This window comes from Streptomyces amritsarensis, from assembly GCF_001953875.1.
In the GTDB taxonomy this organism is placed as follows: Bacteria; Actinomycetota; Actinomycetes; order Streptomycetales; family Streptomycetaceae; genus Streptomyces; species Streptomyces amritsarensis.
In genome coordinates this window covers 1-95647 of sequence record NZ_MQUR01000018.1, presented here as the reverse complement: position 1 = coordinate 95647, position 95647 = coordinate 1, and the positions used below count along the sequence as shown (strand labels likewise).

The window sequence follows — 95647 nt, the reverse complement described above, 5'->3', positions numbered from 1 at the left end:
GCGCAGGGGGCGGTGCGCAGGCCGGGGCAGGGGGCGGTGCGGGGGGGGGCGGGGTGGGGTTAACCCCCGGGGGGAGAGGCCTACCCGCCGCATGGCCCGGGGGTGGGGGCGGACGGGAGGGTTGGGGTGTGGCCGAGGAGCTGAAGGGCGGGTCGGAGATGGACGACGGCAGGGGCGGGCGTGGCGGTGTCGGGGCGGTGCTGCGGGCCCCGGTGGCGGGGCGGACCTGGCGGGAGTTCGCGTATCTGCTGGTGGGGCTGCCGCTGAGCACCCTGTACTTCTCGCTCGCCGTCACCGGGGTGAGCCTGGGCGCCGGCCTGCTCGTCACCTTCCTCGGCGTCCCGGTCCTGGCGGGCACCCTCGCCATGGGCCGCGGGATCGGGCGGCTGGAGCGGGGCCGGGTGCGGGCGCTGCTCGGGGCGGCCGTCACCGGGCCCGCGCCGATCCGGGCGAAGAAGAGCGGGCTCCTCGCCGCCATGGGCGCGGTGCTCAAGAGCGGGAGCGCCTGGCGTCACCTGCTGTACTGCCTGATCCACTTCCCGTGGGCGGTGTTCGCTTCCTGCACGGCGCTGACGTTCTGGGCGGCGGGCTGGACCTATCTGCTGTACCCGGTGTGGTTCTGGGTCTTCCCGGTCTACACCGACCAGCCCGGGCTGCAGCTCTTCCAGAACGGCGACCACTCCTTCTTCCTCGACTCCCCCGCGGAGATCGCCCTCACCTGCCTCGTCGGGCTGGTCCTCACCCTCGCCACCCCGTGGCTGATCCGGGCCCTGAGCACCGTCGACCGGGTCATGGTGGGCGGGCTGCTCGGGGCGTCGCGGCTGGACAGCCGGGTCACCGAGCTGGAGTCGGACCGGGGTGTCGTCGTGGACACGGCGGCCGCCGACCTGAGGCGCATCGAACGGGATCTGCACGACGGCGCGCAGGCCCGGCTCGTGGCGCTGGCGATGGACCTCGGGACGGCGAAGGAGAAGCTCGGGGAGGACCCGCGGGCCGCCGCCCGCATGGTGGACGAGGCGCACGGCGAGGTGAAGATCGCCCTCCAGGAGCTGCGGGACCTGGCCCGCGGGATCCACCCGGCGGTGCTGACGGACCGCGGGCTGGACGCGGCGCTGTCCGCGGTGGCGTCGCGGTGCGCCGTGCCGGTGCGGGTGGCCGTGGACCTCCCGGCGCGGCCGGCCGCGGCCATCGAGGGGATCGCGTACTTCACGGTCTCGGAGCTGCTGCAGAACATCAGCAGGCACGCGGCGGCCCGGTCCGCCTCGGTGGATGTGTGGAAGTCCGGGGGGCGGCTGCTGCTCCAGGTCGCCGACGACGGTCGGGGCGGCGCCGGCGTGCGGACCGGGACGGGGCCGGCGGGGCCGGCGGGGCTGGCGGGGCTCGCCGAGCGGCTGGGCGCCGTGGACGGGGTGCTGGTCGTCGACTCCCCCGAGGGCGAGGGCACGACGGTCACCGCCGAGCTGCCGTGGCGGCCCTGACGCCTGCGAAGCCGTGGGACTCCCGCCCGGGTGGGCGGGGGTCCCGTTCGCGCGTCCGGCGGGCCGTCGCTTCCCGGGGCGCCCGCCCCGATCGATCCGGACTTCGGTCTTGCGTCCGCTCGCCGTGCGAAAACTCCCCCCGTACGCCCACGTGTTGTCCCGGCTCTGCCTTCACCGGGACTTAAGGCTGGGATGCTTGGCTGAGTCGGGCAGTACGGGAACGAGTGGATGCGGGGGCTGCTGAGTCGTGGAAGACAGGGTGCGGGTGGTCATCGCCGAGGATTCAGTGCTGCTGCGCGAGGGCCTGACCCGGTTGCTGACCGACCGGGGGCATGACGTCGTGGCGGGCGTCGGGGACGCGGAGGCCCTGATCAAGACGGTGGCGGACCTCGCGGCGGAGGATGCGCTGCCGGACGTGGTGGTCGCGGACGTGCGGATGCCGCCGACGCACACCGACGAGGGCGTGCGGGCCGCCGTACGGTTGCGGCGCGACCACCCCGGGATAGGCGTGCTCGTGCTGTCGCAGTACGTGGAGGAGCAGTACGCCACCGAGCTCCTGGCCGGTTCCAGTACCGGAGTGGGGTATCTGTTGAAGGACCGGGTGGCCGATGTGCGCGAGTTCCTGGACGCGGTGGTCCGGGTGGCCCGGGGCGGCACGGCCCTGGACCCCGAGGTCGTCGCGCAGCTGCTCGGGCGCAGCCGGAAGCAGGACGTGCTGGCGGGTCTGACGCCCCGCGAGCGCGAGGTGCTCGGCCTGATGGCCGAGGGCCGCACCAATTCCGCCGTGGCCAAGCAGCTGGTCGTGAGCGACGGAGCGGTGGAGAAGCACGTCAGCAACATCTTCATGAAACTGGGCCTGTCGCCGAGTGACGGGGATCACCGGCGCGTACTGGCCGTTCTCACCTATCTGAAATCTTGATCGACTGACACTCTGTCAGATACGGCATACCGGCAGGGCCGTCTCAAAGTGCGGTCCTACGGTCCAGAATGTGGTCGCTCCTGGGGACCTGATCCCTACCGTCGTAGGGTGGGTCATGGGGGTGCTCACGCCTCGAAGGAGGTCCAGTTCAGTGACCAGCCAGGTCAGCAGCCCAGCCGAGCAGGCCGACGGGTCCGGGGGTGCGGTTGTCGGTGGACAGCGCACCGCGGGTAGTCCGGACGGCAAGGAAGTGCGGCGCCTCGATCGGGTGATCATCCGGTTCGCGGGTGACTCCGGTGACGGTATGCAGCTCACCGGTGACCGCTTCACCTCGGAGACCGCGTCGTTCGGGAACGACCTGTCGACGCTGCCGAACTTCCCGGCCGAGATCCGCGCCCCCGCCGGCACCCTGCCGGGCGTCTCCTCCTTCCAGCTCCACTTCGCCGACCACGACATCCTCACGCCGGGCGACGCCCCGAACGTGCTGGTGGCCATGAATCCCGCGGCGCTGAAGGCGAACATCGCCGACGTGCCGCGCGGCGCGGAGATCATCGTCAACACGGACGAGTTCACCAAGCGCCCCATGGCCAAGGTCGGGTACGAGACCTCGCCGCTGGAAGACGGCTCGCTGGCCGCCTACAACCTGCACCCGGTGCCGCTGACCACGCTGACGGTGGAGGCGCTGAAGGACTTCGGGCTCTCCCGCAAGGAGGCCGAGCGCAGCAAGAACATGTTCGCGCTGGGCCTGCTGTCGTGGATGTACCACCGGCCCACCGAGGCCACGGAGAGCTTCCTGCGGCAGAAGTTCGCGAAGAAGCCCGAGATCGCCGAGGCCAACATCGTGGCCTTCCGGGCCGGTTGGAACTTCGGCGAGACGACCGAGGACTTCGCCGTCTCCTACGAGGTCGCGCCCGCGACCCAGGCCTTCCCCACCGGCACCTACCGCAACATCTCCGGGAACCTGGCCCTCTCCTACGGCCTCATCGCCGCGAGCCAGCAGGCCGATCTGCCCCTCTACCTGGGCTCCTACCCGATCACCCCGGCCTCGGACATCCTGCACGAGCTGTCGAAGCACAAGAACTTCGGCGTGCGGACCTTCCAGGCCGAGGACGAGATCGCCGGCATCGGGGCGGCGCTCGGCGCGGCCTTCGGCGGGGCGCTCGGCGTCACCACCACCTCCGGGCCCGGTGTGGCGCTCAAGTCGGAGACGATCGGCCTGGCGGTGTCGCTGGAACTGCCGCTGCTCATCGTGGACATCCAGCGCGGCGGCCCCTCCACCGGCCTGCCGACCAAGACCGAGCAGGCGGACCTCCTCCAGGCCATGTTCGGCCGCAACGGCGAGGCGCCCGTGCCGATCGTGGCGCCGCGGACCCCGGCGGACTGCTTCGACGCCGCCCTCGACGCGGCCCGTATCGCGCTGACCTACCGGACGCCGGTGTTCCTGCTCTCCGACGGCTACCTCGCCAACGGTTCGGAGCCGTGGCGGATCCCGGAGGTCGCGGACCTGCCGGACCTGAAGGTCAAGTTCGCCACGGCCGCGAACCACACGCTCGCCGACGGCACCGAGGTCTTCTGGCCGTACAAGCGGGATCCGGAGACCCTGGCCCGCCCCTGGGCGGTCCCCGGCACGCCCGGCCTCGAACACCGCATCGGCGGCATCGAGAAGCAGGACGGCACGGGCAACATCTCCTACGACCCGGCCAACCACGACCTCATGGTCCGCACCCGCCAGGCCAAGATCGACGGCATCGAGGTGCCCGACCTCGACGTGGACGACCCGGACGGCGCCACCACCCTGGTCCTCGGCTGGGGCTCCACCTACGGCCCCATCACCGCCGCGGTCCGCCGGGTCCGGGCCGCGGGGCTCCCCGTCGCCCAGGCCCACCTTCGCCACCTCAACCCCTTCCCCGGGAATCTCGGCGAGGTCCTTCAGCGTTACGACAAGGTAGTGGTGCCGGAGATGAACCTCGGGCAGCTCGCCACCCTGATCCGCGCGAAATACCTGGTCGACGCCCGGTCCTACCACCAGGTGAACGGAATGCCCTTCAAGGCCGAGCAGCTCGCCAAGGTTCTCAAGGAGGCCATCGATGACTGAGGTGACCGAGGCGGCCGACGGGGCGCGGACCCTGCTCTCGCTGGTTCCCAAGGCCGAGAGCAAGCAGTCGATGAAGGACTTCAAGTCGGACCAGGAGGTCCGCTGGTGCCCGGGTTGCGGCGACTACGCCGTGCTCGCCGCCGTCCAGGGCTTCATGCCCGAGCTGGGGCTGGCGAAGGAGAACATCGTCTTCGTCTCCGGCATCGGGTGCTCCTCCCGCTTCCCGTACTACATGAACACCTACGGGATGCACTCGATCCACGGCCGGGCCCCCGCCATCGCGACGGGCCTCGCCACCTCCCGGCGCGACCTGTCGGTGTGGGTCGTCACGGGTGACGGCGACGCGCTGTCCATCGGCGGCAACCACCTGATCCACGCCCTGCGCCGCAACGTCAACCTGAAGATCCTGCTCTTCAACAACCGGATCTACGGGCTGACCAAGGGCCAGTACTCCCCCACCTCCGAGATCGGCAAGATCACCAAGTCGACGCCGATGGGCTCGCTCGACGCGCCCTTCAACCCGGTGTCGCTGGCGATCGGCGCCGAGGCGTCCTTCGTCGCCCGCACCGTCGACTCCGACCGCAAGCACCTCACCGAGGTGCTGCGCCAGGCGGCCGACCACCAGGGCACGGCGCTCGTCGAGATCTATCAGAACTGCAACATCTTCAACGACGGCGCCTTCGAGGTCCTCAAGGACAAGGACCAGGCCCGCGAGGCGGTGATCAGGCTGGAACACGGCCGGCCGATCCGTTTCGGCGCGGACGACGAGAAGGGCGTGGTGCGCAACCAGGCCACCGGGGACCTGGAGGTCGTCGACGTGACCCCCGCCAACGAGGGGCAGGTCCTGGTCCACGACGCCCGGACCGCCAGCCCCACCACGGCGTTCGCCCTCTCCCGGCTCGCCGACCCGGACACCCTGCACCGGACGCCGATCGGCGTCTTCCGCAGCGTCGAACGGCCGGTCTACGACACCCTCATGGCCGACCAGCTCGACGCGGCCATCGACCGCAGCGGCAAGGGCGACCTGGGTGCGCTGCTGAACGGGAGCGACACCTGGACGGTCGTCGGCTGACCCGACGACACGGCCGGCACCGAAGCCCGGGCCCCCGCGGGGGCCCGGGCTTCGGTGCGTGCGGCTCCGGCCCGCCCGCCCTGACCGCCCTCCCGACCCGCCTCTGTGCACTCTCCCCAGCGCAGCACTTTCAAAAAGTTAGCGCTTACCGTAGGCTGGCGTTGTCGTCCTACGAGGAGAGCAGTCATGAGCATCGTCGTCACCGCAGCCACCGGAGCCCTCGGCCGTCTCGTCGTCGAGGAACTGCTGGCCCGGGTTCCCGCCGACCGCGTCGCCGTCGTCGTCCGCAACGAGGAGAAGGCCGCCGACCTGGCCGCACGCGGGATCGAGGTCCGCGTCGCCGACTACGACGACCCGGCCGCCCTGGCCGGCGCCTTCCGGCCCGGCGACCGCGTGCTGCTGATCTCCGGCAACGAGATCGGGCGGCGCGTCGCGCAGCACACCGCCGTGATCGGCGCCGCGAAGGCGGCGGGCGTGGCGCAGCTGGCGTACACGGGCGTACTCGGCGGACCGGAGGCGGACTTCGACCTGGCCGCCGAGCACACCGCCACCGAGCAGGCCGTCCTCGCCTCCGGACTGCCGTACACCTTCCTGCGCAACGGCTGGTACCACGAGAACTACACCCGCGAGCTGCCGACCGTTCTCGGCCACGGGGCCGTCGTGGCCAGTGCCGGCGAGGGCCGGATCGCCTCGGCGGCGCGCGCCGACTACGCGGCCGCCGCGGCCGTGGTGCTCACCGGCGAGGGGCATCTGAACCGGGTCTACGAGCTCTCCGGCGACACGGCGTGGAGCCTCGCGGAGTACGCGGCCGAGGTGTCGGCGCAGAGCGGCAAGGAGATCGCGTACACGCAGGTCACGGCCGACGAGCACCTGCGGATCCTGACGGGCGCCGGGATGCCCGAGGAGTTCGCGGCGATCGTCGTGGACGTGGACGCGGCGATCGCGCGCGGCCGGCTGGCGGGCACCGGCGGCGACCTGGCCCGACTGATCGGGCGGCCCACGGCCCCGGTCTCCGGGGCGATCGCGGCGGCGCTCGCCTGAGGGCGGCGGGGTGTGCGGGCGGTCTTCGGGCAGGTGCGCCGCCGCGGACCGAAAGATGTCATGAGTATCTCCCCATTACGGGCATGACATCTGGGCTGCGCGGCGATACGGTCGTGAAAGTTGGCTGGAAGTCGCACAGGAGGCCCCGTGAAGGCACAGAACGAGCAGCGCGCGGGTTTGCTCTACGGATTCGGCGCCTACGGGATGTGGGGGCTGGTCCCCCTCTTCTGGCCGCTCCTGATGCCGGCCGGGGCCGTCGAGATCCTCGCCCACCGCATGACGTGGTCCCTGGCCGTGGTCGGCCTGGCGCTGCTCGCGGTGCGCCGCTGGGGCTGGATACGCGAGCTGCTGCGCCAACCGCGCAAACTGGGCCTGACCGCACTGGCCGCGTCGGTGATCAGCGTGAACTGGGGCCTGTACATCTGGTCCGTCAACAACGGCCACGTCGTCGAGTCGAGCCTCGGCTACTTCATCAACCCGCTGGTCAGCATCGCGATGGGCGTGCTGATCCTCGGTGAGCGGCTGCGCCGCGCGCAGTGGGTGGCCGTCGGCCTCAGCTTCGTCGCGGTGCTCGTGCTCGCCGTCGGCTACGGACGGCCGCCATGGATCTCGCTGGTCCTGGCCTGCACCTTCGCGACGTACGGCCTGATCAAGAAGAAGCTCAACATGGGCGGGCTGGAGTCGCTGGCCGCCGAGACGGCCATGCTGTTCCTGCCGGCCCTCGGCTACCTGCTGTGGCTGGGCGCGCAGGGCCGGTCCAGCTTCACCTCGGAGGGCGTCGGCCACGCGCTGCTGCTGGCCGCGACCGGCCTGGTCACGGCGATCCCGCTGGTGTTCTTCGGGGCGGCCGCCATCCGGGTCCCGCTGTCGACCCTCGGGCTGCTCCAGTACATGGCCCCGGTGTTCCAGTTCGGGCTGGGCGTCCTGTACTTCCACGAGGCGATGCCTCCCGAGCGCTGGGCCGGCTTCTCCCTGGTGTGGGCCGCGCTGGCCCTCCTGACCTGGGACGCGCTGCGTACGGCGCGCCGCTCCCGCGCCCGCGTGGAGGCGGCCCCCGTGGTCGCCCCGGCGCCGGCCCGCGAACCCGCGTAACGACCGCCCGCAGGGCCCGCACCAGCAAACGCTCAGGCCTCACGATCCCCGATACGGACCCTCCGTACCGGGGATCGTCCGTTTTCCGAACTGCCCTGACCGGATTGAGGTCTTGACGGACAGTCATACTCTCGCTGACCATCAGGCTCGCACTGACGCACTAACGCTCACACGCTCTATCTCGCTCGTTCCGTCATATCCCCAGCGGAATCCCGGAGCCCCCACATGAGCCTGTCCGTCTCCCGGCGCCTCGCCGCCGTGACCGCTTTCGCGGTCGCCGGCCTGTTCGCCTCCGCCGCCCCCGCCGCACTCGCCGCCCCCACGGCGGTCGCCGCGGCGCCTACCCCGCCCGACATACCGCTGGCCAACGTCAAGGCCCACCTGTCGCAGTTCTCCACGATCGCCGCGAACAACGGCGGCAACCGCGCCCACGGCCGGGCCGGCTACAAGGCCTCGATCGACTACGTGAAGGCCAAGCTCGACGCGGCGGGCTTCACCACGACGCTGCAGACCTTCACCTCCAGCGGCGCCACCGGCTACAACCTGATCGCCGACTGGCCGGGCGGCGACCCCAACTCCGTCCTGATGGCCGGCGCGCACCTCGACTCCGTCAGCTCGGGCGCGGGCATCAACGACAACGGCTCCGGCAGCGCGGCCGTACTGGAGACCGCCCTGGCCGTCTCCCGGGCCGGGCTGCAGCCCACCAAGCACCTGCGCTTCGGCTGGTGGGGCGCGGAGGAGCTGGGGCTGATCGGGTCGAAGTACTACGTCAACAACCTGCCGACGGCCGAGCGGGCCAAGTTCGCCGGGTACCTGAACTTCGACATGATCGGCTCGCCGAACCCGGGCTACTTCGTCTACGACGACGACCCGACGATCGAGCAGACCTTCAAGAACTACTTCTCGGGCATCGGCGTCCCGACCGAGATCGAGACCGAGGGCGACGGCCGCTCCGACCACGCCTCCTTCAAGAACGTGGGCATCCCGGTCGGCGGCCTGTTCACCGGGGCCAGCAACACGAAGACCTCGGCGCAGGCGCAGAAGTGGGGCGGCACCGCCGGCCAGGCCTTCGACCGCTGCTACCACTCCTCCTGCGACAACACCGCGAACATCAGCGACACCGCCCTGGACCGCAACTCGGACGCCGCCGCGTACGCGGTCTGGACGCTGGGCGCCTCCACCCCGGTCCCGCCCGGCCCGTCCTTCGAGAACACGGCGGACGTGAACATCCCGGACTCCCCCGCCGCGGCGGTCAGCTCGCCGATCACGGTCTCGGGCGTCGCGGGCAACGCGCCGGCCACCACCAAGGTGGACGTGAACATCGTCCACACCTACCGCGGTGACCTGGTGGTCGACCTGGTCGCCCCGGACGGCACGGTCTACAACCTGCACAACCGCTCCGGCGGCAGCGCCGACAACATCGTGGGCTCGTACACCGTCAACGCCTCCAGCGAGGTCGCGAACGGGGTCTGGAACCTCCGGGTCAGGGACACGGCCGCGCAGGACATCGGCTACATCAACAGCTGGAAGATCACCTTCTAGGCGAGGGCGGTCCCGCTCCCCGCTCAGGGCCCCGGCACGATTCCTCCCGGATCGTGCCGGGGTTCAGCCGTCCTCGGCGCGACCCTGGGAGGAGGCCTCCAGCGGCTCCTTCATCCGGGCCCGCAGTTCCTCGGCCACGGCTGCGACGTCCGCGAGGCCCAGCTTCGCCGCCTCGACGAGATCGCCGAGCTCCTCCGGCGAGGGCAACTTCGCGGCTCCGGCCACGCGCAGGTACGAGCGGGTCGCCGCGGCCGCGTAGAACTCGTTCATCGGCGATTCCAGCGCCGGGCAGACCGCGAGGGTGTGCAGAAACGCAGCGGCCCGCCACGCGGTGTCCGGGGCGGGCTGTTCGGGCACCAGGACGAGGTCGTTCTGGTGCCGGGCGACCGCGGCGGCCACCCCGGAGGGATCCCACACGGCGGGATCTGACGGGAGATGGTGGGCCAGAGCGGTCCAGGCCCACTCCATGGTGATCTTCAATTGCCGAACCGCTCCTGGAAGTAGCCCCAGTGATCGGCGAACTCCTCTATGCCGGAGAGGAAGTTCTTCCGGTCCTCGTCGAGTTCACGTTCGGTGACCTCGGTGATCAGCGCGGTGACCGTCGTCCCCAGCGCCGCCGCGCGCGCCTTGAGGCGCTCGTGGAACTCTTCGTCCAGGCGGATGGTGACGTGTCTCGACATGTCCAACACCGTACAGCGGCCGCGCTGTACGGGCAGCAGTAACGCCGCAAGGGTGGGCAGGGACACAGTCCCCGCCCACCCTCGCCCTCCCGTTGCCCGGAGGGGCTACTTGTCGGCGTCGGCCGCCTTCACCAGCGCGTCCTTGGTGACCGCGCCGGCGTAGACCTTGCCCTCGTCGGTGACCAGGACGTTGAACAGGCGGGTCGACATGACCCGGCCCTCACCGAACGACCCGCCCACCTTGTCCCCGAGGGAGTCGAGGAACTGCTTGGCCTCCTTCGGGGCGTTCTTGTCGTTCTCCAGGTCCTTGAGGCTCTTGCCGGCCCCGGAGTCGATCCGCGCGATCGTGGTCCAGCCCTCGCCGAGCACCTTCACGTCGCCCTTGCCGCCGGGGCCGCCGGCCAGCCCGTCCAGGCCCGGGAAGGACTCCAGCGCCTTGAACGCGCCGTCCTTGTCGCCCTTGCCGTGGCCGTCCACGCCCTCGGTCACCTTGGCGCCCTTGGGCGGGGTGAAGGCGAAGGTGTCGGCGGACGGCTTGGCGAAGTCCACCTTGGTGAAACCGGCGTCCACGATCGGCTTGCCGCCCTGGGACGAGAGCAGCTGCACGCGCAGCGGCACGCCGTTCTTGGCGTCGACCGCGATCTGCACCGATCCGACGGTCGAGCCGGCCTGCTTGGGCTTGAGCACCAGCTGGTAGGCGTCGCGCCCGGCGACCTGCGCGCTCTCGCCGACGCTGACGTCGGTGGTGGGGCCGGCGGCCGCGAGGACCTCCTCGGCGAGCTTCTGGGGGGAGGCGTTCAGCCGGTCGCCGGTCTTGTGCTCCTTGCCCTTGCCGGCGCCCTGCTCCGACGGGGCCGCCTTCTCGTGGAAGACCTCGTTGGACTTGGAGTCGTAGCCCCACACGTCGTCGCCGTTGTGGATGAGGCTGTACTCGTCCTTGCCGTCCAGGAAGGTGAGCTTCTGGCGGTCCTCGCCGTCGGCCGCGACCCGCAGGGTGTGCGTGCCGCTCGCCAGCTGCGCGACCTTGTCCTCCGGGTTCGCCGAGCCGCCCGTGACGCCGCCGCCGCCGAGCAGGCCGGACGCGATCTTCGGCAGGCCCAGGTCGGTGCTGATCCTCGCCGTGCCCGACAGCTGCTCCACGTCCGAGGCGGCGATCTTCTCGATCAGCTGCTGCGCCGTCACCTTGGGCAGGTCGGGCCCGCCGGCGTTGGCGAAGGCCGGGACCATCGCCACGGTCGCCGCGGCGACGCCCGCCACCGCGACCGGTACGGCGTACCGGGCGACCTTGCGAGAAGTCTTCGTGTTCGCTGCCATGTCAGTGCCCTGCCCTCTGTGTCGACGGCGGCGATCCGCATGTCGCCGCGCTCACCCGATCCGGTGGGGTTGATGACTCCATCTGACCAAATCGGCGACGTCGGGGCGTCAGTCCCCGGAAGCAACTGGACGTACGACCGTGGGATGACATGCGGCGGGCCCTGCTCCACCGACCCGTAGGGGTCGGCGGGCGCAGGGCCCGTCGGTGCCTGCGGGCGCGGCCGCCCGCCGTGAGGCGTCAGCCGGCGCGGTGCACCACCGCGTCGCACAGCTCCTCCAGGGCCGCCTTCGCGAAGCACTCGGGCAGCGGCGCGAGCGTGGCCCGCGCTTCCTGCGCGTACCGGACGGTGTCGCGGCGGGCCTGCTCCAGGGCGGGGTGCGCCCGCAGCCGGGTGAGCACCTCGGCGTGGCGGGCGTCGTCCGCCAGGTCGCCGTCCAGCAGCTCGACGAGCTCCAGGTCCTCCGGACGGCCGTCCCGCGCGGCCATCTCGCGCAGCCGCAGCACCGGCAGCGTCGGGATGCCCTCGCGCAGGTCGGTGCCGGGGGTCTTGCCGGACTCGTGGGCGTCGGAGGCGATGTCGAGGACGTCGTCGGCCAGCTGGAAGGCGGTGCCGAGGCGCTCGCCGTACTGGGTCAGGATGTCGACGACCGACTCGTCGGCGCCGGACATCAGCGCGCCGAAGCGGCCGGACACCGCGATCAGCGAGCCGGTCTTGCCCGCGATGACGTCGAGGTAGTGGGCGACGGGGTCGCGGCCGTCGCGCGGACCGGCCGTCTCCAGGATCTGGCCCGTCACGAGCCGCTCGAAGGCCTCCGCCTGGATGCGGACGGCCTCCGGCCCGAGGTCGGCCAGGATGTGCGACGCACGGGCGAACAGGAAGTCACCCGTGAGGACGGCCACCGAGTTGCCCCAGCGGGCGTTGGCGCTCTCCACACCGCGGCGCACGTCGGCCTCGTCCATCACGTCGTCGTGGTAGAGCGTCGCCAGGTGGGTGAGCTCCACGACCACGGCGGACGGGACGATTCCGGGCGCGTAGGGGTCGCCGAAACGGGACGCGAGCATGACGAGCAGCGGCCGGAACCGCTTGCCTCCGGCCCGGACCAGGTGCTGTGCGGCCTCGGTGATGAAGGGGACTTCGCTCTTGGTGGCTTCCAGCAGACCCGCCTCGACGGCGGCCAGTCCGGCCTGGACATCGGTCTCAAGAGCCTGGTCCCGCACGCTCAGTCCGAACGGCCCGACGACGGTCACGAGGGGTACTCCTGTCTGCTGACGATCACGTTGACGATCACCTGGATTGTCGATGTGTCGCTGCCATCACTCAAGCCAGCGTATCGGGTCTGTTTTCGATCACCGAGAGGGCCTTCCCGGCCACCCTCCCCACACTGCCCGATGAGCACCGGTATGTTCGGGAGGAGGCGATACAACCGGAGAGTACGTTTTGCCCAGAACTACGACCGCGACGGACGAGCCCGCCGATCTGACCGCGATCGCCCCGGCGCCGTGGCCCCGGCGCACGGTGCACCCCGTCCACGGCGGCTGCGGCCGAGGCGATTGGTGGCAGAACCGATGATCATCCGCACCGAGTTCCCGTACGGAACCACCCACGAGGATGTCCGGATCCCACTCCCCGACGGAGTGGAGCTGTACGCCCGGATCTGGCGCCCGGTGACCGACGAGCCCGTCCCGGCGCTGCTGGAGTACCTCCCGTACCGGCTCACCGACTGGACCGCGCCGCGCGACCGGCAGCGCCATCCCTGGTACGCGGGGCACGGCTACGCCTCCGTACGGGTGGACGTGCGCGGGCACGGGTGCAGCGGCGGCCTGCCCGGCGACGAGTACGACGCGCGCGAGCTCGCCGACGGGGTCGCGGTGGTGGAGTGGCTGGCGGCGCAGGAGTGGTGCACGGGGGCGGTGGGGATGTTCGGGATCGCGTGGGGCGGGTGCAACTCCCTCCAGGTCGCCGCCCTCGCCCCCGAACCGCTGAAGGCCGTCGTCACCGTCTGCTCGACGGACGACCGCTACGACAACGGCGGGCACTACATGGGCGGCTCGGTGCTCGCCGTCGACATGCACGCGTGGGCGGCGACCATGCTGGCCTTCGCCGGCCGGCCGCCGGACCCGCACCACGTCGGCGACGGCTGGCGGGCGCAGTGGCTGGACCGGCTGGAGGCGGTGGAGCCGCTGGTCCACACCTGGCTCTCGCACCAGACCCGCGACGCCTACTGGCGCCAAGGCAGCGTCTGCGAGGACTACGGGGCGATCGGCGCGGCCGTGCTCGCCGTCGGCGGCTGGCACGACCCGTACCGGGACACCGTGCTGCGGCTGGTCGAGCACCTGCCGAAGGCGCGCGTACGGGGCCTGATCGGGCCCTGGTCGCACCAGTACCCGGACCGCGGGCTTGCGCCGGGCCCGGCGATCGGCTTCCTCCAGGAGACGCTGCGCTGGTGGGACCACTGGCTGAAGGGCGCCGACAACGGGGTGATGGACGAGCCGCTGTTGCGCGCCTGGATCAGCGACACCCATCCGCCGGCGACCGTGTACGAGGAACTCCCCGGGCGCTGGGTCGGGGAGGTGTCCTGGCCCTCGGCGCACGTGATCCCCGTCCCGTACGTGTTCCGGGGCGGGCCCGTGGCCGTCGCCTCCCCGCAGCACACGGGGCTGGACGCGGGCCGCTTCTCCCCCTTCGGCAACGACGCCGACCTGCCCCCGGACCAACGGGAGGAGGACGCGAAATCGGCCTGCTTCGAATTCCCGGTGGGCGGCGGCGAGCCGGTGGAGATCCTGGGCCGGCCGTCGGTGACCCTGCGGCTGCGGCTCGACGTGCCGTACGGGCAGGTCGTGGCGCGGCTGTGCGACGTGGCCCCGGACGGCTCCTCGACGCTGGTCACGCGGGGCGCGCTGAACCTCTCCGCCCGCCAGGGACGCGACCGGGCCGTCCCGTGGCCGGTGGGCTCGTACGAGGACGTCACCTTCGAGCTGAACGGCATCGGCCACGCCTTCCCGCCGGGGCACCGGATCCGCCTCGCGGTGTCCTCCGCGTACTGGCCGTGGATCTGGCCGCGGGCCGGGTCCGAGGCCGGCTGGACGCTGGACCCGGCGGGCAGCTCGGTGACCCTGCCGGTCCGGGCCGCGTCCCCGGAGCGGGAGGGCGGGATCGTCTTCGAGCCCGCCGAGCAGTCGGAGCCGCTCGGCGTCTCCTTCCCGGCCACCCTGGACGAGCCGCGCCCGGAGCGGCTGGTCGTACGGGACGTCGCGCGCGGGACCTGGCGGCTGGAGGTGGACCCGCGGCACGGGGGCACCCGGATCCACCCCGACGGCCTGGAGTACGGCGAGGACGCCACGGAGGTGTACGAGATCCAGGACGGGGACCCGCTGTCGGCCCGGGCGTGCTCGCAGTGGCGGATCCGGCTCCACCGGCCGGAGCTGGGCTGGGACGCGCGGGTGGAGACCCGGTCGGAGATCGCCTGCGACGAGGGCGGCTTCGTGACGACGAACGAAGTGGTCTGCCGGGAGGGGGAGGAGGTCGTCTTCCACCGCACGTGGGAGCGCCGACTCCCCCGGTCAGCGGGCTGACCGCCCCCACCACCCCGCCGGGACCCCCGGGCCCCACCGCCCCGGCAGGGCTCCCGGCCCTCGACCGCCCCGGCGGGCCGGCGGACCGGGGGCCGGAGCTCGGAGGGTCAGGCGAACAGTCGTTCCAGGACCACCGCGATGCCGTCGGCCTCGTTGGACAGGGTCAGCTCGTCGGCCACCGCGACCAGCTCGGGGTGGGAGTTGGCCATGGCCACCCCCCACGCCGCCCACGCGAACATCGGGATGTCGTTCGGCATGTCGCCGAAGGCGATCGTGCGGGCGGCGTGGACGCCCAGGACGTCGGCCGCCCGCGCGAGACCGCTGGCCTTGTCGATGCCCGGCGGCTGGAGTTCCACCGTGTGCTCGCCCGCCATGGTGACGTTCACCAGGTCCCCGACCACCGACCGCGCCACCCGCGTCAGCTCGTCGTCGTCCAGTTCCGGGTGCTGGAGCAGCACCTTGTTGATCGGAGCCGACCACAGGTCGGAGCGCCGGGCCACCCGGACCGTCGGCAGGTGCGGGTGCCACATCCGGTAGCCCGGCCCCATCAGCATCTCCGCGTCCAGGCCCTCCTGGTTGACCGCCGCGTAGACCTCGCCGATCTCCGCCTCGATCTTGCCGAGGGCCACCTCCGCCAGCTCCCGGTCCATGGACACGGAGTGCAGGAGCCGGCCGCGCGCCGCGTCGTACACCTGCGCGCCCTGCGCGCACACCGCGAGCCCCGTGTAACCCAGTCCGTCGAGGACGTGTCGGACCTGGGGGACGGGGCGGCCGGTGACGATGATGTGCCGGGCGCCGGCCGCGCGGGCGGCCGCGAGCGCCCCGGAGGAACGGGCTGAAATGCCGTCCCCGGCACGCAGCAGGGTCCCGTCCAGGTCAGTGGCGATCAAGGCATAGGGGAGGGCCGGAAGTGGCGCGGAAGTCACGGCGCCAAGGATACGGACCCCAGCGGACAAGTCCTACAAATAGAGCGCGAATCCGGCCTCCCACGCGCCCCCCTCTCCACGTAACGTGTCAACCAGCCCCCGGGACACCCCCGGACCGCGTCGAAAGCGAGGCAGTACCCCATGCCCCAGCAGAGCCCCCTCGATGTCCCCGAGGGCGACCCGTTCGGGCCGCACAACCTCCCCTACGGCGTCTTCTCGACCGCCGGAGAGGAACGCCGCCGGATCGGTGTGCGCATCGGCGGGCACGTGCTGGACGCGGGGGCGGCCGCGGTCGCGCTCGGCTCCCCGTACGCCGACCTGCTCGGCCGGTCCTCCCTCAACCCGCTGCTGGCCGCCGGGCGTACGGCCTGGCGCGACGTACGGCGGGCGCTGACCGCCTGGGTCACCGACCCCGGCCACCGCCCCACCGTGGAGCCGCACCTGCTGCCGCTGGACGAGGTCACGCTGCACCTGCCGTACGAGGTCGCCGACTACGTCGACTTCTACGCGAGCGAGCACCACGCCACCAACGTGGGCCGGATGTTCCGCCCGGACGGCGACGCGCTGACGCCCAACTGGAAGCACCTGCCCATCGGTTACCACGGCCGCTCCGGCACGATCGTGGTCTCCGGGACCGACGTCGTACGGCCCTCCGGGCAGCGCAAGGCGCCCGCCGACCCGGCGCCCGTCTTCGGCCCGTCCGTCAAGCTCGACATCGAGGCCGAGGTCGGCTTCGTCGTCGGTACCCCCTCCGAGCTGGGCCGCCCGGTGCCGCTGGGCGCGTTCGAGGACCACGTCTTCGGGCTGTTCCTGCTCAACGACTGGTCGGCGCGGGACATCCAGGCCTGGGAGTACGTGCCGCTCGGCCCCTTCCTCGGCAAGTCCTTCGCGACCTCCGTCTCGGCCTGGGTCACCCCGCTGGAGGCCCTGGACGCCGCCCGCGTCACCCCGCCCGCCCGGGACTTCCCCCTCCTGCCCTACCTGGACGACGCCGCCGTCGACCGCCCCGGCGGCTTCGACCTGCACATCACCGTCTCCATCAACGGCCAGGAGGTGGCGCAGCCGCCGTTCGCGACGATGTACTGGACCGCCGCCCAGCAGCTCGCACACATGACCGTCAACGGCGCCTCCCTGCGCACCGGCGACGTCTTCGGCTCGGGCACGGTCAGCGGCCCCGAGGTCGGCCAGCGCGGTTCCCTGCTGGAGCTGACCTGGAACGGCCGCGACGCCATCGAACTCGCCGACGGCAAGCGCACCTTCCTGGAGGACGGGGACACCGTCGTCCTCACCGCCTGGGCCCCCGGCCCGGACGGGACACGCGTCGGCCTCGGCGAGGTCACCGGCTGCATCGTGGGCACCGCGTAGTCCACCCCTCGGTCGGCGGGGCGGCGGATCTTCCCGCCTCCCCGCCGAAACCGCAGGCACGGCACCGTCACCCACGGGGCCCGCGCGGTGGGGCCCGGTGACGGCACCCGCCCCGTCGAAGCCGTCGACGCCGACGCGCACGAGCCGCGAGCGGACCGGCCCTGGCGGCCCGGCCGGCGCACTCCGACCCCGCTGGTACCGGCGGCCTCCACGGGCGCGCTGCGGGAGCTCCTGGAGGCCCTGCCGGGCGGCCCCTGCCGGGCGGCCCCGGCCGGGCGGCCGGGCTGCGGGCGGCACGCGGTGGCCGGACACGGCACCCGTGCCTGACCGGCGGGCCCCCGGGCCCCCGTTCGGAGGCGCGCCGCGTGCGGCGCGCGCGGCGGGCCGGGATGGTGGACGGACGACCGGAAGCGGAAACCCGTACCCCGTACCCCCACCGCGAGGAGCCGCCGCCATGACCGTACGCAGCCTGAGGACCCTCGTCACCTGCGCGGCCGCCGTGTCGCTCGGCCTGACCGCCGTGGCACCGGCCCACGGGGTCGAGGGTCCCGCCCCCGACCCGCACGACGCGCAGGCCATGCGGGACATGGCGACGGCGATGGCGGCGACCGCCAAGTACGCGGACGAGCGGCAGGCCCTCAAGGACGGGTACGTCCCCAAGGGCGAGGAGTGCATGACGAACCCGTTCGGGGCGGGCGCCATGAACTACCACTACGTCAAGCAGGCCAACTGGGGTTCGAAGGACCCCGCGAGGCCGACCGCGCTCCTCTACAGCCGGGAGAAGGACAAGAACGGCCGTCGCCGGCTGGAGACGGTGGAGTGGATGTCCACCGACCGGGACCAGGACCTCAAGACCTCCGACGACCGGCCGAGCATGTTCGGGCTGCCCTTCGACGGGCCGATGCCGGGCCACTGGGCGGGCATGCCCAAGCACTACGACCTGCACATGTGGGCGTACAAGAAGAACCCGGCCGGCCGCTTCCACAACTGGAACCCGGCACTGACCTGCCCGAGGAAGGCCCCCACCCCGGGCAAGCCGGCGGCCGCGCCGCACGCGCACGGCCACTAGTCCGGGCCGGCCGGCGTGGTCAAGTGCCTTATGCATATGACTCACTCATGAGGAGGGTGTTCCGCGGATCCCCGGCGATAGGCTGGCCGCACTCGCGAGACTCCGGCTCATGGGAGCACTGATGAACCCGGAACACAGCTGGCCGATCCCCCCACCGGGCGGCTGGACTGCCGACGATCTGGACACGCTTCCGAATCTGCCTCCGCACACGGAGCTGATCGACGGGAGCCTGGTCTTCGTGAGTCCGCAGACTCGATTTCACATGCGTGCAGTCAACTTCCTCACCCGGCACCTCATGGATCAGCAGCCGCCGGGCCTGGAGGTCTTCCGCGAGTTCACGATCGACATCGACCGTCACAACCGCCCCGAACCCGATCTGATCATCGTGGACGAAAGCGCCGTGGGCGATCTGAACCAGACCCGGCTGCCTGCGGCGTCCGTTCACCTGGCCATCGAAGTGGTCTCGCCCGAGTCCGTCGGCCGCGACCGTGGCGTCAAGCCGGTCAAGTACGCAGAAGCAGGCATCCTTCACTTCTGGCGGGTCGAGAACAAGGACGGCCGGGCCGTGGTTTACGTGTACGAATTGGACCCGTCGACCAGGAGCTACGGGACTGCAGGAATCTTCCACGACCGCCTCAAAGTCTCGTCCCCCTTCGACATCGACCTCGACCTGACATCCATCACCCCGGAACGGCGCACCGCCGAGTAGCCCCGCACACGGACGAGGGCCCGGCTCCCCGAAGGGGGCCGGGCCCTGTGGCGTGCGGCGGACCGGTCAGCGGACGAAGGTGCTCGCCTGACCCGCCAGTTCCAGGAAGTACTGCGGCGCCAGGCCCAGGACGAGGGTGACCGCGACGCCCACCGCGATGGTCGTCATCGTCAGCGGCGAGGGGACGGCCACGGTCGGACCGTCGGCCTTCGGCTCGCTGAAGAACATCAGGACGATCACCCGGATGTAGAAGAACGCGGCGATCGCGGACGACAGGACACCGATCACGACCAGCGCCCCGGCACCGCCCTCCGCCGCCGCGCTGAACACGGCGAACTTCCCCGTGAAGCCCGACGTCAGCGGGATTCCGGCGAAGGCGAGCAGGAACACCGCGAAGACGGCCGCGGTCAGCGGCGAACGCCGGCCCAGACCGGCCCACTTGGACAGGTGCGTGGCCTCGCCGCCCGCGTCGCGCACCAGGGTGACCACCGCGAACGCGCCGATCGTCACGAAGGAGTAGGCGGCCAGGTAGAAGAGGACGGACTGGACGCCCTCCGCCGACGTCGCGATCACACCGGCCAGGATGAAGCCGGCGTGCGCGACGGAGGAGTACGCCAGGAGCCGCTTGACGTCCGTCTGGGTCACGGCGATCACCGCACCCGCGAGCATCGTGACGATGGCCACCGCCCACATCACCGGCCGCCAGTCCCAGCGCAGCCCCGGCAGGACCACGTACAGCAGCCGCAGCAGCGCGCCGAACGCGGCCACCTTCGTCGCCGCGGCCATGAAGCCGGTGACGGGGGTCGGCGCGCCCTGGTAGACGTCCGGGGTCCACATGTGGAAGGGGACCGCACCGACCTTGAAGAGCAGGCCCGTCAGGATCAGCGCACCGCCCATGAGGAGCAGCACGTCGTTGCCCATGGTGTCGGCCAGCGCCGGGTCGATCTTCGTGATCGTGCCGTCGACCACGTCGGCGATCACCGCGTACGACATGGAGCCCGCGTAGCCGTAGAGCAGCGCGATGCCGAAGAGGAGGAAGGCGGAGGAGAAGGCACCCAGCAGGAAGTACTTCACCGCGGCCTCCTGCGACATCAGCCGCTGGCGGCGGGCGACGGCGCAGAGCAGGTACAGCGGGAGGGAGAAGACCTCCAGGGCGACGAACAGCGTCAACAGGTCGTTGGCAGCCGGGAAGATCAGCATTCCGGCGATCGCGAACAGGGCCAGCGGGAAGACCTCGGTGGTGGTGAAGCCCGCCTTGACGGCTGCCTTCTCGCTGTCGCTGCCCGGTACGGACGCCGCCTGGGCGGCGAAGGAGTCCACCCGGTTGCCGTGCGCGGCCGGGTCCAGGCGCCGCTCGGCGAAGGTGAAGACCGCGACGACCGAGGCCAGCAGGATGGTGCCCTGCAGGAAGAGCGCGGGGCCGTCCACGGCGATGGCGCCCATCGCGGCGACCTGCGCCTTCGTCGAGCCGTACCCGCCGGCCGCGAGGCCGACCACGGCGGCGAAGGCCGAGGCCAGCGCCGCGAGGGTGAGGAACACCTGCACGTAGTAGCGGGACCTGCGGGGCACGAAGGCCTCCACGAGGATCCCGACGACGGCCGCGCCCACCACGATCAGGGTGGGGGCGAGCTGCGCGTACTCGATGACCGGCGCCGGGATCCGCTCGGCCGGCGTGTCGGCCGCCAGTGTCCACAGGCTGTGGGCGGAAGTCAGTGTGCTCACTTCGCCTCCTCCCCGTTCTTGGCTTCGACGGCGACCTCGGGCTTCGGGTCGGTCTGCTTCACGTCCGACATGGTGTGCTCCACCGCCGGGTTGACGATGTCGGTGAGGACCTTCGGGTAGACGCCCAGCCCGATCAGCAGCGCGATCAGCGGGGCGACCACCAGCACCTCGCGCAGGCGCAGGTCCGGCATGGTGCGGACCTCCTCCTTCACGGGCCCGGTCATCGTGCGCTGGTAGAGCACGAGCGTGTAGAGCGCGGCCAGCACGATGCCGATGGTCGCGATGATCCCGACGACGGGATAGCGGGCGAACGTGCCGACCAGGACCAGGAACTCGCTGACGAAGGGCGCGAGACCCGGCAGCGAGAGGGTGGCCAGGCCGCCGATCAGGAAGGTCCCGGCGAGGACCGGGGCCACCTTCTGCACACCGCCGTAGTCGGCGATGAGCCGCGAGCCGCGCCGCGAGATCAGGAAGCCGGCCACCAGCATCAGCGCCGCCGTCGACAGGCCGTGGTTGACCATGTAGAGGGTGGCGCCGGACTGGCCCTGGGAGGTCATCGCGAAGATGCCCAGGATGATGAAGCCGAAGTGCGAGATGGAGGCGTAGGCCACCAGCCGCTTGATGTCCCGCTGGCCGACGGCCACCAGCGCCCCGTAGACGATGCTGATCAGGGCCAGGACGAGGATCACCGGCGTGGCCCACTTGCTGGCGTCGGGGAAGAGCCCGAGGCAGAAGCGGAGCATCGCGAAGGTGCCGACCTTGTCGACGACCGCGGTGATCAGGACGGCGACCGGGGCGGTGGACTCGCCCATCGCGTTCGGCAGCCAGGTGTGCAGCGGCCACAGCGGGGCCTTCACCGCGAAGGCGAAGAAGAAGCCGAGGAAGAGCAGCCGCTCGGTGTTGGTGGCCATGTCCAGGGTGCCCGCGGCGCGGGCGGCGGTGATCTCCTGGAGCGAGAAGTTCCCGGCGACCACGTACAGGCCGATGACGGCGGCCAGCATGATCAGGCCGCCGACCAGGTTGTAGAGGAGGAACTTGACCGCCGCGTAGCTGCGCTGCGCGGCCGCGTTCTCGTCACTGCCCGCGTGCGCCCGGTCCCCGAAGCCGCCGATGAGGAAGTACATCGGGATGAGCATGGCTTCGAAGAAGATGTAGAAGAGGAAGACGTCGGTGGCCTCGAAGGAGATGATCACCATCGCCTCGACCATGAGGATCAGGGCGAAGAAGCCCTGGGTCGGGCGCCAGCGCTTGGAGCTCGTCTCCAGGGGGTCGGCGTCGTGCCAGCCGGCCGCGATCACGAAGGGGATCAGGAGCGCGGTCAGTCCGATGAGGACCACGCCGATCCCGTCCACGCCCAGCTCGTAGCGGACCCCGAAGTCGGCGATCCAGGACCGGGACTCGGTGAGCTGGTAGCGGTCGCCACCGGGTTCGAAGCGGACGGCGATGAGCACGGCCAGGGCCAGTGTCGCCAGGGAGAAGAGCAGCGCGAGCCACTTGGCGGCGGTCCGGCGGGCGGCCGGGACGGCCGCCGTCAGGATCGCGCCGACCGCGGGCACCGCGGCCGTGACCGTCAGAAGCGGGAAATCCATGTCACACCGCCCTCATCAGCAGGGTCGCGGCGATGAGGATCGCCGTGCCCCCGAACATCGAGACCGCGTAGCTGCGGGCGTAGCCGTTCTGCAGCTTGCGCAGCCGGCCCGAGAGACCGCCGACCGAGGCGGCCGTCCCGTTGACCACCCCGTCGACCAGGCTGTGGTCGACGTACACGAGGGAGCGGGTCAGATGCTCCCCGCCGCGCACCAGCACGACGTGGTTGAAGTCGTCCTGGTACAGGTCGCGGCGGGCCGCCCGGGTGAGGAGGGAGCCGCGCGGGGCGACCACCGGGACGGGCCGCCTGCCGTACATCGCCCAGGCGATGCCGACGCCCACCAGGAGCATCACCATGGTGGCCGCGGTCACCGTCATGGCGCTGACCGGCGGGTTGCCGTGCGAGTAGCCGGTGACGGGCTCCAGCCACTTCAGGAAGCGCTCGCCGATCTCGAAGAAGGCGCCGGCGAAGACCGAGCCGAAGGCGAGGATGACCATCGGGATGGTCATGGACTTCGGGGACTCGTGCGGGTGCGGCTCGTGGCCGTCCGCGTCGGGCTGCCAGCGCTTCTCACCGAAGAAGGTCAGGAGCATGACGCGGGTCATGTAGAAGGCGGTGATGCCGGCGCCCAGCAGGGTGACCCCGCCGAGGATCCAGCCCTCGGTGCCGCCCTTCGCGAACGCCGCCTCGATGATCATGTCCTTGGAGAAGAAGCCGGACAGGCCCGGGAAGCCGATGATCGCAAGGTAGCCGAGGCCGAAGGTGACGAAGGTGACCGGCATGTACGTGCGCAGGGCCCCGTACTTGCGCATGTCGACCTCGTCGTTCATCCCGTGCATCACGGAACCGGCGCCGAGGAAGAGGCCCGCCTTGAAGAAGCCGTGCGTCACCAGGTGCATGATCGCGAAGACGTAGCCGATCGGGCCGAGGCCGGCGGCGAGGATCATGTAGCCGATCTGCGACATCGTCGAGCCCGCCAGGGCCTTCTTGATGTCGTCCTTCGCGCAACCGACGATCGCACCGAAGAGCAGCGTGACCGCGCCCACGACGGTGACCACCAGCTGGGCGTCGGGGGCGGCGTTGAAGACCGCGGCCGAGCGGACGATCAGGTACACGCCGGCGGTCACCATCGTCGCCGCGTGGATCAGGGCCGAGACCGGGGTCGGGCCCTCCATCGCGTCCCCGAGCCAGGACTGCAGCGGGACCTGCGCCGACTTGCCGCAGGCGGCCAGCAGCAGCATCAGGCCGATGGCGGTGAGCATGCCCTCGGAAGTCTCGCCCACCGCGCCGAACACCGGCGTGAAGGCGAAGGTCCCGAACGTGGTGAACATCAGCATGATCGCGATCGACAGGCCCATGTCGCCGACGCGGTTGACCAGGAAGGCCTTCTTCGCGGCGGTGGCCGCGCTCGGCTTGTGCTGCCAGAAGCCGATCAGCAGGTACGAGGCGAGGCCCACACCCTCCCAGCCGAAGTACAGCAGCAGGTAGTTGTCGGCGAGGACCAGCAGCAGCATCGCCGCGACGAACAGGTTCAGGTAGCCGAAGAAGCGGCGGCGGCGCTCGTCGTGCTCCATGTACCCGATCGAGTACACGTGGATGAGCGTGCCGACGCCCGAGATCAGCAGGACGAAGGTCATCGACAGCTGGTCCAGCTGGAACGCCATGTCCGCCTGGAAGCCCTCGACGGGGATCCAGGTGTACAGGTTCTGGGTCAGCGTCCGCTCGTCGGCGCTGCGCCCCAGCATGTCGGCGAAGAGGACGACGCCGATCCCGAAGGAGACGGCCGCGAGCAGCGTGCCGATCCAGTGGCCGGTCTTGTCGAGGCGCCGGCCGCCGCAGAGCAGCACCACCGCTCCGAACAGCGGCGCCGCGATCAGCAGCGCAATCAGGTTCTCCACAGCGACCCCTTACAGCTTCATCAGGCTGGCGTCGTCGACCGAGGCCGAGTGGCGGGTACGGAACAGCGACACGATGATCGCCAGGCCGACCACGACCTCCGCGGCGGCGACGACCATCGTGAAGAAGGCGATGATCTGGCCGTCGAGGTTGCCGTGCATCCGGGAGAACGCGACGAAGGCGAGGTTGCAGGCGTTGAGCATCAGCTCGACGCACATGAACAGCACGATCGCGTTCTTGCGGATCAGCACCCCGGTGGCGCCGATCGTGAACAGCAGGGCCGCCAGGTACAGGTAGTTGACCGGATTCACTTCGAGGCCTCCTCACGGCCGAGGCGCTCCGCGGAGCGCTGCTCCAGCGCCTTGAGGTCGTCGAGGGCCTCGCCGGACACGTCGCGGATCTGGCCGCGGGAGCGCAGCGTCCCGCTGACGGTCAGCTCCGACGGGGTGCCGTCCGGCAGCAGGCCGGGGACGTCCACCGCGTTGTGCCGGGCGTAGACGCCGGGCGCGGGCAGCGGCGGGAGCTGCACGCCCTCGCGTACGCGGCGCTCGGCCAGCTCGCGCTGGGTCGCGGCCCGCTCGGTGCGCTCGCGGTGGGTGAGCACCATCGCGCCGACGGCCGCGGTGATCAGCAGCGCGCCGGTGATCTCGAAGGCGAAGACGTACTTGGTGAAGATCAGCTGCGCGAGGCCCTCGACGTGTCCGGCGGAGTTGATCCGGCCGAGCCCGTTGAAGTGGCCCAGCCCGGCGTGGCCGATGCCGGCGAACAGCAGGATGCCGAAGCCGAGCCCGCACAGGAGGGCCAGCCAGCGCTGCCCCTTGATGGTCTCCTTCAGGGAGTCGGCGGCGGTGACGCCGACGAGCATGACCACGAAGAGGAAGAGCATCATGATCGCGCCGGTGTAGACGATGACCTGGACGACGCCCAGGAAGTACGCCCCGTTAGCGAGGTAGAAGACAGCCAGGATGATCATCGTCCCGGCGAGGCTGAGGGCGCTGTGCACGGCCTTCTTCATCAGGATCGTGGCCAGGGCGCCGATGACGGCGACCGTGCCGAGGATCCAGAACTGCACGGCCTCACCGCTGGAGGTGGCGGTCGCGGCGATGGCGCTCATGCCCCCACCTCCGCGGCGTTCCCGCCGGCGGCGTCGGCCGGCTCCTCCCCCTTGGAGACCGCCACCTGCCGGACGGTGCCCGGGGCCGCGCCCGTCACCAGTCCGCGGTAGTAGTCCTGCTCGTCGGTGCCGGGGAAGATCGAGTGCGGGGCCTCCACCATGCCCTCGGTCAGCCCGGCGAGCAGCTGGTCCTTGGTGTAGATGAGCGACTCGCGGCTGGCGTCGGCCAGTTCGAACTCGTTCGTCATGGTCAGCGCCCGGGTCGGGCACGCCTCGACGCACAGCCCGCACAGGATGCAGCGGGCGTAGTTGATCTGGTAGACCCGGCCGTACCGCTCGCCCGGGGAGTAGCGCTCCTCCTCGGTGTTGTCCGCGCCCTCGACGTAGATGGCGTCGGCGGGACAGGCCCAGGCGCACAGTTCGCACCCGATGCACTTCTCCAGACCGTCGGGGTGCCGGTTGAGCTGGTGCCGTCCGTGGAAGCGCGGGGCGGTCGTCTTCTGCTGCTCCGGGTACTGCTCGGTGAGGCGCTTCTTGAACATGGCCTTGAAGGTCACGCCGAAGCCGGCCACCGGGTTCTGCCACTTCTCGTCAGACATTTCTCAAGCCTCCTCTCGGTCACTGTCGGTGTTCGCCCCGCCGCTGGCGATCAGCTCCCGCTCGCCGCGGGGCCGCCTGCGCGGTACGGGTGCCAGGTGCTGGCCGGGCTTGGGCGGTACGGGGAAGCCGCCCGCCAGCGGGTCGAAGGGCGCGGTGTCCTTGCCGGCGTCCGCGGCCGCCGCCTTCTCGCGCTTGTCGCGGAAGACGTCCGCGACGAAGGAGAGCAGCAGGATCGCCACGACGGCGCCGCCGACGTAGAGCGCGATGTCCGCGATCTCGTACGCCTCGTTGCGCAGGGCCCGGACGGTGGCGACCATCATCAGCCAGACCACGGAGACCGGGATCAGGACCTTCCAGCCGAGCTTCATCAGCTGGTCGTAGCGCACCCGCGGCAGCGTGCCGCGCAGCCAGATGAAGAAGAAGAGGAGCAGTTGGACCTTGAGGACGAACCAGAGCAGCGGCCACCAGCCGTGGTTCGCGCCCTCCCAGAAGGAGCTGATCGGGTACGGGGCCCGCCAGCCGCCCAGGAAGAGGGTGACCGAGACCGCCGAGACGGTGACCATGTTGACGTACTCGGCGAGCATGAACAGCGCGAACTTGATGGACGAGTACTCGGTGTTGAAGCCGCCGACCAGGTCGCCCTCGGACTCGGGCATGTCGAAGGGGGCGCGGTTCGTCTCGCCGACCATCGTGACGACGTAGATGATGAAGGACACCGGCAGCAGCACGATGAACCAGCGGTCCTGCTGGGCCTCCACGATCGCCGAGGTCGACATCGACCCGGAGTAGAGGAACACCGAGGCGAAGGCCGCGCCCATCGCGATCTCGTAGGAGATCATCTGCGCGCAGGAGCGCAGGCCGCCGAGGAGCGGGTACGTGGAGCCGGAGGACCAGCCGGCGAGGACGATGCCGTAGATGCCGACCGAGGCCACCGCGAGGATGTAGAGCATCGCGATGGGCAGGTCGGTCAGCTGCATCGTGGTGCGCTGGCCGAAGATGGAGACCTCGTTGCCGGCCGGGCCGAAGGGGATCACCGCGATGGCCATGAAGGCCGGGATCGCCGCGATGATCGGGGCCAGGACGTACACCACCTTGTCGGCCCGCTTGACGATGATGTCTTCCTTGAGCATCAGCTTCACGCCGTCGGCGAGCGACTGGAGCATGCCCCAGGGTCCGTGCCGGTTGGGGCCGATGCGCAGCTGCATCCAGGCGACGACCTTGCGCTCCCACACGATGGAGAAGAGCACCGTCACCATCAGGAAGGCGAAGCAGAACACCGCCTTGATGAGGACGAGCCACCAGACGTCCCGTCCGAAGAGGGACAGGTCCTCGGCAGCGAGTTGAACGGTGTTCACGCGCCCACCTCCGCAGTGGTGTCGCCTGCGCCGGCCGGGGTCGCCGGGCCGATGCGTACGAGGGTGCCCGGGCGGGCTCCGGCGTCGGCGAGGACGCCGGAGCCGGTGGAGTTCAGCGGGAGCCAGACGACGCGGTCGGGCATCTCGGTGATCCGGAGCGGGAGTTCCACGGTGCCGGCGGGGCCGGTGACCGCGAGGACGTCGCCGTCCTTGACGCCGGTCTCGGCGGCCGTGGCGGCCGACAGCCGGGCGTCGGCCTCGTGCCGGGTGCCGGCCAGGGCCTCGTCGCCCTCCTGGAGCCGGCCCAGGTCGAGGAGGAGCCGGTGGCCCGCGAGGACCGCCTCGCCGACACCCGGACGGGGCAGCGGCACGGGGGCGGTGGACTGCTCGGCGGCGAGCCCGCCCTCCCAGGGGCCGAGCCGCTCCAGCTCCCGGCGTACGGCGTGCACGTCGGGCAGTGCGATCGGCCGGTCGGCGGCGTCGGCCAGCATGTGCAGCACGCGGGCGTCGGCCGGGGCGAGCCGGCGGGTCATCTGGTCGGGCTTGAGCGCGGCCTCGAACGGCCGGACCCGGCCCTCCCAGTTGATGAACGCGCCCGCCTTCTCGGCGACCGCGGCGACCGGCAGGACCACGTCCGCGTGGTCCGTGACCTCGGAGGGCCGCAGCTCCAGGGAGACCACGAAGGCCTCCTTCAGGGCGGTCCGCGCGCGGGCCGGGTCCGGCAGGTCGGTGACCTCGACGCCCCCGACCAGCAGCGCGGACAGTTCCCGGGTCGCCGCCGCCTCGACGATCTGGCCGGTGTCGCGGCCGTAGCGGTGGGGGAGTTCGTCCAGGCCCCAGGCGGTGGCGACCTCCTCGCGGGCCCGCGGGTCGGTGGCCGGACGGCCGCCCGGCAGCAGCGACGGGAGCGCACCGGCCTCGACGGCCGCCCGCTCCCCGGCCCGGCGCGGGATCCACACCAGCTTCGCCCCGGTCGCGGCGGCCGCCCGGACGGCGGCGGTCAGCCCGCCGGGCACGCCGGCGAGGCGCTCCCCGACGACGATGACGGCGCCCGGCCGGCGCAGCGCCTCGGCGGCTTCGGCGCCGCCCGCCTCCAGGCCGCTCCGCGAGGACAGTGCGTCGAGCCAGTCGGGCTCGGTGCCGGGGGCGGCCGCCAGCAGCGTGCCGCCGGCCTTCTGCAGTCCGCGGGTGGCGAAGGGGGCGAGGGCGAAGGTCCGCTGCTTGAACCTGCGGTGGGCCTTGCGCAGCCGCAGGAAGACCCCGGGGGCCTCCTCCTCGGCCTCGATGCCGGCGAGCAGCACCGCGGGCGCCGCCTCCAGCGAGGCGTAGGTGACGCCGTCACCGTCGAGGTCCTTGCCGGTGCCGGCGACGGTGGCGGCCAGGAAGTCGGCCTCCTCCGCGCTGTGCACGCGGGCCCGGAAGTCGATGTCGTTGGTGTCGAGCACGACCCGGGCGAACTTGGCGTACGCGTAGGCGTCCTCGACGGTGAGCCGCCCGCCGGTGAGCACCCCGGCCCGGCCGCGTGCGGCGGCGAGCCCGTTCGCCGCGGCCTCCAGGGCCTCGGGCCAGCTCGCCGGTTCCAGGACCCCGGCGGCGCTGCGCACCAGCGGCGTGGTCAGCCGGTCCGGGCGCTGCGCGTAGCGGAAGGCGAAGCGGCCCTTGTCGCAGACCCACTCCTCGTTGACCTCGGGGTCCTCCGCGGCGAGGCGCCGCAGCACCTTGCCGCGCCGGTGGTCGGTACGGGTCGCGCAGCCGCCCGCGCAGTGCTCGCACACGCTCGGGGAGGAGACGAGGTCGAAGGGGCGGGAGCGGAAGCGGTACGCGGCCGAGGTGAGGGCGCCGACCGGGCAGATCTGGATGGTGTTGCCGGAGAAGTACGACTCGAAGGGGTCGTCCTCGCCGGTGCCGACCTGCTGGAGCGCGCCGCGTTCCAGGAGTTCGATCATCGGGTCGCCGGCGATCTCGTTGGAGAAGCGGGTGCAGCGGGCGCACAGCACGCACCGCTCCCGGTCCAGCAGGACCTGCGTGGAGATCGCGACGGGCTTCTCGTAGGTCCGCTTCCTGCCCTCGAAGCGTGACTCGGCGTTGCCGTGCGACATCGCCTGGTTCTGCAGCGGGCACTCGCCGCCCTTGTCGCAGACGGGGCAGTCCAGCGGGTGGTTGATGAGCAGCAGCTCCATCACCCCGCGCTGGGCCTTGTCGGCGGCCTCGGAGGTCAGCTGGGTCTTGACGACCATGCCGTCGGTGCAGGTGATGGTGCAGGAGGCCATCGGCTTGCGCTGGCCCTCGACCTCGACGATGCACTGGCGGCAGGCGCCGGCCGGGGGCAGGAGGGGGTGGTCGCAGAACCGGGGGATCTCGATGCCGAGCTGTTCGGCGGCGCGGATGACGAGGGTGCCCTTGGGCACCGAGAGCTCGACCCCGTCGATGGTCAGCGAGACCAGGTCCTCGGGCGGGACGGCGGCTCCTCCCCCGGAGGCGGCCGTAGTGGTGACGGTCATGCGTTCACCTCCGTGTCGGCCCAGAGGGTCGACTTCCTGGGGTCGAAGGGGCAGCCCTTGCCCGTGATGTGCTGCTCGTACTCCTCGCGGAAGTACGTGAGCGAGGAGAAGATCGGGCTGGCCGCGCCGTCGCCGAGGGCGCAGAAGGACTTGCCGTTGATGTTGTCGGCGATGTCGTTCAGCTTGTCGAGGTCGGACATGACGCCGTTGCCGGCCTCGATGTCGCGGAGCAGCTGGACCAGCCAGTAGGTGCCTTCGCGGCAGGGCGTGCACTTGCCGCAGGACTCGTGGGCGTAGAACTCGGTCCACCGGGTGACGGCCCGCACCACGCAGGTGGTCTCGTCGAAGCACTGCAGGGCCTTGGTGCCGAGCATCGAGCCGGCGGCGCCGACGCCCTCGTAGTCCAGGGGGACGTCGAGGTGCTCGTCGGTGAACATCGGGGTGGAGGAGCCGCCCGGGGTCCAGAACTTCAGCCGGTGCCCGGGCCGCATGCCGCCGCTCATGTCGAGGAGCTGGCGCAGGGTGATGCCGAGCGGGGCCTCGTACTGGCCGGGGCCGGCGACGTGCCCGGAGAGCGAGTACAGCGTGAAGCCGGGGGACTTCTCGGTCCCCATCGCCTTGAACCAGTCCTTGCCCTTGTTGAGGATCGCGGGAACCGATGCGATGGACTCGACGTTGTTGACGACAGTGGGGCAGGCGTAGAGCCCCTCGACGGCAGGGAAGGGGGGACGCAGCCGGGGCTGGCCGCGCCGGCCTTCGAGGGAGTCGAGCAGCGCCGTCTCCTCGCCGCAGATGTACGCGCCCGCGCCCGCGTGCACCGTGATGTCGAGGTCGAGGCCGCTGCCGAGGATGTTCCGGCCGAGGTAACCGGCCTCGTACGCCTCGCGCACGGCCTCGTGCAGGCGCCGCAGGACCGGTACGACCTCGCCGCGCAGGTAGATGAAGGCGTGCTGCGAGCGGATCGCGTAGCAGGCGATGATCATTCCCTCGATGAGGGAGTGCGGGTTGGCGAAGAGGAGGGGGATGTCCTTGCAGGTTCCCGGCTCCGACTCGTCGGCGTTCACCACGAGGTAGTGCGGCTTTCCGTCGCCCTGCGGGATGAACTGCCACTTCATGCCGGTGGGGAAGCCCGCGCCGCCGCGTCCGCGCAGCCCGGAGTCCTTCACGTAGGCGATCACTTCGTCCGGCGTCATCGCCAGGGCTTTGCGCAGGCCCTGGTAGCCGTCGTGGCGCCGGTAGGTCTCCAGCGTCCACGACTGGGGTTCGTCCCAGAAGGCCGACAGGACGGGTGCGAGGAGCTTCTCCGGACTGGTCCCTCCGCCGGCCGCCGGCCGGGAGGTACCCCCGTTGCTCAGTTCGGAGGACACGGACATCACTCCCCTCCCTCGGTGGTGCTCTCGCCGCGCGGGTGGACGATCGGGGTGTGCGGGGGCTCGCCTCGGGCGATGCGCAGGCCGATCAGGGAGGCGGGGCCGGCGCCGCCGGTGGCCTCGACCGCGCCCGCCCGCTCGTCGGGGAAGCCGGCCAGGATCCGGGCGGTCTCCTTGTACGTGCACAGCGGCGCGCCCCGGGTCGGCGAGACCTCGCGGCCGGCCAGCAGGTCGTCGACGAGGGCCTTGGCGGAGTCGGGCGTCTGGTTGTCGAAGAACTCCCAGTTGACCATCACCACGGGGGCGTAGTCGCAGGCCGCGTTGCACTCGATGTGTTCGAGGGTGACCTTGCCGTCGGGGGTGGTCTCGTTGTTGCCGACGCCGAGGTGCTCCTTGAGCTCCTCGAAGATGGCGTCGCCGCCCATGACCGCGCACAGGGTGTTGGTGCAGACGCCGACCTGGTAGTCGCCGGACGGCCGCCGCCGGTACATCGTGTAGAAGGTGGCGACGGCGGTGACCTCGGCCGTGGTCAGCCCGAGCACCTCGGCGCAGAAGCGGATGCCGGTCTTGGAGACGTAGCCCTCCTGCGCCTGGCACAGGTGCAGCAGCGGCAGCAGCGCGGAGCGGCTGTCGGGGTAGCGGGCGACGACTTCCTTCGCGTCCGCTTCGAGGCGCGCGCGTACCTCCGCCGGGAAGTCGGGGGCGGGCAGCTGGGGCATCCCCAGCGGGACTCCTCGGTTCTGAGGACTGGCGGTCATCGGTCGACGCCTCCCATCACGGGGTCGATGGAGGCGACGGCGACGATGACGTCGGCGACCTGGCCGCCCTCGCACATCGCGGCCATGGCCTGCAGGTTGGTGAAGGACGGATCGCGGAAGTGGACCCGGTAGGGGCGGGTGCCGCCGTCGGAGACGACGTGGACGCCGAGCTCGCCCTTGGGCGACTCGACGGCGGCGTAGACCTGCCCGGCCGGCACCCGGAAGCCCTCGGTCACCAGCTTGAAGTGGTGGATGAGGGCCTCCATGGAGGTGCCCATGATGTTCCTGATGTGGTCGAGCGAGTTGCCGAGGCCGTCGGGGCCCATGGCCAGCTGCGCCGGCCAGGCGATCTTCTTGTCGGCGACCATCACCGGGCCGGGCTCCAGCCGCTCCAGGCACTGCTCGACGATCCGCAGCGACTGGCGCATCTCCTCCAGGCGGATCAGGAACCGCCCGTAGGAGTCGCAGGTCTCGGTGGTCGGCACGTCGAAGTCGTAGGTCTCGTAGCCGCAGTACGGGTCGGACTTGCGCAGGTCGTGGGGCAGGCCGGCGGAGCGCAGGATCGGGCCGGTGGCGCCGAGCGCCATGCAGCCGGAGAGGTCGAGGTAGCCGACGTCCTGCATGCGTGCCTTGAAGATGGGGTTGCCGGTGGCGAGCTTGTCGTACTCCGGCAGGTTCTTCTTCATGGTCTTCACGAACTCGCGCAGCTGGTCGACGGCGCCCGGGGGCAGGTCCTGCGCGAGGCCGCCGGGGCGGATGAACGCGTGGTTCATGCGCAGCCCGGTGATCAGCTCGTAGATGTCGAGGATCAGCTCGCGGTCGCGGAAGCCGTAGATCATGATCGTGGTGGCGCCCAGCTCCATGCCCCCGGTGGCGATGCACACCAGGTGGGAGGAGAGCCGGTTGAGCTCCATCAGCAGGACGCGGATGACGGTGGCGCGGTCGGGGATCTGGTCGGTGATGCCGAGCAGCTTCTCGACGCCGAGGCAGTACGCCGTCTCGTTGAAGAACGGCGTCAGGTAGTCCATGCGCGTGACGAAGGTGGTGCCCTGCGTCCAGTTGCGGAATTCGAGGTTCTTCTCGATTCCGGTGTGGAGGTAGCCGATGCCGCAGCGGGCCTCGGTGACGGTCTCGCCGTCGATCTCCAGGATCAGCCGGAGCACGCCGTGGGTGGAGGGGTGCTGCGGACCCATGTTGACGACGATCCGCTCGTCGTCGGCCCTGGCCGCCGACTGGACGATCTCGTCCCAGTCGCCGCCGGTGACGGTGTAGACGGTGCCCTCGGTCGTCTCGCGAGCGGAGGAGTGGCTGCCTGCTTCTTCATTCGTGATGGGGGACATCAGCTGTACGACCTCCGCTGGTCGGGAGCCGGGATCTGGGCGCCCTTGTACTCGACGGGGATGCCGCCGAGCGGGTAGTCCTTGCGCTGGGGGAAGCCCTGCCAGTCGTCCGGCATCATGATCCGGGTGAGGGCCGGGTGCCCGTCGAAGACCAGGCCGAAGAAGTCGTACGCCTCGCGCTCGTGCCAGTCGTTGGTCGGGTAGACGCAGACGAGCGAGGGGACGTGCGGGTCGCCGTCCGGGACGGACACCTCCAGCCGCAGGATCCGGCCGTGGGTGAGCGAGCGCAGGTGGTAGACGGCGTGCAGCTCGCGGCCCTTGTCCCCGGGGAAGTGGACTCCGCTGACCCCGGTGCAGAGCTCGAACCGCAGGGCGGGGTCGTCGCGCAGGGTGCGCGCGACGCGCACGAGGTGCTCGCGGGCGATGTGGAAGGTGAGCTCGCCCCGGTCGACCACCGTCTTCTCGATGGCGTTCTCGGGGAGCAGGTCCTGCTCCTCCAGGGCGCCTTCGAGCTCGTCGGCCACCTCGTCGAAGTAGGAACCGTACGGGCGGGAGCTGGCGCCGGGCAGGGCCACGGTGCGGACGAGACCGCCGTAGCCGCTGGTGTCGCCGCCGCTCGCGGCGCCGAACATGCCCTTGCGGACGCCGATGACCTCGGGGCCCTGGGCGCGGGGCGCGGGAAGGCCGCTGCCGTCGGGCCCGCTCGCGCCGGTGTCGTTGCCGTGGTCCGGCTCTTGGGTCTCGCTCACCGGAGCAGCCCCTTCATCTCGATGGTGGGGAGGGCCTTGAGGGCCGCCGCCTCCGCCTCGCGGGCCGCTTCCTCCCGGTTCACGCCGAGCTTTCCGCCCTGGATCTTCTGGTGGAGCTTGAGGATCGCGTCCATCAGCATCTCGGGGCGGGGCGGGCAGCCGGGGAGGTAGATGTCCACGGGGACGATGTGGTCGACGCCCTGGACGATCGCGTAGTTGTTGAACATTCCGCCCGAGGATGCGCAAACCCCCATGGAGATGACCCATTTGGGAGCGGGCATCTGGTCGTACACCTGGCGCAGCACCGGCGCCATCTTCTGGCTGACCCGTCCGGCCACGATCATCAGATCGGCCTGGCGCGGGGAGCCGCGGAAGACCTCCATGCCGAAGCGGGCCAGGTCGTACCGGCCCGCTCCGGTGGTCATCATCTCGATGGCGCAGCAGGCGAGGCCGAAGGTCGCCGGGAAGACGGACGACTTGCGCACCCACCCCGCGGCCTGTTCGACGGTGGTGAGCAGAAAGCCGCTCGGCAGCTTCTCTTCCAGTCCCATGGGAAATTCAGCCCCTCAGTCCCATTCCAGGCCGCCGCGGCGCCATACGTAGGCGTAGGCGACGAAGACGGTGAGCACGAAGAGCAGCATCTCGACGAGCCCGAAGATCCCCAGGGCGTCGAAGGTGACGGCCCAGGGGTAGAGGAAGACAACCTCGATGTCGAAGACGATGAAGAGCATCGCCGTCAGGTAGTACTTGATGGGGAAGCGACCGCCGCCCGCCGGCATCGGCGTCGGCTCGATGCCGCACTCGTAGGCGTCGAGCTTCGCCCGGTTGTACCTTTTTGGGCCGATCAGCGTGGCCATGACCACGGAGAAGATCGCAAACCCTGCGCCGAGGGCGCCGAGCACGAGGATGGGCGCGTACGCATTCACGCTCCTCGCTCCTTCCAGTCGTCCTTGACCGTTGGACCGCCGCCGGCCGGAGCCCCTCCCGGTGGGAGCGGGGTGCGTGCCCCGCCTCGCGAAGATCGTGCACATGTGAGGCAGTTCACAAGCCGGACTGGTGCGCATCTTATGCCTGCTCGTCTGTGATCTGCGACACGGGTAACAACACCGAGTTTGTGATCTCCACCACCTGACGAACGATCATGAAGTCCGATGAGTGGTGATCTTCATACGCGAAGCATCCGCATGATCACCAAAGGTGACATTCGAGGCCGTTCTCGCAGGTGGAAGGCGCCCCGCCCTATCAAACCGTGGCGGGTGCAGGCAAATTGGCATCCGGCGGCCCTTGATGATATGGGGATCGGCGTCGCCCGGTCGGGGGAGCCCGCGTGTACGGAGGTGGACGCGGGGCATGCGAGGGTGCGGCGGGCCGTCGAGTGCGTGCATCCGTTCACGAACCCCCTCCGGCGGCGGGGCCCCACTTCACAGGAAGGTCACGGGTCGGCCACAGCGTCCGCATGGCGTGATCCTTCTGTGACCTGCGCCACTCTGAATCAGGCGTTCCGAAAGCGGGCTTGGCCATCTGTGCGGAGGGATGGTAGTCCGAGGATCAATTCGGACTTATTACTGAAACCCCATGATCACAGCCCTGTGAGGGCCTGTCCGTTTCGCCCGTTACGGCGTCAATAAGGAGCCAGACGCGCCCGGTTCGCGCCGTTCGCGCGCAACTGTGGCGCAGCCCACGTTTCTTGAAGGGACCCCTGGCGCCCTGATAGCGGTAGTCCTCATGTCCCACACCGCTCACATACCCAGCCACCGGAAGCCCCGCCGCAGCGCCTCGAAGCTCGCGGTCCGCGCCGGAGTTGCCGGTGGCGTCCTCAGCACCCTGGCCATGGCCGGCACCGCGAGCGCGTCCCCGTCCGAGCCCGTGGCCGAGACGACGCTCGAAATGCCGGTCCTGAACCTGGATCTGGCCGCCGAGGTCTCCTCCGCGGTCACCACGGCCGCCGAGAACACCCGTCTGGCCGCCGTGGAAGGCGAACTGACCGCCCAGGAGGAGAGCGCCCGCACCGGCGCCGCCGCCGAGGCGAAGCAGGCCAAGGAGACGGCCCAGAAGGCCGCCGAGAAGAAGGCGAAGGAGGAGGCGGACCGCAAGGCCGAGGCCGAGCGCGCCACCCGCGACTCCGAGCGCACCGCGCTGAAGACCGCCTCCGCCCCCGCGAAGGCCCCGCAGGGCACCGGCACCGTGACGGCCCCGGCGACCGGCTCCGCCGCAGCCATCGTCAACTTCGCCCGCGCGCAGGTCGGCAAGGCCTACGTCATGGGTGGCACCGGCCCGTCCTCCTTCGACTGCTCCGGCCTCGTCCAGGCCGCCTACCGCCAGGCCGGCATCTCCCTGCCGCGCATGTCCCAGGCGCAGTCCTCGGCCGGCACCTCCGTCTCCCTGAACGCCCTCCAGCCGGGCGACATCCTCTACTGGGGCTCCAAGGGCAGCGCGTACCACGTCGCCATCTACGTCGGCGGCGGCAAGTTCGTCGGCGCGCAGAACCCCAGCACGGGCATCGTCGAGCGCAGCCTGAGCTACGACAAGCCGACGGGCGCCGTCCGCGTCCTCTGAGCCCGCCCCTGAGCCCCGCTCAGGTCCCGGCAGCAGACACGGCCGAGGGCCGGTACTCCCCCGCTCGGGGGTGGAGTACCGGCCCTGGAGTCGTTTCCCGGAGGTTCGCCGCACACCGGGCACGGGATGCCGGCACGGGATGCCGGCACCCGCCCCGGCGGCCGCGTCGAAGCGGCCCGCGGGGGGCCTGAGAGGATGGCGGGGCAGGCCCTGAGCGTCAGACCCTGGAGGTGGTGGTCCCGTGGGCACACAGGGCACCCGGCCGTACGAGCCCCGTGAGGCCGGCGAGGCCGGCGATCCCACCGCGGCCCGGGCCGCCCTCGGCCTCGGGCTCCTCGCCGTCGGGGGCTGGCTGCTGAACATCGCCCGCCCCTGGCAGAAGCCGGGGCATGCCCTCGTCCTCGCGGCCGGATGGACCGTGTCGGGCGCACTGCTGGTGTGCGGCCTGGTCCTCCTGGCCCGGTGCGTGCGCACCGTGCACGGATCCCCCGACCCGGAGGGTCGGGGGATCCGTGAGCGCCGTCCTTCGTGAGCCCGCGCCGTCAGGCCTTCGGGGCCACCTTCGAGAGGCCGTTGATGATGCGGTCCATCGCGTCGCCGCCCGCCGGGTCGGTCAGGTTGGCCAGCATCTTCAGGGTGAACTTCATCAGCAGCGGGTGGGTCAGGCCGCGCTGCGTGGCGACCTTCATGACCTTCGGGTTGCCGATCAGCTTCACGAAGGCGCGGCCCAGCGTGTAGTAGCCGCCGTAGGTCTCCTTGAGCACCTTCGGGTAGTTGTGCAGCGCCAGCTCGCGCTGCGCCGGCGTGGACCGGGCCTGCGCCTGCACGATGACGTCCGCCGCGATCTGGCCGGACTCCATCGCGTAGGCGATGCCCTCGCCGTTGAACGGGTTGACGAGGCCGCCCGCGTCTCCGACCAGCAGCAGGCCCTTGGTGTAGTGCGGCTGCCGGTTGAAGGCCATCGGCAGCGCCGCGCCGCGGATCGGCTGCGTCATGTTCTCGGGGGTGTAGCCCCAGTCCTCCGGCATCGAGGCGCACCAGGCCTTGAGGACCTCGCGCCAGTCCAGCTCCTTGAAGGCGGAGGAGGAGTTGAGGATGCCGAGGCCGACGTTGGACGTGCCGTCGCCCATGCCGAAGATCCAGCCGTAGCCGGGCAGCAGCCGGTCCTGCGGGCCGCGCCGGTCCCACAGCTCCAGCCAGGACTCCAGGTAGTCGTCGTCGTGCCGCGGCGAGGTGAAGTACGTGCGCACCGCGACGCCCATCGGGCGGTCCTCGCGCCGGTGCAGGCCCATGGCCAGGGACAGCCGGGAGGAGTTGCCGTCGGCGGCGACGACCAGCGGGGCGTGGAAGGTGACCGGGGTCTTCTCCTCGCCCAGCTTCGCCTGTACGCCGGTGATGCGGCCGGTACGGGCGTCGCGCACGGGCTCGCCCACGTTGCAGCGCTCGTACAGCCGGGCGCCGGCCTTCTGGGCCTGGCGGGCCAGGGTCTCGTCGAAGTCGTCACGCTTGCGGACGAGTCCGTACTCCGGGTAGGAGGCGAGTTCCGGCCAGTCCAGCTGGAGCCGCTGGCCGCCGCCGATGATCCGCAGGCCCTTGTTGCGGAGCCAGCCGGCCTCCTCGGAGATGTCGATGCCCATCGCCACCAGCTGCTTGGTGGCACGCGGGGTCAGTCCGTCGCCGCAGACCTTCTCGCGCGGGAACGCCGTCTTCTCCAGCAGCAGGACGTCCAATCCGGCCTTGGCGAGGTAGTAGGCGGTGGTCGAGCCGGCGGGCCCGGCCCCGACGACGATCACGTCCGCGGAGTGTTCGGAGAGGAGCTCGGTCACTGCGGGGTCTCCCGAAGGCTCGATAAAGGGTGCCAGGCGGCACCGGACATGTGCAGTCTATGCAGCGAGAGAGATCGCGATCCGAAGGGCTGCCCCGATGACGACTTCGCCGACCCGGCCCCCGCTCCCGGCGGTAGGGCTGCGCGTGCCCACCGATGAGGACGCCCACAGCTGGCACCGCGTCTTCAACGACGCCGATGTGATGGAGTTCCTCGGCGGTCCCGCCGAGCTCTCGGAGTACGAGGAGTTCACCGCGCGCCAGCGCATGCACGACGCGCAGCTCGGCCTGTGCCTGTGGACGCTGCTGGACGGCGACGGCGAGGTGATCGGCTTCACCGGAGCGCAGCCCTGGCCGGCGGACAAGGCGTGGGGGCCGGTCGGTGAGATCGAGATCGGCTGGCGGCTCGGGCGGGCGGCCTGGGGCCGCGGCTACGCGTACGCCGCGGCGCTGGCCACCCTGGAGCGGGTCCGCGAAGCCGGGATCGAGCGGGTGGTGGCGATGATCCACGCCGACAACGCCCGCTCCGTGGCGGTGGCGGAGCGGCTCGGCATGACCCTGGCCGAGGAGTTCACCACGCCGGGCGGGAACCCGGCCCGCCGCTACGCCCTGGACCTGCGGGACCTGCCGCCGCCCCGGTGAGCGTCCCGGCGGCGGCGGACCGGGGCGTCAGAAGACGGACAGGCCCGTCAGGGTCGTGAAGCGGTCCAGCGCGGCGACGCCCGCGACCGAGTTGCCCCGGGCGTCCAGTCCGGGGCTCCACACGGCGAGGGTGCACTGCCCGGGGACGACGGCGACGATCCCGCCGCCCACCCCGCTCTTGCCGGGCAGCCCGACACGGTAGGCGAACTCGCCCGCCGCGTCGTACGTCCCGCAGGTCATCATCACCGCGTTGACCTGCTTGGCCTCGCTGCGCGTCAGCAGCCGCGAGCCGTCCGCGCGCAGCCCGTGCCGGGCCAGGAACCGCCCGGCGCGGGCCAGGTCCGCGCAGCTCATCTCGATGGAGCACTGCCAGAAGTAGTGCTCCAGCAGAGCGGGCACCGGGTTGTCGATGTTCCCGTACGAGGCCATGAAGTGCGCGAGGGCCGCGTTGCGGTCGCCGTGGCCCTGCTCGGAGGCGGCGACCTCGGCGTCGAAGCCTATGTCCGGGTTCTGGCTCTCCTGCCGCAGGAACTCCAGCACCTCGCTGCTCGCGTCGCCCGTCAGCGTCTGGAGCCGGTCGGTGACCACGAGGGCGCCCGCGTTGATGAACGGATTGCGCGGGATGCCGTTTTCGTACTCCAGCTGTACGAGCGAGTTGAACGGGTTGCCCGAGGGCTCCCGGCCGACCCGCTCCCACAGGCTGTCGCCGCCCTCGGCCAGGGCCAGGGCGAGCGCGAAGACCTTGGTGATCGACTGGGCGGAGAAAGGCACCTGCCAGTCCCCGACCCCGAAGACGTTGCCGTCGAGATCGGCGACGGCCATACCGAACTGCCGCGGGTCCACCGCGGCGAGCGCCGGGATGTACTCGGCGGGCGTGCCCCTGCCCAGCAGCGGCGCGACGTCGGCGGCGATCCGCTCCAGCAGGGGCTTGTAGTCCAGGGACCCGGAGTCGGGGGACAGGGCGTCGGGCACGGCGTCAGGCCTTGGTGCCTCTGTGCAGGGCGACGATGCCGCCGCTGAGGTTGCGCCAGGCGACCTTGGACCAGCCGGCCTTCTGCAGCAGGCCGGCCAGCGCCGGCTGGTCGGGCCATGCGCGGATGGACTCGGCGAGGTACACGTACGCGTCGGGGTTGGAGGACACCGCGCGGGCGACGGGCGGCAGCGCGCGCATCAGGTATTCGGTGTAGACCGTCCGCAACGGCGCCCAGGTGGGCTGCGAGAACTCGCAGATCACGACCTGCCCGCCGGGCTTGGTCACCCGGTACAGCTCGCGCAGCGCCGCGTCGGTGTCCTGGACGTTGCGCAGACCGAAGGAGATCGTCACGGTGTCGAAGACGTCGTCCTTGAACGGCAGCTTCGTCGCGTCGCCGGCGGTCAGCGGAAGCCAGGAGTTCCGCCTCTTGCCCTCCATGAGCATGCCCAGGGAGAAGTCGCAGGGGACGACGTACGCGCCGGTCGCCGCGAAGGGCAGCGAGGAGGTCGCCGTACCGGCGGCCAGATCGAGGACCTTCTGCCCGGGGCGCGCGTCGACCGCCTTGGCGACCTCCTTGCGCCACACCCGGTCCTGGCCGAGGGAGAGGACGTCGTTGGTCAGGTCGTAGTTCGCCGCGACCCTGTCGAACATGGAGGCGACTTCATGCGGCTGCTTGTCCAGGGAGGCCCTTGTCACTGGCGTTCGCCCCTCGTGTTGCGATGCGGATCGGCGGGTACGGCCCCATCCTCTCAGGCCGCAGGGGCCCCGGCGGCGCGGGCTCCGCCGTACCGCGCCGTGGCGGGTCCGTACCCGACCGTAGAACTGTTCCGAAGGACAGTTACGCTGCTACGCCGCATACGCGTTGACTGCCAGCGTGCGGCCCGGTGAGGGTCACCCACCGGATCGAGACCACAACCGTGGGCGGGTCCGGCAGTGGCCGCCGCGAACAGGAAGCTTCACGATGCCGGCAGGCCATTCCACCGGTCGCTCCCGCCGTGACGGCCCGCGCGCCAGGCGCCGGGCCGAGCGGCGCAGGCGGCTGCGGCGCACGATCCTCCTCGGTTCCGCGGCGCTGGTCGCCGTATCGGCGACCGCCTACGCGCTGCTGCCCGAGGACGAGACCACCACGGCCGCCAAGGGCCGCACCGCCGCACAGGCCGACGCACCGGACGGGGAAGGCACCGACGCCGCCGGGAACCCCCTCCCGCAGGGCGGGGCGAAGTCCCCCGAGGCCGCGCCGTCCCCCGCCGCACCCTCGCCGCAGGCTCCCTCGCCCTCACCGTCCACCGGTGCCCCCGCGACCCCCGGCAAGCCGGGCACCTTCACCGGGTCGTCCGCTTCCGGCAGCGCTCAGGGCAAGGGGACGACGCGGCGCTGGCGGCTGGAGGTGGAGGAGGGCAGCGGGATAGACCCGGAGGCCGCCGCCCGCTCCGTCGAGGCGATCCTCGGGGACCCGCGCGGCTGGACCAGGGACCCGCGTTACGGCTTCCAACTCGTCGGGGCGGGGCAGCCGGTGGACTTCACCGTCAAGATCGCGACGCCGAAGACCACCGACCTCCTGTGCGACGTGGTCACCCCGGAGCTCATCGGCGAGACCAACTGCCGGGTCGGCCATGTCGTGGTGGTCAACCTCAAGCGCTGGAAGGAGGGTTCGCCCCAGTTCAGCGGCTCGGTGGAGGAGTACCGGGCACTGATCGTCAACCACGAGGTCGGGCACGAGATCGGCCGCGGCCACGAGGGCTGCCCGGGCCCCGGCAAGCCCGCCCCGGCGATGATGCAGCAGATCAAGGGCCTTGGGGGATGCAAGTCGAACGCCTGGCCCTTCGACGCGAATGGAACCTACCTGTCCGGTCCGCCCGTCCTCTAGGGAAAGGCCGGCCTCCGTAAGGGGCCGACCGGGGGGCATCGAGGAGTGGGAACCGTGCGCGTCGTCAGCTTCAGCGTCCCTGCGTGGTTCCCCTCGTACGAGGAGCCGGACGGGCCGCCGGCGCAGGACGAGGCGCAGCCGTGGGAAGCCCTGCTGACCGAGCAGGAGTCCGCGGTGTTCCTGTGCCTGGCCACCGGCGCCTCCAACCGGGAACTCGCCGGGGAACTCCAACTGTCCGTCAGCACGGTCAAGTTCCACGTCGTGAACATACGGGCCAAGCTCGGCGGGATCAGCCGCCTCCAGGCCTGCCTGCTGGCCGCCCTCGCCCGGGAGGGCAGCCGGCCCGCCGACGCCGGGCCCGGCGAGGATGCCCTCGACGGAGGCCGACCCGGCGAGAGCGAGCCCGGCGGGAGCGCGGCGGCCGGGAGCACGGCGGCGGGGAGCAGGCCCGGCGAGAGCGCGGCGGCCGAGAGCGAGCCCGGCGGGAGCAGGCCCGGCGGGAGCGACGGCGGGCTCAGCGCCGCCGGTGCAGCAGCCGTCCCCCGATGACGGTGGCCACGCACGCGGTGGCGCCCCGCGTCAGCAACTCGGCCTCGTCCGCCACCGCGAACACCGCGAAACGCGCCGCCGCGCCCGGCTCCAGCACCCCGTGGAAGGCCTCCGCAGCCGACTCCCGGCCCGCGAAGGGATCCAGGTCGGGCCGCCCCTCGTAGGGCGCCGGCGGCAGGATCGCCAGCCCCGAGCGGGACACCGCCGTACGCACCGCCGCGACCGTGAAGCGGCCGCACACCGCCACCACCCCGCGGGCCAGCAGCCGCTGCGTGCCGCGCCGGGCGCTGTTGCCCCACCGCGACTCCGTCAGCTTCAGGGCCTCCAGCGCCTCCCCGCCGGTGATCGGGTCCGCGCCGAGCTCCGTGACCTCGTACGGGTCGTCCGGGTAGTACGTCCGCTCCAGCAGCTCGTCCGCCCCGCGCACCAGCAGCCCCGGCGTGAGCACCCCGGGCCAGCGGCGCACCCGGGCGTGCGAATGCGCCGAGCCGAGGTCCTCGTACGTGCCCACACGGGCGATCCGGTCCCCTTCGACGAGGACCGCACCGCCCGCCAGCGGCGCGGACCCCGGTCCGGTCACAAGGAGTTCGGCGGCGTGCAGCGTCAGCATCGTGATCGTGTCGGGCGCGTCAGTTCGCGGAGATGAGCTTCAGCTCGGGGTGCGCGGTGCCGCCCTCGATCGCGGTGGAGGAGATGTGCGAGACCACGCGGTCGTCGGCCGGGTCGTTCGCCGGGTCGTCGTGGACCAGCAGGTGCTCGTACGTCGTCGCGCGCTGCGCCGGGGTGCGGCCCGCCTTGCGGATCAGGTCGATGATCTCCTGGCGGTTGGAGCGGTGCTTGGCGCCGGCGGAGGAGACGACGTTCTCCTCCAGCATGATCGAGCCGAGGTCGTCCGCGCCGTAGTGCAGCGAGAGCTGGCCCGCCTCCTTGCCGACGGTCAGCCAGGAGCCCTGGATGTGGGCGATGTTGTCGAGGAACAGGCGCGCGACCGCGATCATGCGCAGGTACTCGAAGATCGTCGCCTGGGTCCGGCCCTTGAGGTGGTTGTTCTCGGGCTGGTAGGTGTACGGGATGAAGGCGCGGAAGCCGCCCGTGCGGTCCTGCGTGTCCCGGATCATCGCGATGTGCTCGATGCGCTCGGCGTTGGTCTCGCCGGTGCCCATCAGCATGGTCGAGGTGGACTCCACCCCCAGCTTGTGGGCGATCTCCATGATCTCCAGCCAGCGCTCGCCGGACTCCTTGAGCGGGGCGATCGCCTTGCGCGGGCGGGCCGGCAGCAGCTCGGCGCCGGCGCCTGCGAAGGAGTCGAGGCCGGCCGCGTGGATGCGCTTGATGGCCTCCTCCGCCGAGACGCCCGAGATGCGGGCCATGTGCTCGACCTCGGACGCGCCGAGGGAGTGGATGACCAGCTGCGGGAACGCCTGCTTGATGGCCGCGAAGTGGTGCTCGTAGTACTCGACGCCGTAGTCCGGGTGGTGCCCGCCCTGGAACATGATCTGCGTGCCGCCCAGCTCGACGGTCTCCGCGCAGCGGCGCAGGATGTCGTCGAGGTCGCGGGACCAGCCCTTCTTGGTGTCCTTGGGGGCGGCGTAGAAGGCGCAGAACTTGCACGCCGTGACGCACACGTTCGTGTAGTTGATGTTCCGCTCGATGATGTACGTCGCGATGTGCTCGGTGCCGGCGTAGCGGCGGCGGCGCACCGCGTCGGCCGCCTGCCCCAGCGCGTGCAGCGGCGCGTGGCGGTAGAGGTCGAGCGCCTCTTCCTTGGTGATCCGGCCCCCCGCGGCGGCGCGGTCGAGGACAGACTGGAGAACGGCCTGGTCGGTCACCGGGAGTCACCTTTCGGCGGTGTGTCTGTGTCAAGGTCCGGACCGAGCCAGCCTACGCCAGGGGTCGGCGGCGGGTTTCAGGGGCTGCGCCTGAGATCTCCCTCGGGGTTCCCTGCCGGGGTGTCGCCCGACTTGTAGTGCAGCGTCCCGTCCGCGTTGAGGGTGAACCGCTCGTCGGCGGAGCCGTTGGAGCAGACCCCGGGGGCCGGGTTGGGGCCGGCCGAGGTGTCCAGGACCAGCGAGCGGTCGGTGGCCGAGGAGAGCTTCCAGTCGCCGCTGCAGTCGGTGCCGAGGACGGCGAGGACCGACTTGTCCCGGGCGACGACCTCGCCGACCTTGCCGCCCTTGATGGTGATCTCGAACTCCGACGACAGGCCGAGGCGGGCGGTGGTGACCGTGCCCTTCCACGTGCCGATGAGCTCCTTGGGGACGTCGGTACGGGTCCCGGGCGCAGGCGAGGCGGAGCTCGCGACCGGCGCCGGGGCCGAGGCGCCCGGGGCGGGCGAGGAGGCCGAGGGCCGCGCGCCGGCGTCGGCCAGGTCCCGCTGCCGGTCGCCGCCCTGCCCCGGCAGCAGGTCCAGGAAGTAGACCCCGCCGGACAGCACCGCCAGGACGGCCGCCGCGGCCAGCACGACGGTGCAGCTGAACCGGCGCCCCGCGGCCCTGAGGCTGACCTGCGGCCCGCCGGGCTCGGACCGCGGCTGCGGCACCGCCCCGGCCGCGGCGCCCGCGGCGCCCGCCGGGCCTGCGCCGGCGGTCTCGGTGGGGCTGGCGTACGGGCCCGCGGCCGGGGCGGCGTATGGGAAGCCCGCGCCCCGGCTCCCGTACGAGGGGTCCGGCGCCCCGAAGCCGCCGCTGGCGGGGGCGTACGACCCCGCGGCGAAGGGGACCGGGCCGGACGCGGCCTCCGGCGCGGCCCCGGCCCCGGCGCCGGCCGGAGCCGGTCCGCCTGCCGCGGCACCCTCGGGGGAATCGGCGTCGAGGTCGAGGAGGGCCACCGCGGCCCGGCTGGCCTCCTCCACCAGGGGTGCCGGGAGCCAGCCGGGGGCGCCGAGCGCCCCCGCCAGGGCGGCGGCGACCGCCTCGGGCGCGGGCCGGTCGGCGGCCGCCTTCGCGAGGCAGGCCTCGATCAGGTCGCGCAGGTCCCCTGCGGGGAGGTCGCCGAGCTCGGGCGGTTCGTGCACCACCTTGTAGAGGAGGGTGGCGGAGTTGTCCCCGGTGAAGGGCGGCCTGCCGGTCGCCGCGAAGGCCAGCACCGCGCCGAGGGAGAACACGTCGGCCGCCCCGGTGATCCCCTTGCCGAGGATCTGCTCGGGGGACATGTAGCCGGGCGAGCCGACGGAGACCCCGGTGGAGGTGAGCGAGGCGGTGCCGTCCATGGCCCGCGCGATCCCGAAGTCGATCAGCCGGGGCCCGTCGAGGGCGAGCATCACGTTCGACGGTTTCACGTCCCGGTGGACGAGCCCGAGCCCGTGCACGGCCACCAGGGCGCGCGCCAGGCCCGCGCCGACGGCCCGTACCGAGGGTTCGGGGAGCGGCCCGTGCGCGGCGAGCGCGCGGGCCAGGGAGGGCCCCGCCACGTATCCGGTGGCCACCCACGGGACCGGGGCCTCGGGGTCCGCGTCCAGCACCGGCGCGGTCCACTCGCCGCCGACCCGCCGGGCCGCCTCGACCTCGCGGCGGAACCGGGCCCGGAACTCCTCGTCGGAGGCGAAGTGCGGGTGCACGATCTTGACGGCGACGGTCCGGCCGCCCGCACTGCGTCCCAGGTACACCCGGCCCATGCCACCCGCGCCGAGCCGGCCGAGCAACCGGTACGCGCCGATGGTCCGCGGCTCACCGGCTTCCAGCGGATGCATCGCGTCCCCCCAATTCCCCGTGGTCCCGGGCGCCTTGTGGCACCCGGCCGAGCAGCAGCCTAGGGGGTTGCGGGCGGGGGGAGGGTGCGGCCGTCACCCTTTTGCATTTCCCCCGACCGGCGGAGGAATGCGGAAAGGGCGGGAATTGCCGGGAAACCGGGCATTCACCTGCCGGGCGTTTTGGATCTACCTGGCGGTAAACCCGGTCAGCACTCCTGGACCACCGCGCCCAGCAGTTCCACGGACACGTCCGCGGGATACCCCGTCGTCGGTCCCGTTCGGCGGGCGAATTCCCGTACGCCGGCCAGCTGGTCGGGTCCGAAGCGGAAGTCGAGCGTGGTGAAGTAGCGCTCCAGCAGCTCCGCGTCGAAGGCCTCCCAGCGGGCCGCCTGTTCGGCGACCTTGGCGACCTCTTCGAGGGAGAGGTCGCGGGAGGCGAGGAAGGCCTCGTGGACCTTCTGCACGACGGCGGGCTCGCGGGCCAGGTAGTCCTTGCGGGCGGCCCAGACGGCGAAGACGAACGGCAGTCCGGTCCACTCCTTCCACATGTGCCCGAGGTCGTGGACGGTCAGTCCGAGCCGGGGCGCGTCGTGGAGCGAGGCCCGCAGTGCGGCGTCGCCGATCAGTACGGCGGCGTCGGCCTCCTGCATCATCACGCCCAGGTCGGGAGGGCACGTGTAGTAGTCGGGCCGTACGCCGTACTGCTCGGAGAGCAGTAGCTGGGCCAGGCGTACGGACGTACGGGAGGTCGAGCCGAGGGCGACACGGGCTCCGTCGAGCCGGTCCAGGGGGACCTGCGAGACGATCACGCAGGACATCACGGGGCCGTCGCAGCCGACCGCGAGATCGGGGAAGGCGACGAGCCGGTCGGCGTTGCGGAGGAATTCCACGAGGGTGATCGGGGCGATGTCCAGCTCACCGTCGACGAGCCGCTGGCTGAGCTTCTCGGGGGTGTCCTTGGTCAGCTCCAGGTCCAGCAGCGTGCCGGTTCTGGCGAGCCCCCAGTAGAGGGGCAGGCAGTTCAGGAACTGAATGTGGCCGACGCGGGGCCGGCTGCGGTAGACGTCCACATCGCGAGACTAGTCCCACGGTCTGCGTCAGCCTTGAGGCGGGTCTCAAACGTCCGGGTGACGTGATCTTTCCCTCTGGTCTCGGCCGCATGGTGCGTGCTAGGCTCGACGCAAGTTGCAGTTTGGTTTCCCTTGCAGTACGAGGCCTGCGGAGAATGTGACCCGCAGGCTTTTGTAGTTTTCAGACTTCTTAGCAGGTTCTGGAGCAGGGCGACCCTTTGGCCCATAGGAGGGCTCATGGCTACCGGAACCGTGAAGTGGTTCAACGCTGAAAAGGGCTTCGGCTTCATCGCCCAGGACGGCGGCGGCCCGGATGTCTTCGTCCACTACTCCGCGATCAACGCCTCTGGCTTCCGCTCCCTCGAGGAGAACCAGACGGTGAACTTCGACGTCACGCAGGGTCCGAAGGGCCCGCAGGCGGAGAACGTCACCCCGGCCTAGTCGCCTGGGCCAACCTCAATCGCGGGTTGGAAAAGCAGTACCCAAGGAGCCCTGTCACTTCCGCGCGAGCGGAGCGGCGGGGCTCCTGCCTTTCCCCCTCCCGGCTGAGGGGGGGACGGACACGCCCTGGGGCCCGCACCGTGTGCACGGTGCGGGCCCCAGGGCGCAGTACGGGCGGGCCGGAGGCGCCCGGGCCGTGCGGGCCCGGGCGCCGGGGTCACTTCGCGGTGGCCGCGGGCGGGGCGGTGATCTCGATGTCGAGGATCAGCGTCACGTCCTCCGGGGTGACCAGGCGGAGCTGGTAGGTGCCGGGGGCGAGGTCGGCGTCCGTGAAGAGCTCCGGCAGGACGATCCGGCCGTCGGCAGCGGTCGCCGCCAGGGTGAGGCTGAAGGCCTTCTTGCCGGTCGCGTCCTTGAAGTACGGGCCCTTCGCGGTCGCCGGGTCGGCCGGCACCCACTTCCCGTCCTTCTCCTGGCCCAGGCCGGCGACGACACCGGACACGGCGACGGCCTTGCCCTTGGCCGTGGCACGGACCTCGACGCCCGTGATGCTCGTACCGGCGGCCGCCACGATCGGCTTCGAGCCGTCCGGGCGGGCGAGCAGGTCGGCGGCGGGCGCCGTGACCTTGCCGGCGAAGTTCACGGTGAGCCGGCTGGTGGTGTCGTAGGCCGAGGCGCGCAGGGTGAAGGTGCCCGCCGTGGCGCCGGCCTTCAGGCCGGGCGCGGCGGCGATGCCGTCGGCGCCCGTCTTGACCACCAGGGACTTCGCCGTCCCGAACAGGGTGCCGGTGGCATCCTCCTCGACCGCGAAGATGACCTCGCGGCCCGCGGCGGGCTTGCCGTCGCTGAGGAGCAGCTTGACCCGCGGGACGACCGTGAAGGCCGTACCGGCCTCGGCGGCGAGGCCGGGACCGTCCAGCACCGTCAGCTCGGCCAGGTGAGGGGCCGGCTTCTCCGGGGTCGGAGTCGGCGTCGGGGTGGGGGTGGGGGTGGGCGTCGGGGTCGGCTTGGGGGTGGGAGTCGGCGTCGGCTTGGGGGCCGGCGTCGGCGTGACCGGGGTCTGCGGGCGGGGCGTGGGCAGGGTGCCCGGCTGCGCCGGCGGGTAGTTCCCGACGGGCGGGTTGGCGACCTCGGTGGCTCCCTGCTGGTACTGCCGCATGTAGCCGAGCACGGTGTTCACGTACTCGCGGGAGTTGTTGTAGCTGAGGATCGCCTTGTCGAGCTCGGCGGCCACGGACAGGTTCCGGTCGCCGGCGCACAGGTAGAGGCCGGCGCCCAGGGCCGCGTCGTAGATGTTGTTGGGGTCCCGCTTGGCGTCGCCGTTGCCGTCGGCGCCCCAGGTGGCCCAGGTCGAGGGGATGAACTGCATCGGCCCGACGGCGCGGTCGTAGACCACGTCCGCGTCGAACTCGCCCCGGTCGGTGTCGCGGATCTCGGCGAAGCCGTTGCCGTCGAGGCGGGGGCCGCGGATCGGCTTCTCGGTGTAGCCGTCGGCCTTGAGGCCGTAGCCGGAGGCGTGGACGGACTCGACCCGGCCGATGCCCGCGAGCAGCTGCCACGGCAGCTTGCAGTTCGGGAGCGCCGCCGCCACGGCGACCTCGGCGCGGTTGTAGGCGTCGAGGGCGGTCGCGGGTATGCCGCTCGCGCCGGCCTCCTGCGTGCCCGTCCCCGCGGCGGGCGGCGGGTCGGCGACGATGTCCGGCAGGTCCAGCCGGGCGTCACCTCGGTCGGTGGCCTGCGGACTGTCCGGGGTCGGTTCGGACTCTCCCGCATCCGCGGTCGACGGAGTGGACACGACCGCGGCAGTGGTCAGGCTGGCCGCGAGCGCGGCCGTGCACAGGACCTTGCGCGAGGTGTTGACGATGTGGCGGTGAAGCGGCTTCACAGTGCGGCAATCCCCCCAAGGAGCCGTTCAAAGGCATGCGGCCGGTCTGGCCGTGAATATCCACTGTCTATCAGGTATTCCGACCCGACTCGCCGTCCGATCGGCAGATGTGACGCACCATTCGTCTCACCTTCACCGGGGTCCGGCGACAGAACGGACAACGATCCCAACCCTCCGCCCGAAATGGTCCGATGACAACCTGTTTCCAGCCGGATCCCGTCTGTTCGAAGCCACGGCAGACCCTGCGAGACCGCGCCACCGCACACCACACACCGCACGCACGCCGATGTGACCCGGATCACTCAAGAAGAGTCGTGGGGACCGATACATTCCGCGGCGCCCGCCGGTCTTACTTCCGTACCCACCGACCCGGACAGAAGAGGAACGATCCCCATGCGCATCGTCATCACTGAATTCATCAGCCTCGACGGCGTCGTGCAGGCACCGGGCGGCCAGGGCGAGGACGGCGACGGCGGCTTCGCCCACGGCGGTTGGACCCAGCCCTTCTTCGACCCGGAGGTCGTCGGCGGCTCCTTCACCGAGGCCCTGGAGAAGGCCGACGCGCTGCTGTACGGGCGCCGCACCTGGCAGAACATGGCCGCCGCGTGGCCCGAGCGGGCCGGCGACCCGTTCGCCGACCGGATGAACGCCATCCCGAAGTACGTCGTGTCCGACACCCTCGGCGACGACGAGCTGACCTGGAACAACACCACGCGCATCGACGGGGACAAGGCCGTCGCCCGCATCCGCGAGCTGCGCGACGGCGATGGCGGCGACCTGGTCGTCATGGGCAGCCCCACCCTCGCACGCACCCTGCTGAGCGAGGGCCTCGTCGACGAACTGCGGCTCATGATCATGCCGGTGCTGCTGGGGGGCGGGAAGTCGATCTTCCCGCAGGACGGCGGCCTGCACACCCTCGAACTGACCTCGACGGCCATCAGCCCCGCGGGCGTGCACGTGTGCACCTACCGCCCGACCGCCAAGGCCTGACCCGGCCGGGTGTGTGACCGGCATGCCGGTCACACACCCGGATCCGGTCCGGATTCTCCGTCGCCGTCAGAACACGGCGGTCGCGATCCCGACCAGGATTCCGGCCACGGCCGCCAGCACGATCGCGGCGAGCAGGCCGGCCAGGGAGACGAGGAAGTAGCCGTCGCCGCTCTCCACCGCGCCGCTGCGCGCGCAGGCGAACAGCCAGGCCGCGAGCGTCAGGAACGGTACGAGCAGCAGGCCGGCCGCCGAGCCGAAGTTGAACACGGCGGTCCCCGACAGCTCGTAGGCCCTGCCCCTCGCCGTCCGCACCTCCACCTGGGTGCCCCGCCGGTACTCGTCGGCGGCCGTGTCCAGCACGATCTCGCGCGCCTCCTCCCCTGCCCGCCGAGGGGTGTACCAGCCCGTGCAGTCGGTACCGGTGGCGTATCCCTCGGCGTCGGTGGCCTCGTAGCAGCGGTGGACCGAGACGACCCCGTCGACGGGCCCCAACCCGAGTACGGCGCCCAACTGCGGCCCGGGCAGCACCCACATCAACCACCCGGCCACCGCAAGCGTCACGACCACCCCGACCCCGGCCGCACCCCGCCCCAACCCCCGCCCCAACCCCCGCACCACAGCCCGCACACCGCCCCCTCTCCCGTGCAGGCCGATACCCGCCCGGGCGGGCGCGTACGCGGTGAGTGGCCTGATCCCTCCTCCGGCGATTGTTCGCCCGGTGACGGACCAGGGGCAGGTCACCCTCTCGCCACCAACCGTCTGGGAGAAGGGCCAATGCCCTCGCCCGGATGGGCCTCCTTGGCACCCACCTGCGCTTGGTACGCCTCAGGTATTGAGACGGGCGCGACGGCGCGGGGGACCCTCGGCTGGCGCACCGGCAACAAAGAAGGCGTTCCTTCCAAGAGGCGGGTCCTGGCTGAGGCTTCACCCAGTTCGAGGTCTCCCACGATGGTCCGCCCCAGCACCTCTGCAAGGAGCGGGGGTGTCGCGTTGCCCACCATCCGCCGGCCGGCACGGAAAGGGTGGTCGATGCGCCATTCGTCGGGGAAGGTCTGCAAACGCATCTGCTCCCGGACGGACAGCGGCCGGTTGTCCCAGTGGAACGGCCCGGTGCTCGGTCCGGGAGATGCCGGCAGGGTCCAGGACGGCCGGTCCTTGGCCAGCTTCAGCAGAAACGACCAGTACCGGGTTCGCCAGCCGAAGAGTTCCTCACCCTCACCACGGGCCGTGAGATGGAGATAGTTGCCGCCTTCGGGGATGGAAGGCAACAACGCCGCCCACTGACCTGTGGCGGAAGGCTTCTCGTCCTCTTCGAGATCCCAGAGCACGTCCCAGGCCCGCATCGGCGCGTCCGCGTGGGTGGCCTCCGGCAGGTGGACCTCCGCACCATCCCGGTAAGCGATGCCGATGGCCCGGCGCCGGTGCTGCGGCACCCCGAAGTCGGCCGCGTCAACAACCTCGGCCGCCAGCCGGTAGGACGTGCCATGACGAGCGTTGATGCCAGCGAGTCCCTCGCTGATGACCTCGGAGGCATTGTCTTTGCCTCGCAGGAATCCCTCGACGTTCTCGATGAGCAATGCCTTCGGGAGGAAGCTCTCCACCAGGTCGAGCATCCCGTGCACACATTTGGCCCGGTCGTCCTGCATGCCACTGCGGGCCGTCGAGGCCCACTGCGCGGCCTTGGAGAAAGGCTGACACGGCGGGCCCCCCGCGATGAGGTCCAGCTCGCCGGGCTTCATGCCCAGCGCCCCGGGTACGAGCTGCTGGGCAGCTGTGTTCACGTCACCATCGCCGGGTAGGGCCCATCCCGGCCGATTGGCCGCGAGGACGGACCTGGCGTCGCCGTTGAGTTCCACGCACGCGACGGTGTCCAGACCTGCCCTCTCCAGACCTACGTCGAGGCCACCCGCTCCGGTGAAGAGGGAAAGCACCTTCCCCAAGGACTGGGTTCGGGCGGACGATCTTGTGGCGCTCAACGGAGACACTCCCCGAAGTTGATCTACTCAGAGTCTTGACACAGGGAGCTCACCGGAGAAAGCCTCGATTGTCAAGGTAGTCCGACAGCTGCGCGGACATCAACGACAGAGGGTAGCCGAACATACGCTCGAAATGCGACCATTGTCCCACCGATGGGCTAACTTCTTCCTACGCATGCAAGGGAGTTGCCCATGGACTATGACGCTTGGAACAGAGCGCTCGCGGAACACTTCTTCGCCATCCGCGAAGCGGCAGCCCCCGTATACCTGTCGGTCGATGACGCCTTGCTCGCAGACTTGCTGGCCAGTCAGACCAAGGCTGCAGCGACTCTCCCTGCTGCGGCTTGCGACTTCCGGGCCGCCCTCAGGAGCGTGGTCTTCGGTCGCAACCCCTTCGACGGCGTCGCCTCCCGCGCTCGCCAGTGGCGACGACAAGGGGGTATTGGCACTCCACCGTTCATAGCCGTGCTCGCAGCGACGGTGCTCGCGGCCTCCCGGATGAACCGATCCGAGAACACCGTGGTCGGCAGGTTCTCCTACTACGGCCCGCTCCGCGAGCTGCTCGGCCTGCACGAAGGGTCAGGCATGCCGGACGGCTACGACGTGATCGTCCCAACCCTGTGGGACCACCTGAAGTGGTGGCTGACCGAGCGCGAACGGGGCCGTCGCGGCCTGCCCTCCGCCATTCCCCATCCGACCCAGGTCAACATCGGCTGGTCCCTCTCCCAAGCTGTGCTGGTCGGATCCGACCGGGTGCAAGTCGGGCTGTTCCTGTCAACGATCGGAGCGCAGCCCGGAGACACCGTGCCTGAAACGGAGCTCCTCGCCCGGTTCCAGGAGTGGGTACGGCTCAATCGGCCGAGCCCGCGAATCCAGCGCGCTCTGGCTTCGCCACAGCTACGACCCATCCTGGCGAGCATCCTCCAGCAGGAACTCACCCACTACGATGGACTTCCGAGAAACGCTGCCGGCCTGCCGCACGTGCCTCTTTCTCTCACGACCGAAGCCGGCGGTTTCCCGTACGGCATCGCAGCCCGCATTCCCTCCCACGTCCGCCTGACATCGCTCAGTCTGAACGGCGACGTCATCACGGTTCCCCCAGGCGCACAATGGCTGCCTCTCGCGCCCCCGGACTCGAAGCTCGCTCCGGGGTCTGCTCTCGAACTGACCGCCGCGGCTGCCACCCTGACACTCCCCGCCCGCGACCTCTACGTCCTCCAGGCCAACGAACTGGTCGGTAGGTGGACATCCGTCACGACAGCGGAAGTTGGCGTTCCGCATAGGGTGCTGGTGAAGAATGCCTACGCGGCACAGGCCGAGGCAGCGATGCTCGCCTGTGGATCAGCCGCCGTACGCAGGCCCCGCAGGGTACAAGTGCCGCCCGGCTGGACATTGTTCAGCGGATACACACCGACGCGGTCCGCGCCGGTCTCCGGCGTCGTCGGCCCGCTAGCCCCGCTGCACCAGCAGTTGGCTCGCCTGTCCGGCGGCCTTCGCATCGAAGGCGGCCGGCAGACCTACCTCCTCGGCTACGCGCCCGACCTGGTTCTGCCGGCGACTCCCGATGGCCACCCCCCCACTGTCACCGTGAACGGGATTCCTCTGCCACCGCTTCACCTGGACGCGCCGGACACGATCCGGCTGGCGGATCTGGTGCAGTCCGTCGGCGAGCACCAGATCCAGGTCGGGAACCGCAAGCTCACGTTCGCCCTCGTCGAGCGCTACCGGGAGAACGTTGCCCTGCCAGTGCTGGCACTCCCCCCAAGGAACAAGAAGCTGGCCACCATCCCCAGCAAGATCCGGGACACAGCAGATCGGTCGGCACGTACTCCCTGGCTGCCGGCAGGCCATCTGTCCGGCTCGTTCTTCGGGGGCTCACCGCGCGACCCGCTTCCTTCGATGAGCCTCATGCGCATCGGCGGCTCCATCTACGCCTTAGGCAAGAATCGCCGCGTTGCACAGCTCGTCCCCCAAGTGCCGTCCTGGATAGCCGCCATGGACCATGTGCCTCACGCCATCGACATCGAACCGCTGCTCGATGTCCTGCCGTTCCAAGCTCTATGGGTACTTCAGGTGACCAGTTCCCAGAACGCCAGGGTCAGACGGGCCCCGGCCGTTCAATCCCACAGTCACGGCGCGCCCTCGGGGAGCTGGAAGTCTCTCAGCCGAGCCGACTGGGACAGGCTGACCTCGGGGAACATCACTGTTCCAGCGACCTGTGCACAAGGCTGGACCGACTACATGTCAGGGAAATGAATCGTGCAAGACGAGTTGCTCCTGTGGTGCTCCGAACGCGGCGCCGGGAGTCTCGACGCCTTCCGTGACACGTACGCGTGGCTGGAGAAGGGCGAGCAGAAGGGTTCTGCGCCGGACTGGCGCATCGCCTTGTACAACCTGCAGGTCCTCGGTCACGCAGAAGTGGACTGGGAGGCCCAGACATGGAGTGTGACGCCACCGGTCCTCACCACCATGCCGAATTCCGGAGGGCACGCGCTCCTGGTGGGGCAGAGGCCGCTCTGGCTCCTGCAGCGACTGGAACGGCTGCACGAGGATCCCGGATCCGACATCGCCACCCTCGCGCAGTCCGTGGTGCCGCTTCCCCCATTTCGACAGGCCGGCGGCCCGTCGGTGCTGATGGTGACACTGGTGGATCCTGAGGACTGCCGCGCACTCTGCAAGGCACTCGGCATCGCCTTTGAGGACCGAGCTGCCGACCAGCTCGCCCGACGCCTCCCCAGGTTCCAAGAAATGCTTGCCGAGCGTGGCGTGCAGCGAGGGCCCGGCGGTATCCAGCCGCAGAAGATGTCCGAGGGGGGACGTGACATCTGGACAGATGTCGAAGGCCACGGCGAGCCGCCACTCCACGGCGCCTACAGATATCAGCGCTACAACACCCACCGCTACATCTACTGGATCGGCACGAAAGGCTTCATCGCCGACAAACGCACGGTGGTCTACGCCGAACTCGCACGTGCAGAACGCTGGGTGCTGCGATACAGCCCGTTGCGGCAGGAACTGTACGCCCCGAAACGTATGCAGCTACCGCATCTCCACGCCCGCGCCGCCGTGCTGCGCAGCGGGCTGCTGCCTCAGCTCGCGGCGCTCAACCCGCAAGCAGACCCCAACGGGCAAGTGGGTCCCGAGCACAAGAGCTACGTCAAATACGTCAACATCGACGAGCCATTCGCCAGACAAGTGGCCGAATCCCTGTACCAGAAACTCCAGCTCGTCCCCTGAATCCGAACCTCGCGAGGATCTCCATGTCTGGTATTTCTCCGTCGGCCATCCACGGCCAGCTCGCCGATTACTTTCAGCGGTACTACGACACCGCCTACTCCCTTCGCGACTCATCGGTGGGCGAGGAACTCAGAGAGCTACTCGACACTCCCGGGGTCCTCTTCCAGGAGCCGTACCTGGAACTGTTGCCCCAGTACGTGCAGTCGCCCCAGACCCTGGAAGACCTGGCAACGGAGATAGGCCTTCCGGAATTGGCCGGACTTCTGGGTGCCGGTCTGCTCCGGGGAATCCCCAGGCTTTACACCCACCAGTCTGACGCGCTGAAGTCAAGCCAACAGGGCCGGGACATTGTGGTGACATCTGGAACCGGTTCCGGGAAGACCGAGGCCTTCCTCGTCCCGGTGCTGGCCAGGCTGACGGATGAATCACGTCGGTGGGCCGCGGCAGAGCCCCAGGAGACACAGCGGCCTTGGTGGCGCACGTCACGGGAGTGGCAGGCCCAACGCAACTGCAGCAGAAGGCCTGCGGCCATGCGCGCCATGTTCCTCTACCCGATGAACGCGCTGGTGGAAGACCAACTGATCAGGTTGCGACGCAGCCTGGACGCACCGGACGTGCGCAGCTGGTTCGACAGGCACCGTGGCGGCAACCGCTTCCACTTCGGGCGCTATACCGGCCGTACCCCGGTCGCCGGACCTCTGGAACTGGCCACCAAGCCGAACTCGTCCAAAATGCAGGAACTGCGCAAGACTCTGGCCTCGATGGAAGACCGGAGCCACCAGCTGGAGCAGCGCATCGCGGACGGGCTCGTGAAGGACGAGGAGGCCCGCTACTTCCTCCAGCGTCCGTTCGGGGCCGAGATGCGTTCTCGCTGGGACATGCAGGTCGCTCCGCCGGACGTCCTCATCACCAACTACAGCATGCTCAACATCATGCTCATGCGCCGAGACGAGGATCCCATCTTCGATCGGACCCGCGCCTGGCTGAACAGCTCCAAGGACCACGTCTTCAGCCTGGTCGTGGACGAACTCCACATGTACAGGGGGACTCAAGGCACCGAGGTCTCCTACCTCCTGCGCAAGCTCATCGACCGGCTCGGGCTGTCCACCGAATCCGACCAGCTGTCCGTGATCGCGACCTCTGCGTCCATGGATCCGGAAAACCCTGTGGACCGGAAGTTTCTGAGCGACTTCTTCGGACGGTCAGCCGACCGCTTCTCTGTGCTGGCCGGTGAACGCGTCCGGGCCAAGGGAAGGAACGATCTCATGCCCTGGGCAGGCGCCGGTGGCGAAGAAACAGTGACTTTGCCGCCCCTTCCTGACCGGCACGCGGCACTCCAGGCCGCGTTCAGGGCGAGCGACGAGGACGACTCCCCCCGAGCGAAGCCGCTGACCGAGGTATCTGCCAGCCTTTTCCCTGGCCTCGCACCCGATAGGGCGCTGGAGGCCACCGATGCACTCATCTCGCGCCTCGATGGGGAGTCGGATGCCGGATCGCGATTCCGGCTCCACCTGTTCTTCCGGAATGTCACCGGAATGTGGGCCTGCGCGGATCGGAGCTGCACGGAGGTCCAACCGCGGGCCGCGGAACCATCTGCGGACCGGCTGGTCGGGAAGCTCTACAGCCGGCCCAGGTATGCCTGCGAATGCGGTGCCCGCGTACTGGAGTTGCTGTACTGCGACACGTGCGGAGAGGTCTTCCTCGGCGGATTCAACTCTCCGATCGTCGGCCAGGATCCCACGAGGCGCTACCTGGTCTCCACCGCAACGGATCTCGAATCCCTGCCGGACAAAGCACGATTCGATCGCACCGCCGATGTCTACAGCATCTTCTTGCCCACTGCGGGAGAACGCTCCGACCTCGACAGGTCGTCGCACAGACACAAGGGTGGTCGACCCGGCGCAAGGAATCGGCCGGAATATACGTTCACCTTTGTTCCTGCCGTTCTGGATCCCGTGAGCGGCAAGGTGGGAAGTCACCAGACCGCGGACAACAACGGATACCTGCTGGTGGCACAGAGCCAACCGCAGGGCCACCTCGGGAAGGTCCGCGCCTTTCCCACGGTCTGTCCATGCTGCGGGGAAGACAAGGAGATCTTCAAGAACGTCCGGCAGTTCGAGGACCCGTCGCGATCCAGATCCCCCATCCGAACAATGGGTACAGGTTTTGAGAAGTCGAACCAGGTCCTGACCGATGCTCTCAAGAGGCAGCTGCAGACGAAAATCGTTGTCTTCTCGGACAGCCGGCAGGACGCGGCCCGGATCTCGGCGGGCCTGGAACGATCGCACTATCAGGACCTGGTCAGGCAGCTCGTGATCGCCACCCTCGACCACCCGAAGGATCTCGTTGCCCTGGCAGCCGACTACTTCAAGGGCAACGTGGCCAACCAGGCCGCCCTGACACAGCTCAGCACGAGCGGTTCACCCGATCTACTCAACGCAGTATTCGCCTTGGCCCAGGACAGCCTGACGCCCCAGCAAGAACGTGTACTGGCAGAATACCGAGCCCAGCAGAAGGGCCCGACGCTTGTCGAACTCGGCAACGGAGTCAGCACACAAGCAGTCAAATACGGCGTGCATCCCGGTGGACCCTCTTTTTCGCTGAGCAAGAGCACCGAGTCACGGAGCTGGACCAATCTCTACGACTGGACCGGAGATGTCCCGGTCGAGCGGGAGGATGGTTCCCTCACCAACGATCTACGCGTCCTGAACTCCGAAATCCACCGAACAGTGCAAGCGCAGGTCCAGCAGGCTGTCTTCGCGGGAGGCGGACGCGACCTGGAGTCGCTCGGCATCGGCTATGCCGTTCAGGACCTCACTTCCAAGAGCCGGTTGCTCGATGACGAGGTTTTCCGTCAGGTATGCATGTCCGCACTGAGGCTGCTCGGTGTGCGCCGCCAGTTCCAGGAGCAGAGGCCTGAGCCGCCGGCAAATCTGCACACAGCAGCAAGGAAGTACATAAAGGAAGTCGCACAACGTCACGATGCTTTCCCGGACGCACTGATCCAAGAAGTGAAGAATGCACTGGGCCTCAGCGACGCAGAGCCTCGGATCGAAGGCCAAAAAATCAGGATCGCCATGGCCGGCGGGACGCAATGGCGCTGCGAACGCTGCACCAGAAGGCACCTGCACGGCTCCGCTGGCGTCTGCGCCTTCTGCCACAGCCCTCATCTCGTCGCCGAACCCCTCGACCCTGGTTCCGTCACTCTGGGCGACTACTACACCTTCCTGGCCCGCGAAGCCGGGGTCCCCTTCAGGCTCCACTGCGAGGAGCTGACAGGTCAGACCGACAACGACGACGCGCAAGCCCGGCAAGCCCTCTTCCAGTCGGTCTTTCTCAGCGGGCAGGACATCGAGTTGGTCGACGAGGTCGACCTACTCAGTGTCACCACCACGATGGAGGCCGGTGTCGACATCGGCGCGCTCCGCGCGGTGGTAATGGCGAACATGCCACCACAACGCTTCAACTACCAGCAGCGGGTGGGCCGGGCCGGCCGCCGACTCGATCACCTGTCCATCGCCTTGACCCTCTGTCGTGGTACCAGGACCCATGACGACCACTACTTCCAGCACCCCTCCCGCATCACCGGCGACCCTTCGCCGAGCCCGTATGTGGATCTCGACCGCCTTGAGATCCTGCAACGCTGCTACGCCGCAAGCCTGCTGACCCTCGCCTTCCGATCGGTGGAAGGAACGGCCGACTGGGATCCGGGGCGCAATGTCCACGGACCCTTCGGAACCGTCAGCGGATGGCCTCAGGTACGGGATGACGTCCGTGCCTGGCTGGACGGGAACGACGTCGCCAAGAGGCACGCGTGTCAGGTTCTCCTGCAGGGGGCGTCCCCTGGTGCGCATTCGCTGGATTGGCTGGTGTCCTGGGCCACTTCCGGCCTCTATTCCAAGATCGAGGAGGTGGCGGCGAAGTCGCCGGACGCGGGTCCGCTGAGCCAGTCACTTGCGGAGCACGGAGTGCTCCCCATGTTCGGGTTCCCCACCAGGGTCCGCAACCTGCACCATCAGAGGCCACACGGGCCGGAACTCACCGACGTCATCGACCGCGACATCGACATCGCCATCTCGGAATGGGCACCTGGCGGTGAAGTCGTCAAGGACAAGGCCTTGCACACAGCAGTCGGGCTTGTGACCTATGAGCCCGCTGGCGGGAAGTGGCTGCCAGGCAAGGCTCCGGACAGTGATCGTCTCATGGTGGGCATTTGCACCAAATGCCTCTCCGTCAATCTCGAATCCGAAGATTCGTGTCCGGTGTGTGGGGCCACTGCAGGAGACGCCGGTGACTACCGGGTGCTCCCGTCGTGTCAGCCGCTCGGATTTCGCACCAGCTACAAGGCTCAGGACTACGACGGCACCTTCGAGTTCACACCTCGCGCCTTCTCTGCACGCCTCACACTCGACCCCACATCAGACCTCGTCCCACGCTGGACCAAGGCCGCCGAGTTCAGGAGTGGCGAGGGACGCATCGTGGTGGTCAACGCGGGAACAGGTGAGGGCTACCCGTTCGGCAAGGTCCAGGGGCACGACGGTCTGCTCGACACGAAGCTCCTGGCCGATGCGGACCGTGCGAGGGATCTGGGCCTGCCCACCCGGCCTTCGGTCAGCAACGAGGAGAAGCTGGCGCTGGCATCGGCAAAACTGACCGATGTCCTCCTGGTCGGCCTCCGCGAGCAACCGGCGGATCTGGCTCTCGACCCCCGTCGCATGGCTGCAAGGGCCGCTTGGCTCTCACTCGGCACGGTTCTGAAACTCGCTGCCGTCAGGCTGCTGGACATCGACGGAAAAGAACTCTCGGCAGGTCTACACCCTGTGCGGGGGGAAACCGAGGGCAGCGTACAGGCACAAGTCTTCCTCTCGGACACGCTGGAGAACGGTGCCGGGTATTCGACCTGGCTGGGAAAGCGCCCTGCCGAATTCCTGCTCTCCGCCGGTGAGGTAGCGGCGGATCTCACACGCCACCGCTCCGGAAGCCTGACGGCCGTGCCGTGCGACTCGTCCTGCTACGACTGTCTTCGGGACTACAGCAACAGCGCCTACCACCCGCTCCTCGACTGGCGCCTTGCCGTGCAGATGGTCGAGCTGCTCGATGGAGGGAACCTGGACTTCGCCGCCGAGGAGGTCTACGCGCACCAGCGCGCCGAGCAGTTCGCGAGAAGCTTCTCCCACTGGAAGGCCGATTCCTTCCACGGCTTGCCAGTCCTGAGAGATACCCGGCACCAGGATCTCGCTGTACTCATCACCCATCCTCTCGAGTCCTGGACCGGTCCCGCCCGATCGAAGCGCGTAGCCCGTGCGCTGACCTCGTTGGAGGCAGAGGGTTTCGAGGTCTTCGAATCCTTCGAGAATCCGCTCGCCAGCAACGAACCGCCAGAGCGCGCGGTCGTCGCGGTCGATACGTTCGAGCTGCTTCGGCGGCCGGGCTGGATCGAATCAAGACTACAGAGCCTCTTCGACTGACCGGCCGAGCAGCGGGCAGGGACCCTTCGTCCCTGCCCGCTGCCACCGACTCTCCCACGGGCCGAGAGAACATAGATTTTGGAGTACGCTCATGCATTTTGTTGTGGTGCCTCGCAGGGCGGGCTTCACCGTACCGTCCACCCTTCCGGCACTCGTTCTCCGGCGCGACCTCTGGGATGATTTCGGATATGAAACCATGTTCGACGCACATCTCTATCCGTCTCGGACGGAAGCGTCCGTAGATCTGGGATCCGTCAAGATCATCAAAAGGGGGCAGCGTAGCGGCGCCACCGATATCCCCGAAAGCTTTGTTCGGCTTGATGAAAGCTACTGCTCACTCGGGCAAGCATTTTCCTACTACGAAGCACTGCATGGCCTTCCCCGCGAACTGCGCGACAGCATTCTTTCCGGGCTCCGCGACATCGCTTTCGACCCCTCACTGAGGGAATCGTTCGCCGACGAGCCGGCGATGGCTGCCTCACTCCTGCGCTATGGGAACGCCGAACTCGCGCTGAGAGATGCCACAGCCCTTTTCGGAGGGGCAACAGCCCCGCGGGACAGCGCCCTCGCGTTCACGTTCAGAACGAGCGTCGGAGGGGAGACCTTCTCCGTCCGGTTTGGTTTCGAGGACCGCCCGCCCCTGCCCGGCCGCATCAACGTCGTCGTGGGCTACAACGGGTGCGGAAAAACGCAGCTCCTTGCCAACCTGGCCAACACTGCGCATGCAGACCTCACCGACCGGGCCGACGAGAGGTTCATCCGGCAGTACGGGGAATTCCCCGAAGAAGCAGGCACGCCTCGATTCTCTTCGGTCATAGCCGTCTCCTACAGCGCTTTCGACACGTTCGACCTGCCAGGAAAGAACCGGAGGGAAGAAGATAGGCTGGAATCAAGCGGCGAGGTATTCGGATACACCTACTGCGGCCTTCGGAGATACGATCACACCATCGACTCGGACTCACCCCGCGCCGGATCACTCAAAGGGGCCGAGGAGATCCAGGACGACGTAATATCCGCCCTCGCCAGAGCCAGCACGCCGGAGCGCAAGCAAAGACTGGTGGCAGCCCTGTCTCCGCTGAGCCGAGAGCCGTCGTTCAAACGGGTCGAGCTGTCGGACGCTTTCGCCTTCGACAGTGATTCATGGCGGGATTCCTTCGCGGGCCTCAGCACTGGACACAAGCTGGTACTCAACATTGTCGTGCAGCTCGTGGCACACCTGGAGCCCGGCTCACTGGTCCTCATCGACGAACCAGAATCCCATCTGCACCCCCCACTCTTGGCCGCCCTGCTCAAAAGCATCAGCATATCTCTGGAGCAATTCGACTCCTACGCCGTGATGGCGACGCACTCACCAGTACTCCTCCAGGAAGTACCCAGACGCTACGTAAAAGTCCTACAGCGATTCGGGGATCTCACCTTCGTCGCCACTCCAGAGATCGAAACCTTCGCAGAAAATGTAGGACTGCTCACACGCCACGTATTCAGCCTGGATAGCAGCGCCACCGACTATCACTCAACCCTCCGATCCATGCATGAGAATTTGCACCTGGATGAAATCCTGGAGCTGTTCGACGGCGAGATGAGCGCGCAGTCCATTTCTTACCTGACGAGCATCAGCCGAGATCGGCCCGGTAGATGATTCGGCTTCCTCGCCCCGACAGGGACCGCCTGGTTGATCTTGATCTTGCCTTGAGCCGGCGACGACCATCCTCGCAACGCATCCTCATGGGCGTACGCAGTGGAATTATTGACGCCTACGGCGACTACGAGGATGTGCTGCGAGACATTCGTCGATTCACGTCGCTCGCCCATGGTTCGGATGCACTCACCAAGGCCCTCCTGGGGAATTACGCCCTCCTGGACAAAGGACGCCCTCTGGAAGGTCTCAGAAACTCGATCTTCCAGACAGCGCTGTCTCGCGACTCTCGCTGCCCGCTGTGTGAAAGATCACAAGTATGCGCCCTCGATCACTTTCTCCCCAAGAGCAATTTTCCAGAATACTCGATCCTTGCCGACAATCTCATACCCGTCTGCGAAAGGTGCAATCGGCTAAAGGGGGACGAATTCGGACGGGCAGACGGGCTACTCATGTTTCACGCATACTTCGACGAATTCCCGGACATTGAGATACTGCTCGCGGAAATAGAAGTCGAGAGTACCGTCTCGGTCAGATACTCCCTGCACCAGTCGGACGAAATCGACAACTCGACCTTCAAGAGAGTCGAAAAACAGTTCAAAGTCCTCGACCTCTTCGGCTTCTATCAAATGGAGGCCGTGGCCGAGCTGACGGATCAAATCGACCTGTACGACCAAACATACGATTCCTGTGGCGATACGGGTCTGCGGTCGATTCTTGGTGCCTTGGCTCGCGGGGCAGAGAGGAAGGGCGTAAACCACTGGAAGGCGGCGCTCTACCGGGCCCTGTCCAGAAATCAGGAATTCTGTGGCGGTGGATATCGGAAGTTGCTGGCAGCGCCGATGACCTGAAGAGTCCAATCAGACGAGAACTCCTGCAGCGGAAACGCTTCGCGGCGCCGCGGCCTCAAGCGCGTCCGCGCCCGCTGGGGCCTGCCCGCAAACGATCACTACCTCGGGGTACCGCCAGCCTTCAGGGTGATCACCGTGAGGCGGAAACGAGCACACCTTCACATGGCCACGTCTCGCGTGACCTGCTGACGGTCATCGCAGATTTCCCTGGCAGCTCCGTGGTACCCGTGGTTGGACTGAACAGGTAGTTGGCAGACGGGCATCCGTCGCTGGGCCCCGCGCGGCACAGCACGGTCTGGCACCCCGGCACAGGTTCGATTCCTCTCACCGCCCCGCCCCCGTGTCAAGCCCCGAGATGCCGTGGCGTGACGGGTGGGGGGTGGCGGGGCGCAATGGTCGTACGAGGTTCGGCTCCGCAGGCCGGCCGCCACCGCTCCCCCGCAACGCCAAGGAGAACGTCATGACCAGCATCCACCGTCTCGCCCTGCTCAAGGCCGCCATCGCCGTGGGAGCCCTGCGTGTGGCACCCGGCGTGATCACCGGCCTCTCCATGGAGCGCGCCGCCACCGGCGCGCTCATCCCCATGCGGCCCGATTCCCGGGGTGGACCCCAGCGCCCCCAGCGGGCGTCACTGCGCAGCCACTGGTCCGACGCCGCCTGACGTGCCGGCGGCGCAGGATGGTGGCGGCGACAGCCAGGGCGGTGGCGAGGAGGGCCGCGCCGACCGCGAAGGCCAGGTGGTAGCCCCCGGTCAGGGCTTCGGAGGCGGGGCGGCCGGCCGCGGTGAGGGACTCGGTGCGGGAGGCGGCGAGGGTGGAGAGGACCGCGATGCCGAGGGCCATGCCGATCTGCTGGGTGGTGTTGAAGAGCCCGGAGGCCAGGCCCGCGTCCTCCTCCTTCGCTCCGGACATGCCCAGGGAGGTCAGGGCGGGCAGGGCGAGGCCGAAGCCTGCGGCGAGGAGCATCACGGGGAGCAGGTCGGTGACGTAGTGGGACTGCTCGGCGTCGGCGGGGACCCGGGTGAGCAGGCCGAGTACGCCGATCAGGAGGACCAGTCCGGCCAGGAGGACCCTGCGTTCGCCGAAGCGGGCGTTGAGGCGGGCCGAGACGGTCAGGGAGACCACGCCGATGGCGGCGGCGGCCGGGAGCATCCCGAGGCCGGTCTCGGCGGCTCCGTATCCGAGCACGTTCTGCATGTAGAGGGCGACGAGGATCTGGAAGGAGAACAGGGCGGCGACCATCAGCATCTGCACCAGGTTGGCGCCGGTGACGCTGGGCGAGCGGAAGATCCGCAGGGGCATGAGCGGGTTGCGTGCGGTGGCCTGGCGGACGAGGAATCCGGCGAGCAGGGCGAGGGAGAGGCGCCGAGGCCGAGCGTGTGGGCCGAGGCCGCCCCGTACTGGTCGATCTTGACGACGGTGTAGATCCCGAGCATCAGTCCGGAGGTGACGAGCAGCGCTCCGAACGTGTCGGCGCCGGCCTTCAGGCCGAGGCCGCGGTCCTCGGGGAGGGTGGGGAGGGCGACGAGAAGGGCCGCGATGCCGATGGGCAGGTTGATGAGGAAGATCCAGTTCCAGGTGAGGGCGTCGGCGAGGACGCCGCCGAGGACCTGGCCGATCGAGGCGCCGGCGGCACCGGTGAAGCTGAACACCGCGATGGCCCTGGCCCGTTCGCGGGGTTCGGTGAAGAGCGTGACGAGGATGCCGAGGCTGACGGCGGAGGCCATCGCGCTGCCGACTCCCTGGAGGAAGCGGGCGGCGATGAGGACCGCGGGGGTGGCGGCGGCGCCGGCCAGGAGGGACGCGGCAGTGAACAGTCCGGTCCCCGCGAGGAACATCCGCTTGCGGCCGAGCAGGTCACCGAGGCGGCCGGCGAGCAGGAGCAGCGAGCCGAAGGCGATGAGGTAGGCGTTGACGACCCAGCTGAGCCCGGCCGGGGTGAAGCCGAGGTCGCTCTGGATGGCCGGCATGGCGACGGTGACGATGCTGCCGTCGAGGACGGTCATGAGCATCCCGGTCGCCAGTACGCCGAGCGAGAGCCGGAGTCGGCGGGAGCTGTGCGCGGGCGGTGCGAGCACGGTGGGTGCGGTCGCGTGCGGTGCGGCTGCTGGTGCGGAGGTGGCGGACACGGCGGTCTCTCCTGTCGTCGGGAGCCAACAGGAGAGACCGTAGCAGATAGTTTTGTTGCAGACTATCTTCTACGGACCTAGATGGAGTTCGCCCCGCCGTCACCCCTTCTGGCGCGCCCTCCGCGCCGGCCGCGGCCCCTCGACCGGGGTCTCCAGATGCCCGGTGACCAGCCGGTTCAGCGCACGGAGCAGCACCTCGCGCTCATCGGCGGGCAGGGAGTCGAGGGCGCCCGCGTGGACGCCGTCGACGATCTTCTGGCTCTGCTTCGCGACCTTCGCCCCCGCCTCGGTCACCGCGATGATCCGCGCCCGCCGGTCGGTGCTGGAGGGCCGACGCTCGGCCAGGCCGGCCTTCTCCAGCGCGTCGACGGTCACCACCATCGTGGTCTTGTCCATGTCCCCGATCTCGGCGAGCTGTGCCTGGGTGCGCTCCTCCTCCAGGGCGTGGACGAGCACGCAGTGCATGCGCGGGGTGAGCCCGATCTCGGCGAGCTGCGCGCTCATGCGGGTGCGCAGCACGTGGCTGGTGTGGTCCAGGAGGAAGGACAGGTCCGGTTCGGTGCGCGTGGGTGCCATGGCTGTCATGTCAGCCAGCCTAACGAAACTCGATCCGTGGCGGATTATCGGCAACCGGACGACCCGTGTCCTGTGGCGCAGCTCCGACCCATCGGCCTCACGCCTGGCGCGGCCCCCGGTAGAGCTCGTCGATGCGGTCGGCGTAGTCGCGCGCGATCGCGTCCCGCCTGAGCTTCAGCGACGGCGTCAGGTGGCCGCGCTCCTCGGTGAAGTCGCCCGGCAGGACGGCGAACCGGCGGATCGACTCGGCCCGCGACACGAGCTGGTTCGCCTCGTCGACGGCCCGCTGGAGGTCGGCGAGCAGTTCCTCGTCCCGCACCAGCTCCCGCATCGGCACGTTCTGCTTCTTGCGCATCTGGCGCCAGTGCCACAGCCCATCGGGCTCCAGGGTGATCAGGGCGGCGATGTACGGGCGGTTGTCGCCGACCACCATGCACTGCCCGACCAGCGGGTGGGCCCGCAGCCAGTCCTCCAGCGGCGCCGGGGCCACGTTCTTGCCGCCGGAGGTGATGATCAGGTCCTTCTTGCGGCCGGTGATGGTGAGGTAGCCGTCCGCGTCGAGTTCCCCGATGTCCCCGGTGGCCAGCCAGCTGCCGTACGGGAGTGCCTGCCCGCTGTTCCAGTAGCCCGCGAAGACGTGCCGGCCGCCCAGCAGCACCTCCCCGTCCGGCGCGATCCGCACGGCCGTCCCGGGCAGGGGCCAGCCCACCGTGCCGAGCCGGGGCCGCTGCGGCGGGGTCACGGTGCTGGCGCCGGTCGTCTCCGTGAGGCCGTAGCCCTCGAAGACCTCGATGCCCGCGCCGGTGTAGAAGGCGGCGAGCCTGCGCCCCAGTGGTGATCCGCCGCTCAGGATGTAGCGGACGCGGCCGCCGAGCGCGGTGCGGATCCGCCGGTAGACGAGCGGGTCGTACAGGGCGCGTGCCGTGCGCAGCACGGGGCCGGGCGCCTTGCCCTCGGTGCTCTCGCCGAATCGGCGCGCGATGCGGGCGGCCCGGTCGAAGGAGGATGCGCGGCCCATCTTCTCGGCGGTGGCGCGGGCGGTGTTGTAGACCTTCTCCAGGACGTAGGGGATGGCGAGCAGGAAGGTCGGGCGGAAGCCGGCGAGGTCGGCGAGGAGGTCCTCGGTACGGATGCTGGGCGCGTGTCCGAGCTTGACGCGGGCCCGCAGGCAGCCGACCGCGACCATGCGGCCGAAGACGTGGCTGAGCGGCAGGAACAGCAGGGTGGAGGCGGGCTCCTTGCTGACCGACTTGAAGACGGGGTGCAGCAGCTCGATGGAGTTGTCCACCTCGGCGAAGAAGTTGGCGTGGGTGATGACGCAGCCCTTGGGCCGGCCGGTGGTGCCCGAGGTGTAGATGAGGGTGGCGACGGAGTCCGGGGTCCGGTTGCCCCGCCGCGCGTGGACGAGGGCGTCGGGGATGCGCTCCCCGGCCTTCACCAGTCGGCCGATCGCGCCCGTGTCGAACTCCCAGAGGTGGGCCAGCCCGGGCAGGTTGATCCGTTCGGCGCTGATGATGCGGGCCTGCGCGGTGTCCTCGACGGCGCAGGCCACGGCGCCGGAGTCGTGGATGATCCAGCGGGCCTGGAGGGCGGAGGAGGTGGGGTAGATCGGTACGGTGACCAGTCCCGCGGCCCAGCCCGCGAAGTCGAGCAGGGTCCACTCGTAGGTGGTGCGGGCCATGATGGCGAGCCGGTCGCCCTCGCGCAGTCCCTCGGCGATCAGGCCCTTGGCGACGGCGAGCACCTCGGCCGCGAACTCGGCGGCCGTGACGTCGCGCCAGGTCCCGTCGGCCTGCTTGCGGGCGAGTACGGCCTCGTTCGGGGCCTGCGCGGCGTTGTCGAAGGGGATGTCCCCGAGGGATCCGTGGGCGGGGGCCGCGGCGAGCGCGGGTACCCGCACCTCGCGCACCACTCCGTCGACGACGGTCCGGACGGGCTCCACCGGCTTCGGCTCCGCTTCCACGGCGCACCCTCCTCGGCTCGCACGAGTGTTACCGCCGGTAATTTACGGAGGGGAAACCCCGCCCGACCAGCCCCCGGAGCCCTTCTTCACCGACGCTCCACTCCGCCACCGCCGCCACCGCACCGCGCGAGGGAATTGAGGAGAGGCGATCCCGCTCCTCGGCCTGTCGCGACGCCGTGCGAGACTCCTGCGACCGCCGACGGAGGAACAGAAAGCACATGCACACCACCATGACCGGGCTCGGCTGGGCCCGGGCCGCGGGAGCCGTCGTCGGCGCGATACTCGTCGCCGGATGCGGCGGCGGCAGCGCCGTGCCGCCGGGCGGGGCACTTCCTGCCACACCCTCCGCGCCCGCCCCCGCCCCGACGGCCTTCGGCAAGGAAGCCGTACGGGCCGACCTGGCCGCGGCCACCGCGGCCGCCGGTCTCCCCGGGAAGACGACGTCCCTCTCCGCGACTCCCCCGGCCTCGCCCTACCCTGCCGGCCCGCCGGCCACCGACAGGGAGCGGGCCCGGGACGAGGTGGTGGCGCGGATGGCGACCTGCAGTGTCGGCTGGTCGTCACCGACGGACCCGGGCTCCGCGCAGGACCGCGCCGAGGCCCGCAAGCGGTTCCACGCCGCCCTCGCCGGCCTCGTGGAACGCGGCTGGAAGGAGTCCCGCCCCGTCGAGGAGGTGCCGGTCGGCAAGGGCTCGATGGTCATGGCCCAGTACAAGAAGCAGGACTGGACCCTCCACGCCCGCCACGTCGAATCAGGACTGCTGGACACGGCCACGATGACCGCCACCGAGGACGCGTGCGCCGCCCGCTTCACCGACGCCGAGCTGAACCTCCTGGAGGACTAGGACGCCGCTGGCGGACCTCGTCGACCGACCCCGTCCGGCAGACTCGAACGCATGCATGAGGAGAGCCTGCCCACCCCAGAGCCCGGTACGTGGTACCCGGTCGACGGTCTCGGCGACACCATCGGGGAACGGTGGTTGAGGCTGCGGCAGCGACTAGGCGTCCGGGACCGGTCCAACCTGCGGGAACTGGTCGAAGCCGCCTTCGCCGAGCCCCGGCTGCGCGCGCTGTCCCCGGGGACCAGCGTCTACTGGCTCCGCTTCAGCCGTCGTGCCGCCCCTCCGATCTTCGGCGACCTGCCGTTGGCGCGAGCGCTGAGAGACGGCCGCTACGAGGTGCGAACGTCCGACGGCCGGCTGCAGGAGGCCGCGAGCACGGCCGCAGCCGTCTCCCTCCTCGTCGCCGCGCTGCCGGCCGACATCCCCACCTCTCCCTAGGCCCTCGCCAGGCGCTCGACGACGAGGTCGCGGGCCGCCGGGTCCGGCTGGGGCTCGGCTTCTCCGCCGCGTACGCCTCGACGAAGCCGTCGTCGTCGCACGACGGCGACGGGCTGTGGGTCTCGGAAGCCCGACGTCGGCTCTGCTACGACGCCGCTGGAGCCGGATCGCAGCCAGCCATGCAGGCCCTTACGCAGCCGCGGCCGGTGGGCAGCTTCTGCAGCGGCCCGGGGTCGGGGCACGGAAGGCCTTGTCGCAGCCGTCGCAGTTCTGGAGCGGGTCCGGACGCGCGGGCGGGCGGGCCGCCGGTTGCGGTGGGGCGGCCGGCAGGTGCGGCGGGAGCAGGGCGGTCAGCCGGTACGCGAGGACGGACGCGGGGCGCCGCATGTCCTCGGGCAGGCCTGACGACAGGGCCCGCGCGACGGCCTCGGGGTCGACGCCGCGCTCCAGCCAGGCCGACACGGAGGGCGCGAGCCGCCGTACGTCGCGTTCGGCCAGCAGCAGTCGCGGGTCGCGCCGCCGCAACTCCGCAAGCAGGTCGGCCGCCCCGGGGTGCAGCCGCTGAGCTTCGGGAGCCACCGCGGCCTCCCGCTCCGGAGCCGGGTCCGGCTCGGGATCCGACTCCGGCTCCGGCACGGGTTCCCGATCCGGTGGCGGAGGCGGTTCACCCGAGGCGGAGCCCGGCTTGTTGTACGAGTACGTGCGGGTCACCACCCGCCCGCCCTCCAGCCGCTCGCGCCGCCGCTCCAGGTAGCCGTGCCGCTCCAGCTCCCGCAGGGCGGAGGCGATCCGCACCTCGCCCTCCGGGAAGCGGGCGACGAGGGCCTTGATGCCGACGGGGGCACCGGCCGGCAGCGACTGGATGTAGGCCGCGACACCGATCGCCGTCGCGGACAGTTCGCGGTGCTGGAGGAGGTGGTTGCCGACCACGGTGTAGTGACTCGCGTGCCACGTGTTGACGTGGATGACACCGGATCGGGCGGTGCCGGAGGGAACTCGGGACGTGGCGCGCGAGGGCGCGCTAGGGTGCTGTGGAGCCATGGGGAAGCGGTGCTACTTCCTTGTTGGTCAGGCCCTCGGCCGGGATGCCAGTCCCACCGGGGGCCGTCTCATGTCTGAAGTTGTCGCGGCGAGCATATGCCCGCCAACCCACCTGAAATCCAGCCCAGTTGCCACCTTTCACCCGACCGAGCGATGCGGGCCGGGTGGGGTGGGTGGGTTGGTTCTTTCCCCCGGTTCTTTGGGTCTTTATGCGTCTAAGCACGCCGGGTCGCGGGTCGCCGCGACCCGGTCGCCAGAAACTCTGCCCACACCACCTTGCAGGGCGGCGGCCCTTCCCTGACGCCCCAACGCTCCGCCAGGGCCTCGACGATGACCAGCCCGCACCCCGCGTCGCGGATCCGCGGGATCCGGTCGCCGCGCGCGTCCGTCACCTCGATCAGCAGCACCTCGGGGGTCGCCTTGAGGGCCAGCCGGAAGTCCCGGCCGGGCACGCCCCCATGGGTCACGGCGTTGGCGGCAAGCTCGGCCACGATGTGTGCGGGCTCGACCAGCGGCAGTCCCCAGCCGCGTAGTTGCTCGACCGTCAGGAGACGGGCGAGGCGCGCGGCGCGCGGGGTCGCGGACAGCTGGACGTGGAAGTCGACGAGTTGAGGAATCACGTCACTCAGCGTGTCTGTCCGTGCGTACCGTGAGAAGCGGCACCGCCCGTACGTCCCGAGTTTGTCCGGAGCTTGTCCGGAGCCGTCCCGACTGTCCGGACGCGCCCGAGGGGTACGAGGCGTTGCGGACATCGGCTCGTCGGAGGTGGGCGCGCATGAGCGTGGACAGTGACGGAACGGAAGAGCCCGGCTGGGACATCGATCCGGAGGACGAACAGGGTGCGGCGGTCGTGGCCGCGCTGGGCCGCCAGCTCAAGGCGTGGCGCGAGGCGGCCGGCCTTCGGCCCGCGGACTTCGGGGCGGCCATCCGGTACGGGGAGGACCAGGTCCGCAAGGTCGAGTCGGGCAAACGGATCCCCCGCCCCGAGTACCTGGACAGGGCGGACGAGGTACTGGACGCGGGAGGCAGGATCTCCGCGATGAAGGCCGACCTGGAGCAGGTCCGCTACCCGAAGAAGGTGCGGGACCTGGCGAAGCTGGAAGCGAGGGCCGTCGAGATCGGCTCGTACGGCAACCACAACATCCACGGCTTGTTGCAGACCGAGCAGTACGCCCGCGCCCTGTTCGAGATGGCGCAGCCCCCGCAGTCGCCGGAGGAGGTCGAGCGGGGCGTGGCGGCACGACTGGCCCGTCAGGCGATCTTCGACCGATCGCCAGGGCCGGCCCTCAGTTTCGTCCAAGAAGAGGTGACGCTTCGGCGCACCATCGGGGGCACAATGGTTCGACGCGCCCAACTCGAACGGCTTTTGGAGCTGGGGCAGTTGCGGAACGTCACGATCCAGGTGATGCCGACCAACTGTGCCGATCACGCCGGAATGGAGGGCCTGATCCAAGTGCTGAAGTTCGCAGACGGTTCGGCGGTTGGACGCGGTGAGGGCATCTTCAACGGCCGCCCGGTCTCCGACCCGAAGCAGCTCCGAATCCTTGATCTGCAATATGGCATGATCCGGGCCCAGGCTCTCTCGCCCCGGGAGTCACGGGCATTCGTCGAGAAACTGCTGGGAGAAACATGATCCACAAGCCTGAGCTGGAGTGGTTCAAGAGCAGCTACAGCGACAGCAGCAACATCAACGACTGCGTCGAGGTGGCCAACACCCCCGGCGCGGTCCTGGTCCGCGACTCCAAGGACACCGCGCGCGCCCACCTGGCCTTCGGCCGAGCGGCCTGGGCCGGGTTCGTCGCCCAGGCGTCCGAAGTCTGACGGAACCGAAGGTTCCCGCCCCGCGTCTCCCGATGAACGGTCGCCAACCATGCGGGGGATGAATGTCGTTCGACGCGGAACGTGCGCAGCGCGAAGCCTCCGGGAGCCGTCGACCGGTGCGCTGGGTGTTCGCGCTGCCCCTCGCCCTGGTGCACGCCCTGAACGCCGTCCTCGTCTACGCCGCCGTGTTCAACGGCCCGCAGGCCGCATGGGACCACCAGGGATACGAGGGCACGGCGGCAGCCGTCTTCCTCTCGCTGTGCCTGAGCCTGCTCGGGGTCGTGATCACGTTCCTCCCGCCCGTCCGCAGGGCGCTGGGCCCGTGGTGGTTCACGCCGCCGCTCGTGCTGGGGGTGATCGCGTGGGTCCGTATCGAGACGCTCGGCTGAGGCTCCCCCGCGAGGACATCGACCTCCCCGAGGACCGCCGCAGCCCCCGCCCGGACGGGGGCGGGGGCTGCGGCGAGCCGGAGGGGCCGGGGCCTCAAGCGGTCGCGGCGGCCGGCTGCGGCGCGGCGTCGACGACGGCGGCCGGGGCGGCGGGCTCGTCCAGCGGGGAGGCCGAGGCGTTGGCGTAGGCCTCCTGGTCGAGGATCCCCTCACGGGCCGAGACGATGACCGGCACCAGCGCCTGACCTGCGACGTTCGTGGCCGTGCGGATCATGTCGAGGATCGGGTCGATCGCCAGCAGCAGGCCGACGCCGGCGAGCGGGAGGCCCAGGGTGGAGAGGGTCAGCGTCAGCATGACGGTGGCGCCCGTCAGGCCGGCCGTCGCGGCGGAGCCGATGACCGAGACGAAGACGATGAGCAGGTACTCCTTGATGCCCAGCTGCACGTCGAAGATCTGCGCGATGAAGATCGCGGCGAGCGCCGGGTAGATCGCGGCGCAGCCGTCCATCTTCGTGGTGGCGCCGAACGGGACGGCGAAGGAGGCGTACTCCTTCGGGACGCCGAGGCGCTCGGTGACCTTCTGCGTGACCGGCATGGTGCCGACGGAGGAGCGGGAGACGAAGGCCAGCTGGATGGCGGGCCAGGCGCCCTTGAAGAACTGGATCGGGCTGACCTTGGCGACCGTCGCGAGCAGCAGCGGGTAGACGACGAACATCACCAGGGCGCAGCCGATGTAGACGTCGGCGGTGAAGGTGGCGTACTTGCCGATGAGGTCCCAGCCGTAGGTGGCGATCGCGGTGCCGATCAGGCCGATGGTGCCGATCGGGGCGAGGCGGATGACCCACCACAGGGCCTTCTGGAGGAGTTCCAGGGCGGACTCGGCGAGGTCGAGGACCGGCTTGGCCTTGGCGCCGAGCTGGAGGGCGGCGATGCCGGCGACGACGGCCAGGAAGACGATCTGAAGGACCTTCAGCTCGGTGAAGGGCGTGACGATGTCCGTGGGGACGATGCCGGTCAGGAAGTCGATCCAGGAGCCGGTCTTCTTCGGTTCCTTGCCGTCGGCGGCGGTGAGGCCGGTGCCCGAGCCGGGGTCGGTCAGCAGGCCGATCGCGATGCCGATGCCGACCGCGATCAGCGAGGTGATCATGAACCAGAGGAGGGTGCGGGAGGCGAGGCGCGCCGCGTTGTTCACCTTCCGCAGGTTGGTGATCGACACCAGGATCGCGAAGAAGACGAGGGGGGCGATGGCCAGCTTGAGGAGCTGGACGAAGAGGTCGCCGGTCTTCTCCAGGGTGGTGCCCAGCCAGCTGACGTCCTGGCTGCGGGCTATCCAGCCGAGGAGGACGCCGAGGACCAGACCGGCGACGATCTGGGCCCAGAAGGGGAACTTGAACGAGGCCTTGACAGGGGCCTGCGGGGTCGCGGACACGGACACTCTCCGGAGGTGGCGCACGTAGTGAGGGGGGTGGTTCTGCGTGGTGTTGCGGTGCGGCAGCAGCCAGGAAGGGCCGGCCGGGACCGCTGCTGTATCGATTCAGCTCAACAGCAACAGGCCGCGGACGCGCGGCGGCAGAGGTCGACGTGCAGGCGCATCACGAGCGGGACGCTCGTGGTCATCGGGTGCGCAGCTGTGGTCAACATGTTGAACACGCTAACACTTCTCCTTTGAGAATCTCAAAGGGGCGCTTTGAGACAGCGGCGCACGGGCGCCTCTTGCGCAGGCCCGGAAAACACCACCGCCCCAGCGTTACGGGCGGTGGACCCGGTGCTGGGGCGGTTCGGTGTGTGATGAAGCCAACGGGGGCGTTACGACCCGACGCGCGCCGCGTCGTCCGCCTGGTCCTCCTGGCTGCGGTTCTCGGCGAGCTTCTGCTTCGCACCCGCGACGCGCCCGGAGATCTGCGCGGACATCTCGTCGCGCTGCTTGCGCAGGAGGACGAAGGAGAGCGGGGCGGAGAGCACGAGGGCGAGCAGCACGACCCAGGCGCCGTTGGCGTCGCCGAGCCCCGCGGGGACCAGGCCGAACCGGACGAGGACCGCGACGACGGCGAGGCAGCCGACGAAGATGCCCAGGCGCATCGCGGTGTATCGGATCGTTGCGCTCGGCTTGAGGGACACGGTGACCCCTTCTCTCTCGTCGTGGTCGTCAGGTCGTGCGTCGCACGGTGCCCTCCAGTGAAGCACGCCGGGGCCCGGCCGCGGCCCGCCGGGGTGCGTACGCCCGTACGGCTCGCGTGCCGGCGCCCGTACGCCCGTACGCCCCTCGTCAGTAGAGCGGCAGCAGCATCGTGATGTCGTCGCGGTCGTCGCCCGGGGCCACGCGGACGGCGCCGGGGACGCGGCCGACCTCCTTGTAGCCGCAGGAGGAGTAGAAGTGCTCCAGGCCGAGGCCGCCGCGGCAGGTGAGGCGGACGGCGTCGATGCCCTCGACGGAGCGGGCCGCCGCCTCGGTGGCGGCCATGAGGTCCCGCCCCAGGCCCTTGCCCTGGTGGCGCGGGTGGACCATCACCGTGTAGGCCCACAGCCAGTGCCGCTGGAGCCGGTGCGTGTTGTGGGTGAGGAACGCGGTCGCGGCGACCGCGCCGTCCTCGTCGTGCCCGACGAGCAGTCGGCAGCTCCCGTCGGCCACGCCGGCGAGGTGCTTGTCGAGCGCGGGGCGGACGTCGTCGTGGGTGACCGGCGGCACGAAGCCCACGGCGCCGCCCGCGTTGGAGACGTCCGTCCAGAGCTCGAGGATTCCATCACGCAGGGAGGGTCCGACGACCGGATCCAGGGTGAAAGTAAGGGTCATTTTGCGAGTTTAACCATTACCTCATCGGCCCGTCCAGACAAAGCTAAACCCCGGCCCATGGGCCGGGGTTAACTCGCCGGGAGCGGCTGCGGCGCGACGGGCGCGCGCCGGGTCAGACGCGCATGGCCTGCGGGGTCTCGCGCAGGTCCGCGTCCGGGCCGGGGTACTCGCGGATGATCTCGTAGCGCGTGTTGCGCTCGACCGGGCGGAAGCCGGCCTCCCGGATCAGCTCGAGCAGGTCCTCACGGCCCAGCTTGTTCGGGGTGCCGTAGTTGTCCGCGTCGTGGGTGATCTTGTACTCGACGACCGAGCCGTCCATGTCGTCCGCACCGTGCTGGAGCGCGAGCTGGGCGGTCTGCACGCCGTGCATCACCCAGAAGACCTTGACGTGCGGCACGTTGTCGAAGAGCAGTCGCGAGACGGCGAAGGTCTTCAGCGCCTCGGCGCCGGTGGCCATGGTCGTGCGCGCCTGGAGCTTGTTGCGCACCTTGCCGTCCCGCATGTCCACGAAGTCGTGCTGGTAGCGCAGCGGGATGAAGACCTGGAAGCCGCCGGTCTCGTCCTGGAGCTCGCGCAGCCGCAGCACGTGGTCCACGCGGTGGCGCGGCTCCTCGATGTGCCCGTACAGCATCGTCGAGGGGGTCTTGAGGCCCTTCGCGTGCGCGAGGCGGTGGATGCGCGACCAGTCCTCCCAGTGGGTGCGGTGGTCGACGATGTGCTGGCGGACCTCCCAGTCGAAGATCTCCGCGCCGCCGCCGGTGAGCGACTCCAGGCCGGCCTCGATCAGCTCGTCCAGGATGTCGGAGGCCGACATGCCGGAGATCGTCTCGAAGTGGTGGATCTCGGTCGCGGTGAACGCCTTCAGCGAGACGTTCGGCAGCGCCTTCTTCAGCTCGGAGAGCGAGCGCGGGTAGTAGCGCCACGGCAGGTTCGGGTGCAGGCCGTTGACGATGTGCAGCTCGGTGAGGTTCTCCGTCTCCATGGCCTTGGCCAGGCGCACGGCCTCCTCGATGCGCATCGTGTACGCGTCCTTCTCGCCCGGCTTGCGCTGGAACGAGCAGTACGCGCACGACGCGGTGCACACGTTCGTCATGTTGAGGTGGCGGTTGACGTTGAAGTGGACGACGTCACCGTTCTTGCGCGTGCGCACCTCGTGGGCGAGGCCGCCGAGCCAGGCCAGGTCGTCCGACTCGTAGAGGGCGATGCCGTCCTCACGGGTCAGCCGCTCGCCGGAGCGGACCTTCTCCTCCAGCTCACGCTTGAGCCCAGCGTCCATGTACCGGTCGCCTCCTCTAGATGCCTCTTGCCTGTCCTGCGAACCCTGACCAACCGTACTCTCAGGCTTCCTCGGGCAGCTCCCCGACCCGGTTCTCCCACTTCGTGGAGAGCACGATGGTGGTCCGGGTGCGCGAGACGCCCTTGGTGCCGGAGAGCTTGCGGATGATCTTCTCCAGGCCGTCCACGTCGCTGGCGCGCACCTTGAGCATGTAGGAGTCGTCGCCGGCGATGAACCAGCAGTCCTCGATCTCCGCGAGGTCGCGCAGCCGCCGCGCCACGTCCTCGTGGTCGGCGGCGTCGGAGAGGGAGATGCCGATCAGCGCGGTGACGCCGAGGCCGAGCGAGGCGGAGTCGACCGTCGCGCGGTAGCCGGTGATGACGCCGGCCGTCTCCAGACGGTTGATGCGGTCGGTGACGCTGGGGCCCGAGAGGCCCACGAGACGGCCCAGCTCCGCGTACGAGGCACGACCGTTCTCCCGGAGTGCCTGGATGAGCTGCCTGTCCACCGTGTCCATTACGTGGAGCCTTCCATTATTCGGCGATCCTGCAAGTCTAGGTATAGAATCTAAGGCACACAGGGTCAACACCCTGCGATTTCTTACGGCAGATCAATAACGATCTTCAGGAGTGGTACACCGTGTTCACGATCGAGATGGCGCACGCACACATGCGACAGCTCCAGGAGCTGGCCAACCGATCCCGAGCCCACCAGCCCGCCGCGGCCGTCCGCGTCGACCGGGCCCGCAAGCCGCTGGGCCGCAAGAAGGCCTAGGGGGTGCCTTGTCGACGAGCCCGGCATGATCGGCAAGACACCCCCTAGGCACCGGCCCCGTCACCACCGTTCGATGCCCGGGGGGAGCGGGAGCCTCCCAGCTCCCCCTCCCAGCGGCGGTACAGCCGGTGCGGCACCCCTGCCGCGTCCAGCACCCGCCCCGCGACGAAATCCACCAGATCCTGGATGTGCGTCGCACCCGCGTAGAAGGCCGGAGAGGCGGGCAGCACGACGGCGCCCGCCTCGTCCAGCGCCACCAGATGCTTCAGCGTCTGCCCGTTCAGCGGGGTCTCCCGCACCGCGACCACCAGCCGGCGCCGCTCCTTGAGGGTCACGCTCGCCACGCGCTGGAGCAGGTCCTTCGACAGTCCGAGGGCGACCCCCGCCACGCAGGCCGTGGACGCGGGGACGATGAGCATCCCCTTGACCCGGTACGAGCCCGAGCTCGGACCGGCGGCCAGGTCGCTGGCGCCCCAGTACCGCACGTCCGCGTCGGCCGGCAGGCCATCGAAGGTTCCCGGCTTGCCGTCGGCTCCGCGGGCCAGCCACTGCGCGAGGTCCTCGCGCCAGTGCGCGTCGCGGAAGGCGATGCCGGTCTCGTCCAGCAGGGTGAGGCGCGAGGCCCGGCTCACGACCAGGTCCACGCTCTCCCCCGCGGCGAGCAGGCCGCGGAGCACCGCCGCCGCGTACGGCGTCCCGGACGCTCCGGAAACCCCGACCACCCAGGGGGTGCGATTGCGCTCTGTCATACCTCCGAGACTATCCGGCCACGCCCGGCGGGCACTCAGTAAGGTGACCGCACGTTCCCGTGAGGGGAGCCACGAAGGGGGCGAAGATGAGCACGACGGTGGATACCGGCTGGACGCAGACCGACCGCGCCAAGGCGGCGGCGAAGCTGATGCTGGGCTGGGTGGCCCTGCTGTGGCTGCTGGAGGCCGTCGACCACGCCACCGGCCACGCCCTCGACCAGTACGGGATCGTCGCCCGCGACCCCGACAGCCTCGGCGGCATCGTCTCCGCCGCCTTCCTCCACTTCGGCTTCGACCACGTCGCCTCCAACAGCGTCCCGCTGCTGGTCCTCGGCTTCATAGCCGCCCTGTCCGGGATCCGCCGGTTCCTCGCGGTGTGCGGCCTGATCCTGCTGGCCGACGGCCTCGGCACCTGGCTGATATCCCCGTCCGGGACCATGACGCTGGGTGCGTCCGGCATCGTCTTCGGCCTCTTCGGCTACCTGCTCGTGCGGGGCTTCGTCGAGCGCAGGGCGCTGGGCATCGCGGTGGCCGTGGGCGTCGCCGCCGTCTGGGGCACCACGATCGTCTCCGGCATCCTCCCGACGGACTCGGGCGTCAGCTGGCAGGGCCACCTGTGCGGTCTGGTGGCCGGCATCGTCACGGCGCTCTACTTCCGCCGCCCGGCCCGCCGCCCGGCCGTCACGGCCTGACGACGGAAGGGTCCACGGGCAGGCCCGAGGTGTCGATCACGAGCTTGCCGATGCCGGTCTCGACGGTGACCTCGCCGCCGTACGGGATGGTGTCCCGGCCCCGGTAGCCGTCCGGGCCGGGGTTCCACAGGGTCACGCAGTGCGCCTTGTACGGGTCGAAGATCAGGTAGTGCGGGATCCCGCGCCGGGCGTAGGCCCGGTCCTTGACCTCGTAGTCGTTGCGGATGCTGCTCGGTGAGACGACCTCGACGGCCAGTTCGATGAGGTCGGGGGAATAGGCGCTGAGGTTCTTGCGGCGCTCGGCATCCGGAATGACGGCGAGGTCCGGGCAGAACTCGTTGCTTTCGTCGAAGGGGACCGCGACATCGGAGATGAAGGCCCACCCGGGCGGAAGCTGCGGTTTCAACAAGTCCCGCACGTCCCAGATCGTCTCATTGTGGTGGGGCTTGACCGGGCTCATCACGATGGCACCCTCGACAATCTCGGTCCGGTATCCGGGGAACATGTCCTCGAACCGGCTGAGCTGTGAGTGCAGGCTGTCGCTCTCCGAGACGGTCACGTCGGCCTCCCTGTCCATGCACTCGATGGTAGGCCGCACGCTACGCACCCGGCAGACCGCGCACCCCGCGGTCCTGCCCGGCTCACTCCTGCGAGCTACAGGCTCAGTCCGCGGGCCACCAGATCGGCCAGGGCGCACACGAAGAGGGCGATGCCGATGAAGCCGTTGACCGTGAAGAAGGCGCGGTTCAGGCGGGACAGGTCGTGCGGGGTCACGATGGTGTGCTCGTAGACGAAGGCGACGACGACGATCGCCAGGCCGGCCCAGAACAGCGGGCCGGCGTCCGTGGCCAGCGCGTACCAGGCCAGCAGGGCCGTGGTCACGACGTGCGAGCCGCGCGCCCCCCAGAGGGCGGCCGGGACGCCGAAGCGGGCCGGGACGGACTTCACGCCCTCCGCGCGGTCGGCGGCCACGTCCTGGCAGGCGAAGATCAGGTCGAAGCCGCCGATCCACACGCCGACCGCGAGACCCAGGATCACCGCGTCCCAGGACCACTCGCCGGTGATCGCCAGCCAGGCCCCGACGGGGCCCATCGCCTGGGCGAGCCCCAGGATGGCGTGCGGGAAGTTCGTGAACCGCTTGCCGTACGGGTAGACCACCATCGGGACGACGGCGACCGGGGCCAGCGCCAGGCACAGCGGGTTCAGCAGGGCCGCCGAGCCGAGGAAGACGACGAGTGCGATCGCCGCGCCGGTCCACGCCGAGCGGACCGACACCGCGCCGGTGACCAGTTCGCGCCCCGCGGTCCGCGGGTTGCGGGCGTCGATCTCGCGGTCGATGATCCGGTTCGCGGCCATGGCGAAGGTGCGCAGCCCCACCATGCAGACGGTGACGAGCAGCAGCTTGCCCCAGTGCACGGTCCGGTCGAGCTGGAACATCGCGGTCAGCGCCGCGATGTAGGCGAACGGCAGCGCGAAGACCGAGTGCTCGATCATCACCAGCCGCAGGAAGGCCCTGACCTTGTTGGCCGCCTCCGGCGCGGGGCCCTGTCCGACCACTCCGTCGGCGGTCGTCATCATGCGAGTCCCCTCCGGAACTGTTCGAGTTCGGCCAGCAGGTCCGCCGCCGGGAGCGCGCCGAGTTCCAGCGTCCGGGCCGCGGCGCCGTCCTCCTCGCCCTCGGGCGGGGTGACGTGCGCGGTGACCGTCCAGTCGGCGCCGGCCGGCCGGGCGTCCAGGCGCAGGAAGTTTCCGGCCTCGACGGTGAACGGCTCGGCCGCGGCCAGCGCCTGCTGCACCTGCTCCGCGAAGGCGTCGGCCTCGGTGTCCCGCGCGCCGGGCAGTTCGAAGCCGTCGCCGTCGCCGTCCGCGTCGTACATCAGCGTCCAGACGTCCCCGGGGCCGGCGAACTCCTCCGGGCTCACGCCCGCGTCCCGGGCGGCGGCGATCACGCCGGGCTGGGTCGGGTCGATCTTCGGGCGCGCCAGGACCACGTACGCCTCCTCGGTGCCGAGGTTCAGCTCCGGGCCGCTCACGGCGATCGGGCTCACAGGCCGTACTCCTTCCAGCGGCGGTCCACGAGGGCGGCCGTCGCGGGGTCGGACTCCACCATGTCGGGCCAGCCGCCGTCGCGGGTGTAGCCCTCCTCGGGCAGCTTCTTCGTCGCGTCGATGCCCGCCTTGCCGCCCCAGAACTGCTGGTAGGAGGCGTGGTCGAGGTGGTCCACCGGGCCCTCGACGACGGTGAGGTCGCGGGAGTAGTCCGTGTTGCCGAGGGCCCGCCAGGACACCTCGTGCAGGTCGTGGACGTCGCAGTCCTTGTCCACCACGATGATCAGCTTGGTCAGCGACATCATGTGGGCGCCCCAGATGGCGTGCATGACCTTCTGCGCGTGCTTGGGGTACTTCTTGTCGATCGAGACGATCGCGCAGTTGTGGAAGCCGCCCGACTCGGGGAGGTGGTAGTCCACGATGTCCGGGACGATGATCTTCAGCAGGGGCAGGAAGAACCGCTCCGTCGCGCGGCCCAGCGGGCCGTCCTCGGTCGGCGGGCGGCCCACCACGATCGACTGCAGCAGCGGCCGCTTGCGCATCGTGATGCAGTCGATCTTCAGGGCCGGGAAGGGCTCCTGCGGGGTGTAGAAGCCGGTGTGGTCGCCGAAGGGGCCCTCCGGGAGCATCTCCCCGGGCTCCAGCCAGCCCTCGACGACGACTTCCGCGTTGGCCGGGACCTGGAGCGGGACGGTCTTGCAGTCGACCATCTCGATCCGCTTGCCCGCGACGAAGCCGGCGAAGAGGTACTCGTCGATGTCGCCCGGCAGGGGGGCGGTGGAGGCGTACGTGACCGCGGGCGGGCAGCCGAAGGCGATCGCGACCGGCAGCCGCTCGCCCTTGGCGGCGGCGACGGCGTAGTGGTTGCGGCTGTCCTTGTGGATCTGCCAGTGCATGCCGATGGTGCGCTTGTCGTGGCGCTGGAGGCGGTAGAGGCCGAGGTTGCGCACGCCCGTCTCGGGGTGCTTGGTGTGGGTGAGGCCGAGGTTGAAGAAGGAGCCGCCGTCCTTGGGCCAGGTGAACAGGGCCGGCAGCAGGTCCAGGTCGACGTCGTCGCCGGTGAGGACGACCTCCTGGACGGGCGCGGAGTCGCCCTTCACCTTCTTCGGCGGGACGTGGACCATCGAGCCGAGCTTGCCGAAGGCCTCGCGGACGCCGATGAAGCCCTGCGGCAGCTCCGGCTTCAGCAGGCCGCCGATCTTCTCGCTGATCTCGGCGTACGACTTCAGGCCGAGGGCCTTCAGGAGGCGGCGGTCGGTGCCGAAGACGTTCATGGCCAGCGGCATCGCCGAGCCCTTGACGTTCTCGAAGAGCAGCGCGGGACCGCCCGCCTTGTTCACTCTGTCGACGATCTCCCCGACCTCCAGGTACGGGTCGACTTCGGCCTTGATGCGCTTGAGGTCGCCCTCTCGCTCCAGAGCCCGGAGCAGCGAGCGGAGATCGTCGTAAGCCATAGGGGTCAGTATCCGTCACCAACTACGCTGGGAGCGTCACCGGGGCCCCTCGCGGGTCCGCCGCCACTGCCCGGGAGTCGGTCCCACACCGTGTTGCGCTATCTGCCGTTCCTGCTGATCATCGCGCTGACCATCTACGCCTTCATCGACTGCCTGAACACGCCCGAGGAAGAGGTCAAGCACCTCCCCAAGGCGATGTGGGTGATCATCATCCTGCTCTTCTCCATCGTGGGGCCGGTGGTGTGGCTGTTCGCGGGCAAGAAGCGGGTGGTCTCCGGCGGCGGCGGGCGCGGGCCCCGGGGCCGCAGCCGGTGGGTGGCTCCCGACGACAATCCGGAGTTCCTGAAGTCCCTGCGCGAGGAGCAGGAGAACAAGGACCGCGACCGCGACAACGGCAAGGACCAGGGCAAGGACCAGGGCAAGGACGCCGACTAGCCGGCCCAGGCGGCCGGCCCAGGAGGCCGGCTCGTCCTGTCGCGGGCCCGGCTACCGCGCCCAGGGGAGGACGCGGGGCTCCTCCTCGCCCGGCACCGACACCACGCCGTCCGCGCGCATCGCCACATGGGCCCGGAAGGTCTCGGCGGCGTGGATCCTGCGCGGCGCGTCCGCCGGGAGGACCAGGGTCTGGCCCGTGGTGACCTTCTGGGTGCGGCCGTCGGAGGTGACCTCCAGGGAGCCGGCGGTGAGGGTCCAGACCTGCTCGCGGCTGACGGAGTGTTCGGGGCCGGTGGCTCCGGCGGGCATGTCGACCTGCCAGGTGCTGAGCTCCGAGCTGCCGCGGCTGGGGGCGGCGAGGCCGGTCATGGCGGCGTTCGGGGTGGTGGTGACGTGGTCGGGGGAAGTGGTGATCACGTACAAGGCGAGTCCTCCTCGACGAATGAGTCAAGCCGCTTTACTTGTGTGAGTAAAGCAGCTTGACCCTCCCGTGTCACCATGTTTGCGTGACGAGAGAAGACGCGATGGAGAGCGGCGGGGGCGTCGAGCTGACGTTCCTGCTCGGCCTGGGCTTCCAACTGGTGCTGGGCGAGTTCACCCGGCGCCTCGCCGAGGTCGGATACGCCGACCTGCGGCCCGTGCACGGCATGGCCTTCCAGGCCCTGAAGGGGCGTGGCGCGACCGCCACCGAGCTCGCCGAGCGGCTCGGGGTGACCAAACAGGCCGCCGGGCAGATCGTCGACGACCTGGAGAGGCGCGGCTACGTCCGCCGCGAGCCGCACCCGGAGGGCGGGCGCCGCAAGCTGGTCGTCCTGACGGGTGCGGCGCGCGAACACCTCGCCGTCGCGGGCCGGATCCTGCACGAGCTGGAGGCGGAGCTCGCCGGCAGCGCGGACATCGGCGCCCTGCGCCGGGAGCTGGCCCGCGTCGTGCGCGCGCTGCACGGGCAGGACGGGCTGCCACCCCTGCGCCCGGTGTGGTGATCCTGTGCGGGGGGCGCGGGGCGGCCGGGTGGGGGCTCAGGAGGCCTTGCGGGCGCTGCCGAAGGATCCGTACGACTCGCGCAGCCGCGCCCGGCGGGTGTCCGTCCAGGAGGACCAGTCCGCCGGGCGGCCGGCCAGGGCGGCTTCCAGCAGCTCGAAGTGCTCGTGCCAGCCGGCCAGGCAGTCGAGGCGGTCCTCCTCGGTGCCGCCGCGCTCGTTCAGGAACCGCAGGACCGTCGAATCGGTGCCGACCGCCTCCAGGTGGAAGCGGATCCGCCCCTGCCCGCTCAGGGTGTACTCGGCGACGCGTTCCACGTCCCAGGCCGTGACGTGGCCCGTCGCCACGGTTGCGGTGTTCAGCCAGCGCAGCGTCACGGCCCCGCCGAGGTGCCGTTCCAGGACGTCGGCCGCGGCCAGCCAGCCGCGCAGCCCGTCCGGTGTGGTCAGGGCGTGCCAGAGGGCCTCGTAGGCGTAGGGGAGGTGCAGCTCGAAGCGGAGCAGCCAGTGGTTCTCGCCGCGCCGTTCGCTGGTGGCATGGCTCACGAGGGACATGCCACCAGCGTCCCACTCCGGCCGGTCAGACGCCCGCGTACGAGTGCTTGCCGCTGAGCAGGATGTTCACGCCGTAGTAGTTCCAGATCCAGCAGGCGAAGGCGAAGAGCGCCAGGTAGGCGGCCTTGCGGCCCTTCCAGCCGGCGGTGGCGCGGGCGTGCAGGTAGCAGGCGTACGCCACCCAGGTCACGAAGGACCAGACCTCCTTGGGGTCCCAGCCCCAGTAGCGGCCCCAGGCGTCGCCCGCCCAGATCGCGCCCGCGATGATCGTGAACGTCCACAGCGGGAAGACGGCCGCGTTGATGCGGTACGAGAACTTGTCGAGCGAGGCCGCCGAGGGCAGGCGCTCCAGGACGGACGAGGCGATCCTGCCGGGCTTGCCGCCGCCGGCGAGCTTGGCCTCGTAGGAGTCGCGGAAGAGGTACAGGACCGCGCCGGCCGCGCCGAGGTAGAAGACGGCGCCGCAGAAGATGGCGGTGGAGACGTGGATCCACAGCCAGTAGGAGTGCAGGGCCGGGACCAGCTGGTCGCTGTCGGTGTAGAGCCAGGTGACGGCAATGCCGAGGTCGAGCAGGACGGTGGTGACCAGGATCAGGCCGAGCCAGCGGACGTTCTTCTTCAGGGCGAGGAGCACCAGGTAGGTGCCGACGGCCACCGTGGAGAAGGTGATCGAGAACTCGTACATGTTGCCCCAGGGGGCCCGCTCGACGGACAGGGCGCGGGTGACCACGCCGGCCGCCTCGACGAGGAAGGCGAGCGCGGTCAGCGAGACCGCGATCCGCCCGTACAGGTCTCCCTGCACGGTGCCGCCGGCGGCGCCGGGGCCGTCCGGGACGTCGCGGGTGCCCGCGCCGGAGCGGGTGGTGACCTTGGGCCGGTCCAGTACGGCGGTGGCGCCGCCCTTGCCGCGCACCTGCACGGCCGGTGCCGCGGCACCGGCGGTGCCGGTCAGCGCGGCGGCCGTGCGGGCCACCTTGCTGCGGCTGCCGAAGGTCCACTCGGCGATGTGCGCGAAGAAGGCGAGCGTGTAGACCGCCATCGACGAATAGACCAGGTAGTTGCTGATCTCAGCCAGGTTCTCGTTGGCTGCGGCTGCGAGCGGCGTCATCCGCGCTCTCCTTCAGGGGTTTCTTCAACAGGATCAGACACGCTGGGCGCCTGCTGGTGCAGCATGGCGGCGAGGTCCGCCAGCTCCTCCGGAAGCTTGGCGGACTCGCTGCGGCCGAGGCCCGCCATCTCCACGACGGTCACGCCGTCCTTGCCCTCCACCGCGCGCACCCAGATCCGGCGGCGCTGGATGAACAGCGACCCGGCCAGGCCCGCGATGGCGGCGATCGCGCCCGCGAGGGCGAGGCCGCTGCCGGGCTGCTGGGTGACGGAGAAGGTGGCCCAGCGCTCGATGCCCTCGAACTTCACGGTGCCCGCGCCGTTCGGCAGGTCCATCGTCTCGCCGGGCGCCAGCCTCTTGATGAGCTGCTGGCCCGACTCGTCCTTGAACATCTCCATCTTGGAGGTTTCCAGGCGGTAGACGTTCTGCGGCAGGCCCGAGTCCACACCGAGGCTGCCGTGCCAGGCGTTGAGCATGAGCTGCGGGTTCAGGAGGGCGGGGAACTGGGAGAACATCGTCCCCTTGCCCTCGCCTGCGAAGGTCGGCACGAAGACGGCGGTGAAGCCGAGCTGCTCCGCCTTGCCGTCCTTGTCCTTGTAGCCGTCGGTGACCTTGACCGCTCCGGTGGAGGTGAGGTTGCCGTCCTGCGGGAGCACCGGGACGGCGTCCTTGTAGACGACCTTTCCGGTGGAGTCGGTCACGGAGATGATCGGCGCGTAGCCGTGGCCGAGGAGGTAGACCTTGGAGCCGTCGATCTCCAAGGGCTCGTTGACCTGGATCTCGCGCTTCTCGGGCTTTCCGTGGGCTCCCTCGGTGAGGGTGACGTGCGCCTTGAAGTCGCGCGGGGTGCCCCGCTGCGGGCCGGACATCTCGTAGGTGGCGTCGAAGCGGTCCAGGGTGAAGCTGAACGGCGGCAGGTCGTCCGGGTGGAAGAGCGTGCCGGGCTTGAAGTCGTCGTACTGGGTGAGCGTGTTCGAGAAGCCGCTGCCGCGCAGGACCAGCTTGCCGCCCTCGGACTTGAAGTACTGGCCCCAGGCGAAGGCCACGAGCATCACGATCAGCGCGACGTGGAAGAGCAGGTTCCCGGCCTCGCGGAGGTAGCCCTTCTCGGCCGCGACGGTGCCGCTGCCGTCCTCGGTGCGGAAGCGCTTGCCCGCGAGCAGCGTCCTGGCGTACGAGAGGACCTCGTCGGGGGTCTTGTCGGTGCGCCACGTGGTGTGGGCGGGCAGCCGGTCGAGCCGCTTGGGGGCGCCCGGCGGGCGGCCGCGGAGCTGGCCGACGAACTGCCAGGCGCGCGGGACGATGCAGCCGATCAGCGAGACGAACAGCAGCAGGTAGATCGCGGAGAACCACACCGAGCTGTAGACGTCGAAGAGCTGGAACGCCTCGGCGACGCCGACGAAGGAGGGGTTGTCCTTCTTCCACTGGGCGACCTTCAGCGCGTCCACGTCGGTCTGCGGGACGAGGGAGCCGGGGATGGCGCCCAGGGACAGCAGGAAGAGCAGGATCAGCGCCACCCGCATGGAGGTGAGCTGCCGCCAGAACCAGCGGACCCAGCCGATCACGCCGATGCCGACGGGACCGCTGTCCTCGACGGGGGCGGTGGAGAGCTGGGAGCCGGCCGCGGCCTCGGAGGGGTCCGCCGGGGAGGGCTCGGGCGACGTCTCGGTGGACGCTTTGTCTGTCGTACTCATGTCCGTCGGTTCCTCAGATCCCCACCGTGAAGCTTTGGGTCCAGGCCTGCATGTCGGTGACGATGCTGTCCCACAAACCTGTGACGAGCAGCAGGCCGGTGAGGATCAGCATGCCGCCGCCGATCCGCATCACCCATGCATAGTGCTGCTTCACCCAGCCGAACGCACCGAGCGCCTTGCGGAAGGCGATCGCGGCGAGGATGAAGGGCACGCCGAGGCCCAGACAGTAGACGACGGTGAGCAGGGCGCCGCGGCCGGCGCTCGCCTGGTCGATGGAGAGGGTGTTGACGGCGGCGAGGGTCGGGCCCATGCAGGGGGTCCAGCCGACGCCGAAGAGCACGCCGAGCAGCGGCGCGCCGAGCAGGCCGGCGGTCGGCTTCTTGTGGAAGCGGAACTCCCGCATGGTCAGGCCGGGGATGGCTCCCATGAAGAAGAGGCCGAGGACGATCACCAGGGCGCCCAGCACCCGGGAGATGATCGCCTTGTTCTCCTGGAGCTCGGAGCCGAAGTACCCGAAGAGCGCGCCGGTGGAGACGAAGACGGCGGTGAACCCGGCGACGAACAGGGCGGCGCCCGCCAGCATCCGCCCTCGGCGGGCCTCGGCGAGGTCGGCGCCGCTGACGCCGGTCACGTAGGAGAGGTAGCCGGGGACCAGCGGCAGGACGCAGGGCGAGAAGAAGGAGACGAGTCCCGCGAGGAGTGCGATGGGCACCGCCAGCAGCAGGGCGCCGTTCAGGACCGTCTCGTTCACACCCGTGGCCTCGGCGGCGAGGACGTACTCGACCACGAGGTCACTGCTCCGCGAGGACGGGGTCGATCATCGAGCGCAGTTGCTCCTCGCTGAGGGGGGCGAGGGTGCGTGCGGCGATCCGGCCCTCGCGGTCCAGGACGAGGGTGGAGGGAATGGCGTTCGGGCTGAGGCTGCCCTTGGGGAAGCGGAGCAGCTGCTTGCCGTCGGGGTCGTAGAGGCTCGGGTAGGTGATCCCGAAGGTCTCCTCGAAGGAGGCGGCGTTCTGCTTGCTGTTGTCGCGGACGTTGACGCCCACGAAGACGACGTCCTTGCCGGCGTCGGCGAGCTCCTTGGAGACCTTCGCGAAGGACGGGGCCTCGGCGCGGCACGGCGGGCACCAGGAGCCCCAGACGTTGAGGACGACGACCTTGCCCTTGAGGGCGGCCGTGTCGAGGGGCTTGCCGTCGACGGTCTCGCCGTCGAGCCCCGGGGCCTCGACGCGCTCGCCCTCGGCGGCGGTGGAGATGCCGCTCGCACCCGTGACGTAGTTGCCGCCGCTGCCGGTCGGCTTGCCGCTGTCCGAGCCGCCGCACGCCGTGAGCGTGAGGGCGCCGGTGACGGTCACCGCGGTCAGCAGGAGGGCGCGGCCGCTGGGTGAGCGGCGTCGGGGGGCGCGGCTAAGGCTCATGTGAAAAGTTTCGCATGAGCAATTCGCGGATTTTCCGCGCCCCCCGGCCGGGTGTCAATGCCCTGGTCAGGCGATGGTTCAGGCCGCGGTGAGGTACGCGTTCCAGCCGCCGGCGGGCGACTGGCCGGGGCCGAGGGTGCGCAGCCGGGCGAGGACCTTGGGGTCCTGGGCCTCCAGCCAGTCGGTGAACTGCCGGAAGGACACGAGCCTTACATCCCTTTTGTCCGCCATGCCCTTGAGGGCTTCCTCGACGGCATCCATGTAGATGCCTCCGTTCCACTCCTCGAAGTGGTTGCCGATGAAGAGCGGCGCGCGGTTGGTCTCGTAGGCGCGGCGGAACCCGCCGAGGTAGGTGGCCGTGGCCTGGGCCCGCCAGGCCGGGTAGTGGGCGGGGACGCCCTTCGTGGTGTTCTTCGACTGGTTGGCGAGGATGTTGTAGTCCATCGAGAGCACCTCGAAGGAGTGGCCCGGGAAGGGCAGGGACTGCAACGGCAGGTCCCAGACGCCCGACCTGCGCACGGGCCAGACCTGGAGGCCGCCGGGCGAGCTGGAGTCGTAGCGCCAGCCCAGCTTCCGGGCGGTCGGCAGGAGGTTGTCCCGGCCCAGGAGGCAGGGGGTGCGGGCGCCGGTCAGCTCCTTGCGGTAGTCGAAGGGCAGCGGTTCCACATCGGTGAAGCCGGTGTGCGTGCGCCAGCTTGTGACGAAGGACACGGCCTGGTCGATCTCGCTCTCCCAGTCGGCCGGGGTCCAGCGCGCGACGGAGCCGGAGCCCCCGCAGAAGTGGCCGTTGAAGTGCGTGCCTATCTCGTGCCCGTCGAGCCACGCCTCGCGGACGAGGCGGAGGGTGGTGCGGACGTTCTCGTCCTTGAGGTAGCCGATGTCGGACGCGCCGACGGGATTGTTCGGCGGCCGGTAGAGGCTCCGCTTCGACTCGGGCAGCAGATAGATGCCGGAGAGGAAGAAGGTCATGGCCGCGCCGTGGTCCTTGGCGAGCTTGAGGAAGCGCGGGAAGAGGCCGTTGCCGATCTCCCCCGCGCCGTCCCAGCTGAAGACCACGAACTGCGGCGGCGTCTCGCCCGGCTGGAGCGGCACGGGCCGGTCGGGCTGGTGGGGCTGCGGGCCGGTGTCGGCGGTGGAGCCGTCACCGATGGGCCTGGCCGGCGTCTTCTCACCGGGCTTCGGGTTCTTCACGGGTCCGGGAGCGCCGGGACCGGACACATCGGGCAGTCCGCAGCCGGCGACTCCCATCGCGGCCGCGGCGCCAAGTCCCAGTCCCAGCAACCCCCTCCGACTGACTCCCCTGATGTCGCGCATGTCACCGTCCCCATCGTCGTCACCACACCCGACTCAAAGTCCGCATGAACGGACAAGTTGACCGGACATGTGTGCTGACACGGTGATTCCCGCGCATCTTGTATTTAATTAGACAGACCTGTAACGGTCCGTAACAGACCGTCGGATCAGGCGCCGAACGCCTTGGAGGCGCCCTTCACCGGCTTCGCCCCCGCCAGCAGATGGGCCGGGACCAGGTCCCGCGCCGGCTCGCTGTAGCCCACCGACACCAGCTTGTCGCCCTGGAACGTGAAGGACGTCAGGGACGCGAGGGTGCACTGCCGGCGGCGCGGGTCGTGCCACAGCCGGCGCTTCTCGGCGAAGCTGCGCACGATCCAGATCGGCAGCTGATGGCTGACCGCCACCGCCTCGTGGCCGCGGGCCGCGTCGCGCGCCGCCTCCAGCGCGCTCATCATCCGGACCACCTGCTCGACGTACGGCTCGCCCCAGGACGGCTTGAACGGATTCGTCAGGTGCTTCCAGTTGCCGGGCCTGCGCAGCGCGCCGTCGCCGACGCCGAAGGTCTTGCCCTCGAAGACGTTCTCCGCCTCCAGCAGCCGCGAGTCCGTCGCCAGGTCCAGCCCGTGGGCCTTGGCGATCGGCTCCGCCGTCTCCTGCGCCCGCTCCAGCGGCGAGGACACCACGTAGGCGATGTCCCGGCCCTTCAGGTGCTCGGCGACCCGGTCCGCCATCCGGCGGCCCAGCTCCGAGAGGTGGTAGCCCTCGCGGCGCCCGTACAGGACCCCGTCCGGGTTGTGCACCTCACCGTGGCGCACCAGGTGCACGACCGTGAGGTCGGACTTCGCGTCGCGGCCGACGGCGCTCATGCGGTGGCCTCCGCGGCGGCCCGGGCGGCGGCCGGCAGGGCTGCCGCGACGCGCTCGATCGCCTTCTCGTCGTGGGCGGTGGACACGAACCAGGACTCGAAGGCGGACGGCGGCAGGTAGACGCCCTGCGCCAGCATCGAGTGGAAGAACGCGTTGAAGCGGAAGCTCTCCTGCTTCTTCGCGTCGTCGTAGTTGCGCACCGCGTCCCCGGTGAAGAAGACGGAGAACATGTTGGACGCGGTCTGCAGGCGGTGCGCCACGCCCTCCTTGGCGAGCGCCCCGGTGACCAGGCCCTGGATCTCCGCCGAGACGGCGTCGACCTTCTCGTACGCGGCCGCGTCGAGCAGCCGCAGCTGCGCGAGGCCCGCGGCGGTGGCGATCGGGTTCCCGGAGAGCGTGCCGGCCTGGTAGACGGGCCCCGCGGGGGCGAGGTGGCCCATGACGTCGGCGCGGCCGCCGAACGCCGCGGCGGGGAAGCCGCCGCCCATGACCTTGCCGAAGGTCATCAGGTCGGGCTTGACCCCGTCGACGCCGTACCAGCCGGCGCGGGAGGTGCGGAAGCCCGTCATGACCTCGTCGGAGATGTAGAGCGCGCCGTTCTCCCGGCAGAGGTCCGCGAGCCCCTGGTTGAAGCCCTCGGCGGGGGTGACCACGCCCATGTTGCCGGGCGCCGCCTCGGTGATCACGCAGGCGATCTCGCCGGGGTGCGCGGCGAACGCCGCCCGCACCGCTTCGAGGTCGTTGTACGGCAGCACGATCGTGTCGCCGGCCTGCGCGCCCGTCACGCCGGGGGTGTCCGGCAGCGCGAAGGTGGCGAGCCCGGAACCGGCGGCGGCCAGCAGCGCGTCCACGTGACCGTGGTAGCAGCCGGCGAACTTCACGACCTTGGCGCGACCGGTGAAGCCGCGTGCCAGCCGGATCGCCGACATGGTCGCCTCGGTCCCGGAGGACACCAGGCGCACCTGCTCCACCGGCTCGATGCGCGCCACGATCTCCTCCGCGAGCGCCACCTCGCCCTCACCGGGCGCACCGAAGGAGGTGCCGCGCGCGACGGCCGCCTGGACGGCCTCGATCACCTCGGGGTGGGAGTGGCCGAGGATCATCGGCCCCCACGAGCAGACGAGGTCCACGTACTCGCGGCCGTCGGCATCGGTGAGGTACGGACCGGTGCCGGACACCATGAACCGGGGCGTACCGCCCACGGCGCGGAAGGCGCGCACGGGAGAGTTCACGCCGCCGGGGGTCACGAGGGAGGCGCGCTCGAAGAGCGTCTGCGAAACTGGGGCTTCATACGGGTACGGGTAGCTCACACCAGCCATGGTCTCAGAGGCTGCGACAGACTTGCGGGCGGGCGTTTCACCGCGTCGCCGCGGGGGAGGTCACTGCCATGATGATCAGGCTGCGTGGCGGAGGTCACGGGGCCGGGACGAGCAAGACCAGTCGGGTGGAGATATGCAACGCGGTGGTGGACCGGGCGAGGGTACGGACGGCCTCGATCCGCAGCGCGCCCGCGAAGCCCGCGAGGCCCGCCGCCGGGGCAAGCACCGCCGGCGCGCCACCGAGGCGGCCGACGCCGTGCCGGAGCCCGCGGCGGAGCCGGAGGACGTGCCCCGGGGCCGCGGCATGGGCGTGACGTACAAGTACTTCGGCGCACCGGACGGCGCGACGGCGGCCCGGGTCCCGGTGACGATGCGCCCGGAGGAGCTCGGCGGCGACGAGCTCGGCATGGGCGGCCTCTTCACCAAGATCAAGCCGGAGACGGTGGCCGCGATGGTCCTGACCGGCATCGAGGGCATACCCCTGCACAAGGTGCCGCCGCTGGAGCTGGTCGTCCTCCACCCCGACTACGCGGTGGTCAAGCTCCCGATGACGGTGGTCGACCCGCTCCGCGGGATCGGCGAGGAGTCCGTGGGCGCCGCCGCCTTCATCTGGTCCACGGTCCCCGACCGCGGCGGCCCGAGCGACGCCTTCAACGTCTACCAGCTCCTCCACGAGTGGCAGGACTTCAGCCACCGGCTGCACGAGGCCGGCCACCAGCCGTACTGCCTGGTCTGGCCCTGACGCCTCCCTCCCCTCCCCCGAGCCCGGCCGCTGCCTGAACCCGGGCGGCACCGCGCTGGCCGGAACATGCCGCTGCCCCCCTGCCGCGACCCGGGCGGGCCAGGGAGCGGGGAGTTGCAGGCGAGGCGCGAGAGTCGAAATACAGCCAAATTTTTTCCACGGTCTTGCTACCGCCCAGTAGTCGCGCAAGAGCCGTGGAACGGCGTCACCGCACCGGAAGGCGGGAATGCCGACGACCCGTCACCAGCCCGTCCGGTAAGCACTTTCCGGACGGACCGGTGCGGGTCCGCTTTGTTCCTGGCCGAGCCTGACGGACGATGTCCGTGCCGCTCGGGTCACCTGAGGTCGCTCAGCACACCACTCACGTTGAGGACTTCGTGGCACTCCTGCGCCTGACGGCCGGTGGCCGGCGTGCCCGGCTTTGCACAGGTCACCTGCACGGTCACAGTCTGGCTCTCGGTGATGCTGATGGGGGTGACCCAGTGGTAGTCCTGGTTTCGGAACGTCTCCAGCGCAATCGTCGTGATCTTCCGATCGCCGAAGTTGATCGTCACCACGCCCTCGTCGCCCTGGAAGTTGGCGACCACGATGTCCGTGATCCCGAACACCTTGCCCGCGGGCACCGTGTACGAGCCGGTCTTGCTCTGACCGCCGCCGGTCTGCAGGTCGATGGTGGCCGAGCTCTGCAGCCCTCCCCCGCCGCCGCCGGCTCCGGTACCCGAACCGCCGCCGCCCGCCCCGGGCTGGTTGCCCTTGGCCGCGCCCGGTCCCGCACCCGCGCCGCCGGGCTGCTTGCCGCCACCGGTCACCGGGGTCTGCCCCGCAGCGTCCGCGGCGGGCGCCGGGTTCCTGGCGGCCTCGGCCGCGGCCTCCTTGGCCGTGCTGCGCACGGCCGGGCGCACCAGCATGAACCAGGCGAGCAGCAGCGCGAGCAGTGCGGCCAGCACCGCGAGCAGCCACGTCGGGAAGATCGGGATCTGGACGAACTCCACCTCCAGCGGCCCCCGTACGGCCTCATGCTCGGCACGCGCCGCGGCGTCCTCGCCGTCGCCGCCTTCCGCGGTCTCGGCCACCTCCACGGTGAACGGCCAGGTCACAGGCGCCCCGAACCACACCGGGCCGGCGGCGCGGACCTTCAGCACCACCTCGGCGGACTCGCCCGGCTCCAGCTTCAGCGTGGGCGGGGCGAAGTCGAACTTCAGCTCCTCGCCCGGCTGCGCGGGCGTGAAGCCCACCTTCACCGGGGCGTTCCCCTCGTTGCGCACGGCGATGCGGTAACGACCGCGCAGCCATCCGCGGCGGCGTTTGGGAGCGCTCTCCGCCCGCAGTTCCCGGAACTGCTCCACATGCACGGTGGTCTCGGGGACCCGCACCGCATCGGGCTGCTCGGTGGGCAGCACCCGCACGGCGAGCGGCACGTCCCCGGCCCGCACCTGGGGCGAACGGGGCGGCGCCAGTCGGATCGTGACCGTTTCGGAGGTTCCCGGATACAGCGAGACGCGCGCGGGTTCCACCGTGGTCCAGGCAGCGCAGTCGCCGACGACTTCCAGGCGGTACGCCTCGACGATGTCGCTGTCGTTGCGCACGGTCAGGCTCGTGGTGGCGGTACCGCCCGGCATCACCGACACCGGCTCGATGTCGAGGACGGGCGCGCCAGGGCTGGGAGAGGCAGCTGGGGATGTCACGCCACGACGCTACGGCGCCGCCCCGGCCGCCACCACGGACGCGGGGGCAAGGCCCCGGGCAGTCCCGATGCCCCCACAGACTTCCCCAACTCCTCATGCACGGCCGCCGGTTGGATCTCAACGTCGCGATCCGACCAGGCCGGCCGATCCGTCACCCCAGATACGCATCACGGAACAGGTACGACACATGCGCTGCGCTGACAACAACAGCCCCTCCCTCAACGCCGGCTCCGGCATACCCCAGCCCCCCGCCCCGGCCCCTCCCCGCAGAACGGGCCGGCGGGTGACGGTGGCCGTGTACGCGTCGGACCCGATCCTGCGCGTCGGGGTCGTCCACCAGCTGCGCCAACGCCCCGAGATCGAGCTCGTCCCCGACGCGGAGGCCGACGCCGCGCAGGTGTCGCTCGTGACGGTGGACAGCGTCGACGACGAGACGGCCGCCCTGCTCTACCGGCTGCGGCACAACCCCGACACCCGCACCGGCCTCGTGGTGGGCACCTTCGAGTCCGGGGACGCCCTGCAGCGCGCCATCGAATGCGGGGTCAGCGCGGTGCTGCGGCGCGCCGAGGCCGACCAGGACCGGCTCCTGCGGCTGGTCCTGGCGATCGCGAACGGCGAGGGCGTGCTGCCCGGCGACCTGCTCGCGAAACTCCTCGACCACATGGGAAGCCTGCAGCGCTCCGCGCTCGACCCGCGCTCGGTGTCCCTGTCCACCCTGACCTCGCGCGAGGCGGACATGCTGCGGCTGGTGTCGGAGGGCCTGGACACCGCGGAGATCGCACGCAAGACCTCCTACTCCGAACGGACCGTCAAGAACGTCCTGCACGAGGTCATCACGCGCCTGCAACTGCGCAATCGGACGCACGCGGTCGGCTACGCCCTGCGCAACGGGCTGATCTGACCGCACACGGCAGCCCGCACGGCTCCGACCGGCCGCCGCTGCCCGAAAGCGCAAGGGACGCTTCCCCCGGGTCCGGCCCCGCGGCCCTGCCGGTCCGCGCGGCCGGACCGGCAGGGTGGTGGGGGGACAGGCAGGATGCGGGACCGG

At 70.2% G+C, this 95647-nt stretch carries 89 protein-coding genes and 1 pseudogene; 36 read left to right on the top strand and 54 right to left on the bottom strand.

Going from position 1 to position 95647, the window contains the following annotated elements; all coding sequences use genetic code 11:
• The first annotated feature begins 158 nt into the window (after positions 1-158).
• The 7 genes from AVW11_RS11150 to AVW11_RS11120 all read left to right on the top strand — a co-directional run bounded on the left by AVW11_RS11150 (position 159) and on the right by AVW11_RS11120 (position 9239).
• Positions 159-1478 (top strand): sensor histidine kinase, encoded by a 1320-nt coding sequence (locus AVW11_RS11150; RefSeq protein WP_079250592.1) that lies wholly within the window; start codon positions 159-161, stop codon positions 1476-1478.
• A gap of 259 nt (positions 1479-1737) precedes the next feature.
• Positions 1738-2397, top strand: a complete 660-nt coding sequence (locus tag AVW11_RS11145; protein ID WP_030842555.1) for a response regulator transcription factor — start codon at positions 1738-1740, stop codon at positions 2395-2397.
• Between the two features lie 151 nt (positions 2398-2548).
• Positions 2549-4492, top strand: coding sequence for a 2-oxoacid:acceptor oxidoreductase subunit alpha (locus AVW11_RS11140; RefSeq protein ID WP_030842553.1), 1944 nt, complete (start codon positions 2549-2551; stop codon positions 4490-4492).
• On the top strand, positions 4485-5564 hold the full coding sequence (locus tag AVW11_RS11135; RefSeq protein WP_030842550.1) for a 2-oxoacid:ferredoxin oxidoreductase subunit beta: 1080 nt from the start codon (positions 4485-4487) through the stop codon (positions 5562-5564). Before AVW11_RS11140 ends, AVW11_RS11135 begins: the two co-directional genes overlap by 8 nt.
• Before the next feature lie 186 nt (positions 5565-5750).
• Positions 5751-6605, top strand: a complete 855-nt coding sequence (locus AVW11_RS11130; RefSeq protein WP_030842548.1) for an SDR family oxidoreductase — start codon at positions 5751-5753, stop codon at positions 6603-6605.
• Positions 6606-6752: 147 nt separating this feature from the next.
• A complete protein-coding gene (gene rarD, locus AVW11_RS11125) occupies positions 6753-7697 on the top strand; it encodes an EamA family transporter RarD (RefSeq protein WP_060179531.1) in 945 nt (314 codons plus the stop codon).
• A 225-nt stretch (positions 7698-7922) separates the two neighbouring features.
• Complete coding sequence (locus AVW11_RS11120; protein ID WP_060179530.1) at positions 7923-9239, top strand: M28 family metallopeptidase; 1317 nt, start codon at positions 7923-7925, stop codon at positions 9237-9239.
• Between the two features lie 63 nt (positions 9240-9302).
• Here AVW11_RS11120 and AVW11_RS11115 read toward each other — a convergent pair whose 3' ends face one another.
• The 4 genes from AVW11_RS11115 to AVW11_RS11100 form a co-directional block, all read right to left on the bottom strand.
• On the bottom strand, positions 9303-9719 hold the full coding sequence (locus AVW11_RS11115) for a hypothetical protein (protein ID WP_030842540.1): 417 nt from the start codon (positions 9717-9719) through the stop codon (positions 9303-9305).
• Positions 9716-9919: a ribbon-helix-helix domain-containing protein gene (locus AVW11_RS11110; RefSeq protein WP_225884906.1), complete on the bottom strand. Its 204-nt coding sequence runs from the start codon at positions 9917-9919 to the stop codon at positions 9716-9718. Before AVW11_RS11110 ends, AVW11_RS11115 begins: the two co-directional genes overlap by 4 nt.
• Positions 9920-10024: 105 nt before the next feature.
• Positions 10025-11233, bottom strand: coding sequence for a LolA family protein (locus tag AVW11_RS11105; RefSeq protein WP_076043896.1), 1209 nt, complete (start codon positions 11231-11233; stop codon positions 10025-10027).
• Between the two features lie 238 nt (positions 11234-11471).
• Positions 11472-12482, bottom strand: a complete 1011-nt coding sequence (locus tag AVW11_RS11100) for a polyprenyl synthetase family protein (RefSeq protein WP_030842530.1) — start codon at positions 12480-12482, stop codon at positions 11472-11474.
• Between the two features lie 318 nt (positions 12483-12800).
• Here AVW11_RS11100 and AVW11_RS11095 point away from each other — a divergent pair, with 318 nt between their 5' ends.
• Complete coding sequence (locus AVW11_RS11095; protein ID WP_076043895.1) at positions 12801-14807, top strand: CocE/NonD family hydrolase; 2007 nt, start codon at positions 12801-12803, stop codon at positions 14805-14807.
• 107 nt (positions 14808-14914) lie between these two features.
• Here AVW11_RS11095 and AVW11_RS11090 read toward each other — a convergent pair whose 3' ends face one another.
• A complete protein-coding gene (locus AVW11_RS11090) occupies positions 14915-15733 on the bottom strand; it encodes an HAD family hydrolase (RefSeq protein WP_060179527.1) in 819 nt (272 codons plus the stop codon).
• Between the two features lie 141 nt (positions 15734-15874).
• Here AVW11_RS11090 and fahA point away from each other — a divergent pair, with 141 nt between their 5' ends.
• The 4 genes from fahA to AVW11_RS11070 all read left to right on the top strand — a co-directional run bounded on the left by fahA (position 15875) and on the right by AVW11_RS11070 (position 18876).
• Positions 15875-17098, top strand: coding sequence for a fumarylacetoacetase (gene fahA / locus AVW11_RS11085; protein ID WP_060179526.1), 1224 nt, complete (start codon positions 15875-15877; stop codon positions 17096-17098).
• A gap of 87 nt (positions 17099-17185) precedes the next feature.
• Entirely contained in the window at positions 17186-17425 is a 240-nt protein-coding gene (locus AVW11_RS11080; RefSeq protein ID WP_076043894.1) for a hypothetical protein, read from the top strand.
• A 127-nt stretch (positions 17426-17552) separates the two neighbouring features.
• A complete protein-coding gene (locus tag AVW11_RS11075) occupies positions 17553-18167 on the top strand; it encodes a hypothetical protein (RefSeq protein ID WP_076043893.1) in 615 nt (204 codons plus the stop codon).
• A 109-nt stretch (positions 18168-18276) separates the two neighbouring features.
• Positions 18277-18876 carry a Uma2 family endonuclease gene (locus AVW11_RS11070; RefSeq protein WP_107052241.1) on the top strand — a complete coding sequence of 200 codons (600 nt, stop codon included), beginning with the start codon at positions 18277-18279 and terminating at the stop codon, positions 18874-18876.
• 66 nt (positions 18877-18942) lie between these two features.
• Here AVW11_RS11070 and nuoN read toward each other — a convergent pair whose 3' ends face one another.
• The 14 genes from nuoN to AVW11_RS11000 are packed head-to-tail and all read right to left on the bottom strand — an operon-like array spanning position 18943 to position 34795.
• The gene (gene nuoN, locus AVW11_RS11065) at positions 18943-20598 is read right to left on the bottom strand and encodes an NADH-quinone oxidoreductase subunit NuoN (RefSeq protein ID WP_030842514.1); all 1656 of its coding nucleotides are present in this window, start codon (positions 20596-20598) and stop codon (positions 18943-18945) included.
• Positions 20595-22187, bottom strand: coding sequence for an NADH-quinone oxidoreductase subunit M (locus AVW11_RS11060; RefSeq protein ID WP_030842512.1), 1593 nt, complete (start codon positions 22185-22187; stop codon positions 20595-20597). The genes nuoN and AVW11_RS11060 overlap by 4 nt, the downstream gene beginning before the upstream one ends.
• Before the next feature lies 1 nt (position 22188).
• Positions 22189-24084 carry an NADH-quinone oxidoreductase subunit L gene (gene nuoL / locus AVW11_RS11055; protein ID WP_060179522.1) on the bottom strand — a complete coding sequence of 632 codons (1896 nt, stop codon included), beginning with the start codon at positions 24082-24084 and terminating at the stop codon, positions 22189-22191.
• Between the two features lie 9 nt (positions 24085-24093).
• Positions 24094-24393 (bottom strand): NADH-quinone oxidoreductase subunit NuoK, encoded by a 300-nt coding sequence (gene nuoK, locus AVW11_RS11050; RefSeq protein ID WP_030653455.1) that lies wholly within the window; start codon positions 24391-24393, stop codon positions 24094-24096.
• Complete coding sequence (locus AVW11_RS11045; RefSeq protein ID WP_030842507.1) at positions 24390-25196, bottom strand: NADH-quinone oxidoreductase subunit J; 807 nt, start codon at positions 25194-25196, stop codon at positions 24390-24392. Before AVW11_RS11045 ends, nuoK begins: the two co-directional genes overlap by 4 nt.
• The gene (gene nuoI, locus AVW11_RS11040) at positions 25193-25795 is read right to left on the bottom strand and encodes an NADH-quinone oxidoreductase subunit NuoI (protein WP_030842504.1); all 603 of its coding nucleotides are present in this window, start codon (positions 25793-25795) and stop codon (positions 25193-25195) included. Before nuoI ends, AVW11_RS11045 begins: the two co-directional genes overlap by 4 nt.
• Before the next feature lie 3 nt (positions 25796-25798).
• A complete protein-coding gene (nuoH, locus tag AVW11_RS11035; RefSeq protein ID WP_030842502.1) occupies positions 25799-27151 on the bottom strand; it encodes an NADH-quinone oxidoreductase subunit NuoH in 1353 nt (450 codons plus the stop codon).
• Positions 27148-29652, bottom strand: a complete 2505-nt coding sequence (locus AVW11_RS11030) for an NADH-quinone oxidoreductase subunit G (protein ID WP_060179521.1) — start codon at positions 29650-29652, stop codon at positions 27148-27150. Before AVW11_RS11030 ends, nuoH begins: the two co-directional genes overlap by 4 nt.
• Entirely contained in the window at positions 29649-31025 is a 1377-nt protein-coding gene (nuoF, locus tag AVW11_RS11025) for an NADH-quinone oxidoreductase subunit NuoF (RefSeq protein ID WP_060179520.1), read from the bottom strand. The genes AVW11_RS11030 and nuoF overlap by 4 nt, the downstream gene beginning before the upstream one ends.
• Complete coding sequence (nuoE, locus tag AVW11_RS11020; protein ID WP_030842493.1) at positions 31025-31780, bottom strand: NADH-quinone oxidoreductase subunit NuoE; 756 nt, start codon at positions 31778-31780, stop codon at positions 31025-31027. The genes nuoF and nuoE overlap by 1 nt, the downstream gene beginning before the upstream one ends.
• A complete protein-coding gene (locus AVW11_RS11015; RefSeq protein WP_030842490.1) occupies positions 31777-33120 on the bottom strand; it encodes an NADH-quinone oxidoreductase subunit D in 1344 nt (447 codons plus the stop codon). Before AVW11_RS11015 ends, nuoE begins: the two co-directional genes overlap by 4 nt.
• Complete coding sequence (locus AVW11_RS11010; protein WP_060179519.1) at positions 33120-33869, bottom strand: NADH-quinone oxidoreductase subunit C; 750 nt, start codon at positions 33867-33869, stop codon at positions 33120-33122. The genes AVW11_RS11015 and AVW11_RS11010 overlap by 1 nt, the downstream gene beginning before the upstream one ends.
• Entirely contained in the window at positions 33866-34420 is a 555-nt protein-coding gene (locus AVW11_RS11005) for a NuoB/complex I 20 kDa subunit family protein (RefSeq protein ID WP_030028258.1), read from the bottom strand. The genes AVW11_RS11010 and AVW11_RS11005 overlap by 4 nt, the downstream gene beginning before the upstream one ends.
• 15 nt (positions 34421-34435) lie before the next feature.
• Positions 34436-34795 (bottom strand): NADH-quinone oxidoreductase subunit A, encoded by a 360-nt coding sequence (locus AVW11_RS11000; RefSeq protein WP_030842484.1) that lies wholly within the window; start codon positions 34793-34795, stop codon positions 34436-34438.
• A gap of 799 nt (positions 34796-35594) precedes the next feature.
• On the opposite strand from AVW11_RS11000, the gene AVW11_RS10995 reads away from it, so the two are divergent.
• The gene (locus AVW11_RS10995) at positions 35595-36425 is read left to right on the top strand and encodes a C40 family peptidase (protein WP_030842481.1); all 831 of its coding nucleotides are present in this window, start codon (positions 35595-35597) and stop codon (positions 36423-36425) included.
• A gap of 241 nt (positions 36426-36666) precedes the next feature.
• Entirely contained in the window at positions 36667-36957 is a 291-nt protein-coding gene (locus tag AVW11_RS10990) for a hypothetical protein (RefSeq protein ID WP_030842478.1), read from the top strand.
• 10 nt (positions 36958-36967) lie between these two features.
• Here AVW11_RS10990 and AVW11_RS10985 read toward each other — a convergent pair whose 3' ends face one another.
• Entirely contained in the window at positions 36968-38251 is a 1284-nt protein-coding gene (locus AVW11_RS10985; RefSeq protein ID WP_030037340.1) for a geranylgeranyl reductase family protein, read from the bottom strand.
• A gap of 97 nt (positions 38252-38348) precedes the next feature.
• Here AVW11_RS10985 and AVW11_RS10980 point away from each other — a divergent pair, with 97 nt between their 5' ends.
• A complete protein-coding gene (locus AVW11_RS10980; protein WP_060179518.1) occupies positions 38349-38891 on the top strand; it encodes a GNAT family N-acetyltransferase in 543 nt (180 codons plus the stop codon).
• A 27-nt stretch (positions 38892-38918) separates the two neighbouring features.
• On the opposite strand, the gene AVW11_RS10975 is transcribed toward AVW11_RS10980, so the two are convergent.
• Both AVW11_RS10975 and AVW11_RS10970 read right to left on the bottom strand, forming a co-directional pair.
• Positions 38919-39830, bottom strand: a complete 912-nt coding sequence (locus AVW11_RS10975) for a glutaminase (RefSeq protein WP_030842472.1) — start codon at positions 39828-39830, stop codon at positions 38919-38921.
• 37 nt (positions 39831-39867) lie between these two features.
• A complete protein-coding gene (locus AVW11_RS10970) occupies positions 39868-40560 on the bottom strand; it encodes a demethylmenaquinone methyltransferase (protein WP_076043892.1) in 693 nt (230 codons plus the stop codon).
• A 265-nt stretch (positions 40561-40825) separates the two neighbouring features.
• On the opposite strand from AVW11_RS10970, the gene AVW11_RS10965 reads away from it, so the two are divergent.
• Positions 40826-41731 (top strand): DUF3152 domain-containing protein, encoded by a 906-nt coding sequence (locus tag AVW11_RS10965; protein WP_060179516.1) that lies wholly within the window; start codon positions 40826-40828, stop codon positions 41729-41731.
• A gap of 54 nt (positions 41732-41785) precedes the next feature.
• Positions 41786-42280 (top strand): response regulator transcription factor, encoded by a 495-nt coding sequence (locus tag AVW11_RS10960; protein WP_076043891.1) that lies wholly within the window; start codon positions 41786-41788, stop codon positions 42278-42280.
• Here the strand turns inward: AVW11_RS10960 and AVW11_RS10955 are convergent.
• The 4 genes from AVW11_RS10955 to AVW11_RS10940 all read right to left on the bottom strand — a co-directional run bounded on the left by AVW11_RS10955 (position 42246) and on the right by AVW11_RS10940 (position 47038).
• Positions 42246-42890 carry an imidazolonepropionase-like domain-containing protein gene (locus tag AVW11_RS10955; RefSeq protein WP_076043890.1) on the bottom strand — a complete coding sequence of 215 codons (645 nt, stop codon included), beginning with the start codon at positions 42888-42890 and terminating at the stop codon, positions 42246-42248. The genes AVW11_RS10960 and AVW11_RS10955 overlap by 35 nt on opposite strands.
• 19 nt (positions 42891-42909) lie before the next feature.
• Positions 42910-44109, bottom strand: a complete 1200-nt coding sequence (gene mqnC / locus AVW11_RS10950; protein ID WP_060179513.1) for a cyclic dehypoxanthinyl futalosine synthase — start codon at positions 44107-44109, stop codon at positions 42910-42912.
• A 77-nt stretch (positions 44110-44186) separates the two neighbouring features.
• A complete protein-coding gene (locus AVW11_RS10945; RefSeq protein ID WP_076043889.1) occupies positions 44187-45968 on the bottom strand; it encodes a serine/threonine-protein kinase in 1782 nt (593 codons plus the stop codon).
• 206 nt (positions 45969-46174) lie between these two features.
• The gene (locus tag AVW11_RS10940; RefSeq protein WP_030842460.1) at positions 46175-47038 is read right to left on the bottom strand and encodes a menaquinone biosynthetic enzyme MqnA/MqnD family protein; all 864 of its coding nucleotides are present in this window, start codon (positions 47036-47038) and stop codon (positions 46175-46177) included.
• 237 nt (positions 47039-47275) lie between these two features.
• On the opposite strand from AVW11_RS10940, the gene AVW11_RS10935 reads away from it, so the two are divergent.
• Positions 47276-47479 (top strand): cold-shock protein, encoded by a 204-nt coding sequence (locus AVW11_RS10935; RefSeq protein WP_030012116.1) that lies wholly within the window; start codon positions 47276-47278, stop codon positions 47477-47479.
• 217 nt (positions 47480-47696) lie between these two features.
• Here the strand turns inward: AVW11_RS10935 and AVW11_RS10930 are convergent, their stop codons facing one another.
• The gene (locus AVW11_RS10930; RefSeq protein WP_076043888.1) at positions 47697-49364 is read right to left on the bottom strand and encodes a lytic transglycosylase domain-containing protein; all 1668 of its coding nucleotides are present in this window, start codon (positions 49362-49364) and stop codon (positions 47697-47699) included.
• 393 nt (positions 49365-49757) lie between these two features.
• Here AVW11_RS10930 and AVW11_RS10925 point away from each other — a divergent pair, with 393 nt between their 5' ends.
• On the top strand, positions 49758-50354 hold the full coding sequence (locus AVW11_RS10925) for a dihydrofolate reductase family protein (RefSeq protein ID WP_076043887.1): 597 nt from the start codon (positions 49758-49760) through the stop codon (positions 50352-50354).
• Between the two features lie 66 nt (positions 50355-50420).
• Here the strand turns inward: AVW11_RS10925 and AVW11_RS10920 are convergent, their stop codons facing one another.
• A complete protein-coding gene (locus AVW11_RS10920; protein WP_143568831.1) occupies positions 50421-50915 on the bottom strand; it encodes a hypothetical protein in 495 nt (164 codons plus the stop codon).
• 176 nt (positions 50916-51091) lie between these two features.
• Positions 51092-52285, bottom strand: a complete 1194-nt coding sequence (locus AVW11_RS10915; RefSeq protein ID WP_158076125.1) for a DNA cytosine methyltransferase — start codon at positions 52283-52285, stop codon at positions 51092-51094.
• Between the two features lie 237 nt (positions 52286-52522).
• Here AVW11_RS10915 and AVW11_RS10910 point away from each other — a divergent pair, with 237 nt between their 5' ends.
• The 6 genes from AVW11_RS10910 to AVW11_RS37110 all read left to right on the top strand — a co-directional run bounded on the left by AVW11_RS10910 (position 52523) and on the right by AVW11_RS37110 (position 64183).
• Positions 52523-54586, top strand: a complete 2064-nt coding sequence (locus tag AVW11_RS10910; RefSeq protein WP_076043886.1) for a hypothetical protein — start codon at positions 52523-52525, stop codon at positions 54584-54586.
• Positions 54587-54589: 3 nt separating this feature from the next.
• A complete protein-coding gene (locus AVW11_RS10905; RefSeq protein WP_076043885.1) occupies positions 54590-55567 on the top strand; it encodes a hypothetical protein in 978 nt (325 codons plus the stop codon).
• Positions 55568-55590: 23 nt separating this feature from the next.
• Positions 55591-61035 (top strand): DEAD/DEAH box helicase, encoded by a 5445-nt coding sequence (locus AVW11_RS10900; RefSeq protein WP_076043884.1) that lies wholly within the window; start codon positions 55591-55593, stop codon positions 61033-61035.
• Positions 61036-61126: 91 nt separating this feature from the next.
• Complete coding sequence (locus AVW11_RS10895) at positions 61127-62674, top strand: AAA family ATPase (protein WP_079250589.1); 1548 nt, start codon at positions 61127-61129, stop codon at positions 62672-62674.
• An 86-nt stretch (positions 62675-62760) separates the two neighbouring features.
• Positions 62761-63522, top strand: coding sequence for an HNH endonuclease (locus tag AVW11_RS37115; RefSeq protein ID WP_143568830.1), 762 nt, complete (start codon positions 62761-62763; stop codon positions 63520-63522).
• A 460-nt stretch (positions 63523-63982) separates the two neighbouring features.
• Complete coding sequence (locus tag AVW11_RS37110) at positions 63983-64183, top strand: hypothetical protein (RefSeq protein WP_078094886.1); 201 nt, start codon at positions 63983-63985, stop codon at positions 64181-64183.
• Here AVW11_RS37110 and AVW11_RS10880 read toward each other — a convergent pair.
• From AVW11_RS10880 to AVW11_RS10870, 3 genes and pseudogenes are all read right to left on the bottom strand, one after another.
• Positions 64098-65491 (bottom strand): annotated as a pseudogene (locus AVW11_RS10880) (MFS transporter). The gene AVW11_RS37110 and the pseudogene AVW11_RS10880 overlap by 86 nt on opposite strands.
• Before the next feature lie 258 nt (positions 65492-65749).
• Positions 65750-66235: a MarR family winged helix-turn-helix transcriptional regulator gene (locus tag AVW11_RS10875; RefSeq protein ID WP_076043881.1), complete on the bottom strand. Its 486-nt coding sequence runs from the start codon at positions 66233-66235 to the stop codon at positions 65750-65752.
• Between the two features lie 88 nt (positions 66236-66323).
• Complete coding sequence (locus AVW11_RS10870; RefSeq protein WP_076043880.1) at positions 66324-68189, bottom strand: AMP-dependent synthetase/ligase; 1866 nt, start codon at positions 68187-68189, stop codon at positions 66324-66326.
• A gap of 218 nt (positions 68190-68407) precedes the next feature.
• On the opposite strand from AVW11_RS10870, the gene AVW11_RS10865 reads away from it, so the two are divergent.
• Both AVW11_RS10865 and AVW11_RS10860 read left to right on the top strand, forming a co-directional pair.
• Positions 68408-69034 (top strand): hypothetical protein, encoded by a 627-nt coding sequence (locus AVW11_RS10865; RefSeq protein WP_076043879.1) that lies wholly within the window; start codon positions 68408-68410, stop codon positions 69032-69034.
• Between the two features lie 51 nt (positions 69035-69085).
• A complete protein-coding gene (locus AVW11_RS10860) occupies positions 69086-69469 on the top strand; it encodes a DUF6193 family natural product biosynthesis protein (RefSeq protein ID WP_076043878.1) in 384 nt (127 codons plus the stop codon).
• Positions 69470-69658: 189 nt separating this feature from the next.
• Here the strand turns inward: AVW11_RS10860 and AVW11_RS37365 are convergent, their stop codons facing one another.
• Positions 69659-70510 (bottom strand): DNA-binding protein, encoded by an 852-nt coding sequence (locus tag AVW11_RS37365; RefSeq protein ID WP_076043877.1) that lies wholly within the window; start codon positions 70508-70510, stop codon positions 69659-69661.
• A gap of 215 nt (positions 70511-70725) precedes the next feature.
• Entirely contained in the window at positions 70726-71130 is a 405-nt protein-coding gene (locus AVW11_RS10850) for an ATP-binding protein (RefSeq protein ID WP_240528159.1), read from the bottom strand.
• Positions 71131-71285: 155 nt separating this feature from the next.
• Between AVW11_RS10850 and AVW11_RS10845 the strand changes: the two genes are divergently transcribed.
• From AVW11_RS10845 to AVW11_RS10835, 3 genes are all read left to right on the top strand, one after another.
• Positions 71286-72143: a helix-turn-helix domain-containing protein gene (locus tag AVW11_RS10845; RefSeq protein ID WP_076043876.1), complete on the top strand. Its 858-nt coding sequence runs from the start codon at positions 71286-71288 to the stop codon at positions 72141-72143.
• Positions 72140-72331 (top strand): DUF397 domain-containing protein, encoded by a 192-nt coding sequence (locus tag AVW11_RS10840; RefSeq protein WP_076043875.1) that lies wholly within the window; start codon positions 72140-72142, stop codon positions 72329-72331. The genes AVW11_RS10845 and AVW11_RS10840 overlap by 4 nt, the downstream gene beginning before the upstream one ends.
• A gap of 62 nt (positions 72332-72393) precedes the next feature.
• The gene (locus tag AVW11_RS10835; RefSeq protein WP_076043874.1) at positions 72394-72720 is read left to right on the top strand and encodes a hypothetical protein; all 327 of its coding nucleotides are present in this window, start codon (positions 72394-72396) and stop codon (positions 72718-72720) included.
• A 94-nt stretch (positions 72721-72814) separates the two neighbouring features.
• On the opposite strand, the gene AVW11_RS10830 is transcribed toward AVW11_RS10835, so the two are convergent.
• The 5 genes from AVW11_RS10830 to AVW11_RS10810 all read right to left on the bottom strand — a co-directional run bounded on the left by AVW11_RS10830 (position 72815) and on the right by AVW11_RS10810 (position 77304).
• Positions 72815-74155: a dicarboxylate/amino acid:cation symporter gene (locus AVW11_RS10830; protein ID WP_076043873.1), complete on the bottom strand. Its 1341-nt coding sequence runs from the start codon at positions 74153-74155 to the stop codon at positions 72815-72817.
• Between the two features lie 371 nt (positions 74156-74526).
• On the bottom strand, positions 74527-74799 hold the full coding sequence (locus tag AVW11_RS10825; RefSeq protein WP_051700822.1) for a DUF4229 domain-containing protein: 273 nt from the start codon (positions 74797-74799) through the stop codon (positions 74527-74529).
• A gap of 187 nt (positions 74800-74986) precedes the next feature.
• A complete protein-coding gene (locus tag AVW11_RS10820) occupies positions 74987-75511 on the bottom strand; it encodes a GNAT family N-acetyltransferase (protein WP_076043872.1) in 525 nt (174 codons plus the stop codon).
• A 112-nt stretch (positions 75512-75623) separates the two neighbouring features.
• Positions 75624-76787, bottom strand: a complete 1164-nt coding sequence (gene mqnE, locus AVW11_RS10815; RefSeq protein ID WP_030855663.1) for an aminofutalosine synthase MqnE — start codon at positions 76785-76787, stop codon at positions 75624-75626.
• Positions 76788-76848: 61 nt separating this feature from the next.
• On the bottom strand, positions 76849-77304 hold the full coding sequence (locus tag AVW11_RS10810; protein WP_030026281.1) for an Lrp/AsnC family transcriptional regulator: 456 nt from the start codon (positions 77302-77304) through the stop codon (positions 76849-76851).
• A 122-nt stretch (positions 77305-77426) separates the two neighbouring features.
• Here AVW11_RS10810 and AVW11_RS38945 point away from each other — a divergent pair, with 122 nt between their 5' ends.
• Positions 77427-77561: a hypothetical protein gene (locus AVW11_RS38945; RefSeq protein ID WP_263973269.1), complete on the top strand. Its 135-nt coding sequence runs from the start codon at positions 77427-77429 to the stop codon at positions 77559-77561.
• 44 nt (positions 77562-77605) lie between these two features.
• On the opposite strand, the gene AVW11_RS10805 is transcribed toward AVW11_RS38945, so the two are convergent.
• Complete coding sequence (locus AVW11_RS10805) at positions 77606-78310, bottom strand: UbiX family flavin prenyltransferase (RefSeq protein WP_076043871.1); 705 nt, start codon at positions 78308-78310, stop codon at positions 77606-77608.
• An 86-nt stretch (positions 78311-78396) separates the two neighbouring features.
• On the opposite strand from AVW11_RS10805, the gene AVW11_RS10800 reads away from it, so the two are divergent.
• Entirely contained in the window at positions 78397-79002 is a 606-nt protein-coding gene (locus AVW11_RS10800; RefSeq protein ID WP_076043870.1) for a rhomboid family intramembrane serine protease, read from the top strand.
• Here AVW11_RS10800 and AVW11_RS10795 read toward each other — a convergent pair.
• The 4 genes from AVW11_RS10795 to AVW11_RS10780 form a co-directional block, all read right to left on the bottom strand.
• Entirely contained in the window at positions 78992-79579 is a 588-nt protein-coding gene (locus AVW11_RS10795; RefSeq protein ID WP_078094876.1) for a Uma2 family endonuclease, read from the bottom strand. The genes AVW11_RS10800 and AVW11_RS10795 overlap by 11 nt on opposite strands.
• 77 nt (positions 79580-79656) lie before the next feature.
• Positions 79657-80580 (bottom strand): menaquinone biosynthesis prenyltransferase MqnP, encoded by a 924-nt coding sequence (mqnP, locus tag AVW11_RS10790; RefSeq protein WP_060181040.1) that lies wholly within the window; start codon positions 80578-80580, stop codon positions 79657-79659.
• Positions 80577-81050 carry a hypothetical protein gene (locus AVW11_RS10785; protein ID WP_076043869.1) on the bottom strand — a complete coding sequence of 158 codons (474 nt, stop codon included), beginning with the start codon at positions 81048-81050 and terminating at the stop codon, positions 80577-80579. Before AVW11_RS10785 ends, mqnP begins: the two co-directional genes overlap by 4 nt.
• Complete coding sequence (locus AVW11_RS10780) at positions 81047-82504, bottom strand: menaquinone biosynthesis decarboxylase (RefSeq protein WP_030026270.1); 1458 nt, start codon at positions 82502-82504, stop codon at positions 81047-81049. Before AVW11_RS10780 ends, AVW11_RS10785 begins: the two co-directional genes overlap by 4 nt.
• A 90-nt stretch (positions 82505-82594) precedes the next feature.
• On the opposite strand from AVW11_RS10780, the gene AVW11_RS10775 reads away from it, so the two are divergent.
• Positions 82595-82939 carry a PLD nuclease N-terminal domain-containing protein gene (locus AVW11_RS10775; RefSeq protein ID WP_078094874.1) on the top strand — a complete coding sequence of 115 codons (345 nt, stop codon included), beginning with the start codon at positions 82595-82597 and terminating at the stop codon, positions 82937-82939.
• Positions 82940-82990: 51 nt separating this feature from the next.
• Here AVW11_RS10775 and AVW11_RS10770 read toward each other — a convergent pair whose 3' ends face one another.
• Positions 82991-83356 carry a cupin domain-containing protein gene (locus AVW11_RS10770; RefSeq protein WP_225884903.1) on the bottom strand — a complete coding sequence of 122 codons (366 nt, stop codon included), beginning with the start codon at positions 83354-83356 and terminating at the stop codon, positions 82991-82993.
• An 89-nt stretch (positions 83357-83445) separates the two neighbouring features.
• Between AVW11_RS10770 and AVW11_RS10765 the strand changes: the two genes are divergently transcribed.
• Entirely contained in the window at positions 83446-83922 is a 477-nt protein-coding gene (locus AVW11_RS10765) for a MarR family winged helix-turn-helix transcriptional regulator (RefSeq protein ID WP_413081556.1), read from the top strand.
• Between the two features lie 36 nt (positions 83923-83958).
• Here AVW11_RS10765 and AVW11_RS10760 read toward each other — a convergent pair whose 3' ends face one another.
• The 8 genes from AVW11_RS10760 to hemL all read right to left on the bottom strand — a co-directional run bounded on the left by AVW11_RS10760 (position 83959) and on the right by hemL (position 92172).
• Positions 83959-84474 (bottom strand): SRPBCC domain-containing protein, encoded by a 516-nt coding sequence (locus tag AVW11_RS10760; protein WP_060181044.1) that lies wholly within the window; start codon positions 84472-84474, stop codon positions 83959-83961.
• A 25-nt stretch (positions 84475-84499) separates the two neighbouring features.
• Positions 84500-85582 carry a c-type cytochrome biogenesis protein CcsB gene (gene ccsB / locus AVW11_RS10755; protein ID WP_030855559.1) on the bottom strand — a complete coding sequence of 361 codons (1083 nt, stop codon included), beginning with the start codon at positions 85580-85582 and terminating at the stop codon, positions 84500-84502.
• Positions 85579-87276, bottom strand: coding sequence for a cytochrome c biogenesis protein ResB (gene resB, locus AVW11_RS10750; RefSeq protein WP_060181045.1), 1698 nt, complete (start codon positions 87274-87276; stop codon positions 85579-85581). The genes ccsB and resB overlap by 4 nt, the downstream gene beginning before the upstream one ends.
• A 13-nt stretch (positions 87277-87289) precedes the next feature.
• Positions 87290-88063 carry a cytochrome c biogenesis CcdA family protein gene (locus AVW11_RS10745; RefSeq protein ID WP_060181046.1) on the bottom strand — a complete coding sequence of 258 codons (774 nt, stop codon included), beginning with the start codon at positions 88061-88063 and terminating at the stop codon, positions 87290-87292.
• Positions 88064-88067: 4 nt separating this feature from the next.
• Entirely contained in the window at positions 88068-88694 is a 627-nt protein-coding gene (locus tag AVW11_RS10740; RefSeq protein ID WP_076043868.1) for a TlpA family protein disulfide reductase, read from the bottom strand.
• 78 nt (positions 88695-88772) lie between these two features.
• Entirely contained in the window at positions 88773-90008 is a 1236-nt protein-coding gene (locus AVW11_RS10735) for a polysaccharide deacetylase family protein (RefSeq protein ID WP_420713497.1), read from the bottom strand.
• Between the two features lie 146 nt (positions 90009-90154).
• On the bottom strand, positions 90155-90853 hold the full coding sequence (locus tag AVW11_RS10730; RefSeq protein ID WP_030855554.1) for a histidine phosphatase family protein: 699 nt from the start codon (positions 90851-90853) through the stop codon (positions 90155-90157).
• Entirely contained in the window at positions 90850-92172 is a 1323-nt protein-coding gene (gene hemL / locus AVW11_RS10725; RefSeq protein ID WP_076043867.1) for a glutamate-1-semialdehyde 2,1-aminomutase, read from the bottom strand. The genes AVW11_RS10730 and hemL overlap by 4 nt, the downstream gene beginning before the upstream one ends.
• A gap of 133 nt (positions 92173-92305) precedes the next feature.
• Between hemL and AVW11_RS10720 the strand changes: the two genes are divergently transcribed.
• Positions 92306-92914, top strand: coding sequence for a hypothetical protein (locus AVW11_RS10720; protein WP_076043866.1), 609 nt, complete (start codon positions 92306-92308; stop codon positions 92912-92914).
• Between the two features lie 335 nt (positions 92915-93249).
• Here the strand turns inward: AVW11_RS10720 and AVW11_RS10715 are convergent, their stop codons facing one another.
• Positions 93250-94533: a COG1470 family protein gene (locus tag AVW11_RS10715; protein ID WP_060181048.1), complete on the bottom strand. Its 1284-nt coding sequence runs from the start codon at positions 94531-94533 to the stop codon at positions 93250-93252.
• Between the two features lie 253 nt (positions 94534-94786).
• Between AVW11_RS10715 and AVW11_RS10710 the strand changes: the two genes are divergently transcribed.
• Positions 94787-95500 carry a helix-turn-helix transcriptional regulator gene (locus AVW11_RS10710; protein ID WP_060181049.1) on the top strand — a complete coding sequence of 238 codons (714 nt, stop codon included), beginning with the start codon at positions 94787-94789 and terminating at the stop codon, positions 95498-95500.
• Positions 95501-95647: the final 147 nt, after the last annotated feature.

Coding starts and splice junctions, on each gene's coding strand:
- AVW11_RS11150 (WP_079250592.1), top strand. CDS start 159: ATGGACGACGGCAGGGGCGGGCGTGGCGGTGTCGGGGCGGTGCTGCGG.
- AVW11_RS10860 (WP_076043878.1), top strand. CDS start 69,086: ATGCATGAGGAGAGCCTGCCCACCCCAGAGCCCGGTACGTGGTACCCG.
- AVW11_RS10840 (WP_076043875.1), top strand. CDS start 72,140: ATGATCCACAAGCCTGAGCTGGAGTGGTTCAAGAGCAGCTACAGCGAC.
- AVW11_RS10780 (WP_030026270.1), bottom strand. CDS start 82,504: ATGGCTTACGACGATCTCCGCTCGCTGCTCCGGGCTCTGGAGCGAGAG.
- AVW11_RS10760 (WP_060181044.1), bottom strand. CDS start 84,474: ATGTCCCTCGTGAGCCATGCCACCAGCGAACGGCGCGGCGAGAACCAC.
- mqnE (WP_030855663.1), bottom strand. CDS start 76,787: ATGGACGCTGGGCTCAAGCGTGAGCTGGAGGAGAAGGTCCGCTCCGGC.
- AVW11_RS10820 (WP_076043872.1), bottom strand. CDS start 75,511: ATGACCCTTACTTTCACCCTGGATCCGGTCGTCGGACCCTCCCTGCGT.
- AVW11_RS10935 (WP_030012116.1), top strand. CDS start 47,276: ATGGCTACCGGAACCGTGAAGTGGTTCAACGCTGAAAAGGGCTTCGGC.
- AVW11_RS10900 (WP_076043884.1), top strand. CDS start 55,591: ATGTCTGGTATTTCTCCGTCGGCCATCCACGGCCAGCTCGCCGATTAC.
- AVW11_RS11070 (WP_107052241.1), top strand. CDS start 18,277: ATGGGAGCACTGATGAACCCGGAACACAGCTGGCCGATCCCCCCACCG.
- AVW11_RS11135 (WP_030842550.1), top strand. CDS start 4,485: ATGACTGAGGTGACCGAGGCGGCCGACGGGGCGCGGACCCTGCTCTCG.
- AVW11_RS10965 (WP_060179516.1), top strand. CDS start 40,826: ATGCCGGCAGGCCATTCCACCGGTCGCTCCCGCCGTGACGGCCCGCGC.
- AVW11_RS10835 (WP_076043874.1), top strand. CDS start 72,394: ATGTCGTTCGACGCGGAACGTGCGCAGCGCGAAGCCTCCGGGAGCCGT.
- nuoE (WP_030842493.1), bottom strand. CDS start 31,780: ATGACCGCCAGTCCTCAGAACCGAGGAGTCCCGCTGGGGATGCCCCAG.
- hemL (WP_076043867.1), bottom strand. CDS start 92,172: ATGGCTGGTGTGAGCTACCCGTACCCGTATGAAGCCCCAGTTTCGCAG.
- AVW11_RS10910 (WP_076043886.1), top strand. CDS start 52,523: ATGGACTATGACGCTTGGAACAGAGCGCTCGCGGAACACTTCTTCGCC.
- AVW11_RS11015 (WP_030842490.1), bottom strand. CDS start 33,120: ATGTCCCCCATCACGAATGAAGAAGCAGGCAGCCACTCCTCCGCTCGC.
- AVW11_RS11075 (WP_076043893.1), top strand. CDS start 17,553: ATGACCGTACGCAGCCTGAGGACCCTCGTCACCTGCGCGGCCGCCGTG.
- AVW11_RS11120 (WP_060179530.1), top strand. CDS start 7,923: ATGAGCCTGTCCGTCTCCCGGCGCCTCGCCGCCGTGACCGCTTTCGCG.
- AVW11_RS10810 (WP_030026281.1), bottom strand. CDS start 77,304: ATGGACACGGTGGACAGGCAGCTCATCCAGGCACTCCGGGAGAACGGT.
- AVW11_RS10995 (WP_030842481.1), top strand. CDS start 35,595: ATGTCCCACACCGCTCACATACCCAGCCACCGGAAGCCCCGCCGCAGC.
- resB (WP_060181045.1), bottom strand. CDS start 87,276: ATGAGTACGACAGACAAAGCGTCCACCGAGACGTCGCCCGAGCCCTCC.
- AVW11_RS37110 (WP_078094886.1), top strand. CDS start 63,983: ATGACCAGCATCCACCGTCTCGCCCTGCTCAAGGCCGCCATCGCCGTG.
- nuoF (WP_060179520.1), bottom strand. CDS start 31,025: ATGTCCGTGTCCTCCGAACTGAGCAACGGGGGTACCTCCCGGCCGGCG.
- AVW11_RS10945 (WP_076043889.1), bottom strand. CDS start 45,968: ATGCATCCGCTGGAAGCCGGTGAGCCGCGGACCATCGGCGCGTACCGG.
- AVW11_RS10720 (WP_076043866.1), top strand. CDS start 92,306: ATGCAACGCGGTGGTGGACCGGGCGAGGGTACGGACGGCCTCGATCCG.
- AVW11_RS37115 (WP_143568830.1), top strand. CDS start 62,761: ATGGGCGTACGCAGTGGAATTATTGACGCCTACGGCGACTACGAGGAT.
- nuoI (WP_030842504.1), bottom strand. CDS start 25,795: ATGTCTGACGAGAAGTGGCAGAACCCGGTGGCCGGCTTCGGCGTGACC.
- AVW11_RS10800 (WP_076043870.1), top strand. CDS start 78,397: ATGAGCACGACGGTGGATACCGGCTGGACGCAGACCGACCGCGCCAAG.
- AVW11_RS10735 (WP_420713497.1), bottom strand. CDS start 90,008: ATGCGCGACATCAGGGGAGTCAGTCGGAGGGGGTTGCTGGGACTGGGA.
- AVW11_RS10740 (WP_076043868.1), bottom strand. CDS start 88,694: ATGAGCCTTAGCCGCGCCCCCCGACGCCGCTCACCCAGCGGCCGCGCC.
- mqnP (WP_060181040.1), bottom strand. CDS start 80,580: ATGATGACGACCGCCGACGGAGTGGTCGGACAGGGCCCCGCGCCGGAG.
- AVW11_RS10895 (WP_079250589.1), top strand. CDS start 61,127: ATGCATTTTGTTGTGGTGCCTCGCAGGGCGGGCTTCACCGTACCGTCC.
- AVW11_RS11030 (WP_060179521.1), bottom strand. CDS start 29,652: ATGACCGTCACCACTACGGCCGCCTCCGGGGGAGGAGCCGCCGTCCCG.
- AVW11_RS11095 (WP_076043895.1), top strand. CDS start 12,801: ATGATCATCCGCACCGAGTTCCCGTACGGAACCACCCACGAGGATGTC.
- AVW11_RS10805 (WP_076043871.1), bottom strand. CDS start 78,310: ATGACAGAGCGCAATCGCACCCCCTGGGTGGTCGGGGTTTCCGGAGCG.
- AVW11_RS10980 (WP_060179518.1), top strand. CDS start 38,349: ATGACGACTTCGCCGACCCGGCCCCCGCTCCCGGCGGTAGGGCTGCGC.
- AVW11_RS37365 (WP_076043877.1), bottom strand. CDS start 70,510: ATGGCTCCACAGCACCCTAGCGCGCCCTCGCGCGCCACGTCCCGAGTT.
- AVW11_RS10730 (WP_030855554.1), bottom strand. CDS start 90,853: ATGAGCGCCGTCGGCCGCGACGCGAAGTCCGACCTCACGGTCGTGCAC.
- AVW11_RS11105 (WP_076043896.1), bottom strand. CDS start 11,233: ATGGCAGCGAACACGAAGACTTCTCGCAAGGTCGCCCGGTACGCCGTA.
- AVW11_RS11110 (WP_225884906.1), bottom strand. CDS start 9,919: ATGTCGAGACACGTCACCATCCGCCTGGACGAAGAGTTCCACGAGCGC.
- AVW11_RS11130 (WP_030842548.1), top strand. CDS start 5,751: ATGAGCATCGTCGTCACCGCAGCCACCGGAGCCCTCGGCCGTCTCGTC.
- AVW11_RS10795 (WP_078094876.1), bottom strand. CDS start 79,579: ATGGACAGGGAGGCCGACGTGACCGTCTCGGAGAGCGACAGCCTGCAC.
- AVW11_RS11045 (WP_030842507.1), bottom strand. CDS start 25,196: ATGAGCGCCATCGCCGCGACCGCCACCTCCAGCGGTGAGGCCGTGCAG.
- AVW11_RS10865 (WP_076043879.1), top strand. CDS start 68,408: ATGCACACCACCATGACCGGGCTCGGCTGGGCCCGGGCCGCGGGAGCC.
- AVW11_RS10715 (WP_060181048.1), bottom strand. CDS start 94,533: ATGCCGGGCGGTACCGCCACCACGAGCCTGACCGTGCGCAACGACAGC.
- AVW11_RS11005 (WP_030028258.1), bottom strand. CDS start 34,420: ATGGGACTGGAAGAGAAGCTGCCGAGCGGCTTTCTGCTCACCACCGTC.
- AVW11_RS10825 (WP_051700822.1), bottom strand. CDS start 74,799: ATGCGCCTGGGCATCTTCGTCGGCTGCCTCGCCGTCGTCGCGGTCCTC.
- AVW11_RS10845 (WP_076043876.1), top strand. CDS start 71,286: ATGAGCGTGGACAGTGACGGAACGGAAGAGCCCGGCTGGGACATCGAT.
- AVW11_RS11060 (WP_030842512.1), bottom strand. CDS start 22,187: ATGGATTTCCCGCTTCTGACGGTCACGGCCGCGGTGCCCGCGGTCGGC.
- AVW11_RS10710 (WP_060181049.1), top strand. CDS start 94,787: ATGCGCTGCGCTGACAACAACAGCCCCTCCCTCAACGCCGGCTCCGGC.
- AVW11_RS10955 (WP_076043890.1), bottom strand. CDS start 42,890: ATGCTGACGCTGCACGCCGCCGAACTCCTTGTGACCGGACCGGGGTCC.
- AVW11_RS10875 (WP_076043881.1), bottom strand. CDS start 66,235: ATGACAGCCATGGCACCCACGCGCACCGAACCGGACCTGTCCTTCCTC.
- ccsB (WP_030855559.1), bottom strand. CDS start 85,582: ATGACGCCGCTCGCAGCCGCAGCCAACGAGAACCTGGCTGAGATCAGC.
- fahA (WP_060179526.1), top strand. CDS start 15,875: ATGCCCCAGCAGAGCCCCCTCGATGTCCCCGAGGGCGACCCGTTCGGG.
- AVW11_RS10925 (WP_076043887.1), top strand. CDS start 49,758: ATGCGCATCGTCATCACTGAATTCATCAGCCTCGACGGCGTCGTGCAG.